General features: G+C 67.9%; 102 protein-coding genes, 1 pseudogene and 1 riboswitch (2 of these 104 only partly in view). Of the genes and pseudogenes, 54 read left to right on the forward strand and 49 right to left on the reverse strand.

The features are described 5' to 3' along the window. From ACIG5A_RS07920 to ACIG5A_RS07940, 5 genes are all read left to right on the forward strand, one after another. Positions 1–97, forward strand: partial view of a CGNR zinc finger domain-containing protein gene (locus tag ACIG5A_RS07920; protein ID WP_397239085.1) — the final stretch only. The gene continues 404 nt to the left of window position 1, outside the view; the window shows 97 of its 501 coding nt (coding positions 405–501); the start codon falls outside the window, past its left edge; the stop codon is at positions 95–97. A 147-nt stretch (positions 98–244) separates the two neighbouring features. Then, positions 245–2,215 carry a hypothetical protein gene (locus ACIG5A_RS07925; protein WP_397239087.1) on the forward strand — a complete coding sequence of 657 codons (1,971 nt, stop codon included), beginning with the start codon at positions 245–247 and terminating at the stop codon, positions 2,213–2,215. Beyond that, a complete protein-coding gene (locus ACIG5A_RS07930; protein WP_397239089.1) occupies positions 2,216–3,706 on the forward strand; it encodes a hypothetical protein in 1,491 nt (496 codons plus the stop codon). It begins immediately after the preceding gene. Continuing rightward, positions 3,703–5,184 (forward strand): glycosyltransferase, encoded by a 1,482-nt coding sequence (locus ACIG5A_RS07935; RefSeq protein WP_397239091.1) that lies wholly within the window; start codon positions 3,703–3,705, stop codon positions 5,182–5,184. Before ACIG5A_RS07930 ends, ACIG5A_RS07935 begins: the two co-directional genes overlap by 4 nt. Beyond that, positions 5,181–6,893 carry an ArnT family glycosyltransferase gene (locus tag ACIG5A_RS07940; protein ID WP_397239093.1) on the forward strand — a complete coding sequence of 571 codons (1,713 nt, stop codon included), beginning with the start codon at positions 5,181–5,183 and terminating at the stop codon, positions 6,891–6,893. The genes ACIG5A_RS07935 and ACIG5A_RS07940 overlap by 4 nt, the downstream gene beginning before the upstream one ends. A gap of 6 nt (positions 6,894–6,899) precedes the next feature. On the opposite strand, the gene ACIG5A_RS07945 is transcribed toward ACIG5A_RS07940, so the two are convergent. Further along, positions 6,900–8,027 (reverse strand): beta-mannosidase, encoded by a 1,128-nt coding sequence (locus ACIG5A_RS07945; protein WP_397239095.1) that lies wholly within the window; start codon positions 8,025–8,027, stop codon positions 6,900–6,902. Between the two features lie 99 nt (positions 8,028–8,126). Continuing rightward, positions 8,127–9,509, reverse strand: a complete 1,383-nt coding sequence (locus ACIG5A_RS07950; protein WP_397239098.1) for an MFS transporter — start codon at positions 9,507–9,509, stop codon at positions 8,127–8,129. 71 nt (positions 9,510–9,580) lie between these two features. Between ACIG5A_RS07950 and ACIG5A_RS07955 the strand changes: the two genes are divergently transcribed. Continuing rightward, a complete protein-coding gene (locus tag ACIG5A_RS07955) occupies positions 9,581–10,579 on the forward strand; it encodes a GlxA family transcriptional regulator (RefSeq protein WP_397239100.1) in 999 nt (332 codons plus the stop codon). Here the strand turns inward: ACIG5A_RS07955 and ACIG5A_RS07960 are convergent. Continuing rightward, complete coding sequence (locus tag ACIG5A_RS07960; RefSeq protein ID WP_397239102.1) at positions 10,576–11,940, reverse strand: hypothetical protein; 1,365 nt, start codon at positions 11,938–11,940, stop codon at positions 10,576–10,578. The genes ACIG5A_RS07955 and ACIG5A_RS07960 overlap by 4 nt on opposite strands. A 271-nt stretch (positions 11,941–12,211) precedes the next feature. Between ACIG5A_RS07960 and ACIG5A_RS07965 the strand changes: the two genes are divergently transcribed. The 5 genes from ACIG5A_RS07965 to fadD32 all read left to right on the forward strand — a co-directional run bounded on the left by ACIG5A_RS07965 (position 12,212) and on the right by fadD32 (position 19,472). Then, the gene (locus ACIG5A_RS07965) at positions 12,212–14,425 is read left to right on the forward strand and encodes a molybdopterin cofactor-binding domain-containing protein (RefSeq protein ID WP_397239104.1); all 2,214 of its coding nucleotides are present in this window, start codon (positions 12,212–12,214) and stop codon (positions 14,423–14,425) included. Between the two features lie 9 nt (positions 14,426–14,434). Next, complete coding sequence (locus ACIG5A_RS07970) at positions 14,435–14,896, forward strand: (2Fe-2S)-binding protein (RefSeq protein WP_397239106.1); 462 nt, start codon at positions 14,435–14,437, stop codon at positions 14,894–14,896. Further along, complete coding sequence (locus tag ACIG5A_RS07975; protein ID WP_397239108.1) at positions 14,893–16,002, forward strand: serine hydrolase domain-containing protein; 1,110 nt, start codon at positions 14,893–14,895, stop codon at positions 16,000–16,002. Before ACIG5A_RS07970 ends, ACIG5A_RS07975 begins: the two co-directional genes overlap by 4 nt. A gap of 209 nt (positions 16,003–16,211) precedes the next feature. After that, positions 16,212–17,459 (forward strand): KasA/KasB family beta-ketoacyl-ACP synthase, encoded by a 1,248-nt coding sequence (locus tag ACIG5A_RS07980; RefSeq protein WP_397239110.1) that lies wholly within the window; start codon positions 16,212–16,214, stop codon positions 17,457–17,459. Between the two features lie 111 nt (positions 17,460–17,570). Next, positions 17,571–19,472, forward strand: a complete 1,902-nt coding sequence (gene fadD32 / locus ACIG5A_RS07985) for a long-chain-fatty-acid--AMP ligase FadD32 (protein WP_397239112.1) — start codon at positions 17,571–17,573, stop codon at positions 19,470–19,472. Between the two features lie 37 nt (positions 19,473–19,509). On the opposite strand, the gene ACIG5A_RS07990 is transcribed toward fadD32, so the two are convergent. From ACIG5A_RS07990 to ACIG5A_RS08000, 3 genes are all read right to left on the reverse strand, one after another. Beyond that, the gene (locus ACIG5A_RS07990; protein WP_397239114.1) at positions 19,510–20,484 is read right to left on the reverse strand and encodes an Lrp/AsnC family transcriptional regulator; all 975 of its coding nucleotides are present in this window, start codon (positions 20,482–20,484) and stop codon (positions 19,510–19,512) included. Positions 20,485–20,590: 106 nt separating this feature from the next. Further along, positions 20,591–21,280 carry a TetR/AcrR family transcriptional regulator gene (locus tag ACIG5A_RS07995; RefSeq protein WP_397239116.1) on the reverse strand — a complete coding sequence of 230 codons (690 nt, stop codon included), beginning with the start codon at positions 21,278–21,280 and terminating at the stop codon, positions 20,591–20,593. After that, the gene (locus ACIG5A_RS08000) at positions 21,264–22,709 is read right to left on the reverse strand and encodes an MFS transporter (RefSeq protein WP_397239118.1); all 1,446 of its coding nucleotides are present in this window, start codon (positions 22,707–22,709) and stop codon (positions 21,264–21,266) included. Before ACIG5A_RS08000 ends, ACIG5A_RS07995 begins: the two co-directional genes overlap by 17 nt. A 149-nt stretch (positions 22,710–22,858) precedes the next feature. On the opposite strand from ACIG5A_RS08000, the gene ACIG5A_RS08005 reads away from it, so the two are divergent. Together ACIG5A_RS08005 and ACIG5A_RS08010 are read left to right on the forward strand one after the other, a co-directional pair. Then, entirely contained in the window at positions 22,859–23,821 is a 963-nt protein-coding gene (locus ACIG5A_RS08005) for an amidohydrolase family protein (RefSeq protein ID WP_397239120.1), read from the forward strand. A 112-nt stretch (positions 23,822–23,933) separates the two neighbouring features. Further along, positions 23,934–24,638, forward strand: coding sequence for a flavodoxin family protein (locus tag ACIG5A_RS08010; RefSeq protein ID WP_397239122.1), 705 nt, complete (start codon positions 23,934–23,936; stop codon positions 24,636–24,638). Here the strand turns inward: ACIG5A_RS08010 and ACIG5A_RS08015 are convergent. Further along, positions 24,635–25,660: a cation diffusion facilitator family transporter gene (locus ACIG5A_RS08015; protein WP_397239124.1), complete on the reverse strand. Its 1,026-nt coding sequence runs from the start codon at positions 25,658–25,660 to the stop codon at positions 24,635–24,637. The genes ACIG5A_RS08010 and ACIG5A_RS08015 overlap by 4 nt on opposite strands. Before the next feature lie 234 nt (positions 25,661–25,894). Here ACIG5A_RS08015 and ACIG5A_RS08020 point away from each other — a divergent pair, with 234 nt between their 5' ends. Continuing rightward, positions 25,895–26,422, forward strand: coding sequence for an Rv3235 family protein (locus ACIG5A_RS08020; RefSeq protein WP_397239126.1), 528 nt, complete (start codon positions 25,895–25,897; stop codon positions 26,420–26,422). A 76-nt stretch (positions 26,423–26,498) separates the two neighbouring features. Here ACIG5A_RS08020 and ACIG5A_RS08025 read toward each other — a convergent pair whose 3' ends face one another. Further along, positions 26,499–27,890, reverse strand: a complete 1,392-nt coding sequence (locus ACIG5A_RS08025; protein WP_397239128.1) for a pyridoxal phosphate-dependent decarboxylase family protein — start codon at positions 27,888–27,890, stop codon at positions 26,499–26,501. 117 nt (positions 27,891–28,007) lie between these two features. Here ACIG5A_RS08025 and ACIG5A_RS08030 point away from each other — a divergent pair, with 117 nt between their 5' ends. The 3 genes from ACIG5A_RS08030 to ACIG5A_RS08040 are packed head-to-tail and all read left to right on the forward strand — an operon-like array spanning position 28,008 to position 30,264. Further along, a complete protein-coding gene (locus ACIG5A_RS08030) occupies positions 28,008–28,553 on the forward strand; it encodes a hypothetical protein (RefSeq protein WP_397239130.1) in 546 nt (181 codons plus the stop codon). A 56-nt stretch (positions 28,554–28,609) separates the two neighbouring features. Continuing rightward, positions 28,610–30,079: a cytochrome P450 gene (locus ACIG5A_RS08035; RefSeq protein ID WP_397239132.1), complete on the forward strand. Its 1,470-nt coding sequence runs from the start codon at positions 28,610–28,612 to the stop codon at positions 30,077–30,079. Beyond that, positions 30,076–30,264 (forward strand): ferredoxin, encoded by a 189-nt coding sequence (locus ACIG5A_RS08040; RefSeq protein WP_397239134.1) that lies wholly within the window; start codon positions 30,076–30,078, stop codon positions 30,262–30,264. Before ACIG5A_RS08035 ends, ACIG5A_RS08040 begins: the two co-directional genes overlap by 4 nt. 72 nt (positions 30,265–30,336) lie before the next feature. Here the strand turns inward: ACIG5A_RS08040 and ACIG5A_RS08045 are convergent, their stop codons facing one another. Beyond that, a complete protein-coding gene (locus tag ACIG5A_RS08045) occupies positions 30,337–30,651 on the reverse strand; it encodes a hypothetical protein (RefSeq protein WP_397239136.1) in 315 nt (104 codons plus the stop codon). A gap of 318 nt (positions 30,652–30,969) precedes the next feature. On the opposite strand from ACIG5A_RS08045, the gene ACIG5A_RS08050 reads away from it, so the two are divergent. The 3 genes from ACIG5A_RS08050 to ACIG5A_RS08060 all read left to right on the forward strand — a co-directional run bounded on the left by ACIG5A_RS08050 (position 30,970) and on the right by ACIG5A_RS08060 (position 33,779). Continuing rightward, positions 30,970–31,818, forward strand: coding sequence for a hypothetical protein (locus ACIG5A_RS08050; RefSeq protein ID WP_397239138.1), 849 nt, complete (start codon positions 30,970–30,972; stop codon positions 31,816–31,818). Between the two features lie 104 nt (positions 31,819–31,922). Further along, the gene (locus tag ACIG5A_RS08055) at positions 31,923–32,609 is read left to right on the forward strand and encodes a hypothetical protein (RefSeq protein WP_397239140.1); all 687 of its coding nucleotides are present in this window, start codon (positions 31,923–31,925) and stop codon (positions 32,607–32,609) included. Between the two features lie 42 nt (positions 32,610–32,651). Then, positions 32,652–33,779 (forward strand): acyl-CoA dehydrogenase family protein, encoded by a 1,128-nt coding sequence (locus ACIG5A_RS08060; protein WP_397239142.1) that lies wholly within the window; start codon positions 32,652–32,654, stop codon positions 33,777–33,779. A 1-nt stretch (position 33,780) separates the two neighbouring features. Here the strand turns inward: ACIG5A_RS08060 and ACIG5A_RS08065 are convergent, their stop codons facing one another. The 3 genes from ACIG5A_RS08065 to ACIG5A_RS08075 form a co-directional block, all read right to left on the reverse strand. Further along, positions 33,781–34,560, reverse strand: a complete 780-nt coding sequence (locus ACIG5A_RS08065) for an alpha/beta fold hydrolase (RefSeq protein WP_397239144.1) — start codon at positions 34,558–34,560, stop codon at positions 33,781–33,783. A 2-nt stretch (positions 34,561–34,562) separates the two neighbouring features. Next, positions 34,563–35,237 carry a hypothetical protein gene (locus ACIG5A_RS08070; RefSeq protein ID WP_397239147.1) on the reverse strand — a complete coding sequence of 225 codons (675 nt, stop codon included), beginning with the start codon at positions 35,235–35,237 and terminating at the stop codon, positions 34,563–34,565. A gap of 63 nt (positions 35,238–35,300) precedes the next feature. Continuing rightward, the gene (locus ACIG5A_RS08075; protein WP_397239149.1) at positions 35,301–36,242 is read right to left on the reverse strand and encodes an SMP-30/gluconolactonase/LRE family protein; all 942 of its coding nucleotides are present in this window, start codon (positions 36,240–36,242) and stop codon (positions 35,301–35,303) included. 99 nt (positions 36,243–36,341) lie between these two features. Between ACIG5A_RS08075 and ACIG5A_RS08080 the strand changes: the two genes are divergently transcribed. After that, on the forward strand, positions 36,342–36,872 hold the full coding sequence (locus tag ACIG5A_RS08080; protein WP_397239151.1) for a pyridoxamine 5'-phosphate oxidase family protein: 531 nt from the start codon (positions 36,342–36,344) through the stop codon (positions 36,870–36,872). Between the two features lie 11 nt (positions 36,873–36,883). Here the strand turns inward: ACIG5A_RS08080 and ACIG5A_RS08085 are convergent, their stop codons facing one another. Then, positions 36,884–37,249 carry a DUF1304 domain-containing protein gene (locus ACIG5A_RS08085; RefSeq protein ID WP_397239153.1) on the reverse strand — a complete coding sequence of 122 codons (366 nt, stop codon included), beginning with the start codon at positions 37,247–37,249 and terminating at the stop codon, positions 36,884–36,886. Positions 37,250–37,373: 124 nt separating this feature from the next. Between ACIG5A_RS08085 and ACIG5A_RS08090 the strand changes: the two genes are divergently transcribed. Further along, on the forward strand, positions 37,374–38,210 hold the full coding sequence (locus tag ACIG5A_RS08090; RefSeq protein WP_397239155.1) for a DUF72 domain-containing protein: 837 nt from the start codon (positions 37,374–37,376) through the stop codon (positions 38,208–38,210). Positions 38,211–38,297: 87 nt separating this feature from the next. After that, positions 38,298–38,918 (forward strand): HEAT repeat domain-containing protein, encoded by a 621-nt coding sequence (locus ACIG5A_RS08095; protein WP_397239157.1) that lies wholly within the window; start codon positions 38,298–38,300, stop codon positions 38,916–38,918. 4 nt (positions 38,919–38,922) lie between these two features. Here ACIG5A_RS08095 and ACIG5A_RS08100 read toward each other — a convergent pair whose 3' ends face one another. The 3 genes from ACIG5A_RS08100 to ACIG5A_RS08110 form a co-directional block, all read right to left on the reverse strand. After that, positions 38,923–39,006 (reverse strand): alpha/beta hydrolase, encoded by an 84-nt coding sequence (locus tag ACIG5A_RS08100; RefSeq protein ID WP_397240572.1) that lies wholly within the window; start codon positions 39,004–39,006, stop codon positions 38,923–38,925. 22 nt (positions 39,007–39,028) lie between these two features. After that, the gene (locus ACIG5A_RS08105; RefSeq protein WP_397239159.1) at positions 39,029–40,096 is read right to left on the reverse strand and encodes an alpha/beta fold hydrolase; all 1,068 of its coding nucleotides are present in this window, start codon (positions 40,094–40,096) and stop codon (positions 39,029–39,031) included. A gap of 400 nt (positions 40,097–40,496) precedes the next feature. Further along, positions 40,497–40,880: a DUF5313 family protein gene (locus ACIG5A_RS08110; protein ID WP_397239161.1), complete on the reverse strand. Its 384-nt coding sequence runs from the start codon at positions 40,878–40,880 to the stop codon at positions 40,497–40,499. Positions 40,881–41,144: 264 nt separating this feature from the next. Between ACIG5A_RS08110 and ACIG5A_RS08115 the strand changes: the two genes are divergently transcribed. The 3 genes from ACIG5A_RS08115 to ACIG5A_RS08125 all read left to right on the forward strand — a co-directional run bounded on the left by ACIG5A_RS08115 (position 41,145) and on the right by ACIG5A_RS08125 (position 45,621). After that, positions 41,145–41,807: a S1 family peptidase gene (locus tag ACIG5A_RS08115; RefSeq protein ID WP_397239163.1), complete on the forward strand. Its 663-nt coding sequence runs from the start codon at positions 41,145–41,147 to the stop codon at positions 41,805–41,807. Positions 41,808–42,013: 206 nt separating this feature from the next. Continuing rightward, positions 42,014–44,569, forward strand: coding sequence for an MFS transporter (locus ACIG5A_RS08120; RefSeq protein ID WP_397239165.1), 2,556 nt, complete (start codon positions 42,014–42,016; stop codon positions 44,567–44,569). 143 nt (positions 44,570–44,712) lie between these two features. Continuing rightward, the gene (locus ACIG5A_RS08125; RefSeq protein ID WP_397239167.1) at positions 44,713–45,621 is read left to right on the forward strand and encodes a cutinase family protein; all 909 of its coding nucleotides are present in this window, start codon (positions 44,713–44,715) and stop codon (positions 45,619–45,621) included. Between the two features lie 13 nt (positions 45,622–45,634). On the opposite strand, the gene ACIG5A_RS08130 is transcribed toward ACIG5A_RS08125, so the two are convergent. After that, positions 45,635–46,336, reverse strand: a complete 702-nt coding sequence (locus ACIG5A_RS08130; RefSeq protein WP_397239169.1) for a GntR family transcriptional regulator — start codon at positions 46,334–46,336, stop codon at positions 45,635–45,637. 153 nt (positions 46,337–46,489) lie between these two features. On the opposite strand from ACIG5A_RS08130, the gene ACIG5A_RS08135 reads away from it, so the two are divergent. Genes ACIG5A_RS08135 through ACIG5A_RS08145 form a run of 3 tightly spaced genes read left to right on the forward strand, consistent with a single transcriptional unit; the run spans position 46,490 to position 49,288 of the window. Then, a complete protein-coding gene (locus ACIG5A_RS08135) occupies positions 46,490–47,770 on the forward strand; it encodes an MFS transporter (protein WP_397239171.1) in 1,281 nt (426 codons plus the stop codon). Further along, positions 47,751–48,416, forward strand: coding sequence for an allophanate hydrolase subunit 1 (locus ACIG5A_RS08140; protein ID WP_397239173.1), 666 nt, complete (start codon positions 47,751–47,753; stop codon positions 48,414–48,416). Before ACIG5A_RS08135 ends, ACIG5A_RS08140 begins: the two co-directional genes overlap by 20 nt. Beyond that, on the forward strand, positions 48,413–49,288 hold the full coding sequence (locus ACIG5A_RS08145; protein WP_397239175.1) for a biotin-dependent carboxyltransferase family protein: 876 nt from the start codon (positions 48,413–48,415) through the stop codon (positions 49,286–49,288). Before ACIG5A_RS08140 ends, ACIG5A_RS08145 begins: the two co-directional genes overlap by 4 nt. A 3-nt stretch (positions 49,289–49,291) precedes the next feature. Here ACIG5A_RS08145 and ACIG5A_RS08150 read toward each other — a convergent pair whose 3' ends face one another. The 4 genes from ACIG5A_RS08150 to ACIG5A_RS08165 form a co-directional block, all read right to left on the reverse strand. Further along, on the reverse strand, positions 49,292–50,719 hold the full coding sequence (locus ACIG5A_RS08150; RefSeq protein WP_397239177.1) for a lipase family protein: 1,428 nt from the start codon (positions 50,717–50,719) through the stop codon (positions 49,292–49,294). A 247-nt stretch (positions 50,720–50,966) separates the two neighbouring features. Then, on the reverse strand, positions 50,967–52,121 hold the full coding sequence (locus ACIG5A_RS08155) for a lipase family protein (RefSeq protein WP_397240573.1): 1,155 nt from the start codon (positions 52,119–52,121) through the stop codon (positions 50,967–50,969). Between the two features lie 263 nt (positions 52,122–52,384). After that, the gene (locus ACIG5A_RS08160) at positions 52,385–52,849 is read right to left on the reverse strand and encodes an SRPBCC family protein (RefSeq protein WP_397239179.1); all 465 of its coding nucleotides are present in this window, start codon (positions 52,847–52,849) and stop codon (positions 52,385–52,387) included. A gap of 9 nt (positions 52,850–52,858) precedes the next feature. Next, complete coding sequence (locus ACIG5A_RS08165; protein ID WP_397239181.1) at positions 52,859–53,785, reverse strand: DUF6301 family protein; 927 nt, start codon at positions 53,783–53,785, stop codon at positions 52,859–52,861. Between the two features lie 187 nt (positions 53,786–53,972). On the opposite strand from ACIG5A_RS08165, the gene ACIG5A_RS08170 reads away from it, so the two are divergent. From ACIG5A_RS08170 to ACIG5A_RS08180, 3 genes are all read left to right on the forward strand, one after another. Further along, positions 53,973–54,881: a DUF5829 family protein gene (locus tag ACIG5A_RS08170; protein WP_397239183.1), complete on the forward strand. Its 909-nt coding sequence runs from the start codon at positions 53,973–53,975 to the stop codon at positions 54,879–54,881. A gap of 21 nt (positions 54,882–54,902) precedes the next feature. Then, complete coding sequence (locus ACIG5A_RS08175) at positions 54,903–55,094, forward strand: MbtH family protein (RefSeq protein WP_397239185.1); 192 nt, start codon at positions 54,903–54,905, stop codon at positions 55,092–55,094. A 247-nt stretch (positions 55,095–55,341) separates the two neighbouring features. Beyond that, complete coding sequence (locus tag ACIG5A_RS08180) at positions 55,342–56,931, forward strand: hypothetical protein (RefSeq protein ID WP_397239187.1); 1,590 nt, start codon at positions 55,342–55,344, stop codon at positions 56,929–56,931. A gap of 24 nt (positions 56,932–56,955) precedes the next feature. Here ACIG5A_RS08180 and ACIG5A_RS08185 read toward each other — a convergent pair whose 3' ends face one another. After that, the gene (locus tag ACIG5A_RS08185; protein WP_397239189.1) at positions 56,956–57,768 is read right to left on the reverse strand and encodes an SAM-dependent methyltransferase; all 813 of its coding nucleotides are present in this window, start codon (positions 57,766–57,768) and stop codon (positions 56,956–56,958) included. Positions 57,769–57,861: 93 nt separating this feature from the next. Between ACIG5A_RS08185 and ACIG5A_RS08190 the strand changes: the two genes are divergently transcribed. Beyond that, positions 57,862–59,037: a cytochrome P450 gene (locus tag ACIG5A_RS08190; protein ID WP_397239191.1), complete on the forward strand. Its 1,176-nt coding sequence runs from the start codon at positions 57,862–57,864 to the stop codon at positions 59,035–59,037. Next, complete coding sequence (gene ligD / locus ACIG5A_RS08195) at positions 59,034–59,990, forward strand: non-homologous end-joining DNA ligase (protein WP_397240574.1); 957 nt, start codon at positions 59,034–59,036, stop codon at positions 59,988–59,990. Before ACIG5A_RS08190 ends, ligD begins: the two co-directional genes overlap by 4 nt. Before the next feature lie 129 nt (positions 59,991–60,119). Here the strand turns inward: ligD and ACIG5A_RS08200 are convergent, their stop codons facing one another. Next, positions 60,120–61,046, reverse strand: coding sequence for an esterase/lipase family protein (locus tag ACIG5A_RS08200; RefSeq protein WP_397239193.1), 927 nt, complete (start codon positions 61,044–61,046; stop codon positions 60,120–60,122). A 79-nt stretch (positions 61,047–61,125) separates the two neighbouring features. On the opposite strand from ACIG5A_RS08200, the gene ACIG5A_RS08205 reads away from it, so the two are divergent. Beyond that, the gene (locus ACIG5A_RS08205) at positions 61,126–61,731 is read left to right on the forward strand and encodes a TetR/AcrR family transcriptional regulator (RefSeq protein ID WP_397239195.1); all 606 of its coding nucleotides are present in this window, start codon (positions 61,126–61,128) and stop codon (positions 61,729–61,731) included. Here ACIG5A_RS08205 and ACIG5A_RS08210 read toward each other — a convergent pair. Then, positions 61,719–62,618, reverse strand: a complete 900-nt coding sequence (locus tag ACIG5A_RS08210; RefSeq protein WP_397239197.1) for an alpha/beta hydrolase family esterase — start codon at positions 62,616–62,618, stop codon at positions 61,719–61,721. The genes ACIG5A_RS08205 and ACIG5A_RS08210 overlap by 13 nt on opposite strands. Positions 62,619–62,758: 140 nt before the next feature. On the opposite strand from ACIG5A_RS08210, the gene ACIG5A_RS08215 reads away from it, so the two are divergent. Further along, positions 62,759–65,605, forward strand: coding sequence for a hypothetical protein (locus ACIG5A_RS08215; protein WP_397239199.1), 2,847 nt, complete (start codon positions 62,759–62,761; stop codon positions 65,603–65,605). 160 nt (positions 65,606–65,765) lie between these two features. Here the strand turns inward: ACIG5A_RS08215 and pip are convergent, their stop codons facing one another. Beyond that, positions 65,766–66,746, reverse strand: coding sequence for a prolyl aminopeptidase (gene pip / locus ACIG5A_RS08220; RefSeq protein WP_397239201.1), 981 nt, complete (start codon positions 66,744–66,746; stop codon positions 65,766–65,768). A gap of 134 nt (positions 66,747–66,880) precedes the next feature. Here pip and ACIG5A_RS08225 point away from each other — a divergent pair, with 134 nt between their 5' ends. Next, positions 66,881–67,660 (forward strand): hypothetical protein, encoded by a 780-nt coding sequence (locus tag ACIG5A_RS08225; protein WP_397239203.1) that lies wholly within the window; start codon positions 66,881–66,883, stop codon positions 67,658–67,660. A gap of 96 nt (positions 67,661–67,756) precedes the next feature. Here the strand turns inward: ACIG5A_RS08225 and ACIG5A_RS08230 are convergent, their stop codons facing one another. From ACIG5A_RS08230 to ACIG5A_RS08250, 5 genes are all read right to left on the reverse strand, one after another. Continuing rightward, entirely contained in the window at positions 67,757–68,410 is a 654-nt protein-coding gene (locus ACIG5A_RS08230; RefSeq protein ID WP_397239205.1) for a Uma2 family endonuclease, read from the reverse strand. A 10-nt stretch (positions 68,411–68,420) separates the two neighbouring features. After that, entirely contained in the window at positions 68,421–69,143 is a 723-nt protein-coding gene (locus ACIG5A_RS08235; protein ID WP_397239207.1) for a nitroreductase family protein, read from the reverse strand. A 48-nt stretch (positions 69,144–69,191) separates the two neighbouring features. After that, entirely contained in the window at positions 69,192–70,223 is a 1,032-nt protein-coding gene (locus ACIG5A_RS08240; protein ID WP_397239209.1) for an esterase/lipase family protein, read from the reverse strand. Positions 70,224–70,513: 290 nt separating this feature from the next. After that, a complete protein-coding gene (locus tag ACIG5A_RS08245) occupies positions 70,514–71,845 on the reverse strand; it encodes a lipase family protein (protein ID WP_397239211.1) in 1,332 nt (443 codons plus the stop codon). 164 nt (positions 71,846–72,009) lie between these two features. Continuing rightward, entirely contained in the window at positions 72,010–73,149 is a 1,140-nt protein-coding gene (locus tag ACIG5A_RS08250) for an esterase/lipase family protein (protein WP_397239213.1), read from the reverse strand. A gap of 264 nt (positions 73,150–73,413) precedes the next feature. Here ACIG5A_RS08250 and ACIG5A_RS08255 point away from each other — a divergent pair, with 264 nt between their 5' ends. The 5 genes from ACIG5A_RS08255 to ACIG5A_RS08275 all read left to right on the forward strand — a co-directional run bounded on the left by ACIG5A_RS08255 (position 73,414) and on the right by ACIG5A_RS08275 (position 79,950). Continuing rightward, positions 73,414–74,652, forward strand: coding sequence for a PucR family transcriptional regulator (locus ACIG5A_RS08255; RefSeq protein WP_397239215.1), 1,239 nt, complete (start codon positions 73,414–73,416; stop codon positions 74,650–74,652). 188 nt (positions 74,653–74,840) lie between these two features. After that, positions 74,841–75,677, forward strand: coding sequence for an SDR family oxidoreductase (locus ACIG5A_RS08260; RefSeq protein ID WP_397239217.1), 837 nt, complete (start codon positions 74,841–74,843; stop codon positions 75,675–75,677). A 91-nt stretch (positions 75,678–75,768) separates the two neighbouring features. Continuing rightward, complete coding sequence (locus tag ACIG5A_RS08265; protein ID WP_397239219.1) at positions 75,769–76,818, forward strand: 3-oxoacyl-ACP synthase III family protein; 1,050 nt, start codon at positions 75,769–75,771, stop codon at positions 76,816–76,818. 3 nt (positions 76,819–76,821) lie between these two features. Next, on the forward strand, positions 76,822–77,760 hold the full coding sequence (locus ACIG5A_RS08270) for a hypothetical protein (protein WP_397239221.1): 939 nt from the start codon (positions 76,822–76,824) through the stop codon (positions 77,758–77,760). Positions 77,761–77,961: 201 nt separating this feature from the next. Continuing rightward, the gene (locus ACIG5A_RS08275; RefSeq protein WP_397239223.1) at positions 77,962–79,950 is read left to right on the forward strand and encodes a LuxR C-terminal-related transcriptional regulator; all 1,989 of its coding nucleotides are present in this window, start codon (positions 77,962–77,964) and stop codon (positions 79,948–79,950) included. A gap of 52 nt (positions 79,951–80,002) precedes the next feature. On the opposite strand, the gene ACIG5A_RS08280 is transcribed toward ACIG5A_RS08275, so the two are convergent. Further along, positions 80,003–80,518 carry a hypothetical protein gene (locus ACIG5A_RS08280; RefSeq protein ID WP_397239225.1) on the reverse strand — a complete coding sequence of 172 codons (516 nt, stop codon included), beginning with the start codon at positions 80,516–80,518 and terminating at the stop codon, positions 80,003–80,005. 263 nt (positions 80,519–80,781) lie between these two features. On the opposite strand from ACIG5A_RS08280, the gene ACIG5A_RS08285 reads away from it, so the two are divergent. After that, positions 80,782–81,807 (forward strand): AraC family transcriptional regulator, encoded by a 1,026-nt coding sequence (locus ACIG5A_RS08285; RefSeq protein ID WP_397239227.1) that lies wholly within the window; start codon positions 80,782–80,784, stop codon positions 81,805–81,807. On the opposite strand, the gene ACIG5A_RS08290 is transcribed toward ACIG5A_RS08285, so the two are convergent. Continuing rightward, positions 81,794–83,020, reverse strand: coding sequence for a cytochrome P450 (locus tag ACIG5A_RS08290; RefSeq protein WP_397239229.1), 1,227 nt, complete (start codon positions 83,018–83,020; stop codon positions 81,794–81,796). The genes ACIG5A_RS08285 and ACIG5A_RS08290 overlap by 14 nt on opposite strands. 189 nt (positions 83,021–83,209) lie before the next feature. Here ACIG5A_RS08290 and ACIG5A_RS08295 point away from each other — a divergent pair, with 189 nt between their 5' ends. Continuing rightward, a complete protein-coding gene (locus ACIG5A_RS08295; RefSeq protein WP_397239231.1) occupies positions 83,210–84,067 on the forward strand; it encodes an NAD-dependent protein deacetylase in 858 nt (285 codons plus the stop codon). 201 nt (positions 84,068–84,268) lie between these two features. Here the strand turns inward: ACIG5A_RS08295 and ACIG5A_RS08300 are convergent, their stop codons facing one another. The 5 genes from ACIG5A_RS08300 to ACIG5A_RS08320 all read right to left on the reverse strand — a co-directional run bounded on the left by ACIG5A_RS08300 (position 84,269) and on the right by ACIG5A_RS08320 (position 89,096). Further along, entirely contained in the window at positions 84,269–85,741 is a 1,473-nt protein-coding gene (locus ACIG5A_RS08300; RefSeq protein WP_397239233.1) for a HEAT repeat domain-containing protein, read from the reverse strand. A gap of 56 nt (positions 85,742–85,797) precedes the next feature. Beyond that, positions 85,798–86,427, reverse strand: a complete 630-nt coding sequence (locus ACIG5A_RS08305) for an MBL fold metallo-hydrolase (protein ID WP_397240575.1) — start codon at positions 86,425–86,427, stop codon at positions 85,798–85,800. Further along, positions 86,421–87,506 (reverse strand): S-(hydroxymethyl)mycothiol dehydrogenase, encoded by a 1,086-nt coding sequence (locus ACIG5A_RS08310; protein WP_397239235.1) that lies wholly within the window; start codon positions 87,504–87,506, stop codon positions 86,421–86,423. Before ACIG5A_RS08310 ends, ACIG5A_RS08305 begins: the two co-directional genes overlap by 7 nt. An 8-nt stretch (positions 87,507–87,514) precedes the next feature. Beyond that, positions 87,515–88,696 carry an NAD(P)/FAD-dependent oxidoreductase gene (locus ACIG5A_RS08315; RefSeq protein WP_397239237.1) on the reverse strand — a complete coding sequence of 394 codons (1,182 nt, stop codon included), beginning with the start codon at positions 88,694–88,696 and terminating at the stop codon, positions 87,515–87,517. A gap of 64 nt (positions 88,697–88,760) precedes the next feature. Beyond that, positions 88,761–89,096: a bifunctional 3-phenylpropionate/cinnamic acid dioxygenase ferredoxin subunit gene (locus ACIG5A_RS08320; protein WP_397239239.1), complete on the reverse strand. Its 336-nt coding sequence runs from the start codon at positions 89,094–89,096 to the stop codon at positions 88,761–88,763. A 196-nt stretch (positions 89,097–89,292) separates the two neighbouring features. Here ACIG5A_RS08320 and ACIG5A_RS08325 point away from each other — a divergent pair, with 196 nt between their 5' ends. The 10 genes and pseudogenes from ACIG5A_RS08325 (at position 89,293) to ACIG5A_RS08370 (ending at position 104,675) form a co-directional block, all read left to right on the forward strand. Next, positions 89,293–91,782: an FAD-dependent oxidoreductase gene (locus tag ACIG5A_RS08325; protein WP_397239241.1), complete on the forward strand. Its 2,490-nt coding sequence runs from the start codon at positions 89,293–89,295 to the stop codon at positions 91,780–91,782. 4 nt (positions 91,783–91,786) lie between these two features. Beyond that, entirely contained in the window at positions 91,787–92,974 is a 1,188-nt protein-coding gene (gene solA, locus ACIG5A_RS08330) for an N-methyl-L-tryptophan oxidase (protein WP_397239243.1), read from the forward strand. Then, positions 92,971–94,116, forward strand: a complete 1,146-nt coding sequence (locus ACIG5A_RS08335; protein WP_397239245.1) for an aromatic ring-hydroxylating dioxygenase subunit alpha — start codon at positions 92,971–92,973, stop codon at positions 94,114–94,116. Before solA ends, ACIG5A_RS08335 begins: the two co-directional genes overlap by 4 nt. Before the next feature lie 16 nt (positions 94,117–94,132). Then, positions 94,133–95,602 (forward strand): annotated as a pseudogene (locus ACIG5A_RS08340) (aldehyde dehydrogenase family protein); the annotation flags it as partial. Between the two features lie 138 nt (positions 95,603–95,740). Then, positions 95,741–97,270 carry an APC family permease gene (locus ACIG5A_RS08345; protein WP_397239247.1) on the forward strand — a complete coding sequence of 510 codons (1,530 nt, stop codon included), beginning with the start codon at positions 95,741–95,743 and terminating at the stop codon, positions 97,268–97,270. Further along, positions 97,263–98,819, forward strand: coding sequence for a GMC family oxidoreductase (locus ACIG5A_RS08350; RefSeq protein ID WP_397239249.1), 1,557 nt, complete (start codon positions 97,263–97,265; stop codon positions 98,817–98,819). The genes ACIG5A_RS08345 and ACIG5A_RS08350 overlap by 8 nt, the downstream gene beginning before the upstream one ends. A gap of 165 nt (positions 98,820–98,984) precedes the next feature. Then, on the forward strand, positions 98,985–100,865 hold the full coding sequence (locus ACIG5A_RS08355; RefSeq protein ID WP_397240576.1) for a putative nucleotidyltransferase substrate binding domain-containing protein: 1,881 nt from the start codon (positions 98,985–98,987) through the stop codon (positions 100,863–100,865). Positions 100,866–100,878: 13 nt separating this feature from the next. After that, positions 100,879–101,664 carry an IclR family transcriptional regulator gene (locus ACIG5A_RS08360; protein ID WP_397239251.1) on the forward strand — a complete coding sequence of 262 codons (786 nt, stop codon included), beginning with the start codon at positions 100,879–100,881 and terminating at the stop codon, positions 101,662–101,664. A gap of 207 nt (positions 101,665–101,871) precedes the next feature. Continuing rightward, positions 101,872–101,980: riboswitch (glycine riboswitch) on the forward strand. A 38-nt stretch (positions 101,981–102,018) separates the two neighbouring features. Further along, positions 102,019–103,308 (forward strand): serine hydroxymethyltransferase, encoded by a 1,290-nt coding sequence (glyA, locus tag ACIG5A_RS08365; RefSeq protein ID WP_397239253.1) that lies wholly within the window; start codon positions 102,019–102,021, stop codon positions 103,306–103,308. Next, entirely contained in the window at positions 103,305–104,675 is a 1,371-nt protein-coding gene (locus tag ACIG5A_RS08370) for an L-serine ammonia-lyase (protein WP_397239255.1), read from the forward strand. The genes glyA and ACIG5A_RS08370 overlap by 4 nt, the downstream gene beginning before the upstream one ends. Before the next feature lie 35 nt (positions 104,676–104,710). Here ACIG5A_RS08370 and ACIG5A_RS08375 read toward each other — a convergent pair whose 3' ends face one another. The 12 genes from ACIG5A_RS08375 to ACIG5A_RS08430 form a co-directional block, all read right to left on the reverse strand. Next, positions 104,711–105,286: a DinB family protein gene (locus ACIG5A_RS08375; protein ID WP_397239257.1), complete on the reverse strand. Its 576-nt coding sequence runs from the start codon at positions 105,284–105,286 to the stop codon at positions 104,711–104,713. A gap of 20 nt (positions 105,287–105,306) precedes the next feature. Beyond that, positions 105,307–105,942: a PIN domain-containing protein gene (locus ACIG5A_RS08380; RefSeq protein WP_397239259.1), complete on the reverse strand. Its 636-nt coding sequence runs from the start codon at positions 105,940–105,942 to the stop codon at positions 105,307–105,309. Between the two features lie 60 nt (positions 105,943–106,002). Then, a complete protein-coding gene (locus ACIG5A_RS08385; protein ID WP_397239261.1) occupies positions 106,003–106,446 on the reverse strand; it encodes a helix-turn-helix domain-containing protein in 444 nt (147 codons plus the stop codon). A gap of 89 nt (positions 106,447–106,535) precedes the next feature. Then, a complete protein-coding gene (locus tag ACIG5A_RS08390) occupies positions 106,536–107,450 on the reverse strand; it encodes an alpha/beta fold hydrolase (protein WP_397239263.1) in 915 nt (304 codons plus the stop codon). A gap of 109 nt (positions 107,451–107,559) precedes the next feature. Next, positions 107,560–108,504 (reverse strand): NAD(P)H-dependent flavin oxidoreductase, encoded by a 945-nt coding sequence (locus tag ACIG5A_RS08395; RefSeq protein WP_397239265.1) that lies wholly within the window; start codon positions 108,502–108,504, stop codon positions 107,560–107,562. A gap of 38 nt (positions 108,505–108,542) precedes the next feature. Further along, a complete protein-coding gene (locus ACIG5A_RS08400) occupies positions 108,543–109,712 on the reverse strand; it encodes an ABC transporter permease (RefSeq protein WP_397239267.1) in 1,170 nt (389 codons plus the stop codon). Further along, on the reverse strand, positions 109,709–110,587 hold the full coding sequence (locus ACIG5A_RS08405; protein ID WP_397239269.1) for an ABC transporter ATP-binding protein: 879 nt from the start codon (positions 110,585–110,587) through the stop codon (positions 109,709–109,711). The genes ACIG5A_RS08400 and ACIG5A_RS08405 overlap by 4 nt, the downstream gene beginning before the upstream one ends. 65 nt (positions 110,588–110,652) lie before the next feature. Next, positions 110,653–111,855 carry an NAD-binding protein gene (locus ACIG5A_RS08410; RefSeq protein ID WP_397239271.1) on the reverse strand — a complete coding sequence of 401 codons (1,203 nt, stop codon included), beginning with the start codon at positions 111,853–111,855 and terminating at the stop codon, positions 110,653–110,655. Between the two features lie 76 nt (positions 111,856–111,931). Continuing rightward, the gene (locus ACIG5A_RS08415) at positions 111,932–112,831 is read right to left on the reverse strand and encodes a hypothetical protein (protein WP_397239273.1); all 900 of its coding nucleotides are present in this window, start codon (positions 112,829–112,831) and stop codon (positions 111,932–111,934) included. Continuing rightward, positions 112,818–114,137, reverse strand: coding sequence for a hypothetical protein (locus ACIG5A_RS08420; RefSeq protein ID WP_397239275.1), 1,320 nt, complete (start codon positions 114,135–114,137; stop codon positions 112,818–112,820). The genes ACIG5A_RS08415 and ACIG5A_RS08420 overlap by 14 nt, the downstream gene beginning before the upstream one ends. Continuing rightward, positions 114,134–114,457 (reverse strand): hypothetical protein, encoded by a 324-nt coding sequence (locus ACIG5A_RS08425; RefSeq protein ID WP_397239277.1) that lies wholly within the window; start codon positions 114,455–114,457, stop codon positions 114,134–114,136. The genes ACIG5A_RS08420 and ACIG5A_RS08425 overlap by 4 nt, the downstream gene beginning before the upstream one ends. A 132-nt stretch (positions 114,458–114,589) precedes the next feature. Then, on the reverse strand, positions 114,590–115,343 hold the 3' portion of the coding sequence (locus ACIG5A_RS08430) for a CocE/NonD family hydrolase (protein ID WP_397240577.1). 1,274 nt of this gene lie beyond the right edge of the window; 754 of the gene's 2,028 nt are visible here — the last part of the coding sequence; the start codon falls outside the window, past its right edge; the stop codon is at positions 114,590–114,592.

A 115,343-nucleotide genomic window follows, 5' to 3' on the forward strand; every position in this document is an offset into this window, starting at 1 on the left:
CGTCGACATCTCACGCAACGGCAGGCGCCGATTCTGCTCGACCCGCTGCTCGACCCGGGTCCATGTGGCGCAGCATCGGAGCCGCCGCGCGAGCTGACGCTTTTCACTTCGAGACGGGCATGTCGTACGGTTCGGTCATTCGTGTCGGCTATAGGATTCGGACTCGTACGTCAGGTATTTCACATGCGCGGAGCTGGTCGACCCGTGCCGGGCCGATACCGCGGGAGACACCAGGAGACCGTTCATGACCTTGCGTGCGCGACGCGGCGCAGCGCGCCTGCTGCCGTCGGCCCTTCGCTCCGTCGCGGTGCTCGCGACGGCCTTCGCGGTGGCGATCATGCCGGGCGTGTCGGTACTGGGGCCCGCGCTCGCGGTCCCCGGCGATATCCCGCTCACGCTGCCGACGCTCGGCATGGGCAAGTCGCTGACGTTTCCCGGTGGGCAGCATCAGGTCTCGCTGGTGCTGCCGGTGCTGCCAGGTCTCGCACCGACCGCGCTGACCGGCACCATCCAGCTGCCACCGCATGTGGCGCGCGGAACGCTGGAGGTCACCTCCGGCGATCGCCTGGTCGACCGGGTGGAGCTGCCACTCGGCGCGCCCGCCCCGATCCGGCTCTCGCTCGGCGGCGCCGAGGTCAAGAAGAACGCGGTCGCCATCACCATCACCTCCTCGCTGCTGCCCGAGCCCGGCTGGTGTGTCACCGACTGGTGGGGCCGCCCGCTGACACTGGCCGACGCGACCGCCGTCTACACCGGTGAGGAACTACAGCCGACCGTCATCGCGGATTTCCTGCCGCCGGTGCTGCACCGGCTGACCATGTACATCCCGGCCAAACCGACCGAGGTGGAGAGCAATGCGGCGATGTCGCTCGGCACCGCGATCATCGCGCGCTACAGCGGGCAGCCGGTGGTCGTCGATCTGCGGCAGATCGGCGCGGACAACCAGGTGCCCGACCACCCGCCGACCTTCCTCGAACGGCAGGTGGTGATCGGTGAATCCGGCGATGCCGGACTGCATGTCACGAACATCGGCCCGGCGCCGGTGTTGCGGGTCACCGGCGACCGCAAGTCGCTGCCTGATCAGATCCGGCTGCTGGTCAGCGATCTGTCCGGCATCGCGATCTCCTCCGGCGCCACGGCGGTCTCGCTGCCGAGCGCGCCGGTCATGGCGCCGGAGAGCGTCACGCTGTCCGAACTGGGCCAGACTCAGCTCAGCTCCACCTCGATCGGCTCGGTGCGCGTCGAGTTCGGCATCGACCAGTCGCGGATCGGGCGGCCCTCGCGCGACGTGCGCATCCGGCTGCTCGGCGACTACACCCCGCTGCCGAACACCATGAGCGGTGCGATCACCGTCGAGGCGAACGGCAAATATGTCGACGGGTGGCCGGTCGACGCCGCGGGGCGCATCGACCGCTGGGTCGATATTCCGAACACCGCGCTCACGCGGTTCACCACGATCGCGGTCACCATGCACCAGACCGGCCTGACCCAGGGATGCGGGCTCGAGCGCCCCGTCACGCTCACCATCGACCCCGACACCGAGATCACCAGCAAGGCGGCCAACCCGCCGGTGCCGGGCGGCTTCGACGCGCTGCCGCAGGCGTTGCTGCCGCGGGTGCAGGTCGGTATGCGCGATCCGGGGTTCGCCGACACCGCGCGCGCCACCACGATTCTCACCGGGTTGCAGCGGCTGTCGGTGGTGCCGCTGCGGCCGGAGGTGGTCTCCTTCGATCGGGCCGCGGGCGCGAAGCTGCCCGCGGTGTTGATCGCGGCGAACGGCGGCGTGCCCGGTTCGATCAAGCTGCCGCTGAATCCGGATGACGACGAGCTGACCATCACCGGTCGCGGCGATTCCGCCACCATCAGGATCGATCCGTCGGTCGCCATGGGCTCGTTGCAGACCACCTGGTCGGGCGGGCGCACGGTGGTCGTCGCGACCTCGACCGCCGCGCCGGGCCATCTGGATCGCGCGCTCGACTGGCTCAACGCCGACCTGGACCGCTGGCAGCAGCTGCACGGTGCGGCGCTGTTCCAGGCGGGCGATCGGGAGCCGGAGTTCTTCGACCCGAACGCCGCGCTCGGTTCCGTGTCGGCGCCCAAGCCCGCGCAACCCATCACGCTGGCGCGCAAGCTCACCATCGTCGGCGCCGCGGTGGCCGCGCTCGCGGTGCTGGCCGGGGTACTGCTGCTGCTCCGTCGGCGCGGCAGTCGGTAGATGCCCGCCGAGACCGCAGGGCACGCACGCGGGACCCTGATCCGGATCTCGCTGCGGCTGTTGCTGATCGCCATCGCCGCGGGCGTCGCGTTCTGGGATACCTGGGGCAGGCTGTGGCACGACACCCACACCGGATCCGGTATCGGCTTCGTCTTCGTGCTGCTGCCGCTCGCGGCGCTCGCGGCGGCGGGCGCCACGGTGCGGCGCGGCTTCGAGCTGCCCATCCACGATCGGCAGACCGACATCATCGTCGGCCTGATGGCGCTCGGCGCGGCGATCGCCGTGCAGGGCCTGCTGATGCCGCGCTATCGGTACCTGTACGAGATGCTGCATCTGGATCTGCTCGCCGCGTGGCTCTTCCTGGTCGGCGCCTGTGTGCTGCTGTTCGGGCTGCGGCCGACGACACGGTTCTGGCCCGCCTGGCTGCTGCTGCTCGGGTTCTTCCCGGTGCCCTACCGCATCCTGCGGACCGCGCTCGGTGGCGGGAATGCCGAGGCCGGTCTGGCGCTGCTGCCGTACGCGGCCTTCGCCGCGGCGATCGCGGTGGGGCGCACCAAGACTCGCGCGGCGATCGGTGCGGTGGGCACGCTGCTGATCGGCACCGCCGTGGTATTCGGCATGCGGATGTACTGGCCGCAGGCGCCGGTCTTCGCCTACCAGGCGATTCCGTCGCTGGTCGCGGTAGCGGTGGTGTGCCTGGCGATGTATTTCCATGTGCGCCAAGGTGGTTCGCTGAAACCGATCGATCGGCCGATCGAACAGCTGAAGGCGACGCAGGTGGTGAGCGCGGTGATCACGGTGGCGCTCGCGGCGAGCGCGATCGCCTTCATCCGGATCCCGGGTGGCTACGACCGGGATTTCCCGCTCATCCCGGGGCTGGATCTGGCGAGTGGGCACACGGTGCCGCGGGGCTGGACCCTGCTTGCCGAGCGCGAGTATCCGTGGGCGAGCCGGTACTTCGGTGACGGCAGCACGCTGACCCGCGAGCTGATCCGCTCCGAGCAGCGAAATCTGGACTGGGACAAGGAATTACGCCGCCGTCGCGTGGTCGTCGATATCGCCGCCGCGTCGACCGGCTACGACATCGACCGGCTGCCCGAGTTCGTGCTCTACCGACTGAGCCAGCCGAGGATCGGCCCGGCCACCTGGATCGATCTCGGCCATGGCGTTCTCGCGCGGTTGAATACGGTGCTCGACGACCGCAGGCTGCTCAGCTGGACCTGGCTGAGCTGGAACTGGCGCGACGGGCATCGCGCCGAGCGGGTCAGCCTGATCGCCGCGGACAACCACCTGTCCGAGGCGGAATTCCCGCAGCCGCAGCCGTCGACGATCGGCATCTTCGACAACGTGATCAACACATTCTTCCGTGGCAATGCCGTCGTGCTCGACTCCGACGCCGATGTGGTCGACGCCGACACCGCGCCCAAGGATCAGCCACTGCTGATCGAACTCGGCAAGCAGATCGTCGAGGCCGGGACGACGCGCCCATGACCGAGCCCACCCTGGACCCGGAATCCCAAGAGGCCGAGTGGCTGCACTACGCGGTGCACGGGCTGCGGGAGAAAGACCCGATGGCCTCGGCGTCGGTGGCATTCCTGCCGTGGCAGCGCAATACGGCCATCGGGGCCGTACTGCTGATCGCGGTGTGCGCGGTGTTCTTCCGGATGGCGACATTCACCGTGCTGGTCGGGCTGTGTACCGCCATCTACCTCGTCGCGATCCTGGATCGCATCCTGATCTTCAAGCGCGGCATGCCGCGCGACGCGATCATGCGCGTCGACGACGAACGCGCACTCGCGCTCACCGATGACGAGCTGCCGCCCTACACCATTCTGGTGCCCGCCTACGGTGAACCCGAGGTGGTCGGCGATCTGCTCGGCGCGCTGGGCGGATTGAACTACCCCAGGGACAAGATGCAGGTGCTGTTGCTGCTGGAGGAAGACGACGACCCCACCATCGACGCGGCACGCGCGGCGGGCATCGGCGGCGCGATCGACTACGTCACCATGGTGCTGGTGCCCGAGGCGCAGCCGCGCACCAAACCCAAGGCGTGCAACTACGGCATGTTCCTGGCCACCGGCGACATCGTCACCATCTACGACGCGGAGGACATTCCCGATCCGCTCCAATTGCGCCGTGTCGTAGCGGCTTTCAGCGAACTGCCGGATACGGTGGCTTGTATCCAGGCGAAGCTGTCGTTCCACAACGCGCGCCAGAATCTGCTCACCGCGTGGTTCACCATGGATTACGGCCTGTGGTTCGGCTATCTGCTGCCCGGGTTGATGCGCAGCACTTCGCCGATCCCGCTGGGTGGCACGTCGAATCACTTCAAGCGCCCGATACTGGAGGATCTCGGCGCCTGGGATCCCTACAACGTCACCGAGGACGCCGATCTCGGCGTTCGCCTTGCCGTACACGGCTATTCGACCGCCGTGCTCGATTCGACCACGCTCGAGGAGGCCAACCCGGATCCGATCAACTGGGTGCGGCAGCGATCCCGTTGGTACAAGGGCTATTTGCAGTCGTGGCTGGTGCATGTGCGCAGGCCGGTCCAATTGTGGCGCGATATCGGGCCGGTGAGCTTCCTGCGGTTCACCCTGTTCCTGGCGGGCACGCCGATCATCGCCTGCCTGAACCTGGTGTTCTGGTTCATCTCGCTGTCCTGGTTCCTCGGGCAGCCCGCGCTGATCGGTCAGCTGTTTCCCTCCTATGTGTACTTCCCCGCGCTGATTTCGCTGATCATCGGCAACGCGGCCACCATCTACATGAACCTGCTCGCCTGCCGGGAGAACAACCGCCCCGACCTGATCTGGGCCTGCCTGACCGTGCCCCTGTACTGGGTGATGATGAGCATCGCCTCGACCAAAGGCTGCTACCAGTTGATCCGCCAGCCGTCGTACTGGGAGAAGACATTCCACGGCCTCGGCCACAGCGCGGCGGCCGGCGAGACCGAGGAGGCGGGCAGTTGACCACCCTCGCGCCTGCGCGCCCGCCGCGACGGGCGGGGCTCTGCGTCTTCCTCGCCGCCACCCTGCTGTATCTGGTGTTCGGCGTGTTTCTCAGTGTGGGACACGGCTTCCTGATGGGTGATGCGCTGAGCCGGGTGCAGGCCACCGAGGCGGCGCTGTTCAGCAGGGATCCGCACCTGTCGGCCATCGGCTTCGTGTTCACCCCGCTCACCTCGCTGGCGCAGCTGCCGTTCGTCGCGCTCGCGCCGATGTTCCCGTGGATGACGCACTGGGGCGTGTCGGGCATCGTCATGTCGGCGCTGTTCATGGGCGGCGCGGTGCTGATGGTGTTCGGGATCGGCACCGACCGCGGCATGCCGTGGTGGATGGTCGCCGGGATCACCGCGGCGTTCGCGCTCAACCCGATGATCGTGTTCTATGGCGCCAACGGCATGAGCGAGGCGCCGTTCCTGTTCTGCCTCTGCTGGGCGATCCGCAGGCTGATCCGCTGGGTGCGCACCGATGACGCGCACGATCTGACCGCGTGCGGTGTCGCGTTCGGCCTGGCCTACCTGACTCGCTACGACGCGGTCGCGCCCGCGGTGGTCGCGGGGGCGCTGGTCTTCGTGCTCACCTATCTGCGCAGTAAAGGCGAACCGAATCGGTGGTATTCGGCGTTCATGGATCTGGTGCTCGTCGGCGCGCCCGGCGCGGTCGCGTTCTTCGTCTGGGCACTGACCAGCTGGCTGATCACCGGACAGGCGTTCCAGCAGTTCACCTCCCAGTACGGCAACTCCTCGATCCTGGCCCAGTCCGGCGCTCAGGCGGAATCGGAAATCGCGGCGGCGCTGCAGTATTCGATCGGCTCGGTATTGATCCTCGGTCCGGCGCTGCCGCTGCTCGTGCCGATCGTCGGCGCGCTCGCCTGGCGCAGGCGTGATCTGCAGGTGCTGGTTCCGCTGCTGCTGTGCGCAGCTGTGCTCGGATTCCAGGCACTCAGCTATGCCAGCGGATCGACCTTCGCGTTCCTGCGGTTCTATGTCGCGGCCACCCCCCTTGCCGCGGTGCTCGCCCTGCAGATCGTCACCGCGCGCGGGTTCCCGCCGAGTCAGCGGCCGGGCCGGCATGCCGTCATGGACGCTCCCACACGGGCTTTCCCGGCGGGCAAGCACGCCGTTCGCCCCGTTTTCGGGCTGCCCGAGCTGGCCATGTCGGTGACGCTGTGCCTGCTCGCGGTCTCGGTCCCGCTGACCGGGTGGGGGATGAGCAGCCAAACCATGGCCGTGCAGGAGTACGCGTTGAGCGAGGTGCTGTTCCCCGAGCCCGACAACGCCTCGGCCTACAACGCCGACCAGCGCCGCATCGCCGCCACCTTCTCCACCGAACGCAAACTGGCCGACTATCTCGACGATATGCACCTGCCGAACGGCGCGATCCTGATGGACACGGTGTACGGCTTCGCGGTGTCGGCGGCCTCGCGCAGGCCGGATCAGTTCGTCATCCCCTCGGATCGCGATTTCGTGCGGGTGCTCAATCGGCCGGCCGAGCGCGGCGTGAAATACATTCTGGCCGTGCCGAATACCGGTCGCGGCACCTCCGATGCGGTGAACCGGCGCTACCCGACCATCTACGAGAACGGCGCTGGCATCGCGACATTGTCCATGGAGATCCCCAATGATGGTGCAGGGCAACCGAATTGGCGTCTGTACCGGGTGCTGAACTCTGCGTGAGAGCGTTCAGTCCAAGGTGATGCGCTCGGCCACCAGCGACCACAGCGGATCCTCGGGGCCGACGTCGTAGGTGCACTGATCGAGCCGGGGGTCCGGTACGAAGGCCCAGATCAGCGCGCCCGCCGAGCCCGCGTTGCGCTGGGTGGTCAGCTTCATGCCGATGTTCTCGCGCCGGGCTGTCAGGCTGAGACAGGAGCCTGCCGCCTCGCCGACCTCGGCGACGAACAGGGGTTTGCCGAGTTCGTGCGCCTGACGCAGGCGCACCGCGAGCCCGTCCCAGGCATTGCCGGGCAGCGTGCCGAAATCCGGCGAATAGTCGTGGTACTCCAGCACATCCACCTGGGGTGAGGCGCCGACGTAGCGGTAGTCCTCGCCGCCGGTGCCGCACTGACCGCCGCCGGTGAGCCCAGCGAAGATCAGCCGGCCCGGATCCCGCGCCCGCACGATCGCGCCGGCCTTGTCCATGAACTGGCGCAGCACCTTCGCCGCGTCGGGCGGACAGGTGCGCACGTCGAAATCGCAGGTCGGATTCGAGCAGACGCTGGTCTCCGGCTCGCCGACCAAGCCCCAGCCCGCGAGCACCGGAATGTCCTTCCAGCGTTCGACCGCCGTACCGATCCAGTCGTGGAAGCTCATCACCGCGCGCCCCGGCTCCGGCGCGACGTTCAGCCAGCCGTCGACGTACCACTGCCGCTGTTTGAACAGCGTGTCGTCGCAGCCGCCGTCCTGCGGGGCGAGGACGGGAAGTACCAGCTGGCGATGGCGTTCGGCGGCGCGGAACACCGCGTCCACCGCGCGGAAGTCGAGCTCGCCGGTGGTCTTGTCGATCGCCAGCGCCTGGAAGGCGTTGAACCTGGTGAGCGCGTTCGCGGGCAGCGCACCGAAATAGGCGTCCAGATCCACCTGCGCGCCGCAGCCGATGTTCACCGACCAATTCGTCGCGAGCTGCGGCGCGTTGAATCCGGCGGGCCACCATGGCTGGCCGCGCAGCCGGAACCGTTCGGCCTTGGTGCGCAGCACGATATCGGTGGGGTGCTCGGTGGGCGGCGGCCGTTGATCGGTACAGGCGAGCAGTCCGGCCGCGGCGCACAGCGCGAGCGATGCGGCGGCCAGACGAGTCCGGACCCGAGTCAAGCCTTCTCCTATCCGAGCGGTGGATAGTGCGCAGCGCTGCCGTGGTCATCGGCGCCTTCGATTCCATCACACCCGCCTCCCGTTCCCGCCCGCGCGCCCTCAGTGGCGTGTCCCCGGCCGGAACGCCAGGCCCGCCACCGTGGCGAGCAGGCCGGCGAGCACCATGAAGATCCAGCCCGCGCGGAAGTCGTCGAGGGTCGGCCGGACCGAGCGGGCCAGGATGGCGGTCAGCACGGCGACACCGAGCGCCGAACTGGTTTGGCGGGCCATCATCACCGCGCCGGAGCCGAGCGAGAGCTGATCCGCGGGCAGGTGCGCGGAGGCGCCGAACAGCGGCGGTTGCAGCAGGGCCGTGCTCGCGCCCGCCAGTATCGCGCCGGGCAGGAACATCACCGGGTAGGAGGTGGAATCGGCGGTCAGTGCCCACCAGGCGGCGCCGATCGCGATGGTCGCGCCGCCGAGCGCGGCCGAGGCGCGCGCGCCGACGCGGGCGACGAACCGGCCGGACAGCGGCGAAAGCAGCAGGCAGCTCAGCGGAATCGGGGCGATCGCGAGGCTGGCGCGCAGCATCGGGTAGTGCCACTGCTCGGTCAGGAACAGGGTGGCGGACAGGATCAGCGCGGCGAAGGCGAGGTAGTAGGCGAAGATTCCGCCGAGCGCGATGCGGAACAGCCGGTGCCGCAACACCACCGGGCTCACCACCGGATCCGGATGGCGGCGCATGTGCGCGGCGGCCAGCACCGTCAGCACAACGGCGGCGAACAGGCAGCCGAGGGTTGCGGCCGAGGTGTAGCCCCAGTCGGCGGCCTGTACGAAGGCGGTGGTGAGCGTCGCGGTGGCGCCGAGGATCAGTCCGGCGCCGAGCAGGTCGAGCGTGCGCTTGGTCCGCTGTCGAATATCCGGCAGGACCCGCAGCCCGAAGAGGAACGCGGCCACCGTGAACGGCACGTTCAGGAAGAAGATCCAGCGCCAGCTCGCCTGCAGCAGCAGCCCGCCGATCACCGGACCACTGGCCGCGCCCGCGGCGGCGACGGCGGTCCAGATGCCCATCACCGTGGGATGTTCGCGCTTGTCGAAGGTCGGCAGCACCAGCCCGAGTCCGGTCGGGATCAGCAGCGCGGCGGCGACGGCCTGCACCACGCGGGCGGCGATCAGCGTGGCCAGCGTCGGCGCCGCGCCGCAGGCGATCGAGGCGAGCCCGAAAAGCGCGATGCCCGTGAGGAATCCGCGCTTGCGTCCGGTGTCGTCGGCGAATCGGCCCGCGGGCACGAGCAGCGCGGCCATCACGATGGTGTACGCGTTGAGCGTCCACGACACCGCGCTCACCGAGGCGTTCCCGAACGCGGACTGCAGGGTAGGGAAGGCGACGGTGACCGCGAAAAGATCGAGGATGGCGAGGAACTGGGCGACGCCCGCGACGGCGAGCACCCGCCAGCGGCGTGGATCGGCGCGTGCGGCCGGTTCGGCGGTGATCGTTTGCATGGCTTCGACTATGCGAGCTGTGGATTCATCCGACGAGTGGCAGGATTGCCAACATGCGCTAGATTTCTGACATGGATGAGCGTCAGGTCGGCACACTCGCCGTCGCGGTGGCCCCCGGGTTGCCGATGTTCGAGGTTGCTCTGCCGTACCAGATCTTCTTCGAGCCGCCGCCCGGCGTCGATCCGGCCTGCTGGTACGACTTCCGGCTGTGCGGCCCGCGCGACACCGGGCAGACCACCATGCGAGATCCGTTCGTGGCGTTGACCACTCACGACTACGACGACATGATCGCGGCCGACACGGTCATCGTGCCCGCCGCACCGAACGTGCGCGAGGATCCGCCCGCCGAGCTGGTCGACGCCGTGCGCGCGGCCTACGAGCGCGGCGCGCGGATCGCGTCGCTGTGCTCGGGCGCCTTCGTGCTCGCGGCCGCCGGACTGCTGGACGGGCGGCGGATGACCACCCACTGGAAACACCTTCCCGCCCTGGTCGACCGCTATCCGCACCTCGACGTCGACGCGACCGTGCTCTACATCGACGACGGCCGCATCCTCACCAGCGCGGGCACCATGGCCGGTGTCGACCTGTGCATCCACCTGATCCGCAAGGATCTCGGCGCGCAGGCGGCCAACGCCGCCGCGCGGAACATGGTGGTGCCGCCGCATCGCGCGGGCGGTCAGGCGCAGTACCTTGACTCGCCGGTGCCTGCCACCGCCGCCGATCCCGGCCTGTCCGAGACCATGCAGTGGGCGCTCGGCAGGCTCGAAAAGCCTTTGACCGTAGCGGATTTGGCCAGGCATGCCAGCCTGAGCGAACGCACGCTGGCGCGCCGCTTCCACGCCGAGCTCGGCGGCACCCCGCTGCGCTGGCTGCTCACCCAGCGGATCAATCGCGCGCGAGAACTACTGGAGTGCACCGACTTACCGGTCGACGTCGTCGCCGACCGGTGCGGCCTCGGCAGCCCGGCGAACCTGCGCGCCCACTTCGGCCGCGAGGTCGGCATCTCGCCCAGCGAATACCGCCGCACCCACCGCGCGAGCCGCCACGAGGTCGTGCTCGGCCAGTCTTAGCCTTGCGCGCCAACCGATACGGCCGCGATCAACTCGGCGGCGTAGCGGTCGACCCTGGTCCGCTGTAGTGCGGCGTTGGCTTCCGGATGATGGATCTCGATGCTCAGCCTGCCGTCGAATCCGCTGATGATCCAGGTGCCGCCGCCGGGCTGGGCGGGTGGTCCCGCCGTCTCGTCCGGCTTGGCGGTCGTGGTGGAGCGGAAGTCGGTGACGCGCAGGCCCGCGGGCGTGCGCGGATGCGCCACCCGGCCCCAGTTCGTGGTGATGATCAGGCCGGGCATTTCGGGTGGCCGCCCGGCCAGCAGCATCTCCGGGATGTGCAGCGGCGCCTGCTGCACCATGCCGTCGGCCAGCGCGGTGCGCAGTGCCTCGTTGACGGCGCGGGCCAGGCCGAGCAGTGCGGTATCGGTGGTTTCGGCGGGGACGTAGTCGGCGAAGCCGACCACATTGGTGCCTTCGGTGAGCCCGACCTCGGGGACGAGCCGGGTCCGCAGGTTCACCGGGTAGACATACATCAGCTGATGCGGTGCGAGCGAACGCAATTCGGCCTCGACGCGCAGGATCGCCGCCGAGACCAAGGCATTGATGGTCAGCCCCTCGCGATGGCCGAGCGCGACCAGCGCGGCGGTGTCCGCCTCGGTCAGCAGTGTGCGCGCGGTCCACTGCAAAAGCAGCCCGTTCTCATCGGTGTAGCGCGAAGTATCGGCTGCCGCAAGCACTTCCGGCACTGCCGCGGGTACTTCGGCCGCCGCCGCGGCGGGCACATCCTCGGGCACGTCGGGCTCCGCCGGTGCGGGCGCTTCCGCGGGTGCGGCAGGTCCCGCCTCGGCAGGTGCCTCGGTGGACGGCCGGGGGATCTTCTCGATGCCGCGCGCCGCGAGCAGCGTTTCGATGGTGTCCGGGACTGGATGCCGCGGCGGCTCGTGATGGCCGCCTTCGACGGCATCGGTGTAGCAGGACCAGAATTCGTCGAGGACCGCCAGCGAGTAGAAGGCGTCGGCGGAGCTGTGGTGGGTCAGCAGGGACACGCTCGCGGTATCGCCGTCGCGGACCACGCACACCGCGACGAGCGCCATGGTCTGGTCGAGCCGCGCGCCGGTCAGCGGCCGTTCCGGATCGCCGTCGGTCACGAACACCTCGGGCGCCGCACCCGGCGTGGCGAAGACATGCCCGCCCTCCGGCGTGGCTTCGATGCGCGCACCCAGCAGGGGAAAGGCGCGCACCACCGCCGCCAGCGCGGTGTTCAGCGCGGGGATGTCCAACCGGCCGGAGGTGCGGAAGATGTAGGCGATGTAGACCTCGCCGAGTGCGTAGATCTCCTCGCTCGGTCCGAGCGGTCGAACGACGGTGGTTGTGGTCATCCGTCGATGAAAGCTTCCCGATGGCACTTCGGCAACCGAATTTACGCAGGTAGCGGCCTATGCCGCGGGGTCGCTTGCCGCCCGCGTCCGCGCACTGAGCGGAGAAAGGATTTCGGGTAGCTGATTCGTCGCTGTCGCGGCGTGTCAGTCATGCCTGACGGCTATTGATTGGGAAGGATGGCGCGGTGATGTCCGCGCGGACCTTCGGGGTCACGGCGGCGGGAACCGGTGTGGCGGTCCCGCGGTCGTCGCTGGGCGCTGCGGTGTGCCGGTGAACGTTTCGCGGCGCGACTTCCTCTCCTGTGTGGTGGCAGCGCCGGTTTTGACGGTGGCGTCGGTCGGTGCGGAGGCGGCGGCGACCCCGTTCGCGCCCGCGTTCCAGGCGCCGCCGGTGCCCGAGTTCGTCGAGCTGGGCGACATTCTCGCGCTGGCCGCCGCGCCGACCAACGCGCTGCTCGCTGTTATCGCGGTTGATCGCGACGGACAGGTAACTCTGCAATTGCCACGCGCCGAGGTCGGTCAGGGGATCACCACGGTCGGCGCCCAGCTGGTCGCGGAGGAACTGGACCTGCCGGTCGAGCGGGTCACCGTCGAACTCGCGCCAGCCAGGCCCGAGCTACTGCTGAACCAGATGACCGGCAGCTCGAATTCGGTGCGCTCCCTCTACGACCCGGTGCGCTGGTCGGCGGCGACGGTGCGGGCCAGGCTGCTGGCCGCGGCAGGCGCGCGGCTCGGGCTCGGGGTGGACCGGCTGCGCACCGAGGGCGGGTATGTCCTCGGGCCGGGGGAGCAGCGGCTCTCCTACGGCGAGCTCAGCGCGGCCGCGGCCGATCCCGCACTGTTCGCTGTCGCCGCCGCGCCGAAACCACCTGCGCTGCACCGGATTATCGGACGCCCGCAGCCGCGTCGCGATGCCGAGGCCATCGTCACCGGCAGGCACACCTACACGCTGGATCTGCCCGTCCCCGACGCGCTGCCGACCATGGTGGCCCGCCCGCCGACCATCAACGGCACGGTCCGCGCGGTCGACCTGGCGCGGATCAGGGCGCTGCCCGGCGTCGTCGACGCGGCCGTCATCCCGTCCGGCGTCGCCATCTGCGCGCTCACCTTCGGTCAGGCACTGGCCGCCAAACAGCACGCGCAGGTGCTGTGGAATCCGGGGACGGTCGACGACCAGAACGACGACAGCATCCGGGCCGTACTGCGAAACACGGCGCTGCCCTTGGTGATTCCGCGCCTTCAGGACGTCGTACCCGGCGCGACCACCATCGATATGGAATTCGACTTCGCGTTCGCACCGCACGCTCCGCTGGAACCGAACTGTGCGATCGCCGATGTCCGCGCCGATCGCGCCGATATCTGGGGCTGCTTCCAATCACCGATCCTGGCAAAGGAAGTCATCGCGGCGAACCTGGTGCAGCTGCCGTCGTGCGTGCACGTGCACGTCATGCCCGGCGGCGGCTCGTTCGGCAGGCGGCTGTTCTTCGACGGACCGCTGGAGGCCGCGCAGGCGTCCAAGGCGATGGGGCGTCCGGTCCGGCTGATGTGGAGCCGCACCGACGACCTGCGCCACGGCAGGGCGCGCCCGGCGACCTTCCATCGGCTGCGCGCCAATACCGGCGGCGGCCGGGTGCTCAGCTACGAACACCGGATCGCCGCGGTGGAAACCGATTTCGGGCACGGCCTCGGCGAGATCTTCACCGCTGTCGCCGCCAACTTCCCTTTCCTCGGCAACATGACCTTCGCCCAGACGACGTTCATGACCTCGACCAGTACGCCGTACGAATTCGGTGCTGTCACTTACGCCTTGAACGAAGCGCCGCTGAAGATGCACACCGGCAGCTGGCGTTCGGTGTATTCGGCCAACACCCGGCTGGCCGAGGAGGTGCTGACCGGCGAGATCGCGCGGTCGCTGGGCGAGGATCCGCTGGCCTTCCGCAAGCGCACGGCGAAATCGGCGCGCGCCCGCAGGGCGCTCGACGAGGTCGAGCGGCTCAGCGGCTGGCATCGGGGCGCGAAACCTGGCTCAGCGCTTGGAGTTTCGGTGCACGAAGAGTACCGCTCGGTGATCGCCTGCGTGGTCGAGCTCGATGCGGCCGATCCCGACGTGCCTCGGGTGACCAAGGCCTACTTCGCCGTCGACGTCGGGCTCGCGGTCAACCCGCTCGGCCTGGAGGCGCAGGTGATGGGCGGGCTCACCGACGCCATCGCCACGGTGCTCACCGCGGGCCTGCACATCGACAGGGGCCTGCCGCTGGAGGGCAGCTATTCGCAGTACCACTTCGCCAGACAGCGGCACAGCCCACGGGTATTCGAGGTGTCCATTCTGAATTCGGGCGACAAACCGTGCGGCGCGGGCGAATTGGCGGTTCCGGTGGCCGCGGGCGCCATCGCCACCGCGCTGATTCGCGCGACCGGTAGGCCGTTCCGCCGATTTCCCGCTCGATCCGAAGTCGATTTCGTGCCATTCCCGATCCGGAATTAGGAGCGCTCGGTGCCGCGATACACGTTCACGCTCAATGCGAAACAGGTCGCCGTCGAGGCGCCCGAGGAGGTCACCCTGCTGTGGGTGCTGCGCGATCTGCTCGGCGTCCGCGGCCCCAAATACGGCTGCGGCATTCAGGTTTGCCACGCGTGCACCTGCCTGCTCGACGGCGCGGCCTGCCTGCCGTGCCAGCTCCCGATGGACGAGGTGCACGGGCACGCCGTCACCACCATCGAGGGCCTGGCCGAGGGCGACACCTTGCATCCGGTGCAGCAGGCCTGGGTGGATCTCGATGTGGCGCAGTGCGGTTTCTGCCAGCCGGGCCAGATCATGTCGGCCGTCGCGCTGCTCACCGAGACGCCCGATCCCACCGACGACGATATCGATCGCATCGAAAACGTCTGCCGCTGCGGCACGTACTACCGCATCAGGCAGGCCATCAAGCGGGCGGCGCAGCTGAGGCGCGGGTGATCCTGCGGTACGCGGTCGCCGCCGCGACCGCGTTCGCACTGGCCGCAACCGCGACCCCGGCCGCCGCCGCGCCGCTCGACGCGGCGGCGGCGATCATGGCGGAGGGCTTCGAGGAGGGCGTCGCCGCGGGCTATCCCGGTGTGATCGGGCTGGTGCGCACCGGCGACGATGTCCGATACGTGCGCGCGGGCGTCGGCGACCTGGCCACCGGCGTGCCGGCCGACCCGGCCGCCCGATTCCGGATCGGCAGTGTGACAAAGGCTTTCGTCGTCACCGTGCTGCTCCAGCTGGCCGGCGAGGGCCGGCTGTCGCTCGACGACAGCGTGGAGCGCTGGCTACCCGGCGTGGTGCGCGGCAACGGCATCGCCGGGGAACTGATCTCGATCCGCCAGTTGCTCAACCACAGTTCCGGGCTGCCGGAATTCCTGGATGATCAATGGGTTTCGGCGCAGTACGTCGCCGACCTCGACCCCTATCGCATGTGGTCGCCGCGCACGCTGGTGGATATCGCGATGGCCAGGCCGCCTTATGCCGCACCGGGTTCGGGCTTCCACTACGCCAACACCAACTATGTCGTCGCCGGCATGGTGATCGAGGCGGTCACCGGCGGCGATCCGGTCGCGGAGATCCAGCGCCGGATCATCGAGCCGCTCGGCCTGCGGCACACCGCGTTCGCCACCGATCCGGTGCCGCAGGGCAATTGGCTGCGCGGGTACTTCCTTACCAGAGACGTGTCGATCTCCGATCCCACCGCGCACGGCATGGCCGCGGGCATGGTGTCCACCCTCGACGACCTCGCCGATTTCGCCCGCGCGCAACAGGCGGGGCTGCTGGCCGCCGGGCAGCTCGCCGAGCTGCGCGCGACGGTCGAGACGGGCAGGCCGGACACCGACTACGGCCTCGGCATCGCGCGCCTGCGCACCGACTGCGGGCCGATGTGGGCGCACATCGGTTCGGTGCTCGGCTACTTCACCCTGGTCGCGACCGATGCGTCCGGGCAGCGGCAGATCGTGATCGCGGGCAACGAGTACCACATGATCGCCGCATCGGGCCCGCAAGTGTTGCTGCGCACCGCGCAACGCGCCTTCTGTGAATTCATCCGATGAGTTTCGGTTAGCGCTCCGGTTGCCAGTGCGACATAACTGGCGCGTGTCCCCCGACTGGACCGGTTGGGTTCACCTGGATAATGTAGCCCTGCCGACCACGCGGAGCTGCTGATGACAGGTCTCCTTCTGTCGTGACTGCCGTTCTCGGCATGGATCTTCGAAAACTACTCGGGTTCGCCGAAGCGATGCTAGGGAAAGTGAGCGAAGAAATGAGCACTGGCCGCACGAACGGGAGCTTTCCCGATGTGGTCGTCACCAGCCTCGCGGCGACGACCTCGATCGCGGGGGACGTCGACTCGACCTGGAAGGGTCTGCTCAACGGGGAGAGCGGGATCGACGTCATCGACGACGATTTTCTCGACGATTTCGACCTCCCGGTGCGCATCGGCGGTCACCTGAAGGTCAAGCCGTCGGCCAGCCTCAGCCGCGAGGAGGTCCGCAGGACCGCCTATGTGCAGCAGATGGCCAAGGTGCTCGGCCGCGAGGTCTGGCGCAACGCGGGCAGTCCCGAGGTGGACAAGGATCGGCTCGGCGTCTCCATCGGCACCGGGCTCGGTGGCGCCGAGATGATCATCGACTCGCGCCTGAAGATGGAGAACGGCGGCTACCGCAGCGTCTCCCCGCTCGCCGTGCAGGGCATCATGCCGAACGGCGCCGCCGCGTGCGTCGGCACCGAGCTCGGCGCGCGCGCCGGGGTGTGCACGCCGGTCTCGGCCTGCTCGTCGGGTTCGGAGGCGATCGCCAATGCCTGGCGGATGATCGTCATGGGCGATGCCGACATGGTGGTCACCGGCGGTGTCGAGGGGACTATCCAGGCGCTGCCCATCGCGGCCTTCACCATGATGCGCGCGATGAGTACCCGCAACGACGATCCGAAGTCGGCCTCGCGCCCGTTCGACAAGGATCGCGACGGGTTCGTCTTCGGTGAGGCGGGCGCGATGATGGTGATCGAGACCGAGGAGCACGCCAAGGCGCGCGGCGCCACCATCCACGCCAGGCTGATGGGCGCGGGCGTCACTTCCGACGGCTTCCACCTGGTGGCGCCGGACCCGGAGGGCAGCGGCGCCGCGCGCGCGATGGCGCGGGCCATCGAACGCGCCGGATTGACGAAAAAGGATGTCACGCATATCAATGCGCACGCGACGTCCACTTCGATCGGCGACGCCGCGGAGGCGCTGGCGATCGCCAAGGCGGTCGGTAACCACGCCTCGGTATACGCGCCGAAATCGGCGCTCGGGCATTCGATCGGCGCGGTCGGCGCGCTCGAATCGGTGATCACCGTGCTCAGCGTGCGCGACAGCATTGTGCCGCCGACATTGAATCTGGATAATCTGGACCCCGAAATCGATCTCGATGTCGTGCACGGCCAGGCGCGTTCGGGGCGTATCGATTACGCCATCAACAACTCGTTCGGCTTCGGCGGACACAACGTCGCGATTGCGTTCGGGCGGTATTGAGCCGCGGGCATCGGGACAACTGCTAATCTTCCCGGCGCTCGTGTCGAGCTGAGTTCTGTGTTCGGTTGTCATTGCGCGGCCGCGCGGTCGTGCCTTGAAAAGGGATAAGGAATGATCGGCGAGACCTTCGATGACTATTTGGACGAACAGGGCAATATCAAGATCCCCGCTGATCGCACCATGTGCGATTTCGTGGACAAGCACGTGGCCGAAAACGGCGACGACCTGGCCTATCGCTACATCGACTACTCCCGCGAACGCGACGGTGAGTACCTCGACCTGACGTGGCGCCAGTTCGGTGTCCGGCTGCGCGCGGTGGCGGCCAGGCTGCAGCAGGTGACGCAGCCGGGGGACCGGGTGGCGATCCTGGCCCCGCAGGGGCTGGACTACGTCGTCTCGATGTTCGCCGCGGTCTACGCGGGCAATATCGCGGTGCCACTGTTCGATCCGGACGAGGCGGGGCACAGCGACCGGCTGCACGCGGTGCTCGGCGACTGCCAGCCCTCGGCGATCCTCACCGTGTCCTCGGCGGCCGCCGGGGTGCGCGCGCTGTTCCGCGAGTTACCCGCGGCGCAGCGCCCGCGCATCATCGCGGTCGAATCCCTGCCGGACAGCGTCGGCGAGACCTGGGTCCGCCCGAAGTTCGACATCGATGACATCGCCTATCTGCAGTACACCTCGGGGTCGACCAGGACGCCCGCCGGTGTCGAGATCACCCACCGGGCGGTCGGCACCAACCTGCTGCAGATGATCGACGCCATCGGGATCACCGAGAACGCCCGCGGGGTCACCTGGCTGCCGATGTTCCACGATATGGGTCTGCTGTGCGTGATCCTGCCGACCATGGGTGGCAAATACATCACCATCATGTCGCCGAGCGCGTTCGTGCGGCGGCCCTCGCGCTGGATCAAGGAACTCGCCGCGCAGGAGGACGGCGCCGAAATCTATTCGGCGGCGCCGAATTTCGCCTACGAGCACGCCGCGGCCCGCGGTCTGCCGAAACCGGGTGAGACGCTGGATCTTTCGAATGTGATCGGGCTGATCAACGGTAGCGAGCCGGTGTCGGTGGCGTCGATGAAGAAGTTCAACGAGGCGTTCGCGCCTTACGGGCTGCCCAAGACCGCGCTCAAACCGTGCTACGGCATGGCCGAGGCGACGCTGTTCGTCTCGGCCACCAAGCGGGAGGACGAGGCGCGATTCGTCTACGTCGACCGCACCGAGCTCAATGCCGGGCGCATGGTCGAGGTCGATCAGTACGCCGACAACGCGGTGGCCCAGGTGTCGTGCGGCTATGTGTCGCTGTCGCAGTGGGCGGCCATCGTCGATCCGGAGACCGGTATCGAACGCCCCGACGGTGAGGTCGGCGAGATCTGGCTGCACGGCAACAACATGGGCATCGGGTACTGGGGCCGTCCGGAGGAATCCGAGGTCACCTTCGGCGCGAAGATCACCGCACGCCAGGCGGGCCGCAGCAACGCCGAAGGCACCGCGCCCGACGGTAAGTGGATGCGCACCGGCGATTACGGCGCCTACCTCGACGACGAGCTCTACATCACCGGCCGGGTGAAGGATCTGGTGATCGTGGACGGCCGCAACCACTATCCGCAGGATCTGGAGTTCTCGGCGCAGGAGGCGAGCACCGCGCTGCGCCCCGGCTTCGTCGCCGCGTTTTCGGTGGCGGCCAATCAGCTGCCCGCGGTGGTCTTCGAGCAGGGCAGCCATTCCGGGCTGCGCTTCGACCCGGAGGAGACGGCGGAGCAGTTGGTGGTCGTCGCCGAACGCGGTACGGGCGCGGGCAAACTGGATCCCGGCCCGATCGCGGATACGGTGCGGCTGGCCATCGCGCAGCGGCACGGCGTCACCGTGCGTGATCTGCTGCTCGTCCCGGCCGGTTCGATCCCGCGCACGTCGAGCGGCAAGATCGCCCGCCGCGCCTGTAAGGCCGCCTATGTCGAAGGCACCCTGCGCGGCGGCTATCAGCAGCAGGCCTTCCCCGACGCCTCCGACGACTGACGCCGGTGACGCATAACGCGGTCGGCCGCTTTATGCGTCAGGCGGGAGCGGGCTGGGCCTGCCGGTTCGCGCGGCGCGGCAGGCCGGTGCGCTTGAGCGGCATCAACACCGGCGTGGTCTCCGCGGTGGCCACGCCCGCCAGCGCGCCGAGGGTGTCGCCGAGGAAGGTGTAGAGCGCGGGCATATCCGAGACCGCCACCGCGGCAAGGAGATTGGCATTGCCGGTGATGGCGAGCAGCATGCGCACCTGCGGGCAGGCGCCGAGCGTCTCGACGACGGTGTCCAGCGCGGCGGGCGCGGCGGTGATCCAGACGAACGCCTCGGCCTGCACACCGAGCAGCGCAAGGTCCAGCTCGGTGGCCGGGCGCAGCGCGCCGGCGGTGAAGAGCGCGTCGAGCCTGCGCCGGACCGTGCTCTCGGTCATTCCCGTCTGCCTGGCGAGTTCGGCGTAGCTGGCCCTGCCGTTGCGTGCGAGCGCATCGATCAGCGTGAAATCGCCGCCGACGAGCGTAGCGGTCGGGGAGATGGTCCCGATCGGGCTGCCGTGCACGATATTTCGCTCGCTGCCCGTCGGGTCGAAGGCCGAGGGCAGCCCGCGCAGCACCCGGTGGGCGGTGGAGGCGAGCACGGTCGAGGTGGCGGGCAGGTCGCGCAGCAGCAGTTCGTCGCGCGCCCTGATGCCGTCGAGGAACAGCAGCGCGCAGATCTCCTCACCGCCGCCGATCACGTCGACAGAGATGCTGTCCGGTCTGCGGGCGAGCGATTCGGCGATCGTCCTGGTCCGCGAGGGGTGGCAGCGCAGCCGCAGCACCATCGGGCGTAGCTCGGTGAAATAGGCGGGGTCGCGCAGTACGGTCGCGCGCAGCGTGCCGTCGGCGTACAGCGGCGCGACCCGGCGCACGACGGTCCGTTCGGAAAGTTCCAGTTGCTGCGACAGCTCGCGCCAAGTGGCTCTGGGCCGCGCCAGCAGGGCGGCGCAGATCCGGCGTTCCGTGGTATCGAGCTGTCGCACATCCGTCACCCTATGTTGGATGTGTGCCGAGAAACCCGCATACCCGCAGTTGCGGGCACCGCTAGCCCCCGAATAGGGGGTCGCCGGTTGTCGTGATCGAGCATCGCTAGGTCGAGCGTTTCGCGTAGTGGGACAGGAATACGTCGACTCCGGAGCTGATGGTGGTGTTCAGCTCCGCGTCGTCGAATTCGTGCTCGGGCTGGAAGGTCTTGATCAACTGCGGTACGCCGACCGTCATCGAGATCAGTTGCCGCACCGCGCCGAGCGGGTCGGGCACGTCGAGCGTGCCGCGCTCGTGCAGCTCGCTCAGCGCCGACATCAGCGCGGTGTCGTTGCGGTAGTTGATCGCGAACCACATGTGGCCGAGCTGCGGGAACCGGTCGACCTCACCGATCACCAGGCGCCGCAGCGTCATCATGTCCGCGCGCAGCACGATGCGCGCCCATGAGCCGAGATATTCGATCAGCGCCGCACGCGGATCCGGGTCCTGGGTGATCTGCGGGCCGAGCGGGCACAGATCGGTGTACTTCTCCCGCAGGTAGCCGCCGATGACGTTGAGGAACAGCCGTTCCTTGCTGCCGAAGTGTTTATAGATGGTCGGTTTCGACACCCGCGCTCGGTCGGCGATGCCGTCGACCGAGGAACCGGCGTAGCCGTTGCTCATGAATTCCGCGATCGCGGCATCGGTGATCGCCTGCCGTTTGCGTTCGGCCGAGCTCCGTTCGACGGCGATGATCGGGATACCGAATTCGTCGTGGTCCTGTTCCACCGCAACCACACTAAACGGTTTGGTCATCACCGGGCACCGTCCGGTCCGTTCGTGCGAAAGCGAAGGCGACCAGGATCATCGCCACCATGCCTGCCGCGGCGAGGAATACGGCCGTCCGCATCCCGTCGGCGGCGGCGAGACGCAATGCCGCACCGGTCAGGCCGTCGGTGCCGGAGTTGGCGATCGCCACCAGCACGGCCAGGCCGACGGCCGTGCCGATCTGCTGTCCGGTGGACGCGATGCCGGAGGCGATGCCCTGCTCCTCGGCGGCGACACCGTTGCCCGCGGCGGCGAACATCGTGGTGTAGGTGACGCCCTGGCCGACGCTCAGCACGATGAGCCCGGGCAGCAGGCTCGCGTAGGACCCGTCGGGCGACATGGCCAGGCCGAATCCGATCGCCCCGAGCAACCCGGCCGACAGGCTGATGAGCAGCGTGGTGCGGGTGCCGAGCCGGGTCACGATCCGGCCGCCGAGCGCGGAGCCGGCGAGGACCGCCGCGCAGGGGATGAGGAAGGCCATGCCGGTGTCCAATGCGCTGTAGCCGTGCACGTTCTGCAGGTAGACGGTGAAGAAGTAGGTGATCGACGCGAAGGTCGCGGTGAACAGGAAGGTGGTGGCCACGCCCGCGCTGAGGTTGCGGTTCGCGAACAGCCGCAGCGGCATCAGCGGGTCGCCGCCGCGCGCTTCGAGCCGGACGAACGTGGCGAGCAGCGCGATACCGGCGATACCCGCGATCACCACCGCCGGTGTGTCCCACCCTGATTCGGGTCCCTGGACCAGCGCCGCCACCACGGCGGTGATGCCGATGGTCGAGGTCAGCGCGCCGGGCACGTCGAAGCGACGGCCGGTCCGGCGTGCGCCGTCGGCGGGCAGCAGCGCGTACGCCGCGACGATCGAGAGTGCGGCGAGCGGGACATTGACGTAGAAGACCGACTCCCAGCCGAAGGCATCGGTCAGCACGCCGCCGAGCAGCGAGCCGAGTACCAGCCCGCCTGCCCCGGCGCCCGCCCACACCGAGAGTGCGCGATTGCGGTCGCGCCCTTCGGCGAAGGTCGTGTTCACCAGCGAGAGCGTCGCGGGGAACAGGATCGCGCCGCCGAGCCCCTGCACCGCGCGCGCCGCGATGAGCATCGCGGGGCCGTTGGCCAGCGCGCCCGCGATCGAGGCGACCGCGTACAGCGCGAGCCCGAGGACGAACATCCTGCGGCGGCCGAGCAGATCGGCGGCCCGCCCGCCGAGGAGCAGGAAGCCGCCGTACGCCACCACGTACGCGCTGATCACCCACTGCAATGTCTGTGTGCTGAAGCCGAGTTCGCGGCCGATCTCCGGTAGCGCGACGTACACGATGTTGTAGTCGATCGACACGATGAGCTGCGCGAAGGCCAGTAGCGCGAGTGTGGTTCCCGTTCTGCGGCGGCCCGTGACGGGCAGGTCGGCCGGGGGAGCAATGGACATGGTCGCACCTTCCGAGAGCAATCCCGATGCGGCCCGACTGAGCTACACCGATGGGTTCAATCTAGATACTTAACCGTGTAGTTGTAAATATTTACTGATCGGTTTAGTCTCGATCCGGCGGACACCATCAGCGAAAGGAAGGGCTCGCCATGACCAGCACGCATATCGACATCCACGCCCATCTGTGGACCGGCGAATACCTGGATCTGCTCGCCTCGTACGGCCGGACGGGCACCGAGGTGCATCGCGGCCTCGGCGCCGGAGCGACGGCGGCGGAACTGGAGGCCCGGTTCGCGCTCAACGATTCGGCGGGCGTCGGGCACCAGATCCTCTCCGTCTCGCCCGCGGTGCCGCATTTCGCGAACGAAAGCCACGCGGTGCACGCCGCGCAGTACGTGAACGACCTGTACGCGGACCTCGTCGCGCAGTACCCCGAGCGCTTCAGCGCATTCGCCGCACTGCCGCTGCCGCACCTGGATTCGGCGCTGAAGGAGCTGACGCGCGCGCTCGACGAACTGCATATGGTCGGCGCGACGGTGACCACCGACGTACTCGGCAAGGCCTTGACCGAACCCGAGTTCGCGCCGTTGTTCGAGGAGCTGAACCGGCGCGGCAGCGTGCTCTACGTGCACCCCTCCGGGATGGACGCGCACAGTTCACTGGTCGCCGACCACAACATGCGCTGGATGGTCGGCGCGCCGCTCGAGGACACCATCGCGGTGATGCAGCTGATCCTGGCAGGCGTGCCGAGCAGATATCCGGACCTGAAGATCGTCAACTCGCACTTCGGCGGCGCGCTGCCGATGTTGTTGCAGCGCGCCGACAATCAGTACGGCTGGGAGTCACCGGACACCCCCGAGCGGCCGAGCGTCGCGGCCCGGCGCATGTGGTACGACACCGTCGGCCACGGCCACGTGCCCGCCCTGCGCGCCGCCGCCGAGTCCTTCGGCGTCGACCGCCTGATCCTCGGCACGGACTTCCCCTACGAGTCGGGCGACATCTTCCGCCGCGCCATCGCCTACATCCAGGACACGCTGAGCCCCGCGGACGCCGATGCCGTGCTGCGCGCCAACGCCGCGGTAATGCTCGGCCGGACCGCACCCGCGCGGTAGCGGCGCATCAAGCGAGCCCGCCACCGCGGGTCACCCGGCGACCGCGGTGGCGACACGCCGGAGTTCGTCGAAGTCCGGTACCCGGTGCCGCGGTTCGGCCGACACTGAATCGATGACCGATTACAGCGACCTGCGCGCGGTGTTCATCAACTGCACTTTGAAGCGTTCGCCCGAGCCGAGCAATACCCAGGGGCTCATCGACGTCAGCGCCAGGATCATGGAGAAGAACGGGGTGTCGGTCGGGCATATTCGCGCGGTCGACCACGACATCGCGTTCGGCGTGTGGCCGGATATGACCGAGCACGGCTGGGCGAGCGACGCGTGGCCCGCGCTGCAGCGACAGGTGATGGACGCCGACATCCTGGTGCTGGCCGGGCCGATCTGGCTGGGCGACAACAGTTCCGTCACCAAGCAGGTGATCGAGCGGCTGTACGCGAACTCGTCGATCCTGAACGAGCACGGCCAGTACGCCTACTACGGCAAGGTCGGCGGCTGCCTGATCACCGGCAACGAGGACGGCGTGAAGCACTGCGCCATGAACATCCTCTACAGCCTGCAGCACCTCGGCTACACGATTCCGCCGCAGGCCGATGCGGGCTGGATCGGCGAGGCCGGGCCCGGTCCCTCGTATCTGGATCCCGGTTCCGGCGGCCCGGAGAACGACTTCACCAACCGCAACACCACCTTCATGACGTGGAATCTCATGCACCTCGCCCGCTTGCTGAGGGATACGGGCGGTATACCGGCGCACGGCAACCAGCGATCCGAGTGGGATGCCGGTTGCCGCTTCGACTTCGAGAATCCGGACTACCGTTAGGAGTTGCGGGAGGCGGTGATGCCGTCGGTCGGCTTGTCGCGGTGCACCGGGCCGTGGGCGTCGTCGCAGTGGTCCTCGAGCACGGGGAGCAGGCGGTCCGAATTCGCGGTCGCGCCGACCGGTATCGCGGCGCTGTGATCGACCTGCAGTGTGGTGTGGGTGATTTCGTAGTCGTGTTCGAGCACGTGCTCGATGCGTACCCGCAGGCCGTGGCAATCGGCGCCGGGCTGCACGAGAACATGGGCGGACAGGGCGATATCGCCGGAGGTGATCTGCCAGACGTGCAGGTCGTGCACCTCGTCGACACCGTCGATGCCGACCAGCCTGCGCCCGAGCGCGTCCGGATCGACGCCCGCGGGCGCCGCCTCGAGGAAGATCCGCCCCGATTCGCGCACCAGCCCGAGGCCCGCTTTCACCATGAGCGCCACCACGATCAGGGTGGCGATCGCGTCCGCCCTGGCGAATCCGGTGATCATGACGACGATGCCTGCGACGGCGGTGGCGATGAACCCGTACAGGTCGTTGAGCACATGCTGGAACGCGCCCTCGACGTTCAGGCTCGACCGGTTGGCCTTGCTGATCGCCCATGCGGCAGCCACATTCACCGCGATGCCGACCAGCGCGGTCACCACGACGAGCCCACCGGTGACCTCGGGCGGTGAGATCAGCCGCCGGATCGCCTCGTAGGCAAGCCATCCGGCGAGCACGAGCAGCGTGATGCCGTTGGCCTGCGCCGAAAGGATCTCCGCGCGTTTGAATCCGAAGGTGTACTTGCCGCGCGCCGGGCGTGCGGCGATGCGAATCGCGGTCAGCGCCAGCACGATCGAGGCGGCGTCGGTGAGCATATGGGCCGCGTCGGACAGCAGGGCAAGCGAATTCGCCACCAGGCCGATGACGACCTCTACCGTCATGAACCCGGCGATCAGTGCCAGCGCCAGGGTGAGCCACCGGCGATCGGCGTCGCCGCTCACCCCGTGGCTGTGGCCACCGTGCCCGTGGCCGTGCTCGTGGTCATGCCCCATTGGCGTTACCCGCTTTCCCTTCGACTCGACATATGCACACATTCGCATCTATCGCGAGAGCATAGCTGCTCGGTACCGTTTCAGAGTGCCGCGATCTTCCATCATGTGACTGTTACCACAATCGGCGCGATGGCTTCGTGATAGCCACCGGCTCTTTACGCAGTGTGCCGCCGCATGCGATGCTTTCGCGACGATCGCTCGGGGGAGTGGGATCGAGTCAAGGGGGTCGGCGCCATGCATGATCATCGCCCTTCGCTGTGGCCCGCACCGGCCAGCGAGCCGCCGGCGGAACACTGCCTGCGCTACGACCCGCGGCGTGGATTGGTCGGCACGCGGGCCGCCAGGCCGGTCTGCCGCCCCCGGATGCCGATGCGCAATACCCCCGCGCGGCAACCGGAATCGTTCGGCCTGGAGCGGGTGCTGCGCGAGGGGCATGCGCGCGCGAGCGCCGAGGCGAAGGAGTTCGCCGATCGGGCGCTGCGTTCGGCGCTGGAGATCCTCGACCACCGCCGCCCCGTCGGCCAGCTCGCCAAGGTGGCGGCTCCTTCGGTGGTGTCGGCGGTGGCCGCGATGATCGCCGACGGCCGCGTGCCGAGCCGCACGCTCGGCACGGCGATCCTCGTCCGCGTCGATGTCATCCCGATCGACGAAGGCGCCGCCGAAATCTGCGCACGCTACGAGCGCGGGCCACGCCGCCTGGCCATCGCCGCCCGCATCGACCGCACCACCGAATGGCGCCTGACCGCCTTCCAGGTCGCCTGAAATCAAGATCATCAGGAACTGGTGGCGGTAAACCGCGAGAGGCGAGTTACCTCAGTTCCTGATGATCATGATGCGATCAGGGGAGGGAGTCGTATGCGGCGGTGATGGCACGGCAGGCGCGGGTCACGTCGTCGGCGGTGGTGCGCCAGTTGCTGAAGGCGGCGCGGAATGCGGGGACGCCGTGGTAGACGGTGGGTGTGACGAAGGTTTCGCCGGTCGCGGCGATGGCGGCGATCAGGGCGTGCACCCGTTCCGAGGTGGGACGGTCGGCCAGGGTGAAGCACACGACGTTGAGGCGGACCGGGGACAGGAGCTCGAACAGCCCGGTCGCGGCGAGCTGGTCGCCGAGGTCCTGCGCGCCGGAGATGTTGCGCCGCACGATTTCCCGGTGTCCGTCCCGGCCGTAGGCGGTGAGGGTGAACCAGGCGGCCAGCGCGCGCAGGCGGCGCGAGTTCTCGGGGACCAGGTGGCCGAAATCCGGTGTGGCGCTCGGTGCGGTGAGATAGGCGGCGGAGTTCTGGAAGGTCCGCACCTGCAGGTCCTGGCGGCGGGTGAACTGGACCGCGGCGTCGTAGGGCACGTTGAGCCACTTGTGCAGATCCACGCATACCGAGTCGGCCGCGGCCAGGCCGTCGACCAGGTGCGCGTGCTCGGGGGAGAGCGCGGCGAACGCGCCGAACGCGCCGTCGACGTGCAGCCAGAACGGAAAGCGTTCGCGCAGTGCGGCGATGGCGCGCAAATCGTCGAAGTCGACGGTGTTCACCGTGCCCGCGTTGGCGACGACGATGGCGGGCCTGCCGTCCAGCGCGGCGAGCGCGGCGGCCAGCGCGTCGACGTCGACGGCCTCGCGATCGGGCAGTGCCGGCACGATTTGCACGCTGTCCCTGCCGATTCCGAGCATGGACAGGGACTTGTAGATGCTCGAGTGCGGGGTGCCCGACAGCACGTGCACCCGGCCGAGTGCGCCGGCACCCGCCTGCGCGATCGAGACGCCGAGCTGCTCGCCCAGCCATTCCCGCGCGATCGCCAGCCCGACGAAGTTGGACAGCGTCGCGCCGGAGACGAACGCGCCGGTGTGCGCGCCGAGCCCGAACAGCTGCCCGAGCCAGCTCACCGTCTCGCGCTCCAGGTCGGGCGCCGCGGAATCCTCGCCGCTCATGACGTTCTGGTCGAGCGCGCTGGTCAGCCAGTCGCCCGCGATGGACGCGGGGGTGGCACCACCGGTGACGAACCCGAGGTAGCGCGGGCCCGCGCTACCGGAGAAATCCGGTTCCCACCGCTGCCGGAACTCCGAAAGCGCCTGTCGCAGACCGGTTCCGTGCTCGGGCAGCGGTGCGGGCTCACGCCGTGACGGTGGCGCCGCCACCGCCCGCTTGTCCAGCCCGAGCAGCACCTGCCCCGCCGTGCCGCTGACGATATCGAGCAGCGCGGGCAGGTCGGCCAGATCTTCGGCGAGTGTGCGGTCCACGGGTTCCTCCACGAATAGAACATTCTGACTAGCGTGACCTGACGTTAGGTTCAACCACCCACCTTGTCCCCGTCCACTCACCAGGAACTGGACCCCCGCGGTTCGTAGACTGACCCGGTGCGCACAACGGGCTGGTCGGAGCGGGTCGGTTCGGGGAAGCGAGGTGGCTGGGCCGCCCTGGTGGCCGGGATCGTCGCGTTCGGCGTCCTCGAGGCCGCCGTGCTGCACTTCCTCGCCGCGGCCGTGCTGCCGCGCGATGCGGCCCTGGTGGCCGACGTCGTGATCGGCGCGCTGACCGTGCTGTTCGTGCTCGCCATCGCCACACCGCTCTGGAGTTCGCACCGGGTCACCCGGCGGGAACTGCGCCTGCGCTTCGGCTGGCTCGCCGCGATGGATATCCCGCTCGACGCCATCCGCGAGGTCGCGGCACACCGCACCACCGTGCGAAGGCCCGCCGAGCTCGGCCTCGACTTCGACGACGAATCGGCTGAGCTCGCACTGATCCGCTCCCCGTCCTCGCCCCTGCTCCGCATCACCCTCGCCGCACCCGTCCCGGCACGCACCCGGGGCTGGCGCCGCGTCGACGCCGGCTCCGTCGTGCTCAGCACCGACGACGCGGAGCAGCTCCCCGCCGCGATCGCCCGCGCCCGCAAGCTCGTTTAGCCACCGAGCAGGGCCGGGCGCCGGGATATAATCGCAGCGTCGCGAAGGGAGCGACCATGAGTCTTCTTGTGCCCCAGACGGTCACGGACGTCACCGGCAGTGTTCGGCAGGCGAGGGCGATGCTGTCCTGGCGGGTGCAGCGGGCGGGGGTGCGCCTGGTCGAGCGGTATCCGGCGCGGATGCGCCCGCTCGCGGAGCCGCCGCCGGGCAGCGAACTGCGGCCGGTGCTCGGCGATTTCGGCCCGCCCGGCATCGGCTACACCCTGCACACCCTGTCCGATCCGATCGAGTTCGCGCAGCGGCGGTTCGAGCGATACGGGCCGGTGCAGTGGCTCGGCATCCTCGGCCGTCGCATCGTGGTGGTCGGCAGTCCGGCGGGGCTGGAGGCGGTGTACCTCGACCGCACCAAGACGATGTCGGCGCAGCGCGGCTGGGAATTCCTGATCGGCCCGTTCTTCCGCGGTGGCCTGCTGCTGCGCGATTTCGACGAGCATCTGTTCCACCGCCGGATCATGCAGCAGGCCTTCACCAGGCCGCGGCTGGCCGGCTATCTGGAGCTGACCACGCCGCTGCTGACCCGTGGCGTCGCCGCATGGCGGCCCGGCGAGAATTTCCATGTCTACAGCGCGGTCAAACAGCTGCTGCTCGAGCAGGCCACCGAGGTGTTCGCGGGCGCCGAACTCGGCAGGCAGGCCACCCGGCTCGAGCACGCGTTCGAGGACGCCGTGCACGGTGGCCGGGCGCTCATCAGGGCGAATGTGCCGGGTGGGGTGTGGGCGCGCGGCGTGCGCGGCCGCCACACGCTGGAGGCCTACTTCCGTCGTGAGCTGGCCGCGAAGCGCGCGGGCGCCGGTACCGATCTGTTCAGCGTGCTCAGCCGCGCGACGACGGAGGAGGGCCACACCTTCACCGACGACGAGATCGTCCAGCACATGATCTTCGTGATGATGGCCGCGCACGATACGAGCACCATCGCCGCCTCGATGCTGGTCTACGAACTGGCGCGGCACCCCTACTGGCAGGACCGGCTGCGCGCCGAATCCCGTGCCCTCGGCAAGCTTTCGCTCGACTACGCCGACCTCGACCGGTTGCCCGCGCTGGATATGGCGTTCCGTGAGGTGCTGCGCCTGTATGCGCCGGTGGCGCAACAGGTCCGCGAAACGGTCACCGACACCGACATTCTCGGCTACTACGTGCCGAAGGGAACGCTGATCATGCTGGCCGCGCACGCGACTATGCGTTCGGACGAATATTGGCGCGACGCAGCGGAATTCGATCCGGAACGTTTTGCCGACGACCGTCGCGAGGACAAGTCGCATCGCTTCGCCTGGGCGCCGTTCGGCGGCGGCGCGCACAAGTGCATCGGACTGTATTTCGGTGGGATGACCGTGAAAGCGGTACTGCACCAAATGTTGCTGCGTTACCGTTGGTCCGTGCACGACGAGTACCGCGTTCCCTTCGTCGCGGGCACCGGCCCGACACCGGCCGACGGCCTGCCGATCCAGCTGCGACGGGTGGACGGATGAGAATTCTGGTCGACCGCAAGGTCTGTGATGGCCACAGCCAATGTGAGGCATTGGCGCCGACGCTTTTCCGGGTTGGTGACGACGGCATCGTCGCACCGCTGGTCGATGTCGTCGCCGACCGCGACCGTGAGGTGGTCGAGCTCGCCGTCGACAGCTGCCCGGTTCAGGCGCTGCGGCTCGAATAGTCCGGGGCATCCGCGAAACGCCCGGTACGGCAGTGGCTCGGCCGCCGCACCGGGCTCGCGTCCCGCTTCCGGTCAGAGACCGGAGATATAGAGCGTCACCTCGGTGCCGCTGTAATCGAATCTTTTCGTCTCCCCCTGGTTGACGCTGCCGAGCGCGGGCCCGTCCGCCTCGGTGCCCGCGTGCACGGTCGCCTGCGCATCGCTGGCGTTGGCGATGACGACGGTGCTGATGCCGTTCTTGCCGAGGAGTAGCCGATCCACCCACGCCGATTTACGCATCGCCGCCGAGTCCGGGACCTTGATGACCGTCGCGGGCCCGTATCTCTTGGTGCCCCGTGGCCCCGGTGTCGCGGTTCCCCAGAAAGCTACCTCGATGGTGCCGCCCATATTCACACTCCGAAATGCAGATCATTGTGCTGAGTTGTCGAGCAAAAATCCGCGCGGAATTCCAGTTTGTCTCGTGCAACCGGGCGTTCACAAGAGTGGACCGGCAAACCGGGCGTTATTCGAGAATGTTTGCGGTACAACATCTTTCCCCTGCGAACGGCGGCCGGATAAGGTATTCTCACCGAACCGTGTTCTGGATAGCATTCGCTTCAGACGTTTCGCGATCTATCCTGGGTGTATACCCCGCTGGGCCCATCGCGTCGCGGCCCACGCGACGCTTCGACCACGGCCCGGGGACATACCGAAATCGGCACCCCCATGAACACCATCCCGCCCGGACCGAACCGCCGCTCCGTACTGACTCTCGGACTGGCGGCCACTGCCGTCGTGCTCGCCGCCGCGGCCGTTCTGTTCGCGATCAGGCATGACGAACCGCCCGCCGCTACGCCACCCGCCTCGGTATCCACCCCGCCCATCGCCCAGGTGCCGACATCCGGCCAGCCGGCGCCGGGAACGACGGCGGTGCCCGAGCCTACCCGCCCCGCCGCGCCACCGACCGCGAAACCCTTTGCCTACCAACCGCTGTGGCCGTTCGCCGGGGCCGAGGACGCGGCCGCGTGGCAGCGCGCCTACCGTGAGGGCGGGCATCAGCCGTGGCATCTCGACGCGGGCCTGATCGCGCGGATGTTCACCCAGCAGTACCTCGGCTACACCAATGTGGACAAGGCCATCGAAACCGTGGTCAATGGTGAACACGCATGGGTGACAGTAGGTTTCGATCGCCCCGACGGCGCCGCCGCGATGGTGGCCGAGCTGCACCTCGTGCGCATCGGCGCCGGTTCCGACGCGCCGTGGGAGGTCGTCGGCAGCCAGGACCGCAGCCTGCGGTTGACCACGCCCGCCTACGGCGCCGTCGTCGGTTCACCCGTCGTGGTCGGCGGGCGCATCACCGGCGTCGACGAGAACCTGCGCGTACAGATCCGGCAGCTGCGCAGCGGTCAGCAGGTCGGCTCGCTGCCCGGTATCCCGGCGGGCGGCACCAACGCGCCGTGGACCGGGGCCGTTCCGTTCAGCGCGGTCTGCCCCGGCACCCTGACGATCGCGGTCGCCACCGGCGGTCATCTCGCGGAGGTGGAGCGGTTCGCCATCACCGGAGTCCGCTGCTGACCGCGATACGAACAAATTTGACACCGTTGTACTGGTCGGTGATGTGCACTAGCGTTGGCGCGAGCCGATGCGCCCGACGGGTGCCGCGGAAAGGGGATTGGTTCGTGGTGGACACATTTCGAGATCCGTTCATACCGGAGGCCGAGAAATCGCTCTACGCCGTCTCGATCGGCGACGACCCGACCAGAAGCGAATTCTCCTCGGTGATCACCGCCGAGGGCGATCGATACCGGTCGATCCTGGACGGCGCGATGCCGGGCGAGTTCCGGATCACCGTCGAGCAGACCTTCGATCGGACCGCGGGAATGCTTGCGGCACAGACCTACTCGTCGAAGAGCTGGCACGGTGATCAGCTGGTGAGCAGCGAGGAGGGCAACTTCGTCGACACCGCGCACCTGCAGTTCGGCGGCAAGGTGCAGCCGTTCCCGAGCCGGATGACGCCGCTGCTCGGCGGCATGATCGTCTTCCGCGGGCTGGACTTCGCCAAGGGCGTGAAGACGAATGTCGATCTGTGGCTCGGCTTTTCGGTGCACTGGCCGATCGAGATCAAGGTGGAGAAGCGGACAAGGATCGAGGTGCCCGCGGGCAAGTTCGACGCGTGGCAGGTCAAGGTGCGGCCGAGCTTCACCCATATCAACGGCCTGCTCGACAAGGTGATCGGCGGCATCTTGCCGCCGTTCACGCTGCATTTCGATGCGGAAGGCTCGCACCGGATGCTGCGATTCCACTTCCCGACCGGTCCGATGCCGTGGAATCCGAAGGGGCTGGTCGAGCTGACCCGCGCGGAGTAGCGTCGCGTTGCCTGCCTGATCCATTCGACCAGAAAGCATTTCGTGACCACTGTGCAGTTCTCCCTGCCGGTTCCGGACGCGGACCGTGCGGTGCTCGATCAAGTAGCCGAATTGTCCACCGGATTCGCCGCCGCGGCGGCCGATCACGATGAGCGCGCGACGATCCCCGTCGAGCAGCTGGACGCGCTGCACAAGACGGACGTGAACCGGGCCGTGCTACCCGCATGGGTGGGTGGAATCGGCCTGAGCTACCTGGCTTTCGGTCAACTGGTGCGGATGCTCGCCAAGGCGGATCCGTCCACCGCGACGATCTGGGTGATGCACGCCGGGGCAGGTGTCGCCCTCGCCGAGTTCACCAGGGAATCGCTCGGCTCGTTCTTCGCCGACGAATTCCTGGCCGGGAAGCGGTTCGCCAACGCGCTCTCCGAACCGGCGAGCGGCAACAGATTCCTCAACCCGCAGCAGGACGCCGTCGCCGCCGCGGGCGGCTGGACCCTCACCGGCGCGAAGCGTTTCGTCTCCGGCGCGGAGATCGCGGACTATCTGCTGGTCAACGCGCGGGTGGACGACGTGCCCGCCTTCTTCGGCGTGCCACTGCCCGACCAGACCGTCTCGGTCGTCCCGATCTGGGACACCCTCGGCCTGCGCGCGACCCGCAGTCAGCTGCTGTCCTTCGACCACACCCTGCTGCGCGCCGAATACCGTGGCCGGGCACCGGGTCCCACCGACTTCGCGGTGATTCCCGCCGGTCTGCCCGCGATCTCGCTCGGCATCGCCGATGCCGCCCTCGATGCGCTTGTCGCACACGCACGCTCGCGCACCATCCTCGGCAAGCCGCTGTCGTATCAGCAGTGGGTGCAGCACGAGGTCGCCGACGTGCACACCCGCCTCGCGGCCGCGCACGCGCTCTACGACAGCGCACTGTGGCAGGCGGACAACCGGATTCCGGCCTTCTTCCCGACCCTGGTGCGCGCCAAGTACCTGGCGAACAAGGTGGCCGTCGATGTCGCCCAGCTCGGTGTGCGGGTCGGCGGGGCCTCCGGGTACCTCAAGCAGTCACCCATCCAGCGCCACCTGCGCGACGCGGAAGCCGGTCAGCTGATGGCGTACTCGACCGAGGTGCTCGCGGGCGAGATCGGCAAGGAGGTCCTCGGCGTCCCCGGCGAATGAGTCAGCGGTGCGCGTTCAGGAAGTCGAGCACGAGCGGGGTCGCGATGCCGCGGAACTCGTCGAAGTAGGCATGCCTGGCGCCGGGGATCATGTGCAGTCGCGCGCCGGGGATGCGGTCGGCGATGAGTGGCGCGTTGACGGCGGGATTGAAGATGTCGTCGGCGCCGTGCACCACCAGGGTGGGCGCGGCGATGCCGGGCAGCGCATCCCACGCGTCGTGGCGCTGGCTCGCATTGCGGTGCCTGCGCAGCGCGTACGGTGGCATGTCCGGATCGCCGAGCGTGTTGTACGGCCCCGAGGTACTCGCGAGCCAGCCCGGGGTGTACATCAGGTCGAGCAGCGCGCGCCGGTTCGCGGCCGGATCGGGTTGCGCCAGCGACCTTCTCACCTCGACATCGCGCTCGATCGCCTGCCGCCCACCCGGCGAGGTGCAGCCGAGCACCAGCGTGCGCACCCGCTCCGGATGGCGGGCGGCCACCCACTGCGCGACCCGCCCGCCCATCGACGTGCCGTACAACTCGAACCGATCGATGCCGAGCTCGTCGAGTACGGCGATCACGTCATCTGCGAAACCCGGTGTGCTGTAAGGCTCGTCGGGCTTGTCGCTGTCCCCGGTCCCGCGCCAGTCGATGGTGATGGTGCGCCGCGCGGTGAAACCCTCCCGGATGCCGTCCCACCAGTGATGGTTGTTGGACTGCCCGGCGAGCAGCACCAGGGGAGCGCCCTCGCCTTCGACCTGACAGGCGATCCGCACCCCGTCGGCGGCCTTCGCGTGCGGCACGATCAGTGACCTCCTTGTGCGGCAGCACCATTGAGCAGCAGGCGCAGGCGCCCCGCGTAATCCGTCGGCAGATACAGCACCGGGCTCGTCGTCCACGGCTGCCCTGATTGCGGGTCGTACCGGTCGGGCATCGCGACACCCTGCGGTGCGTAGGCCCGGAACCCGTTGGCGGCGGTGGTGCGGGTGGCCCGCCACAGATGGTCGTGGAAGGCGACGACACCGGCCACATCGGTCGGGGCGACCGCGCCGCGCAGCCCGGCGACCCGCGCCGCGACGCCGTCGGTGGACAGGTAGACCAGCGTCCCGTCGGGAGTGCGATCGGGCGCGATCGCGACGACATCGGCGAGCCCGTACCGCGCCCGCAACACCTCGGCGATCTCGGTCTGCGCGTACACCGGGATGTCGCGGTCGCCGCGCGCCGCCATCACCGCGTCCGCGAGCGCCTCGTTCACCGGTCCCGGCTCGCCGACGGTCCGCGCCGGATCCACGCCCTCGGGCAGCCGATTGCCGAAGCTGTACGCGATGATCAGCGAGAACGTTTCCGCCGGCGCGGTCGGTACCGCCCACAACTCGGCCGATACCTGCTCGGGGACCTCGGCGGTCGCGGTCGGCTGCCAGGACGCGGCGGCGAGCAGCGCGAGCGCCGCGCCGGCCACGACCGTGCGGGTGATCTTCATGTGACCGATGCTAACTACCGGTCCGTGCGGGCGGATATCGGACAGGTGACCCATTGCCGATGGTCATGGCGTCGCGGTGGTGGCGTTCGGGTCGAAGCCGCCAGGGATCTCGTAGACGACGCCGGTGAACGTGGCACCGAACAGCCGGCCCGCGGCGAAACCCCGATCGCCGCGGCCGTAGCTCAGGACGCTGGTCATCGGATTGCCGCCGCCGAGAACGCAGTACTGGTTCGGTGCGTCGATGCGGATGACCTGGCCCGCGGTATTCAGCGGCACCACAGGACGATCCAGGGAGTCGAGGGTCAGCCCGTCGGGTGCGCCGAGCGCGTCACCGCCCGCGAGGTCGAGCAGCGACTGCGGTGCGCCCGGCGCGGCGGTCGGAATCCGGCTGATGCCCGGGTTGACGAATGTGCGTGACACATAGAGGAACTCGTCGTTCTTGCCGAGTACCGCCCCGTTGGCGCTCGGCAGGCTCGCCCAATCGGCCTGGACGACACCGTTCGGATACACCCGTCCGATGAGACTGCCGAAATCATTGGTGGCATAGACGATTCCGTCCCGCGCGACGTCCATGCCGTCGGCCGCACTCAACCCGGCGGCGAACGGCAGCACCGCACCGGTATCCGGGTCGAGCCGCACGATTCCGGCGTGACGCAACGTATCGCCGGCCAGCACCCGTGCATCCGCGCCGTAACCGACAAGCAGGCTGCCGTCCGGCGTCCAGGCCAGCGCGCCGCCACCGCCGCTCGGCACCGTCGCGATCGGCACCGGCACGGCGCCCGGCGCATCGATCCGGTAGACGCGGCCGGTCACCAGGTCGGTGGTGAAGGCGCGGCCGCGGGCATCGACGGTCAACCCCTCGAGCGCGCCGGGCACCGACGCGACGACCACCGTCGGCTGTCCCGCGCCCGCGCACACCGGTGCGGCATCGGCCGTCGGCGTCGCGAACATCGTCGCCGTGGTCAACGCCGCCGCGGCGACCAGCGCTCTATCGGTAATCCTCATGGCAACCTCCGTCGGCCTTCATGACCGACACGAGGTGGCGGCACCGGATGGTTCACCGCGCGCCGATGAGTTTCGGGTCACAACCGCGTCTGCACGGGTATGAAGGCAACCAATCTCGCTGAACTGTACGACCTGCCGGTTGTGGACTGGGCGGTCATCGCGTCCCGGATGGACGAGGGGTACGGCCAGGCGCCGGGCTCCGGCGGCCCCGATCGCTACACCACCTGGCTGACCACGATCAATCAGGACGGCAGCCCGCATATGACCGCCGTCGGATCCCTGTGGATCGATGGCGTCTTCTGGTTCGTCACCGGCGAACACAGCAGGAAGGGCCGCAATATCGCCCGCGACCCGCGCTGCGCCGTCAGCATCTCCGCCATCGAATTCGACCTCGTCGTGAACGGCACCGCCGAGCAGGTCACCGATTCGGCGACGGTGGCGGCGATGGCCGCGCGCTGGGCCGCCGACGGCTGGCCTGCCCGCCTCGACGACACCGGCCGCGCGATCACCGCCGCGTACAGCGCGCCGTCGGCGGGCCCGCCGCCATGGCACGTCTACCGGGTGACGCCACGGACCGCCACCGTCGTGTCCACCATCGAGCCGGGCGGCGCTACCAGCTGGCGGTTCTGACGATCACCGGATCACTGTCCGGCGATCAGCACCGCGGCCAGCGCCAGCGCGCCCGGCAGTGCCTGGACCACCAGAATGCGCCGGTTCGCGGTGGCCGCGCCGTAGAGACCGGCGATGACGACGCAGACGCAGAAGAAGATCTTCACCTGGTAGCCCACCGGGTCCGAGGCGAGCAAACCCCAGATCAGGCCCGCCGCGAGGAAGCCGTTGTACAGGCCTTGATTCGCGGCGAGCACCTTGGTCTGCTCGGCGAATTCGGGGGTGCTGCCGAACGACGCCCGCACCCGCTCCGTCGTCCAGAGGAACATCTCCATGATCAGGATGTAGACGTGTATCGCCGCCACCAACCCGACCAGAATCTCGGATACCACTCGCATGGTCGACTCGCTTCCTCGCGTATGGCCATTCGGATCGCTGGATACAGAATGGCCGATATCGCACCGGCCGTCGGTGAGGCGCACCCGTACGGCCGCGTCGGTGGGGTGCACTAGCGTCGAGCGCATGCGGCTTCACGTGGGATGTGCGATGTGGACGCACGCGGCTTGGGATTGGCAGCCCGCCTCGGGGGATCGGCTGCGGGCCTACGCGGATCGCTGCGACGCGGTCGAGGGCAACACCACGTTCTACGCGACGCCGACGCAGCGCACCGTCGAGTCGTGGGCCCGGCAGACGCCCGCCGATTTCCGCTTCGTGATGAAGCTGCCCAAACCGGTCACCCATGAGCGCAGGCTCACCGGCGTCGACGAGGAGATGCGCGCGTTCCTGACGGCGATGGCTCCGCTCGGTCCACGCATCCACGCCTTTTGGGCCCAGCTGCCCGCCACTTTCGGCCCGTCCGACCTCGGCGCACTGGCCGCCTTCCTGCGTCGCATGCCACGCGACCACCGCTGCGCCGTCGAAGTGCGCCACCCCGCGTTCTTCGAAAACCCCCGCGCCGCCCAGGAATTGGAAACCGTACTGGGGCGCGTCGGCGCCGAATGGATCCCGTTCGACACCACCGTCCTGTTCGACGGCGCCGCGGTCAGCGCCGCCGAATACGAGGCCCAGTCGAAAAAACCGCGCCTCCCGCGCCGCACCCGCGCGCTCACCGAATTCCCGATCGTCCGCTATCACGGCCGGGATGCCAACGCCCGCACCATCGAAGGCTGGCAACCCTGGGTCACCCAGGTGGTCACCTGGCTCCAAGAGGGCCGTTCCCCAACGGTATTCATCCACACCCCCGACAACGCCGACTCGCTCCCACTCGCCCGCCGCTTCCACAACGAGGTCGAAGCGCATGTCCCCGACCTCGAGCCGCTGCCCGAACCCACGCGGACCGAACCGATGACGCTGTTCTGAGCTCCGATTCGCATCAGGACACCTTCCATATTCCCGTGGCCCGACTTGTTCCGGCAGCTGACTGGAAGCTAAGCTGCGGCGATCAGAGTGCCTGTGCTACAAGGGGTTTCAGACATCAACGACTACCCTTATCGATCGCGCCGTTATGTACTTCGATCCGAGGTTTCGGCCGACGACATCGACGAATTCGCGCTCGCGCGAGACTGGCCGCATGTTCATGAGAATCCTCGCGACAGGGATGGCGGGATCGACGGCCAATTGATCTGGCAGGGGCTGCCGGATGTCGCGCTGCACTTCGTCGTCGATGCGACGTCCGGCGTTGCCTATGCGGTGTTCACGGGCGCTTCCGAGAGTGCGACCGACCCCGTCCGGCGGCAGTTTCTCGACGAGGTTCCGCTGTGGGCGCTGGATGAGCTCTTCGAGGCGTTCGATAGTGCGGAGGATGAACGGGTCCGGGCTCAGCATGCGCTGCGGATAGGTTTTGCCGCCGCGGCAGAGTTCGACGACGAGGTGTTCCGCAGGATCGTCGAGACAATCGGGGACGATGACCCCAGGGTCCGATACGCGGGTATCTGGGCGGCGACCTACACCGGCTATCGGCAGTTCGTTCCTGCGCTGCGCCGGGTCTCCCTGGAAGATCCGGAGGACTTCGTACGGTCGAGGGCGATCAGCGTGGTGCGGGCATTCGAGTCGGAGGGCGGCCGGTAGGGGTTTATGGGCCGCAGCTGGTTGCCGGGGCAGGCGGCGTGCCGTCGAGCAGGTACGTGTTGACGGTGGCGTCGACGCAGATATTCACACCGCCGTACGCGCCATGGCCGTCACCCGATCGGGGCGCGGCCTACGCCGTGGATGGGCCAGCGGGTGCATTCGAGCAGGCGCAGGGCGGTGAGTTCGCCGAAATGCGGTGCGGCCTCGGCGAAAGTTGGTAGCAGGGCGCGCAGTTCGGCGGCGGTGTAGGTGTCGGGGTAGTCGGCGCAGTTGGCGGCGGTGTTGATCGCGGCGAAATTGGAGTAGGAGCCGTCGGGGCGGCGGCCGGTGAAGAGATCTGCGTAAGTGGCGAGTTCGGCGCCGTCGCCCGCAAAGGCCTTGGCGAGTGCGGTGATCAGCTGGGGCCACGATTCCGGTGCGGCGATGCCGATGCCGAGTGCGGCGACCGCGATCGGGCGGGTGAGTGGTGCGCCGTTGCCGGTGGTCGGTGGCGGCGCCGAGTCGGTCCGTGCCAGGAATTCATCGATGCGGGCGAGCGCGTCCGATTCGGAAAGGCCAAGTGGGCACTCGCTTTTCGATGTGCAGTAGCCCAGTAAGCGGCGTAGTGCTCGTTCACTGGCTTCGGACTGGTCGAGCAGGCTCTGCCGGAAATTCCGTAAGGGGGAGCCGGGTGCGTCGAGCACCATTCGGCCGACGCGGTGCGGGAACAGTGTCGCGTAGGCGGCGCCGAGCTGGCCGCCGTAGGAGACGCCGAGATAGTTCAGCTTCTCGTCGCCGACGGCGGCGCGAACCAGGTCGATATCGCGGGCCGAATCGAACAGGCCGATATGCGGCAGCAGCCGTCCGGACTCGGCGGCACACAAGTCGGTGAACCGCGCGCTGAGCGAATCCAATGCTGCCCACTCGGCGTCTGTGCGCGGAACTCGTTCAGGGAGTGCGGAATTCCCGCAGCGTACGGCCGTACTACGGCCGACGCCACGCGGGTCCCAGGACACCAGATCGTAGCGATCGAGCACATCTCCGAGCCTGTCCGCGATCTGGGTGACCGTCTCCAGACCGGATCCCCCCGGGCCGCCGGGGTTGTAGACCAGTGAGCCGAGCCGTCGCGCGGGATCCGCACTGCGGGTGCGGATCAGCGCGAGATCGATCGCGTCGCCATCGGGGTTGCGATGGTCCAACGGTGCGCTGATCGTCGTGCACTCCCACGCCCGCCGCGCATCCGAAATCCCCTCGCACGCGGTCCAAGTGGGTTGCGGAGCCGAACGTTCGGTCGGTGTGCCCGCACAGGCTGCCGACAGGAGTGCCGCCGCTGTCAGCACCGAACACCACGCGCGAATCGGGCGCATAGCCACCTCTGTTCGATGAGGGCACTGTGTGCCCCGCGACGATCCGCTTGCCGGACGATGCCGCGGGGCGAATCGATGGTCGGCTCCGAGCATGGGCCCGACACCGATCCGCTCGCGTCGGCCGAGTGGCGGAGCAGCCGTCATCCTCTCGGAGGATGTCCCAGGCGGGTTGTTCGGAACGCGGTCGCCGGACCAGGTGTCGAGGCGGACCGGCCCGTCGCGTCCGACGCCGTCAGCGCGGATGGTTGGCCGCGTACCTGGCGCGCTCGATGGCGTGCCGCCGCATCTGCTCGGGGTTTTCCAGGTCGGCGGGCAGCCCGTGCTGGGCGAGCCGGTGCGGGCGGTTCAACGACATGTAGGCCGCGCAGTAGAACAGCGCGAGAATCAGCGCGAGCAATGTCATCGCACCGCGCAGCCACAGCGCGCCGGGGAACATCAGGAACGCCGCGAACAGGGGAGTGAACGGCACCATTCCCCGAATCAGGTGGCGCGCGTAGGCGTGCTTACCGGTCAGGTCGTTGCGCACCCAGTCGATCATCGAATCGGGCAGGCGACGCCCGAAGGCGTAGCCGAGCCACTGGATCGGGTTGGGCCGTCGCTGAGTCCTCGATGTCATACCTCGAGTGTTGCCGCAGGTCAGGGCGCCTGGTAGCCGTCGCTGACCTGCCTATGCATAGACCGGACCTATGATCGCGCACCGGTCGACACGAACCGGGCGAAACGTGAGACGCATGACAACACCGGTCGGCGGCTGGTAGATACGCTGAACAGAGAGGACCCTTGACGTTTGGTCGAAGGAACAAGCGGTATCCGTACGGCGCGTCGATCCGTGCGGCTGTGTGCGCAAACGCTCCTAAGCCCCGCCACCACTCGGAGGAATATGAACGCGCCCGGCACGACCGCAGCTATCCTCGCCACCGCGACGGTGTTGGTGAGCGCGGGGGCAGGCACGGCGAGCGCCGATCAGTACGCACCCTCGGTCGGCGGCGGCTCCGGGATCGTCATCGATAGCCGCGCCCAGTGCACCCTCACCACCGTCGGCCGCGACCGCGACGGCCGGCTGGTCGGGCTCACCGCGGGGCATTGCGGGCACGCCGGTTCGAAGGTCATCGCCGAGGCCGACCCCAACTACGGTGTGATCGGCCGCTTCGTGTTCTCCGACGACGCGCTCGACTACGCGCTCATCGAATTCGACCCGAACCGGATCGACCCGGTGTCCCGGGTCGGCGGTACCACCATCCTCGACACCGGCGACCCGGCCCGCTTCCCGACGATCGTCTGCAAGAAGGGCCGCACCACCGGCACCAGCTGCGGTGTCGCCTGGGGTGATCTGCGGGCGAAGCACCATGAGACCTGGACCCAAATGTGTGTCCTCGAAGGCGATTCCGGCGCACCGGTGATGGTCGGCACCACCCTGGTCGGCATGGTCAACGCCTACCTCGCCGTCGGCTGCTTCGGCCCCGAGGTCGGCACCAACATCAGCGCGATCCTCGCCGACCTCGACAGCCGCGACGGCATCGGCGCAGGCTACCGCCCACTGTAGATTCGGTTTTCGGACAGGGGGCGTCCTTACGGGTCGGTTTTCGGCAGCGGTACGCTTCGCTAACTGTTGCTTGCCGATGGCTTCACCAGCAGTAGATATGAGCAGATCGCTTGGGGCGCATGGCTTGATTGCGCTCGCCTGCTCGATCGGCGCGGCAGTGGGTTTTGCGTCACCTCCGGTCAGCCGATCAGAAGCAGGGCTCCTACATGACGAATTCCACCATCCAGGCACCGGCAGCGGGGCCGGAACTGGGTACAGGCGTTGGCGCGTCACTGTCGCACCGGCAGATCCTGTCGATTCTGTCCGGGCTGCTGCTCGGCGTCTTCCTGGCCGCGCTCGACCAGAACATCGTCAGCGTCGCCATCGTCCGCATCGCCAACGACCTGCATGGTTTCGACGAACAGGCGTGGGCGACAACGGCATACCTGATCACCGCGACCATCGCCACGCCGCTCTACGGCAAGCTCGCCGACATCTACGGCCGAAAGCCCTGCTATCTCACGGCGATCGGCCTGTTCATCATCGGCTCGGTGGCCTGCACCTTTGCCACGTCGATGTATCAGCTCGCCGGATTCCGTGCGTTCCAGGGCCTGGGCGCCGGCGGGCTGATGTCGCTGGCGTTCACCATCATCGGCGATATCGTGCCCGCCCGCGAAAGGGTGCGTTACCAGGGCTATTTCATGATGGTGTTCGGCACGGCCACGGTACTCGGCCCGGTACTCGGCGGCTTCTTCTCCGATTACGACAACCTGGCGGGCATCGACGGGTGGCGCTGGGTGTTCCTGGTGAACGTGCCGATCGGCGTGCTCGCGCTCGCGGTGGTCAGCAAGGCGCTCAATGTGCCGCACCGAAGACAGCGTCAGCGGATCGACTGGTTCGGTGCGCTGGCATTGACGATCTGCGTTGTGCCGCAACTGATCGTGGCCGAGCAGGGCCGCCACTGGGGCTGGACCTCCGATCGCGCGCTGGTCTGCTACGGGATCGCGGCCGGTGGACTGCTGCTGTTCCTGATCATCGAATTCCTGATGAAGGACGCGGCGCTGATTCCGCTGCGGCTGTTCAAGAGTTCGACGTTCACCGTGACCATCGCGGGCGGATTCATCATCGGCGTAGCGATGTTCGGCGCGATCGTCATGGTGCCGCAGTATTTCCAAGTGGTGCGTGGGTATTCGCCGACCAAGGCGGGCCTGCTGATGGTGCCGCTGGTGCTCGGCATCACGGTCGGCTCGCAGATCGCCGGGTGGATCACCAAATTCACCGGCCGGTACAAGTTCCTGCCCATCCTCGGCTCGCTGGGCATCGCGATCGGCTCGGCGCTGTTCGCGCGGGTGCTCTACGACAGCCCGCTGTGGCAGCCGCTGGTGTACGCCGGGGTGGTGGGCTTCGGGCTCGGCGGCTGCATGCAGACGCTGATCATCGCGGCGCAGAACGCGGGCCCGCGTTCGGATATGGGTGTTTCGACCGCGGCGTCCACCTTCTTCCGGCAGATGGGCGGCACCCTCGGTGTCGCGGTATTCCTGACCATCCTGTTCAATCTGTTGCCGCACCGGATCGTCGACGCGTTCGGTGGTGCGCTGCCGCCGGGATTCGACGCGACCAGGCTCGCCGAATTGCAAACCAACACCAGCGGAATGGCCGCGCTACCCGACGAGGTGCGCGTGCCGATCCTGGTCGGGTTCACCGACGCCATGCACGGCGTCTTCTACACCGCCGCCGCGGTGTCGCTGCTTGCCTGTTTCGTGCTGCTGTTCATGAAAGAGATTCCGCTCCAGGATGATTCGGCCGTGCCGAGCGTGGCGACGCTGGAGTGGGACGACGAGGCGTGGGAGGACGCCGCCGAATCGCCGATCGAACCGGAACCGGTGCTCGCCGCCGTCGCGCATATCTCGATCGATCGCGACGGACCGGGTGTCTATATCGCCTCACCGGAAACCGACACGCCGACAACGGAATACGACGGCCACGCGGTCCACGGATCGGTGCGCCGCGAGGACGGCCGCCCGGTGCCCGACGCCGTGCTGACCCTGATCGATCAGGGCGGACGGCAGGTCGCGCGGGTGCCCGGCGCGGCCGACGGCGGCTATCGCATCGAGCCGCCGACGGCGGGCGACTATGTGCTGATCGTCTCCGCGCCCGGTCATCAGCCGTCGGCGGTGAGCGTGACCGTCGGGCACCGCACCCAGCGGCTCGACGTCACGCTGATGGGTTCCGGTGAGCTCTCTGGCGTTGTCAGATCGGCGGGCCGGGGCACCCCGCTCGTCGGTGCCACCGTCACGCTGACCGATCAGCACGGCGAGGTCGTCGGCGCCGCGATCACCTCGGGCGACGGCGGATACGTCTGCCACGGCGTGGTCCCCGGCACGTACACCCTGGTGGCCGTCGCCGAACATATGCGCCCCGGTGCGCTCACGCTGACCGTGCCGGACAGCGGACTGCTGCGCCACGATATCGAGTTGTCCCCCAAGGCCGTTCTGGTCGGCTCGGCATGGTCCGACGGCGGCCGCGCGGTGTCCGATGTCCAGATCACCGTGCTCGACGCGCAGGGTGATCTGACCGCCGTCGCCCGCACCGACGAGCACGGCCGCTACGTGGTGACCGACCTGGCGGAGGGGCACTACACCGTGCTCGCGCGCGGCTACCCGCCGGTGTCCAGCCGGGTCGTCGTGGCGGGCGGCGAGGTGGCCCATGACGTGCGGCTCGGTTACGGACCTGATGACTGGAGTGGAATTCGTAATTGTGAAACGAGATTGCCCACCGAGTAGATCGCATATTTCGCGCGGCACCGGAAATTGATCTCACTAAGTGCCACTCCTGTGGCACGGAGTCGGGTTACCGTATCCGGCGAGTTCAGAACAGGCCTCTGGGGTCAGTCCCGCGTCGACTCTTATCGAAGGAGCAAGGCGGTATGCGATTTTCGAGGTTCAGCGTGGTGATCGGTGTGGTCGCCGCGGTGGTATCCGGTATGACCTTCGGCGGCGGCGCCGCCGTCGCCGAATCGAATTGTCCGAATTTATATGTGATCGCGATTCCCGGTACGTGGGAAACCTCCGATAAACCGGATGGCAAGCGCGCCAATCCCGGCATGCTCGGTGGCGTAACTCGCGGATTGCCCGCCTCCGTGCGCGTCGACTATGTCTCGTATGCCGCCACCGCGTTCCCGTGGGAGGCCGAGGTGTACGGCGCGTCGAAGAAGGAGGCCGTCGACAATGCCCGCGGCCTCGCGACCGCGATGACGCAGCAGTGCGGCGCGACCAAGATCGCGCTGGTCGGCTACAGCCAGGGCGCCGACGCGGCAGGCGATCTCGCCGCCGAGATCGGTACCGGCACCGGCGCCATCGCGCCGAACCGGATCGCGGCGGTCGGCCTCATCTCCGATCCGCGGCGCGCGCCGCACGACGCGCTCGTCGGGCCGCCGGTCGCGGGCGCGGGCGCAGGGGGCCCGCGCATCGGCGGCTTCGGCTACGTCGGCCCGCAGACCAGGACGATCTGCGCGATCGGTGATCTCTACTGCGCTACGCCCGCGGACGATTTCGTCGCACGGTTCGCCGGATTCCTCGCGCAGACCTCCAGGCCCGATATCGCCAGCGCGTGGCGGTACCCGCAGGAGCTCGGGGCGATCGTCGGCGATCTGATGGCGCGCGGCGGCGTGCCGCTGCTGCAGAGTCAGCTCGTCGAATTCGCCGGGCCGCAGCGCACCCGGCAGCTGCAGCAGTTCTACAGCTCCGGCGCGCACATCGTGTACGGCACCTATCGGGTCGACGGCGGCAAGTCGGCGACCTCCTGGATGCAGGAGTGGCTCGCGTCGATGGCCTGACGGTCCGACGACCCTACGAGACGATCCGCTCGTAGGCGGTGCGGATCTGCGTCTCCGCATCGGTGAGGTATTCGGCGAGCATCCGCTCGGCCTCGGCCAGGTCACCCCTGGCCAAGGTCTGGTGGATCTCGTGATTGCGGGCCAGATACGGCTCGTGGAACGGATCGGCCATCACCAGGAAGACCAGCCGCAGCTCGTTCCACACGCTCGCCATCAGCTGATCGAGGCGGCCGCTGCGGTTGAGTGCGGCGATGGCCTTGTGGAAGTCGATGTCGGCCGTGCCGACCCCGGTCCAATCCTGAACGGCCGCACAGGCATCCGCGCGGGCCAGCGCAGCGGCGAGCTCGGCGGGCGTCTGGCTGGCTGGATCGTAGTTGTGGATCGCGGCGCCCTCGATGATCCGGCGCACCTGATAGAGCTCGGCCACGTCCTCCGGGGTCGGAATGCGCACGAACGCACCGCGATTGAGTTCGTGGTTGACCAGGCGCTCCTCGATCAGCGAGCGGAACGCCTCGCGCAGCGTGTTGCGCGACACGCCGAGTGCGGCACAAATATCCGGCTCGGATAGCCGGGTGCCGGGGCGCAGCGTCCCGTCGAGGATGCTCGCCCGCACGATGTCGGCGGTTTGTGAACTGCGGCTGGCGCGCGTGAGCAGGCCCTTCTGCTCCGAGAGCGCCGCGTATGCGGCGTCGGGTGCACCGACCGGTGACGTCATCGAAACCCTCCGCTGACCAGTAGCTATTCCGGTTTCGAGCATAACGCAATCGCGCTGTTCTCCCCGACAATCCAACTAGAGGATTGCAGAATCGTTGAACGATCCGTAGTCTACTGTGACGCAGATCGCTCCACTTGAACATTGCGAGACATCATGAGCACTCCCACCCACGTCTCCACCGCGGGCCCGGCCGCGCAGGAGCAACCATTCGACTGGTTCCGGACCATGAGCGCCAAGGGCAAACGCGCCTTCCTCGGCGCGTTCGGCGGATTCGGTTTGGATGCTTACGATTTCCAGGTCCTACCGCTGGCGCTCGGCGCCATCTCGTCGTACTTCGCCATCAGCACCGGGCAGGCAGGCTTGCTCACCACGGTGACGCTGCTGGTCTCCGCGCTCGGCGGCGCGCTGGCTGGCATCCTCGCGGACAAGATCGGGCGGGTGCGCACGCTCCAGGTCACGGTCGCGACCTACACGGTCTTCACTGTGCTGTGCGGCTTCGCGCCGAATTACGAAACGCTGCTGGTATTCCGCGCATTACAGGGTCTCGGCTTCGGCGGTGAATGGGCGGCGGGCGCGATTCTGGTCGCCGAATACGCACAGTCGAAATATCGCGGGCGGGCCGTCGCGTTCGTGCAGAGTTCCTGGGCGGTCGGCTGGGGCCTCGCGGTGGTGGTCTACACGCTGGTCTTCCAATTCGTCAGCGCGGATATGGCCTGGCGAGTGCTGTTCTGGACCGGTGCGCTGCCCGCGCTGCTGATCGTATGGGTGCGGCGCAACCTGACCGATTCCGAGACCGTCACCCAGCGCCGCGAATCCGCGGGCGCGAAAGCCGGTTCGTTCCGTGCCATCTGGAATCGTGACCTGCTCAAGACCACGTTCTTCGCCTCACTGCTCGCCACCGGTGTGCAGGGCGGCTACTACACGCTGGCCACCTGGCTGCCGACCTATCTGAAGAAGAGCCGCCACCTGACCGTGGTCGGTACCGGCGGCTACCTGTTCCTGCTGATCAGCGGCGCCTTCCTCGGCTACGTGACCGGCGGCATCCTCACCGACAAGCTCGGGCGCAAGCGCACCATGCAGCTGTTCGCCGTGCTCTCGGTGCTGTTCATGGTCGCCTACATCCAGGTGCCCGCGGGCGCGAACACCGCGGTACTGCTGCTCGGCTTCCCGCTCGGGTTCTGCACCTCGGCCATCTTCTCCGGCTTCGGCTCGTTCCTCTCCGAGCTGTACCCGGCCGCCTCGCGCGGCACCGGACAGGGCTTCACCTACAACTTCGGCCGCGCGGTCGGCGCCGTATTCCCCACGGCCGTCGGCTATTTGGCCTCGACAACGCTCGGGCTGGCCGGCGCCATGATGTTCGGCGCACTCGGCTACCTGATCGCCGTCCTCGCGCTGTTCGGACTACCGGAGACCCGTGGCCGCGAACTCGCTTGAGCACCGGACCCCGCGGATCCTGCCCGCGGGTGACAGGTCGGTCCTCGTCGACCCCGATGACGAGGCCGACCTGTCCATGTTCGTCGATGCCCTCCGCTTCGGATTGCCCGACGGCGTGCACGATGTGCTGCCCGCCGCGCGGACCGTTCTCGTCACGCTGACCGAGGCCGCCGATCGCACCGCGGTCACCGAGCGGCTTCGCCGGATGCTCGGGGAGACAGGGACATTCGCCGGCGAAGCCCGTGCGCGCGCCGAAGATGAGGTGGTCACCATTCCGGTTCGCTATCAAGGGCCCGACCTGGAGGACGTGGCCGCGCATCTGGGCATCGGTGTCCGCGAGGTGATCACGGCGCACACCGGCGCGCTGTGGCGCTGCTCCTTCGTCGGATTCGCGCCGGGCTTCGGCTACTTGGAGTCCGCTGAATCGCCGCTCGCGGTGCCGAGGCGCGTGGAGTCGCGCACCTCGGTGCCCGCGGGCTCGGTGGCGCTGGCCGACGGATACAGTGCCGTGTACCCGCGGCGCTCGCCCGGCGGCTGGCAACTGATCGGCAGCACCGATATCGACCTGTGGGATCTCGCGCGGGCCGAACCCTCGCTGTTGCGGCCGGGTACCAAGGTCCGGTTCATCGAGGAGGCAGGCGCATGAGGGTCGCACTGCGGGTTCTGGCCGTGGGGCCGCTAAGCACCATTCAAGATCTCGGCAGGCCCGGCTGGTTCTCGGTCGGTGTCGGGGTGTCCGGCGCGGCCGACCGGCGGTCGCTGAAACTGGCGAACCGGCTGGTGGGCAACGACGAAGCGGCCGCGGGGATCGAAACCCTGCTCGGCGGACTCGAACTGCGTGCCGAGGCGCCGGTGCTGCTCGCGGTTACCGGCGCCCAGGCGGCGATCACCGTCGACGGTGTGCCCCAGGGACATTCGTCGGTCATCGCGTTGCAGCCGGATCAGCGGCTGCGCATCGGGATGGCGACCGCCGGGCTGCGGGTGTACGTCGCGGTGCGCGGCGGGATCACCGTCGAACCGGTTCTCGGCTCGCGCAGCCGGGACACGCTCGCGGGGATCGGCCCGCAGCCGCTGGCGGCGGGAGCGGAGATCACCGTCGCACCCGCGGGCCGACTGCCGTGGCCGAATGTCGAGGTCGCGCCCGTGCCCGCGGTCGAATCCGGTGTCGTCACCGCCCGGGTGCTGCTCGGGCCGCGCGACGACTGGTTCGCCGACGCCCGAGTGCTCTTCCGCGATTCGTGGCAGGTCACCGACCGGGCCGACCGGGTCGGGGTGCGGCTGGCCCGCCCCGAGGGTGCGGCGGGACTGCGCCGGGTGGACGACAGGGAGTTGCCCACCGAGGGCATGCCGCTCGGCGCGATCCAGGTGCCGCCGAGCGGTGAGCCGGTGGTCTTTCTCGCCGACCATCCGATCACCGGCGGCTATCCGGTCGTCGGCACCGTGCTCGCCGCCGATGTCGACCTGCTCGCCCAGGCGCGGCCGGGACAGCACATCAGGTTCGTGCCGTCACAGCCGTGATGGTCACCGGATCGGTTGCTGCCCAGTCGGTTTCGTCTCCTTCGGCGCCACGGGGCATTCGTTCGGCGCGGTATCGCCGCGCAGCCGCGCGTCGAGCCAGTTGATCGCACCGCCGAAACCGACGCCGAGCGCGATCACATGCTCACCGGGTTCGGTGCGGTACACGGCGGGGACGCCGCGCGCGCACTGGGTGTGGAACAGCTCGTCGGCGCCCTCGATCGGGATCCAGAAATCGTGCGCGGCGTGGTAGACGTACAGCGGCGTACCGGAGGTGCGGCCGGTCAGATTCGTCTGCCGGTAGATCGTTTCGGCGATCTCACCGTCGAGCGGATTGGCGATATTGGCCGCGACCTCGATGGGCAGGCCGATCGCGCCGAGCGGGCCGTTGCTGGTGCCGCAGGTGTCCTTGAACGGTGAGCTCGCCACCCACTGCGCCAGATGATTCATTCGCGAGAGGATTTCCGGATACTCACGCGCGATGGCCAGGGTGGCGGCGAGCAGAATGCCGGAAGCGGAATTGCCGTTGAAACGGTGCGCGATCTTCCGATAGTCGGTGGCCAGTCCGCCCATCGTCGCACCGACCAGCACCTTCGACAGTTCCGGCGCGTATTCGTCGACGAGCATGGCGGCGCCATAGGAGGCGATCGCGCCGCCGGAATATCCGCCCATGGCATAACGGCTTTCACCGAATTGGTCGGGCAGCATCGCGCGCACCGCGCGAATGGCGTCCAGCATCGCGTGCCCCGCGACATTCGGTTCGGCATAGGACATCCACGGGCCCTCGTGGTCCGGAATCAGCACCGCATAGCCACGGCTGGCCGCCCACCCGGTGGTCGGCGGGAACAAATCGCCGCCGTTGAAGTCGCTGTGGAATCCGTGCGCCATCGCGTAACCCGGTGTGCAGCGCCTGCCGAGCGAATTGATCGGCAACGCGTTGACCATCACCGGCCGTGTGCCGTTGCCGGTCCACGGCGCGGCGGGAATCACCAGCGTCGCGGTGGCGAACGAGGGCGCGCCGGAGGCGTCGCTGGTGCGGTACTTCAGCAGTACCGCGCGCTGGATCGGCACCAGCACCAGCAGCGCGGCGGGCCAGGTGACATCGCGCCATTCGACGATCTCGCCGGGTTTCAGCGCGTCGAGATTTCGCGGCCATTCATCGAAGAGTGGATCGCCGGAGGGAGCGGCGAGCACCGAATGCCACAGCGCCGAGATATCGGGCCGTAGTTTGCGCGGTCCGGGGGAATCCGCGGGTCGATCGGTGGCCGGTTCGGGGGATTTCACCACCGGTGCCGGAGCGATCGGCGACGGAATATGTTGATCGATCCATTGCTGCAGTGGGCTCGGACCAGAATCCTTGGGCAGGCCGGGCAGACCGGGGATATTCGGAAAACCCGAATCGGCGGTCGCCGGTGCGTGACCTATCGCCAACACACAACCGGCCGCCAAGACGGCAGCTACGGTCCGCAGACAATTCAAGACACACCACCTGTGAGTTCGTGCCGGACAGAGACAGTGCAGTACCGCGTCGGATCGAAAAGATAATTCCGCGCATGTGAAGCTCGGCGTTGTCAACCTACCCGCGTCATCGTTGAACCCGTCGGATTTGCGCGCCGCGTCCGCGAATAGAAAAGGCCCGGTCCATGGGGACCGGGCCTTCGTATGGGTTATGTCGGTGAATTCAGCAGTGCGTGGTCACCGGATCGCCGCGGAAACGGGCTTCGACGTAATTCCAGGCGTCGGGGAAACCCGCGACGGCCGTCGTCATATGTTCGGCTATCTCGTAGGGCGCGAACGTCAGCGGTACGCCTGCGCGGCAGTAGTGGTCGGCGACCTCTTTGACCGGTTCGAAGAACGTCAGCGTGTCGTAGACGCCCTGCCACATGTACATCGGTGCGGTGGGCACGCCGTCGAAGTAGCGAAGGCTGTTCTCTCGCAGCACCGCACGCGCCTCCGGGCTGTCCATCAGGCTCTTCGACGCGGCTAGCTGCTCGGCGCTGCGGAACGCGCCGTGGAACAGCAGGAAGCGGCGGCATTCGTCGTGGGTGAATTCGCGGAACCAGCGGCCCGCCTCGTTGAGCTGGGCCGAAATCGGCAGTCGCTCAGGGTATTCGCGTTCCAGGCCCATGGCGGCCGCGAAGGCGAGCCCGAAGCCGGGATGCGGTTCGAAGCCGAGGCTGAGCGCCATCTGCTCCAGGTCGGCCGGGATACCGCCCGCCACGACGGCGGCGAGCTTCAGCTCCGGTGCGTAGGTCGGCTGCAGTGCTCCGGCCCATGCCGAGGCCATACCGCCGCCGGAGTAGCCCGCGATGGCGACCTTCGAATCCGCGAGCCCGAGTTCGGTGGCCCGCTGCACGGCCCTGACGCTGTCGAGGGTGACCATGCCGCTCAGCTTGGCCGCGCCGTAGGCGACGGTCGGGCCGAGGTAGTCGGGCAGCGAGATCGCCCAGCCGCGGCTGACCGGAAGCATGGCGCCGACCGCGTCCTGCAGTTCGCCGTTGAACATCGATCGCGACGGATTGCATTTGCTGCCCAGCGAATTGATCAGCGCCTGGTAGGAGACCAGTGGGGGATTGCGCACGCCGTTGGGGAGCAGCACGGTGGTCGCGGCCATGATCGGGTGGCCCGCGGAGTTGGTGGAGCGGAACGCGATCTGCCATCCCGTGGTGCCGACATAGGGCCCGGAGTCGATCTTGCGGGTGCGCACCACGTCGCCTGGTGCGCGTGCCTCGAGATCCGCGGGCGCGGTGAAGAACGCGTCGGGATCAGGGGTGGGGTACAGGGGGTCGGCCGATGCCGTTTTGGTCAGTGAACCAACCGCTACTAGGCAGAGCAGGACAGTGAGGATCCTTCTCGGCTTCCGGGACAAGTGCGTATTTCCTTCGTTCGGTCGAGCAGTGGCCGGCTGCACGGCGGCGGCGATGCCCCAGCGGCACAGCCGGTTTGCCACAGGTCGAGCGCCACCTGGCGCAGACCCTAAGCCAATACCCAACGGCACGCACGTTTCCCACGTTTTTGCAAGATCAATCACACCCTGTAACGCCCCGCAATGTGCAATTTCCCAAGTGCGCCACTGGCACCCGTAGTGTATCGGGGGGTTTACGGTGCGGGTTGCTCGGCGACGGCCTTGATGCGCTCCAGTGTCTCGCGCATGCCGTTCACGTTGGTCCTGGTGCGGGAGCGACCGGCGATGAGGGAGTAGATGCGAAGGGGGAACGACTGTTCGAGGCGGAAGGATTCGGTGACGTCGGTGCCGCCATCGACGGGGGTGAAGCGATATGTCCAGGTGTTGACCGGGGTGTTGCCGGGACCGAGGACGGTGAAGGCGAATTCGCGTCCGGGATCGCAGGCGACGATGCGGCAGACGGTCCAATACTTCAGGCCCCAGCCGTTGCGGTTGACGTGCCCGCGGAACTTCACCCCGACGGCCGGGCCCGTCGCGCCGCCGAGCCACTCGGCCTCGAAGGTCTCCGGACTGAACTTCCCGGTATTCCTGATATCGCTGACCAGCTCCCAGATCCGTTCGGCGGGAGCGGTCATCCGCACTGTCACACTGTCCTGCATGACCGCACGCTACCGCTGACGGGCGGCCGTCAACAGACTGCTGTCGAGTTCCCAGCGGGCGTCGTCGACCCAGGTTCTGAGCTCGAGCAGGTCCGGGGTCGGTACGCGCAGGATGTCGCGCAGAGCGACGGTCACTCGGGCGGCGGCCGCGTCGTACACCCCGAACGACGCGGGCAGCTCGATATCGAGGTGCCAGTTGGCATCACCGCCTCCCGTGCCGGATCGCCAGCCGGTCTCGGCCATCGTGGTCTCGTCGGCGGGCGAGACGCGGAATTCCTCGTCGAGGTAGTCGTTGCCGACGATTTCGCAGAACAGCCGGTCGGCCCGCATGCGGAACTGCGCGTACCGGTTGCCGACGGTGCTGAGAACGAGGAAGCCGTCGTAGGGCATGCGGGACAGGGTGTGGGCCAATGCCGTCGTGAATCGCGGCCAATCGTCGGCGCCGACATGCGGATCGGCGCTACCGCGCTGCTGCGGCGGCGCCGGGCAGTGTGGATTGGCGAACTCCAGGGCGATCGACTGTTCATCGGCGACCACCCGGATCGTCACGGCCGGACGCTCCCAGGTGAGCGCCGAACGCGCACCGCTCCGAATGCGGTGTCCCGGACCGAGTTCGGTCGTGAGCCGCGCCGAGATCTCGGTGCGTGATCCGGCCAGTACCTCGGCGGATTCGGTGGCGATATCGGCGACGGTGAGCGTCACATACTCCACCAGGAGCCGCTGGCCGTCGTCGCCGGTGTGGTAGGACCCGATCGCCGCCGCCGCGGGTCGCTCGACATCGAGGTTGGTGGTCAGGCGCACCATCCGCGGCCGTTCGTCGGCCACCTGCCAGCCGGCGGCCGCGCAGAACCGGGGCAGATCGTCGGCCGACCACCGCCAGTCGAATCCGGCGGCGACGGTGGCGGCTTTTGCCACTCCAGCTATATCAACATGCACTCGGGAAATGCTACGGGCATGCCGGTATCGGCTGCGGCCCAATAGTTCTGGGGGCAAAGGTGCGCACTCGCCCGCCGGTCCGTTCGGTGGATCGCGAGGTTCGGCCACTGAACCGAACGGTGGCGTAGGCAATCGGCCACGGACATGCTTGTTCGTGAATTCCCTGAATCGAAGGCGGGATTTCTCCATGGCCGTGCCCGAAGTGCCGAAATACGGTGCTGTCCAGGTAGACCGGGCTTTTCCGATCCCGGTCCTGGATCGGGTCATGGTGTCACTCGATCCGGGCGCACATCGCCGAGTAATCGAATCCGTATTGTTACCAGAGCAATTCGGCCGTTTCGCGATAAAAGGCGCGACGGGCTCGACGGCGGATGGTTATGGTTCGGTCGGCCTCGCCTGCCGCAATACGCTGGTCGAGTTCTTTCATGCCGCGGCGCCGGTGCTCCCTGGAGTTACCGGCGGACTGTGTTTTTCGTTCCAGACCGCAGGCTCGATCGGCCGGGCGCGTGAACTGCTGGAGCGCGATCCCGAATTCTCCGCGTGCTACGAGCTGATCTGCCGTGCGGCGCCGCGGGAGACCGATCTGCGGCCCTGGTACCACCTGCTGCGCCCCGACTTCGGCGCGCACAGCCCGTTCACCGTGTTCCTCGGTGAGGTGACACCGGAATACCTCGCCGTGCTCGGCGTGCCGCGCCGCCCGGACGGTACCCTGCGGCGGGCCGCGTATCTCGATGCGGCACTGGGTAGTCCGCCCGCGCCGGAGCATCGGCTGCGCGATATCACCGGCGTCACCGTCCGCCTGCGGCCGCGCCGCGCGACGGTGCTCGCCGCTACCTTGACCACCCTCGGCTATGCGATGGAATCCGTTCGCGGACAGCGGATTCTGTACGGTCCGGCGTTCGAGTTGCGCATCGTGGTCGACGACAGTGCGCCCGAGGGGGTGCTGTCGATCACCGTCGCGCTGACCGAACCGCCGCTGATCGGCACCGCGTTCCGCTTCGGCGACACCTCCCGCCTGGAGATCGCTCCCGATGGCCGTTCGGCGGTATGGACCTTCACGCCGCTGGCCGGAGTCGCCGCAGGAACGAAGACGTGAACGAAGAAAGGAAACGGTGACATGTACGAAGCGCGCTATCTGGTCGTCGTCAATCGCGAAGAGCAGTACTCCCTCTGGGAGGCCGACGTGCCGCTGCCCGCGGGCTGGCTGGCCGAGGGGTTCGAAGGATCGAGGGAGCAGTGCCTCGAGCACATCGAGCGGGTGTGGACGGATATGACTCCGCTGAGCATGCGCGGCGGGCGAAAGTCCTAGCCCCGCGGGGATTCTCCGGGCCAGCGGTTTTGTCTGGTATGTCCGAGGCGGTAGAGCAAGCCGCCACGCCGATACCGCCCGGTAACTCCCTAAAACCTCAGTGTGTCGCCCGCGGCACGCCGTAACGACCGGGGTCACGGCAAATCAACAGTTTCGCTGGCAACGGTGCATCGACTATGAATGTCAGGGTGCCGTTCCCACGCGTGATCATTTGTCTGCCATGCGATCTCCCCGAAGGGGAGTCGAAGTGACCATAGAGCATCCCATCGAGGACGAGGTCAAGCAGCTGGCTAGACGGGTCGAGAAGGCCCGCGGTCGGCTTGCGTACCAGTTCGATCCCGCACTGACCGAAGCACTGTCCGAAGACGAGCTGTTCGCCGAACGCGAACTCGCCGAACGGATTCGCGAGCAGGACCGTGGACAGCGCTGGAAAGAGGCGCAGGCCGTCGCCTCCGCCTCCGACCGCGCGCGACAGACCACCGAAGCGATCGAGAAGGCCGATATGCGCGATCTACTACTCGCCAGGAAGGCGATTGCCGCACAGCGACGTGAGTCCAGCCCGCATGCGAAGCTGGCGTCGCTATACCGGCACCGGGCGTGGTCGCTGCGCGCACTGGCCGGCGTGGTCGGGGCGGGCATGTTGTGGTCGGCGGTGAACGTTCAGCAGAACATCGCACCAGGCGGGCCGGGGGATCCGCTGTACTGGTTCAGCTACTTGCTCGAAGCGATGATCAGCGTGTGCCTGATCATCATCATGATCGGCACCAACAAGGTCGCCGAATGGGGGGTCGTCGACAGCCGCAGGCAGGTCGCCGCGGCCGAAATGGCGCTGCTGGCACTGACCGTCAGTCTCAACACCTACCCGTATCTACGTGCCGGCCAATGGTACGAGACGGCCGTGCACGCCGTCGCGCCGGTGATGATCGGTGTCTCGCTGCTCATCCACCATGCCGCGAGCGCGCGGTACGGCCTGGCCATCACGCGGGCCACCGAGCAGGTCCGTGAACTGCCCGATCCCGCCGAGCGGATTCGGCGTTCGCTGCCTTCGGCGGCGAGCCTGCGCTTGACCGCGCTGGCCGAGAAGGCGGCTCAGGTCGCCGAGCAGGCCGCGGCGGTCAAGGCGGCTACCGCCAAGGCGCAGCCGCAGGTCGAGGAGCTCGAAGAGCTCGAAGAACTGGAGGAGTTCGAGGAGTTCGACGACACCGAGGCGATGGAGATCGAGATCATCGCGCCCGCCGACGACGAAGCGACGGCACCCGTTGTCGCGACGAACGGGCGGGTGAACGGTCACAAGAACGGCGCGGCCGTACGCAAGGTGCGGCCCGAACCGGTGGGCGAGGACCTGGATGAGGCGCCCGAGGCGCCGGCGAAGGCCGCGGCACCGGTCAAGGCGACACCGCAAAAGGTGGCGGCACCGCAGAAGGTGGCGGCACCGCAGAAGGTGGTGGCGCAGAAGGCGGTGGCGCAGCAGCAGGCGAAGCAGACCGCCGCGCCGGTGAACGGGAACGGCAAGACCCGCCCCGTCGCGGCCGCGAAGGTCGAAAAGCCGAGCGTGCCGGTCGATCTCGACGTGACGGCGGAAATTCCGATCACCACCGCACCGATCGCGACCACGCCGGTCACCGCGGTGAACCGGAAGCCCGCGCCGGTCGAACCGATCGCGCCGGTCAAACCGGCGGCCTCGAGCAAGCCCGCACCGGACTTGCAGGTCGTCCGGACTCCGGACGTGCACGATACGGGTCAGTTCCGGATCGCCGAGATCCTGGAACAGGAACTCGCCGAGTTGCAGGCCGAGCGCAGGAGGGCAAGGGCAGGCAAGCAGCGATCCTCCTCGTAGCCGCGCAGGGGCCCGCGGACCTGCTCAGGGAATGCGGGCCACCGCGCCGAGCATCGAGACGGCCTCGGCCCTCGGGTGCGCGCGCCAAACCTCCGGCCGCCATGCCGTCACCGAGGTGATGCCGGGCGGAACGAGGTCGAATCCGGTGAAGAACCGAGTGAACTCCTCGGTGGAACGCAGGCGGAACGGCACACCGCTGCGCCGGTTCGCCTCGTTCGTCTCGGCGAGATCCTCCTTGGTGAGGTGATCGCTGGTGGCATGGGACATCACCAGGTAGCTGCCCGAGGGCAGTGCGTCGCACAGCTTGCGCACCAGCCCGTACGGGCCGATGTCATCGGTGATGAAGTGCATGACCGCGACGAGCATGATCGCGACCGGCTGCCCCAGATCGATGGTTTTCAGCAGGTCGGGATGGGTGAGGATGTGCTCGGGATCGCGGACGTCCGCGTCGAGATAGGCGGTCGCGCCCTCCGGGGCACTGTGCAGCAGGGCACGCGCGTGTGCCAGCACGATCGGGTCGTTGTCGACGTAGACGATGCGCGATTCGGGGGCGATGCCCTGCGCGATCTCGTGCACATTGCCCGCCGTCGGCAGGCCCGCGCCGATATCGAGAAACTGCCGGATACCCGCCTCCGCGGCCAGATAGCTGACCGCTCGCCGCAAGAAATTGCGGTTCTCCAGTGCGGCCAGGCGTATCGTCGGAAACGCCTCGGCCACCATATCCGCCGATTCCCGGTCGGCCTCGAAGTTGTCCTTGCCGCCGAGCCAGTAGTCGTACCTGCGCGCGGGGTGCGGCTTGGTTACATCTATTCCAGACGCCGGCGGTTTCGAGTTCACAACGCCCTCAATTCATTTCGACTACTGTCATGATGTCAGCTCGAGTTGCGAACCGGTAGCGGTCAGGTCCGCGCCGGGTCGGGAAGGCCCCTCATGTTGCAGTACAGCCCGTACGATTTCGACGTACACAATGATCCGTACCCGTACTACGCCAGGCTACGCGAGCAGGCGCCGGTATTCCGGAACGAGACCGATGATTTCTGGGCGTTGTCCAGACATGCGGATGTGCTCGCCGCGCTGCGCGATTCCACGCGTTTCTCCAGCGTGAACGGGCTGCGGATGGAACCGGCGTTCTGGGGTCCGCAGGCCGAGCAGTTCTTTTCCTTTGTCGCGATGGACCCGCCGAAACATACGCGCATGCGCGGATTGGTGGCCAAGGCATTCACCGCCCGCCGGGTGCAGGCGCTCGAACCGCGATTGCGCACCATGGCGCGCACCATGATCGAACCGCTGGTCGCGGCGGGCAGCTTCGACCTGATGACCGATTTCGCCGGGCCTTTCCCGACCGATGTGATCTCCGAGCTGGTCGGCGTCCCGGAATCCGACCGCGAGATGATTCGCAAGCTCGGCATGGAGATCATGTACTCCGACGAGGAGTCCACCGATCTGCGGCCCGAGGCGGTGCAGGCCATCGGCACGATCATCGGCTACTACACCGAGCTGACCATCGCGCGCAGCAAACACCGCGGCGACGACCTGATCTCGGGCCTGCTCGACGCCGCCGAGGCTGACGACCGGCTGACGCCGGAGGAAATCGTCGGCGTGCTGATCCTGCTGGTCGGCGCGGGCATCGAAACCGCCATGCTCACCCTCGGCAATGTCTGGCATGCCGCGGCGCGGCATCCCGACCAGCGGCGCAAGGCCTTCGACGGACGCGTCGACGACTGGATCGCCGAATCGATGCGCTACGACCCGTCGACGCAGATGATCTTGCGGACGGCCACCGAGCCGGTCGAGTTGCACGGCGTCACCATCCCGGCCGGCGCCAAGACGGTGCTGCTCACCGGTTCGGCCAATCGGGATCCCGAGGTGTTCGACCGGCCCGATGTTTTCGATATTGATCGGGACACCAGTGCGTCGCTGGTTTTCGGCAGCGGCAGGCACCACTGTCTCGGCTCGAATCTCGGGCTGCTGGAACTGCGGGTCGCGCTGCAGGAATTCGTCGCCGCGATCGCCGACTACGAGGTCGACGTCGACAATGTGCGCCGTATCCATGCCTCCAACAACCGCGGTTTCGCCTCGCTGCCCACCACGGTGACGGCGCGCTGATGGCCGACGAGGTGCGCGCCGGTGTCACGCTGACCAATCTCGACAAGCCGCTGTTCGACGGCGCGGCGGCGACCAAGCGCGACCTGGTCGGCTACCTCGAATTCGCCGCCGACCGGATGACCAGGCAGCTGCGTGACCGGCCGCTCTCGGTCATCCGGATCCGGCCGGGCCAGGAACCCTTCATGCAGAAGAACCTGCCCAAGTACACCCCCGACTGGGTGCACCGGGTGACCATGTGGGCCGAGAGTTCGCGCCGCGAGGTGACCTACGCCCTGTGCGACGACCTGCGCACCCTGCTGTGGTTCGGCAACCAGCGCGCCGTCGAGTATCACACCACGCTGCTGCTCACCGACCACACCAAGGGCCCGACTCATCTCGTCCTCGATCTCGACCCGCCGGAAGGCGAGAACTTCGGCCAGGCGGTCGCCGCCGCGAAGCTCATCCGCGCCGCACTGGCCGACGACGGCCTCGCCGGTGCGATAAAAACCAGTGGCGCCAAGGGATTACATGTCTTCGTTCCTGTCGAACCGGGCATCCCCATCGAAGACGCCGCCGCGGCCACCCGCGCCATCGCCGCCCGCGCCGAACGCCTCGACCCCGTCCTGGCCACCACCGCCTTCATCCGAGAAGACCGCGGCGGCAAGGTCTTCCTGGACTCCACCCGTGCAGGCGGCGCCACCGTCGTCGCCGCATACAGCCCCCGCATCCGCCCGGGAACCCCGGTCTCATTCCCCTTGTCCTGGAACGATATCGACAACATCACCCCCACCGACTTCACCATCCGGACCGCCCCGGACCTACTAGGCGACGGCGACCCCTGGCTCACCGAAATGCCTGCCCCCCAGAAGATTCCGGCGGACCTCCTCGAGGAAGGCCACACCATCCCCGTCGCCAGAGTTCAGGCCATGCACGAGGGAAAGCGCCGAGCCCGTGCCCGCCGACAGGACACCTGACCCAGCTGTCGAACATGCCCACATCGAATTCGATTGGTACGACGCGCCCCGCTCGGCGGTATCGCCGACGTCGACGGCATCCGCACTACTTCGACGGCCTCCACAATCACGACCAGTACGTCCCAGCGCTCACCCGAGGGAATACAGCGGGACCACCGTGCATGGCGGGACCACCGGATGTGCCGGGTCGAGCGCGTTGCCGATCATGGCCACCGCGGTCGGTGAGTACGGCTGGGCGAAGTGCTGGGAGAAATCGGTGGGGCAGATGTCGTTGATGTATTGCGTCGTCGCGTTGTTCGCGCCGGCGGGGACTCGCATGCCGCCGTAGAGGCCGAGTTCGTCGGTGATGTCGGTGATTTGGGTGTAGCGGATATTCGGTTGCAGCACTTGGGCTTTGCCGACGGCCCACGGGTCGAGCAGGTTGAATCCGATGGGTGCGATCGCGCCGTTGTACAGGATGGCGTCGTACAGCGGCTTCGGAATGATCTCGCGCGCAACGGCGGTGACGTCGACCGGCAGGCCGGTCAGGGTGTACGGCGAGGACAGCAGCACCGCCTGGTCCACCTTGCCGACGCCGCCGAGTTCGTTGAGGTAGTAGCGGGCGACCACGCCGCCCTGTGAATGCGCGACGAGATCCACCTTCGCCGCGCCCGTCGCTCGCAGCACTCGATCGACGAGCGCGCTCACCTCGGGCGCCGATACCGGAATCGGATCCATTCCGTTGAGCCCCGGCGGAACTCGGTACATCGTGCGGCCGTAGTTCAGCGAGTAGACGCAGTAACCCTGGTTGTGCAGGTAGGGCGCGACCGCGGTCCAGTTGACCGCCTCGGAGAGAAAGGTCGAGCCGACGAGCACGACCGGCTCCGGATGTTCGGCGGACGGTGTGCACGAGTAGTCGTTGGCGCCGGGAACCGCTCCCTCCCAATCGGTTTGCGCGATGCGCAGCATCGGCCCGTTGCCGTAGGGGACCGGCAGCACCTCCGCGTCGGCGGTACCCGCGCCGAGAGCGACGGTGACCAAGGCGGCGAGCGCGGACAACAAGCGTGCGTACTTCATGGGAACCTTCACGACGACGAGGTGCAGCGCCGCCACGCTAACATGAACATTATTCACATTCACATTTTTTGGGAGATCCATGGAGGAGCCGCCTAGCCGCCGCGCGCCGGTGCAGCGCCGCAGCCGCGCCCGCGTCGAGCAGATTCTGTGGGCCGCGCAGGCATTACTCGACGAGGGTGGCACCGCGGTGGTCACCACCCGCGCCATCGCCGACCGCGCCGAGATACCGGTCGCCTCGGTCTACCAGTACTTCGGCAATCGGGAGGCGGTGCTCACCGAACTCGCCGCACGCCAAGTCGATCGGCTGGATGAGGAGATGGCGCGGAAGCTGGCCACCGTCGACGCGACTACGCTGCCCGCGGCGGTCGATCAGATCGTCGCCATGCACGGCGCCCACTACCGCGCCCACCCCGAAATCGTGGCGATCTACTACACCAACCGCGCCGCGGGCGCCCCGCTCGACGGCCGCGAGCACCGCCGCAGGCTGGCGGGCATGGTGCACGCGCTACTGCTCGACCGAAACCTGTTGCGCCCCGGTACTGCCCCGTTGATCACCGAGGTGGCCGTCGAACTCGGCGATCGAATCCTCGAACTCGCCTATCACCACGCGCCCGACGGTGACCCGGCCGTCATTGCCGAGGCCCGGCTGGCCATGACTCGCTACCTCCAGGCCTATGCGCCATGAATGTGGGCTTTGAAGAAGTCCCAGACGAGGTCGGTCGCGTTCAGCCCGGCGTCCGGGGCGGTGAGGTCGCCGCGCGACGCGCCGGGCCAGGCGTGCCCCATCTCCGGTAGCCGGTAGGTCTGCACGTCGCTGCCGTCGGCGCATTTCGCGGTCGCCAGGGTGATCCCCTTGTCCAAGCCCGCGGGCTCGCCGACGGGAGCGCACGCGAGCCGCGCCTGCCACTGGTTGATCCCGGCGTCGATGCGCGCGAAATGGCTGTCCTTGCCGCCGAGGAAGGTGATCACTGAGACGGGCGTCTTCGGTGTGTAGGTCGGCTGCTCCGCCGTCTGGCCGATGAAGCCGCCGCTGACCGGCGCGATGGCGGCGAAGGTGCCGGGCAGCTCGACCGCGAGTTTGAACGACATGTCACCGCCGTTGGAGATGCCCGCCGCATACACGTGCCTCGGATCGACTTTCCACTTCGAAATCATGCTGGCAACAATGGTTTTGATGAAGCCGACGTCATCCTCCCCGCCGCAGCAGATGAGCGCGTTGTAGGCGGAGTTGTATCCCTCGGGATACACAACGAGGAAATTCTCCTTGTCCGCCTTGGCGTTCCAACCCGTGAGCGTGGCACTGCGCGCTGCGTCACCCGGACGGTGATGCAGCGAAACCACCAGCGGCAACGCGGTGTTGCCGTTGAAACCCGGTGGCGCATGGACGACATAGGAACGTGTCTTCCCGCCGAATTCCAGGTTGACGGTCTGATCACCCGGAGCGGGCCTGCCCTCTGATGGAGCGGCGACGGTAGATGAGGATGCCTGCTGTGACGAGCCGTAATCACAGGCGGTGGCACCGATGGCACATAGCGTGATGGCGAATAGCGCGATGCTGCGAACCCACAACATCGAATCACTATGTCACGAAACAGATCTCGACAAGACCGGTCTCGAATATTGCGTTGTCCGCAATCGCGAGTGGTCGTACGCTCGAATGTGGGAGGAGTTCCGCGGCGCGGAACCGGGTGGAATATGTCTGGAGCTCGACTTTGACGATAAGGCTGGCCTGGGGGGTTATCGCGGAGCGCGACCGAAAGGCGTGGCTGGCCGACACCGGTGCGCCGGTGGATCCGCGGGCTCATGATCTGTCCGAAGGCGCTGCCATCGTGCTCGGACCGGAAGATGCTGCCGCCGATCGCGTCGCCGTCGCACGCGAGCAGTTGGCTCAGCTGATCAAGGCGGGCGGCGTGGTCGTCGCCGGTGCGGGTGTGGACCTGGGCGACGGGTTCGTCTCCGCGCGGCTGCTAGGCGCCACCGGGGATCGGCGAGACGCGGTGTTCGCGGCGTTGCGAGTGCTCGGGCTCGACGGTGCGCACCGGCTGGGTGAACGCACGGCGACTCTGGTGGCGCTGTTCGGTCTCGGTGCGACGAAACCCGTTGGGGCTGCGGCAGAGTCCGCGATCGACGCGGGGCAGTGGGGTGCCGTGCACCTGGCTTCGGCGGCGGCCGACATACTCGGCCCTGAGCAGTTGGAGAAGGTGCTGGCGCTGCGGACGCCCGATGACATCGACATGAACCCGGTGGGTGCGCCCTCGGCACTCGCCGAGAACCTGCGCCGGGTATTCGAACCACAGTCGCGGCAAAGACGATCGGTGCTGCTCATCGATCTGTGGGAGCAGGTGTGCGCGGTGCGGAGCGCCGCGCATGATCGTGCACGGTTGATCGCGCGACAGGACCAGAGCCTGCTGCCCGGACTGCGTGAGCGCTACCGGCGCTTCGACGACGATCTGGCAATCCAGTTGGTGCACGACTGGATTCGCCAGCCACCCACCATCGCCAGCGCCGCCCGTTTCGTACCGACCTGGGAGAACTTCTGGTCGCACTGTCTCACGAAGTTGCTGCAGGACGCCATCGCGGCGACCGTGCTGCTGCGCGCCGCGCTCGCGGTCAACAAATACGGTGCTGTCGAAGGGATGACCAGGGTCGCCGGACAGTTCGCCGCCGCATCGGCGTTGGTGAGCGGTGCCGACGCCAGGCGTGCCCAGCGCAAGGCACCCGAGGTGAGCCCGCTTGCCGCCCGGCCGGTGTGCGCCGTCCGCGAACTGGACGCCTGGCTGCGTTATCGACCGCTCGACGCCGGGTTCGAGATACTCGTCCGCAAGCGGCTCGCCACCGCGCTCGCGTACGGCACCGTCGTCTTTGAGGCGTGTCACACCATGCTGCACGGGAGCATCGAACACAGAAGTCTGGTCTACGTAAGAGGTCTGGCCGACAATTGGGATCTGGCGGACCTGCACACCTGGCGAGCTGCGGTCGGGTACACCGATATTCGGCCGCCCACGGCATGGAACTGGCACCAAATGGTGTGGGAGGGGGCGCCGTCCCTCGCCGCACGGCTCGCGGAGGATCCCGCCGCGACCGAGAAGGCAGCCGATCTGATGTGGTACGGCGAACTCGCCGATGCGCTCGCGCAGATCCGTGGGCATCGTGCCGCCGCAGGCCACGAATCCTACTACGCCTACTTCGACATCGACCCTGAGCGGCCGAAGCCGGAGCCGATGACGCCCCGTCTCGACTCGCTTCCGTTGGCGATGGCGGGTGCCGCCCAACTGATTTCGCTCGGCGCCACGGTGCCTGTGCGATGCCGCGACTGGGGGCAGCTCTGTGCGGGGCTGATGAAGAGCGGTGCGGCGGCACAGGCGCTGACAAGCGAATTCGACGTGCCCGACGAGATTCTCGCCGAGGATGGACAGATACTGCCCGACACCACGGCGCGGATACAGGTCGCACGCGGCGCGAGCTTGCTGGCCGACTGGTCCGACTACATGGGCAATTGCATTGCGGGGCCGAGGTATCAGGTCGAGGCGAGTGCGGGTCGCAGTGTGTTGATAGCGCTGCGCGATGCCGCGGGCACCATCCTGGTCAACGCCGAACTGCGAACGATGGAAACCGGCTGGCGGCTCGCCGAGGCGCGCACCCGCTTCAACGACGATCCGGATCCCGATCTGCGCCAGGCACTTCACCGCTGGGTATGGCACCTGAAACCATCGGAACCCGAGCTCGACGTGGCGAATATCGAACCACCACTACCCAGCACCCGCCGCCGCTCCGCGTCGAATCCGGTGCGCGACATCGCACCTGCTCTTCGCCGGGAGGCCGAGCGCACGCTCAGCGAAACCGCCGAAGCCCTAACGGTGTTCGCCGCCCTCGCGGGCCACGCCACACCCGATCCGAAAACACTGACCGCCCTGCGCCGAATGAGCGCCGACCGTCTTGCCACCACCTGCGCCGACGCCTTGGCCACAGGGGCGATCACCCTGCCCGAGCTCTGGTCGGCGACTGCCGCCCGCCCACTCACGGCGGCGGTCGCCGCACTCGACTCCGCATCGCTCGCCCGCTACCCACGACTGCACCGGTTGTCCGACGATGCCCCACTGCCCTCGAAGTCCCTGCGCGCCTTGGTGAAAGATCCCACCCTCGCAACAGCCCGCTCGATGGATCTCATCGGAGCCCGCCTGCGCACCGCGATCCTCACCCTCGCCCGCACCGACCACCCCGTCCTCACCCAAGCGATCCGCCGCGACCCGACCCCCGACCTCCTCTGCCCCTTGATCCTCGCGATCACCTGCACCGCCGACGGTTCGATCCCCACCACCGCCATCACCACCCCCGGCGAAGACACCGTCCCAGGCTTCCCCGCCACCACCCTCTCCGACCCCAACGGCCCCTGGCACCGGGCCTGGCCCACCGCCACCGAACTCGGCGCCACCCCTACCAAATTCGCAACCCGAACCACAAAAACCGGCGCCCTGGCCCCCACCAGCTGGCTCACCCCCGCTGGCTGGCCCGCCCTTTGGCGCCGCGCCACCATAAGATCCGGCCTACCTCACCACTAGCACCGAGACTACAACGCACCCGAACCAACCGAACTCCTGCGAGCGCAGTCATATGGCCCTCAATTCCGGCGTGTCGCACGGCCATTCGACTGCGCTCGGCGAAACGAGCCGGGCCGCTTGCCGTGGCCACTGGAACCAGGAGCGGCCGGGGCACGCTCGGTCAGGTTCTGTCGTAGCCGTTCAGTGCGGTGAGGATGGCCTCCCGCATGGCAGGGCTTCCGGTGTGTCCGGATTCATCGATGATGTGCAGTTCCGCCGCCGGCCATGCGCGGGCCAGGTCCCAGGCAGCGCGTAGTGGTCCGGCGAGGTCGAGTCGGCCGTGGATGAGGGTGGCGGGGATGTCGGCGAGTTGGTGTGCGTCGCGCAGCAGTTGGTTGTCTTCGAGCCAGGCGTGGTGTGCGAAATAGTGGGTGCAGATGCGGACGAAAGCCGTCATGGCGAGCGCGGGTTTCTTGCCGTATTGACCTGGATTGCCTCGGGCTTCATGGGCAATCACGGCATCCTCCCAAGCGCACCACGCACGAACCGCCTCGTCACGCACGTCGTGGTCGGGATCGTTGACCAGCCGCCGGTACCCGCCGACGAGGTCACCGTCACGTTCGGCGGCGGGCACATGGTCGCGGAACGCCTCCCAGGCATCCGGGAGTAGGAGACCCACGCCCCGGTAGAGCCAGTCGAGCTCGGCGGGCGTGGTAGTGGTGACGCCGACCAGCACGATTCGGCTCACCCGCTGGGGATACCGCTCGGCGTAGGCGAGGATCAGCGTCGATCCCCATGACCCGCCGTACAGCAGCCAGCGGTCGACGCCCAGATGCTCCCGAAGGCGCTCCATGTCAGCGATCAGATGCTCGGTTGTGTTGTGTTGCAAACCAACTCGTGGATCAGCGGCGTGCGGCAGACTCTCGCCACATCCCCGCTGGTCGAACAGCACGATGCGATACACAGCCGGATCGAACAACGACCGCGCTCCCCGCCGTCCACCATTACCCGGACCGCCGTGCACCACCAGTGCGGGTATACCCAGCGGGTTGCCGCTGGTTTCCCAGTAGATCCGCTGTTCGTCGCCGACGTCGAGCAAGCCGTGCCCGTACGGTTCGATGTTCGGGAATGGTTGTGCGGCAGCAAAATTCGGGGAGGACATCGCTGGGATTCTGCCATCCGAGCGAGGCGGGCGCGGATCCCCAGCGATGCCGACATCCCCAGGCGGATTCGCGGGGAATCACCCGGGGGTTTGACACGCCCCGGCCCCGGTGTCAGCGCAATAGCCTTGTAGTTATGGCCGATTCGACCCGTATGGATGTTCGCGGCTCGGTGCCCGGGGTGGCGCGTATCGGAAATGCGATCATGAGGAGCCGGAGCTTCGCCGCGGCCGTTGCCGGATTCGTGACCGCAGTGTTGAGTTCGGTGGTGGCGCAGGCGCAGCCGCAAGTCGACGGGTTCGACGTGGTCCACACCGACCTACGTGCCTCCATTGCCAGTACCTCGCCGGAAGTGTTGGGGGTGGTCGATCAACTCCTCGCGGTGGTCAATGGTGACGTGCGCACGCCGGTGCACACATTCCACGGAGAGGGTCCGCTCGCCGAGATGCCGCCGTCCTACGCGCCGTCGTGCATCGTGCCCGCCGGTGTGGTCGGACCGCCCAGCCTGGACTCGGTAGTGGTTCCGACCGTGCGCTTTTCCGGCCACACCACTCCATTCACAGGCAACCACAGCGCGTGGTTCAGCTTCGTCGCCGACGGTGCCGAACAGGTGCTCGAGCCGGACGACCCGTACCCCCTGACCCGACCGTTGCAGCTCTTGTGGCTCAACACCGGTGACGGTTCGTGGGGGCGAAACAACTTCTACCCTCAGGGCGACCCGTCCAACTTGTTGACCACGGTCGCCGGAAGCCTCTTCGCCGGTCAAGTGCATGGCACGTTGTGGGCGGTGGTCTGGGGCCAGGTGCGTCACCGCTACGACCGCATCCCGGGCATCACCTATGTCTGCGACTATTCGCCCAGTTTCGCCCGGTTCGACGACCTGTCCGAGGAGCCGGGGCTGTTTCCCCTCAACTGAGCTGGGCAACGCCATACCGGCACGTCGACACCTGCTGCGGGATGGACACCTCGCGATCTTGCTGGTCGCGGCCGACGAAATCCGGTCGCCGGCTCGTCACAGGTCCAGTTCTTGCCAAGGGATGTGGAGGGGGTACGGGAAATCGAAGTCGATGCCGTTGGGGTTGGCTGGCGTCCACTCGCCTGCAGCGATGTAGTTCGCCGGGTGTAGCGGTGTGACGCCTGCAGGTAGGCGTCCGTGGCCGGTTTCCAGGGCGTAGGCGCGGACGCTGGCGGTGCGGCGTGGGCTGCGGCCGAGGATGATCTCCCAGTACCAAGGGATTCCGGCGCTGGCGTATCGGGCCTTCTTCGCCTCGATATCGCGTTCGGTGTCGGAGGGCGACAGTACCTCGCCGACCAGGTGGACGTCGGCGGCGCGGATGTCCTGGTACTCCTGCTCGAGGCATCGGTAGACGAGGAAGTCTGGCGTGACGAAATCGGACTTTCCTGCGGTGCCGAAGAAGACGTTCGTTTCGATGGACGTCCGCCAGCAGTGGTCCGGGCGATTCGACATGTCGTCCCGCGCGCAACGCCGCAGGGCATTTCTGAATTCGACTGTGTAGTCCTGGTGCTCGGCCGGACCGCGCCGGACCCAGACCACCCGACCTTCCCACAGCTCGATCTGTCCCGCGATCTCCGTGGGCAGCTGCTCGAGGTCGTCCCAGGTCATGACGTCTGGGAGATCCGGTCGCTCGGCGTGCGGGATCGACATACCGGTCATGCTAGCCGCAGTCACGACCCGTCGACGACGGGAAGAATTCGAGGGCTTCGGGGAGGGGTTTGCGGGTCAGGGCGGGGACTTGGCAGGTGGGGGTCGGGTAGCCGATGGGGAAGAGGATGTAGGGGCGTTCGGTGGGTGGGCGCTGCAGGATTTCGGTGAGGAAGGCCATGGGGTTGGGGGTGTGGGTGAGGGTGGATAGACCCATGGTGTGCAGTGCGGCGATGAAGAGTCCGCAGGCTATGCCGACGCTTTCGTTGACGTAGTAGTTCTTGCGGAGTGCGCCGTCGGGCTGGGGCGTGCTCTTCTCGGCGAAGACGACGACGATCCAGGGGACGACGTCGAGATAGGACTTGTCGGAGGTGGTTTCCAGCGGCGCGAGCGCGGTGCGCCACGCCTCGGGGAGGCGTCCGCCCTCGTAGTTGATGCGTTCCTCGTGCTCGGCGGCCTCGCGGATCCGGTGCTTGATGACCGGATCGCCGACGGCGATGAACTTCCACGGCTGCTGGTGCGCGCCGGAGGGTGCGGTGTTGGCGGCGGCCACGGCGATTTCGATCATCCGCCGTGGCACCGGGTCGGGCGAGAAGAACCGCACGCTGCGGCGTGCTTCGAGGAATTCGTGGAACTTCTCGCCGCGCCCGATGCCGTCGGCCTGGTCGAGGCGGGGCGGCTGGTACGGCACAAAGGGGTGGTCGTGCACCGGCTGAGTCATCGACGGGTGTGTCATGGGCTCAGCGTATGTTCCGCTCCCGCAGTGGGTTTCACAAAGGGCGTTTCACAGCAGCCACGGGTTGGTCGTGCACACCGGCGCCCGGCCGCCGGACGGATCGAGCGCGCGCAGCGCCAGCGATACCGCGCGCGGTGAGTACAGCATCGAGTTGTGGTCGGAGGTGTCGAGCGAGCAGCCGTCCTGCAGCAGCACGTCGTCGACCGTCGCGCCGGGACCCGCGGTCAGGTAGGTCCTGGTGAACGGGCTCGATACCTCGTCGTACCGGTCGGCGACGATGGTGTAGTCCACGCCGGGCATGGTGTCGCCGCCCTCGTTCAGCCGGGTGAGCACCGGCGAGCCGATGAGCTGCTGAATGCCCGCGTGCCCGATGAGGGTTTCGGTGGGTGCGGCGAGGTCGACGCCGAGGGTGTTCTTGAAGACGCCGAGCAGGCTGCCGAGTCCGCTGAGTGTGGTCCCGTGGTTGGTGGCGCCGTAGGTGATCAGCTTCTTCACCTTGTTCGCTTCCGGATTGTCCGGATTCGCACCGCCGTCGAACTTCAGGAACTGGCGTGCCACCACACCGCCCTGTGAGTGCCCGATCATGTCGACCTGTCCGGCCCCGGTGGCGCCGAGCACCCGATCGACGAAGACCGCGAGCTGCTTCGCGGAATCCTCGATATAGCCGGTGGCGCCGATGGTCGGCTGCACGAGTCCCGCGCCGGGTGTGTTGGCGCGGCCGTAGTTGAAGGTGAACACGCAGTAGCCCGCCTTCGCGAGCTGGGGCGACATGTACGAGTACGCGCCGAACGCGCTCGCCCAGGTGCCGTGTACGAGGACGACCGGGCGCGGGTGCGCCGCATCCGGTTTGCACGCCCAGTTGTTGGCGCCCTGCGGTGCGACGTCCGGATTGGCCAGACCGTAGGCGAACGCGGCCGCCTCATCGGTGAGCACCGGCCCGTAGCCGACCGTGTCGGAGGAGTGCGATTCCGGCGCCTGGCCCGGATCACCAACGGCCACAGCGGTGTTCAACCCGATACCGACAATCGCGGCCGCCATGATCGCCGCGGCGGCGCGCGGCGAACGGAGGATACTTCTCATTGTCGCTGCTTTCTGGAACGAGTGTGCTGTGCGCACAGGTGAATTGGTGGTGACTGCCGCAGCGACTAGAAATTTGGTCGAGCGTCCAGCTGAGCAAAGGCTAAACCCAATTCGCCAGAAAATTGCCATGACTACTTTCACATGGCAGCAATCGGCGGATGATCGATCAGGGTACGGCCGGTCGGCACGCGGGTGCCGACGCGGCCCTGATGGTTTACTTACCGGCCATTAACCTGCTGTTCTCGAAGTTCGGCAATGTCGAACACGATCCATTGCGAAGACGTCCGCCGCTACGGCATGCGCTGGGCGCGCGGCCGGATGGGCAGGCCGAGCAGCATGCTCAGCAGTAGCCGCGCGAAGTGCGCATGCCCGCGCAGCCCGCTTCTGGTGCAGGCGACCGACCAGACCGTGCGCACCGAATTCGGCGCGAGTACGCGATCGCCGAACCGGTCGGACAGCCAATCGAGCATCACCGGCAGTCCGAGGAATTGCAGCGGCAGATGGGTGCCGGTGCGGTCACGCAGATAATGCACCCGCGCGCCTGCGGTCAGGTAGCGCTGTACGTGCGCGTCCACATCGGCGACCGCGATGACCTCGTCGGGCACGCCCTGCAGGATCAGCAGCGGCATCGCGGGCGCGCGGCCGCCGGGGCGGATGTCGTCGAGCACGCGCCGCAGCTCCGGATGGGCGAGCAGTCCGGCGATGCCGTCGGCGGTGTGCTTATCGATATCGCGGCGGGCGAACCGGTACAGCAGCGGAAACGTCGCGCTCGTCGCGGCCGCGGCGAGCATGTCGAGATAGGCGTCGCTGAGTCGCTCGCGCAGCATCCGATCCAGTTCGGGATACGCGCGGCACAGTCCCGCCGTGAAAACGGCGGCGAACCCGGCGAAGAATCCGCCGTTCAATCGGACGAACGCCGCGGCCGGATCGCCGACCGGCGATCCCGCGACCGCGCCGACGATGTCGAGCTCCGGCGCGTACTCGGCGGCCAGCTCCGCCGCCCACATGGTGGCCAGGCCGCCGCCCGAATATCCCCACAGCGCAATGGGTGCCGCCGGGTTCAACCCGAGCGGGGTGAACCCGAGGCAGGCCCGGATCCCGTCGAGTGCGCGATAACCAGGTTCGCGCGCCGCGCCGAACCGGCCGCCGATGCCCTCGTGATCGGGCACCGACACCGCCCAGCCGCGGGCCAGCGCGCTGGCGATGAGCGGCAGTTCCAGCTGCGGTATCGAGCCCGCCGCGCGTGCGCCGCGCCGAAGCGCATAGGAGGGAAAGCATTTCGACGCGATGGCATCGATCGCGCACTGGAAGGAGACGAGCGGCCGCGGCTCGGTCGGATCGGCATCCCATGGCAGCAGCACGGTGGTCACCGCGACCTCGGGCGTGCCGTGCAGGTCGCAGCTGCGATACAGCAGCTGCCATGCCGAAATCCGTTGCGGCACTCGCCCGAACAAGGCCAGCTCGACCCGGCGGGAGCGAACGATCGCGCCGGGTTGTAGCCGATCGATCGCCTCCGGCGTCCGGTAGAACGGATCCTGTTCGGGCAGCGGCAATCCGGGGCCGCGGTGGGTCTGGGTCGGTTCCGCCGGGGCGAGTACACCCGCTTCGACTCCGGGATTCATCTGGGTTCATCCTTTCGACAGCACGCACGTCTGGCGACATCGCCGCGCCGCCGGTGCCGCTGGATGCCCGATATCTCTTCAAACTACGAATCTCGGCCGACGAAAAGAACTGTCACCGAAGACAATTCACGGGCGGGACATTCTCCCGCCCGTGCAGTGACTTGCTAGAGGTGGCCACCGCCGCCGACCATCCACGGATTGAACGTGCACTCCAGGCCCGGATACGCCGCGGGATCGAGCGCGTGCAGCGCGATGGATGCCGCGCGCGGCGAGTACATCATCGTCAGGTGATCCGACATGTCCTGTTCGCAGCCCGCCTGCAAGGTGATGTTGTCCACCGTCGCACCGGGACCCGGCTGCAGGAAGGTCCAGTCATAGGGGTTCGTGACCTGGTCGTGCCACGAACCGACGACGGTGTAGTCGACGCCGGGCACGGTGTCGCCCAACGCGTTCAGCCGCGCGTAGAACGCCGAGCCGACGGCCTGCTGCACATTGGCGGGGCCGATCAGCGGCTGGTAGAAGCCGAGAATGTCGACGCCGAGATTGTTGATCAGCCTGCCGAGCAACGCGATACCGAGCAGCGAGGTGCCGTGGTGGGTGGCGCCGAAGGTGATCAGCTTGCGCACCTTGCCCTCGCCCCCTTCGAATTTCAGGTACTGATCGGCCACTGTGCCGCCCTGGGAGTGCCCGATGATGTCGACCGTGTCCGCGCCCGTCGCCGTCCGCACGCGGTCGACGAAGGCGGCGAGCTGCCGCGCGGAATCCTCCATCTGCCCGACGCCGTAGCGCCCGGGCAGGATCGGGCCGAGCCCGCCGCCTTCGAGCAGGCCGGAGCGGCCGAAATTGAAGGCGAACACACAGAATCCGGCGCGGGCGAGGCGCGGGGAGAGGAAGGCGAAGGTGTCGTAGGCGTTGAGCCAGGTGCCGTGCAGTAGCACGACCGGACGGGGATGTTCGGCGCTCGGTGTGCAGTTCCAGCGATTCGCGCCGGGTGGCGCCGCATCGGGATGGGTGAGGCCGTAACCGAATGCGGCCAGGTAGGCCGACAACTCCGGCCCCTCGCCGAGTACATCGGAGGCGCGGCTCGTCGAGGATCCCGAACTGCTGCCGGAATCGACGACGGCCGTCGGCCGCCTGCCGTCCGCCGCGGGGTTCAGCCCCGCGCTGATGTAGTCGGCGAGCGCCTGTTCGGTCGGCGCGATGGGTGCATCGGCTTGCGCCGCACCCGAATCCAGGAGTGCGGCGATGGTCATTCCGGCGACCACCGCCGCACCCAGCGCGGCGCGCCTGATGTGCTGCTTCATTGCGAACATTCCGTTACCTCCGTCGGACAGCGGCTCGCTCGCGCCGATCACCAACCGCCACAAGGTGTTACCTGGAACACGTTGAGATAGTCGGTGTGAGCGCGGCCATAGCTGAGCCGCTGACCAAATCTAGAAGCGGGCCGCCGCGGGTGTCACTGCACCGTCGAGAGAAGAACTCGGCGCGAAAGTTGGCGCCCGAGCCAAAGTTCTGCCCGGTCGGCGCGAAACGTTGCCGCCAATCCTGTCGTTGGAAACAATCGCCGCATGTCCGTCCCGCTATCCACGCCGACCGAGCGCGCTCCGCTCGTCGCGCGCCTGCTGACCCGCTGGCCGCAGATCGCCGAGCGCATGCTTGCCGCCGGACTCGGTTCCACCCCGCCCGCGGCCGAATTGCCCGAGGGACATTTCACCGCCGAGGTGCTGCCCGCCATCTATGCCTGCGGCCGCGCGGTACTTCAGGCTATCGGCGAGCAGCGGGTGTTCACCAGGACGGAGGTCGCGGCGTTCGTGGTGCCGGTGGTCGAGCGGCACGCGGAGGATCGGTTCCCGCTCGCCGTGCTGATCGAGGCCATTCACGGCTCGGCCCAGTCGGTGCTCGCCGAGGCCGCGGAGCTGGCGACGCCCGCGGAGATGGCCGAACTGGTCGTGGTCGGCGAGCGCCTGCTCGACCTGCTGATGCATATCAACATCACCGTGGTGGAGACCTACACCGAGGTCGAGCAGTCGATCTACAACGTCGAGCGGGAGGCAAGGCGCGAGCTGTGCTCGGCACTACTGCACGGCCAGCCCGCCGATGAGCTCGCGGCCAGGGCCGATACCGCGCTCGCGGAGCGCTATACGGTGCTCGCGTTCCATATCCCGCGCGCCGATCTGCCCGGCCCCGCCGCGAATCTCGTTACCCGGCGGCGTATCCGGGTATTGCAGCGTGCGCTGGACAATCTCACCGGCACCACCGCGCTCACCACCTTCGACGGCACGACCGGAATCGCGTTGCTGCCCAGCGTTTCCGATTCGGAGCAGCAGCACGATCAGCTGGGTACGGAGCTGGCCGAGCAGTTCGGCACCGAGGTCTTCATCGCCGAATGCCGTGCGGTAGCCCGCGACGGTGTGCCACCCGCCGCCCGCGATACCGCCGAACTCGCCGAACTGGCCAGGCTGCTCGGCAGGCCGACGGGTGTCTACCGGCTCGACGACCTACTGCTCGAATACCAGCTGACCAGGCCGGGACCCGCCCGCGACCGGCTGTCGGAGCGGATCGCGCCGATCCTGCCGAGCCCGCATCTGCTGGAGGCGCTGGACGCCCACTTCCGGCACGGTTCCGAGCGCAAGGCCGCGGCGGCCGAAATCCACGTCCATCCGAACACTTTCAGCTACCGGCTGCGCCGGATCGCCGAACTCACCGGTATCGATCCCACGGTGCCCACCGACTCCCGCCTGCTCGCGGCGGCGCTGACCATCCACCGGCTCTACCCGCCGTCGAACGGCTCGGCGGCGCCGGTCTGAGGGGCACCCCTATCAACCCCTATCGGGGACCGCCGCCGGGCGGCGCCCGACCGGCGGGTCGTGTCCGCGGCTCGCCTCTGACCTGCATCGCTGCCAAATGTTGTTCCGTTGCAACAGGTTTCGATCCGCTCGCCGGGGTGATCGGCAACCCCGGATCGCCCGTGCGCCCTGTGGCAGGGTGGTCGGGCATGAAGACGATCCTGATCACCGGAGCCACCTCGGGTATCGGTCTCGAGGCCGCTCAGCAGCTAGCCGCCGGGGGCGATCGGCTCGTGCTGGTCGGGCGGAATCCGCAGAAGCTCGCGCGGACAGCGGAACTGGTCGAGGCCGCGGGTGCGGGCGGCGTCGACACACTCGAATGCGACTTCTCCTCGCAGTCCTCGATCAGGCAGCTGGCCAAATCGGTGCTCGCGCAGTACGACCGGCTGGATGTGCTGGCCAACAACGCGGGCGGCTACCACAAGGAGCGCACCGAGACCGCGGACGGTATCGAGGCCACCTTCGCCGTCAACCACCTCGGTGGGTTCCTGCTCACCGAACTGCTCACCGATCTCCTGGTGCAGAGCGCGCCCGCGCGCATCCTGTTCACCTCGTCGGTGCTGCACTTCGGCGCCACCCTGGATTTCGACGATCTCGGCTTCGCACAGGGGTACACGGGGGAGAAGGCGTACAGCCGGTCCAAGCTGGCGAACATCCTGTACGCCAAGGCGCTGGCCAAGCGGTTGGCAGGCACCCGGGTGACGGTCAACGCCTTCCATCCCGGTGCGGTGGACACCGGGATTTGGGATTCGATCCCGTGGTTCGGCCAGCCCCTGGTGTCGATCGCCAAGCGGCTGTTCATGATTTCCGCCGCGGAGGGCGGATACACACTCGCCTACCTGGCGGCCGATCCCGAGGTCGCCGAGGTCACCGGCGAGTACTTCCAGAAGAACCGCAACAAGGTGCCGTCGCGTCGCGCACAGGACGACGCGCTGGGGCAGCGGCTGTGCGAGGTGAGCGCGGCCATGGTCGGACTCACCGAATAGGCGCAGCGGCTGGGCAGTCCACGACAACGGTGTCGAAAGTGCAACGGACACAACTCGTTTGTCACCGACTGAGGTGCAGAAAGCAGGGGTAATGCAGCGTACGCGTTTCGAGTCGATCGGCTCGTACACACCGGAGACCGTCCGCTCCACCGAGGATTTGATCGCGAGCCTGGAGGTGCCCAGATCGCTGGATCTGGAGCGGATCACCGGGATCAAGAATCGGCGGGTCTACGACTCCCGTCCCGACCATTACGAATCCTCGTTCGAGTTGGCGCTGAACGCCATCGACGACTGCCTGCGACATTCCGATTACGCGGCAGACGAATTGGACATCATCATCTCCGCCTCGATCACCCGCACCCGCGGCAAGGAGATCTTCTGCTACGCACCGGCATTCGCGCTGATGCTCGGCAACGCGATCGGCGCCACCTCGGCGCGGCACTTCGACGTGTCCAACGCGTGCGCGGGCATGATGACCGGAGTTCTGGTGCTCGACCGCCTGATCAAGGCCGGTGTGGTGCGCAACGGGCTGGTGGTCAGCGGTGAGCAGATCACCCCGATCGCCGAGACCGCGGTGCGCGAGATCAGCCAGCCCTACGATCCGCAGTTCGCGGCGCTGACCGTGGGTGATGCCGCGGTGGCAGTGGTGCTCGACGACAAGGGCGACGACAACGACGAGATCCACTACGTGGAGCTCATGACCACCGCCGACGGCGCGGAACACTGCCTAGGCATGCCGAGCGACCGCTCGACCGGTATCGCGCTGTACACCGACAACCGTGCGATGCAGAACGAAGCCCGCTACCAGCAGGCCATCGACCGCATGTCGACCTTTCTGAAGGAGACCGGCCGCACCTGGGAGAGCGAGAAATACGACTACTGGATCCATCACCAGTTCAGCGCACCGGCCATCGAATACATCAGCCACCTGACCGAACAGCACTTCGGCACGCCGATGCCGCAGGCGCTGAATGTCATGCACGACTACGGAAATACCGCGTCGACCTCGCATTTCGTGGTGCTGCACGAATATCTCGCGCAACAGAAGATCCCCAAGGGATCGAAGATTCTGATGATTCCGGAGGCATCCGGCATCGTGTCCGGGCATCTGGCCGCCACCATCTCGCGTCTGGAGGCCTGAGCCATGGCCACCAGCATCGTCGCGGCCGCGACCAACAGCGACCCGGATACCGGCAGCTACTTCGAACTCGCGGCGCGCGCCGCGCGCACCTGCCTCGAACGCGCGGGCGTCTCGCCCGACGAGGTCGGCATGCTCATCAACACGGGTGTCTTCCGTGACGACAACCTCTCCGAGCCCGCGGTGTCGGCCCTGATCCAGAAGCGGATCGGCATCGGCCTGGAATACCGGCCGGGCCGAGTACCCGCCTTCTCCTTCGACCTGATGCACGGCGCCACCGGTCTGCTGCACGCCATCACCACCGCGGGCTGCTTCCTGGCCACCGGGGAGGTGGAGTACGCACTGCTCGTCGCGGGCGATATCCATCCGTCGAAACAGCGACAGGTGGCCGGATTCCCCTACACCCCGGGCGGCGCCGCGCTGCTGCTCGAAAGCACGCCGCTGGCAGGCGGATTCGGCCGGCTGCATACCAGCCAGACCAGCGGCGACGCCGATCCCTCCGCCTGGGTGGCGCTCGGCGACGTCGGCGCCAACGGCCGCTCGGCCATGCGGATCGCGCCGGGCGAGGAGGATCCGCTGGCGCTGGCCGCCGACGCGGCCCGTGCCTGCATGGCCGACACGGGCATCGACGGCGACGATTTCGCCGAGGGACGAGCGGTGGTGCTTGCCCCGGCATCCGGTCTCGGCTTCCGCGCCCGGCTCGCCGAAACACTGGGTCTCACACCGGAATCGGTGATCGGCGTCGCCCCCGCTGCCGGTGATCCGTACTCGGCCGCACCGGTGCACGCGTACCTGCACGCGCAGGCCACCGGGATACTCGCGACCGCGCGGACGGTGCTGTTCCTGGCGGCGGACGACGCCTCGGCCGCCTGCCTGGCCTACCGCCCGCCGGTACCGGCGCTCACACTGCTGGGCCGTAGCGGCCTGACCAGCGAAAGGTATTGACAGCACCGGGAATCGGCGTACGGGTTTACCCAGTGCGCTGACAGGATCCGGCCGGTGCGCATACGCTTGTGTGCACCGGCTGGATCAACGGGGCGGCCGGACCGCCTCTGCTGCGACGATGCCGCATCTTCAGTGCACCCGAGCTCTTTCGGTGGTGCCCTTCCCCAGTCGGGACATCTCATCGACGAAGGGGGCTCGGGCATGCGCCGGGCGATCTCGCCACAGGGCGAGCAGTGGTCGATCCTCGCACACTCACGCATCGGGCAGGCCATGGCCGTGCTCGGCGGTGTCAGCACGGCGGGACTGATCGCCGAGCTGCTCGCCGCCGACGAGGTCGCGGTACGGGCGGTGCTCTGTCATGTCGGCGGATCCGGCGCGGTGGCGCGCATCGCGGACCGGGAGACCGGCGAGCGGATCCTGCGCGATGTTCCGGCGCCGGTCCGCAAGGAACTGCACCGCCGTGCCGCGGAATTGCTGTACGACAAGGGTTTTCCCGCGGACGCGGTGGCCGATCAGCTGGTCGCCGCGGAGGCCCCCGACTATCCGTGGGCCGCACGGGTGCTGCTCGCCGCGGCCGAGCACGCGCTGGCGAGCGACCGGATCGACCTGGCCGTCGAACGATTCGAACTGGCCTATCGCGCGCATCGCGATCCGGCCGAGCGTGCCGCGATCGCGGTGCGGCTGGTCGGTGTCGAATGGCGGATCACGCCGTCGCACCGGACGCGCAACTTCCTGCGCGTGAAGTCGGCCGTGCGCACCGGACGGGTGGGCGGCGCGCTGTTGCCGTCCGCGGTGATGTTCCTGCTCTGGCACGGTCAGGGCCAGCACGTCGAGCACGCACTGGCACAGGTCGATCGGCATCGTCCCGACGGCGATCGACCTGAGCTGGACTTCCTGTGCGCCTGGCTGCGGTATTCGCATCCGCCGCTGGTGGCGCGGCATCCCGGGCTCGGCGGCGCCGATATCGGGCGCCCGGCCGCCGATGAGCAATCCCCGCATCTGCTCGGCGCGGAACTGCTGCGTGGACTGTTCGCCGGGCGCTCGGCCGAGGAGATCGCCACGCTCGCCCAGCGGCTGCTCACCTGTCACCGGCTCGCCACCACCACCGTGGAAACCCTTGCGGCAGCGGTCAATTGCCTCATCTACACCGACAGGCTGGACACCGCGGCGGCCTGGTGCGACGCACTGCTCGCCGAGGCGGACGCGCGCAGAGCGCCGACCTGGCAGGCGATCTTCGCCGGGCTGCGCGCGGAGACCATGCTGCACAAGGGCGCCGTGCGGGTGGCGGCCAACGATGCGATGCTGGCGCTGAATCATGTTCCGGCCGAACACCTCGGCGTCTGGATCGGCACGCCGATCGCCGCGCTCGTTCGCGCGCTGACGGTGGCGGGCAGGCACGACGAGGCCGCGGCGCAGTTGCAACGCGATGTGCCCGCGGCACTGTTCGAGTCCAGGTTCGGTCTGACCTATCTACAAGCCCGCGGCCACCACCAGCTCGCGGTCGGCCGGGCCGACGAGGCGCTGCGCACCTTCCGCCGGTGCGGCCATCTGATGCGCCGGTGGCGGCTCGACGTGCCGTGGCTGGTGCCGTGGCGCAACGACATCGCCTCGGCCTACCTCGCACTCGGTGAACAGCAGCACGCGCGCGTCTTCGCGACGCGGCATCTGCGGGCACTCGGCGGCGCCGACCGGCATCGGACCGGTGGTGTGTCGCTGCGGCTGCTCGCGGCGACGGCCGACCGCTATCACCGGGTGCGGCTGCTGCGCGACTCCGTGGCGATCGCCCGTTCCTGTGGTGACGACGCCGAATTAGCCACGGCGCTCGGTGAATTGGGCCGTGCGCACCGCACCGTCGGCGATCACGACAAAGCGCGGACATTGATCAGGGAGGCCGTCCGGCTCGCCGACGGCTGCGGCGCGGAACTACTGCTCGGCGATCTGCTCGACGGCAGGCCGCGCCCGGCGACGCTGGTACCGCGCCCGGCGCCGACCGGTGTCGGCACGCTGAGCCCCGCCGAACTGCGGGTGGCCGAGCTCGCCGCGCTCGGCCGACGCAATCGCGAGATTGCGGACGAACTCGCCATCACCGTCAGCACCGTGGAACAGCACCTCACCCGCGTCTACCGGAAGCTGGAGGTGGCCAGGCGCAGCGAGCTGAGCATCGTCTTTCCGGTGCAGGCCACCGGGTAGACGCGAACGGGGTGCCGGGCGCTCGGCCCGGCACCCCGTGTTCGGCGGTGGCTCAGCTGAAGGTCAGGCTGTTGATCGGCAGCGAAGCCTGGCGGGCCCCGCCGGCCAGGCACGGCCCGAGCATCGGTACGCCGTCGACCGCGCCCTGGTTGACGACCAGTTGCCCGCCCGCACCCGGTCCGCTGGTGATGGCGAGGGTGTTGGTCTTCGGTGCGCCGACGCCGCCCGGTACGTCGAACGGGCCGGACACCGTGCTGACTTTGCCGTCGGACCAGGCGACCGTGCCATCGACCTGACCGTTGACGTCGAGGCAGCTGCCGGTGCCGGTGAAGGTGGCGCGGATCGTGCCGCCCGGTGCCGGGGTGCCCTGGCAGCCACCGAAGTTGCCGTTGACCTGAGCGGTGGTGGGCGAGGAAATCAGGCCGATAGGCGAGGTATCGAAGTTGACCACGCCACCGCTACAGGATCCGGAGACCGGATCCGCCTCGGCGGTCGCGCCGACGAAGAACGGGGTGGCGATGACGGCGGTGGTCATGGTCGCGGCGGCGGCTTTCTTGGTGAACGACATGATTAACACCTCTCTATAGGAGTGGGGCTGTTGGCCATTCGGTAGAGCCCGTGCGCACGATGTAGCGACGCTACTGCGCGATAGCCGATCCGCATATGTTCGGATGGCGCAGATCACATCTCCTGGAGAATTGCGTGATTTCGTGGCCTGAACTGCACATATCGTGACGGGCTCAGTCAATGCGAATCAGCCGTGTGTGACCTAGAGGCTTGATATATTTCGCCAGAATGGCGAGCGCGCATATCCCGAGGAATGCGAGGCAGATGTTCGACTGGGACCTTCTCCGCAACACCTCCAGCATCCACGTGCTGATGCGATTGGCCGAGGAGCGGGGGATGTCCGCCGCCGAATGCCTGGCCGGGACCACGCTGCTCCCCGAGGCGGTGATCGATCCCGCCGCCGAGGCCACCGCACGCCAGGAGCTACGGGTGGTGCGCAACCTGCTCGAGCGCTTCGGCGATGAACCGGGGCTCGGCGCCGTCGCGGGCAGCCGCTATCACCTCTCGATGTACGGGCCGTGGGGTCTGGCGCTGCTCAGCAGCCGCACGGTGCGCGAGGTGGTCGACGTGGCGCTGCGCTACCTCGACCTCGCGTTCGTCTTCGGCCAGTTGACCTTCGAGGAATGCGGTGCGGACGCGCGGCTGCGGTTCGACGACTCGGAGATCCCGCGTGATCTGCGCCCCTTCCTCACCGAGCGGATCATGGCCGGTATCCGGACGATCGGTGTCGAACTCTTCGCCGCCGGAATACCGTTGCGACAGGTCGAATTCCGGCATGCCGCACCGTGGGACACCAGCAGGTACGTCGAGGTCTACGGTGTCGAGCCGATCTTCGGCGCGCCGGCCAATACGGTGACCTTCGACAGCGTCTACCTGGACATGCCGCTACCGCAGGCCAACGAGTGGGCGCGCGGCACCTGTGAACAGCTGTGCCGTGACCTGCTGGCCCGCCGGCGCGCGCGAACCGGTGTGGCAGGGGCGGTGCGCGATCTGCTCGTGCGCAATCCCGGTGAGATCCCGGATCAGGTCGCGGTCGCCGCCGAGCTGTACATGAGTCCGCGCACACTGTCGCGGCGGCTCGGCGAGGAGGGCACGTCGTTTCGCGCACTGCTCGACGAGGTGCGGCAGATGCTGTCCGAGGAGCTGCTGACCCATACCGATATGACCACCGAGCAGGTGGCGGTCCGGCTCGGATACACGGAGGCGGCCTCGTTCATCCGGGCGTTCCGGCGCTGGCACGGCCGTCCGCCGCAGGACTTCCGGCATGCGGCGAGCGTCAGCCGAAGCTGACCTCCCAGCGCTTGATGCCGTTGATCCAGCCGGAGCGCAGGTGTTCCGGCTCGGCGAGCTGGGTGATGTGCGGCATGGTGTCCGCGATGGCGTTGAAGATCAGGTCGATCTCCAGGCGGGCCAGGTTCGCGCCGAGGCAGTAGTGGGTGCCCGCGCCGCCGAAGCCGACGTGCGGGTTGGGGTCGCGCAGCACGTCGAAGGTGAACGGGTCGTCGAAGGCGTCCTCGTCGAAATTGGCCGAGCTGTAGAACATTCCGACCCGCTGGCCCTTCGTGATGTCGACGCCACCGAGGGTGGTGTCGCGGGTCGCGGTGCGCTGGAAGACGCTGACCGGGGTTGCCCAGCGCACGATTTCGTCGGGGGCCGTGCGCGGGCGCTGCTCCTTGTACAGCTCCCACTGCTCCGGGTTGTCGACGAATGCCTTCATGCCGTGCGTGATCGAGTTGCGGGTTGTTTCGTTGCCCGCCACCGAAAGCAGGATCACGAAGTACGCGAACTCATCCGAGCCCAGGTGCTCGCCGTCGATATCGGCGTGCACCAGCTTGGTGACGATGTCCTCGGCCGGGCACGCGCGCCGCTGCTCGGCCATATTCCATGCGTAGCCGCTCAATTCGAGCAGCGCGGTCTGCGAATCGGCCGCGAACTCCGGATCCTCCGCGCCGATCATCCGATTCGACCAGGTGAACAGCTTCTTGCGATCCTGCTGCGGTACACCGAGCAGTTCGGCGATGGCCTGCAGTGGCAGCTCGGAGGCGACCAGCTCGACGAAATCGCCACCGCCACTGCGCTTCGCGTCGCGTACGATGGCCGCGGCCCGCTCGGTCAGCGCCGCGCGCAGCGCCTCGATCGCCCGCGGCGTGAACCCCTTCGACACGATCCGCCGATTCTTCGTATGCAGCGGCGGATCCATATTCAGCATGATCAGCCGCTGCATATCCAGCTGCTCCCTGGTGATCGTCGGCTGATACCGGATGATCGCCGAGTTCTCGGTGGAGGAGAACACCTCGGGATGCCGCGAAATCTCCTTGATGTCTTCGAGTTTGGTGACCACCCAGTATCCGCCGTCGTCGAATCCGCTCACCCCCTTCGGCTGTGCGTTCCACCAGATCGGCGCGCACCGCCGCAACTCGGCGAACTCCGCCGCGGGCCGTCGCCGCGCCCACAGATCCGGATCGGTGAAATCGAACCCCGCGGGTATCGAAGGAGTGGCCATCCCGACCTCCACTGAAACGTGTTCTACCTCAATTCAAACACGCCACCCACCACGCTCACGCCGAAATGGAGCGTGTGCCCCCGCCGCACATCTTGTGACAAACGCACGCATGCCGGCGCGGTGAGTCGGTGTGCGGGAGTCGAACGGTGTGCGGCCGACCGCGCCGGATGCGGTCGTAAGCTGGATCGCATGTCGGAGATGCGGGAATCGCGCGGCAGCGAACTCGACCGGCTGGTCGAGCTGCTCACCGGTCGCCGGGTTGTCGTGCTGACCGGGGCCGGGCTGTCGACCGACAGCGGCATTCCCGACTATCGCGGGCCGAGTTCGCCGCCGCGGAATCCGATGACCTATCAGCAGTTCGTCGGCGACGCGGCATTCCGGCAGCGGTACTGGGCGCGCAATCACGTCGGCTGGCGGCGGATGGACGCGTCACGGCCGAATCCGGGACATCGGGCGCTTGCCCGGTTGGAGCGGATGGGTGTGGTGACCGGCTTGATCACCCAGAATGTCGACCTGCTGCACACCAAGGCGGGCAGTCGCCGGGTGATCGATCTGCACGGCACCTACGCGCGGGTGTGCTGCCTCGCCTGCGGCGCGCTCATCTCCCGGATGGCGCTGGCCGAGCGTTTGGAGGCCGCGAATCCAGGATTCGCGGACGGTGTCCTCACCGATGGTGTCGAGGTCGCGCCGGACGCCGACGCGGTGGTCACCGATACCGAGAGCTTCCGGATGGTCGACTGCGAGCGCTGCGGCGGGATGCTCAAGCCGGACATCGTGTACTTCGGGGAGAGCGTGCCGAAGGAGCGCGTCGGCGCGGCCTACGACCTCGTCGACAACGCGGATGCCATGCTGGTGGCAGGCTCGTCGCTGACCGTCATGTCCGGGCTGCGCTTCGTCCGGCACGCGGCCAAGCAGGCCAAGCCGGTCGTCATCGTCAACCGCGGCAACACGCGAGGCGACGAATTGTCCACCCTCACTATGGATCTCGGCTGCTCGGCCACGCTCACCGCGTTGGCCGACAGCCTGCAGACCCTCGTTGTCGCTTGATGACGCCGCGAGTTCGGGTTCGGCCGAGCGCAGTCATATGGCCCCTTGGTGCGGAGTGTCCCAGGGCCATTTGACTGCGCTCGGCGAATAGAGGCGCTGCTGATGGCGCCGCGCATGACCTGGGGCTAGCGGGTGTCGGCAGGGGCCTGTTCTCGGGGGCAGGACGTGACGGTCGCCGATTTGCGGCGGCAAGATTTCGGGTCAGCGCGCGGTCAGCAGGGCAATGCTGCTGATGAGGTCGAGATTGTCGACGGTGCGCAGGTGGTCGAGCGGCGGTGCGGGGAGGTCGAGGGTGTGCAGGCCGTCGAGGATGGTGAAGTGGACGGCCCAGGTCACCCGCGGCGGCTCGTCCAGCAAGTCGGTGAGGTTTCGAATCTCCGTGTCCGCGTGCCGTTCCACGAGGCAGGTGATGGCCTCGCGCCGGATCACCTCGCGTGGATCGGTGCGTGCGAACTCGACCAGGGCCGGTACCGCTCGTTCGGCGTCCATGTGTGCGAGATAGGTGCGCAGTGCTTCGCCCGCTGTGGTGCCCTCCGCGTCGGCGAGGTAGCGCCGAGCGCATTCGGCGACATCGGGATTCGCGGGCACCGCCGCTAGGTGGTACATGGCCGACTTGCGGACGCTGGTGCTGCGATCACGGGTGAGTTCCATGAGCCAACCGGTGTCGGACCACTGCGCGAGGATCCCGCAGGCGCGAGCGCGAGTGATCGGGTCCGGGTGGGTGGCCAGCCGTGGCACCAGTCGCCGCCTGGCATCGGGATCGTAAGCCGTCCAATCGATTCCGTACGGCAGCTCGGCATGGGTACCGTCGAGGACGGCGATCAGCTCGTCCTCGGGTATGGCCGACGCCGGTTCGGCGGTCGGCGGCGAGATGTACGCGGACGAGATATACGGCGGCGAAACCTCTTCCGGCCATTCGATGAGGTCGCCGACGGGGCGCATCCACTCGCGAAGCAGCGCAACCGATCCGGGATCGAATTCCTCGGCGGCGCCCTCGAAGTGCAGGCGTAGCTCGCCGAAGGTATCGGCGGCGGCCTCGCGGACCCGCTCGTCGCCGCTGTCGCATAGGTCCGCCATGGCGCGCAGCACGCGCCGGCTTTTGTAGTACCGCAACGTATTGACGGCCGCGACGGCCACCTCGATCGCGGGATCGTAGGCGGCGGCGAGCAATGCCTCCTCGGCCGCCACCGGTTCCTCCCACAGTAGGGTGTCCGCCGCCGCGGCGCGCACTGCGGGCTCCGGGTGCCCCAGCGCGCGAATGATCACCGGGACGAACTCGGGCTCGTCGAATCCGTAGAACATCGCGGCGAGCGCGGTGGTCTGGAGTGGATGGGTGTCGTCGCCCGCCACCGGGACCACGATGTCGGCCTCGCCGCGGCCCATCAGCCGCAACGCGTGCCGCATCAGCACCAGATCGCCACTGGCCCACCAGGTTCGGCGGATCTCCGGGGAGCTGACGTCGTCGAATCCGGCCACCACATCGGAGGCCTCCGCGCGCACGGCATCGAACAGGCTGGTGTCGAGCACCATGGCGGTCAACGGTTCGATGGCACGGTAGTCCTCCGTGCGCGCCAGCTCGTCGAACGCCGCCGTCCGCTCCTGCGCCGAGGTACCCGCCGCATTGACCAGCTCGATCAACGTGAAGGTCCGCGTTCGATCCCGCTCAACAGTCATGGCGCCCAGCATGCCCCACGCGGGGGCATGCGGAGCGCGTCATGGCCGATGTGTCGTCAGTGTCCGCGCGCGATCCAGTCGGCGAGCGAAGGCTTTTCGGCGCCGATGGTTGTGGTGTCGCCGTGGCCGGTGTGCACCACCGTCTCGTCCGGGAGGGTCAGCAGGCGGTCGCGGATGGAGTCGATGATGGTGCCGAAATCGGAGAACGAACGGCCGGTGGCGCCGGGGCCACCCTGGAACAGGGTGTCGCCGGTGAACAGGGCGGCCAGCTCGGGCAGGTGCAGCGAGACCGAACCGGGGGAGTGGCCCGGCGTGTGCAGGATGTCGATATCGGTGCCCGCCACGGTGATTCGCCTGGTGTCTGCCACCGAGCGGTAATCCGCGGTCGGATGCGTCATCCGCCACAGCGGCTCGTCGCCCTGATGCAGCAGGATCGGCGCGTCCAGCAGTTTGCTCAAATCCGGTGCGACGGTGACGTGATCGTTGTGGCCGTGCGTGCACAGCACCGCGACCACGTGCCGATCGCCGACCGCATCGGCGATCGCGGCCGCGTCGTGCGCGGCGTCGACGACGAGTACCTCGCTGTCGTCACCGATCAGCCAGACGTTGTTGTCGACATCCCAGGTGCCGCCGTCGAGCGAGAAAGTGCCCGAGGTGACGACCCTTTCGATGCGGGTGGTCACCAGACCACCACCGAGCGCAGCACATCGCCCGCGTGCATCGAGTGGAACGCCTTCTCCACCTCGTCCAGCGTGATCCGTTCGGAGACGAAGCGTTCCAGCGGCAGCCTGCCCTGGCGGTACAGGTCGATCAGCATCGGGAAGTCGCGCTCGGGCAGGCTGTCGCCGTACCACGAGGATTTCAGTGCGCCGCCGCGGGAGAACAGGTCGATCAGCGGCATTTCCAGCGTCATCTCCGGCGTCGGCACGCCGACCAGCACCACGGTGCCCGCGAGATCGCGGCCATAGAAGGCCTGCTTCCAGGTCTCCGGACGGCCGACCGCGTCGATCACCACGTCGGCGCCGAAGCCGTCGGTGAACTCCTGGATCCGCTCGACCGCGTCCTCGGTGCTCGCGTCGACGGTGTGGGTCGCGCCGAACTCCTTGGCCCACTCCAGCTTTCGTGAGTCGCGATCGATGGCGATGATCGTCTTGGCGCCCGCGAGCCGCGCACCCGCGATGGCGGCGTCGCCGACGCCGCCGCAGCCGATCACCGCGACCGAATCGCCGCGCGAGACATTGCCGGTGTTCATCGCCGCGCCGATACCGGCCATCACACCGCAGCCGAGCAGGCCTGCCACGGCCGGATCGGAGTCGGGATCGACCTTGGTGCACTGCCTTTCGTGCACGAGCGTCTTGTCGGCGAAGGCGCCGATGCCGAGCGCCGGGCTCAACTCGGTGCCGTCGGTGAGCGTCATCTTCTTGCTCGCGTTGCTGCTGTCGAAGCAGTACCAGGGGCGCCCGCGCTTACACGCACGGCATTCGCCGCAGATCGCGCGCCAGTTGAGGATGACGAAATCGCCCGCCTCGACGTGGGTCACCGCGTCGCCGACGGTCTCCACGATCCCGGCCGCCTCGTGCCCGAGCAGGAACGGGAACTCGTCGTTGATGCCGCCCTCGCGGTAGTGCAGGTCGGTGTGGCACACACCGCACGCCTGCACCCGGACCACCACGTCGTGCGGGCCCGGATCCGGAATCACGACGTCGACGAGCTCAACCGGCGCACCTTTGCCGCGGGCGATGACGCCGCGAACGGTTTCGGACACGAATCCTCCTACAGGGTCGAGATGGGAGCCGTGCGGTCCATGCCGCGCCGCTCGATCTGCTTGCGATATCTGGTGAAAAGCCGTGCATTGTCCGATGCGAATACTGCCATCGGTTCGCCACCGCGTTCGAACAGTGCGACGAACGACGAGCCCGACGGATCGCCGTCGACGACGCGGACCTCGTCACCGGGGCGGTGCTCGCCCGCGAACTGCAGCATCCGTCCATATTGCCGCGACCAGAAATATGGCGCGGGGGTTTGCGGCGCCGGGGCGCCCGCGATCGCGGCGGCGACGGCGCGCGCCTGGACGGTCGCATTGGTCCAGTGCTCGCAGCGGCGGTAATCGCCCGAGGCCGCGTCAAAGGTGCGAGCGCAGTCGCCGATCGCGTAGATATCCGGATGCGACGTGCGGCACTGCGCGTCGGTGACGAATCCGTTGTCGATGCGCAGGCCGGACTCGCGCGCCCATTCGGTATTGGGCACCGCGCCGATGCCGATGACCACGGCGTCGGCGGCCACTTCGGTGCCGTCGGTCAGCCGCACGCCGGTGACCCGGTCGTCGCCGAGGAACTGCCGCACCGCGACGCCGGTGCGCAGCCGGACATCATGGGCCGCGTGCATTTTCGCGCACAGCGCCCCGACGACGGGACCGAAGACGGCGGCGAGCGGCTCGTCGGCGATCTCGACGATGGTCACGTCGAGTCCGAAAGAGGATGCGGTCGAGGCGATTTCGGCGCCGATGAGACCTGCGCCGACGATGACGACGCGGCGTGCGGTGCGCAGTGTCGCGCGCAGTGCGCGTGCGTCCTCCAGCGTGCGCAGCGTATGGACTCCGGCCAGTCCGCCCGCGCTGGGCAGCGTGCGCGCGCGTGCGCCGGTGGCGAGCACCACCGAGCGCCCGGTGAGCAGCGATCCGTCGTCGAGCGTGACGCCGGGACCGTCGGGGGTGGTGGTCAGGCCGATCGCCCGCCGCCCGAGCAACCAGCTTGTGCCGGAATCGAATTCGTCGGGGGTGCCGAGCATGAGGTCGATATCGCCGTGCAGGAATTCCTTGGACAGCGGCGGCCGGTCATAGGGCGGGTGCGCTTCGTCGCCGACCACGTCGATGCGGTCCCGATATCCGTGCTCGCGCAGTGCGCGCACCACCGAGAATCCGGCCAGCGAGGCGCCGACGACGACGAGCCCGCTCATGACCGCACCTCGCCGGTGCTCGGCTCCGTCGGACGCCAGGCACGCTGAGACCTGCTGCGCTCGCTCATGGCACGTCCACGACGACGTCGCCGTCGAGCACGCGCACCGCGTAGGTGCGCACCGCGACCTTCGCCGGCGGCCCGGAGACCTTCCCGGTACGCAGATCGAAACACGATTCGTGCAGTGGACATTCGACCGTGCAGTTCTCCACCCAGCCGTCGGCCAGCGACGCGTCCTGATGGGTGCAGGTGTCATCGATCGCGAACAGGCCCTCCTCGGTGTGGAATACCGAGATCGGGCTGCCGTCGGCGGCGTGCGCGGTGGCGACCTCGCCGATCGGCAGGTCATCGAGACGCGCGACGAACAGTTCCGCCGCGGATGACTTGGCAAGGGATTCCATCGAGCCTCCATAAGTTGCTCATTACGCAACACTGCTCACATCACGCAACAGTGTGCGCCCGACTCGCCGCGGTCGTCAACCCCGGAAGTTCGATGTGAACAAACGGTTTCCAGCGGTTGACAGCCCGCCGGTACGGCGGGACTATCTGTTGCGTAATACGAATTCGTTGCGCACCAAGCAACATCGGAGGCACGTCTTGGCTCACCCGAAAGTTGTCGTCATCGGAGCCGGAATAGTCGGAACATCGCTGGCCGAGGAAATCACCGCGCGCGGCTGGACCGACGTCACCGTGATCGACCGCGGCCCACTGTTCGTCACCGGCGGATCCACTTCGCACGCACCAGGTTTGGTGTTTCAGACGAACCCGTCGAAAACCATGACCGAGTTCGCCCGCTACACCACCGAGAAATTCCTGTCGCTCGAGCACCGGGACGGCTGGGCGTTCAACCCGGTCGGCGGCCTCGAGGTGGCCACCACCCCGCAGCGCTGGCAGGACCTGCACCGCAAGGCCGGATGGGCCCAGTCCTGGGGCATCGAAGGACGCCTGCTCGGACCTGCCGAATGCGCGGCACTGCATCCGCTGCTCGACGCCGACCGCATCCTCGGCGGATTCCACACGCCGACAGACGGTTTGGCGAAAGCGCTGCGCGCCGCCGAGGCACAGGCCAGAATGGCGACAGCGCGCGGCGCGCGTTTCCTGCCGAACCGGGAAGTGCTCGGCATCGTGGAAAACGGCGGCCGGGTAATCGGCGTGGAAACCGCCGACGGAATCATCGCCGCGGACATCGTTATTTGCGCGGCCGGTTTCTGGGGCGCGGAATTGGCGAAAAAGGTCGGTCTCACGGTGCCGCTGGTGCCGATGGCGCATCAATATGCCAAGACCGGTCAGATCGCGGCATTGGCCGGTCGCAATACCGAACGCGGTGAGGCGAGCCTGCCGATTCTGCGGCATCAGGATCAGGATCTGTACTTCCGCGAACACGTCGACCGGATCGGCATCGGTTATTACGGGCACAAGCCCATGCCGGTGGATATGTCCACGCTGGCCGCCGCGACCGCGGGCGAGGCCATGCCGTCGATGCTGCCGTTCACCGACGCCGACTTCGCGCCCGCCTGGCGCGAATCCATGGAGCTGCTGCCCGCGCTCGGCGACGCGAAGGTGGAGGAGGGGTTCAACGGCATCTTCTCGTTCACCCCCGACGGCTTCTCGATCATGGGCGAGCACCGGGAGCTGGCCGGATTCTGGGTCGCCGAGGCCGTGTGGGTCACCCATTCGGCGGGCGTCGCGCGGGCGATGGCGGAGTGGATCGTCGACGGCACGCCCGACACCGACGTGCATGAATGCGATCTGTACCGCTTCGAGGACGTCGCACGCGGCGACCGTTTCATCCAGGAGACCAGTGCGCAGGCCTTCGTCGAGGTCTACGACATCATCCACCCGCACCAGTTCCGCACCGCCCTGCGCGGCCTGCGGACCAGCCCGTTCTACGACCGGCAGCGCGAACTCGGCGCCTTCTTCTTCGAGGGCGGCGGCTGGGAGCGGCCCGCCTGGTTCGAGGCCAATGCCGAATTGGCCGAACGGCAGCGCGCCGAGGGCGTACCGTTCCCGGAACGCGACGGGTGGTCGAGCAGGTTCTGGTCGCCGATCTCCCTCGCCGAGGCACGGTGGACCAGGGAGCGGGTGGCGATGTTCGATATGACGCCGCTGACCCGATACGAGGTGGCGGGGCCGGGCGCGCTCGCGCTGCTCCAGCGGCTGACCACCAACAATCTGGACAAGAGCGTCGGCTCGGTGACCTACGCGCTGCTGCTCGACGAGACCGGCGGTATCCGCAGCGACGTCACCGTCGCGCGGCTCGGTGAGCACCGGTTCCAGGTCGGCGCGAACGGTCCGCTGGATTTCGACTGGTTCACCAGGCACCTGCCTGCCGCTGGCGACTGCTTGCAGGTCGGTCGAAACGACACAGATGGATCGGTCATGTTGCGCGACATCACGGGCGGCACCTGCTGTATCGGGGTGTGGGGTCCGCTGGCGCGAGACATGGTGCAGCCCCTGTGTACCGACGATCTGTCGCATCAGGCGTTCAAGTACTTTCGCGCGCTGCACACCTATCTCGGCGCGATCCCGGTGACCATGCTCCGGGTCTCCTACGTCGGCGAGCTCGGCTGGGAGATCTACACGACCGCCGAATACGGCCGTGCCCTCTGGGATCTGCTCTGGGAGGCGGGGCAGGCGCACGAGGTGATCGCGGCGGGCCGGATCGCGTTCAACAGCTTGCGCATCGAAAAGGGTTACCGCAGTTGGGGAACCGATATGACCGCCGAGCACACACCGGCCGCGGCGGGACTGGACTTCGCGGTGCGGATGGCCAAGGACGACTTCATCGGTAAACGCGCGCTGGAGCAGGCGGGCGAACCGGCAAAGATCCTGCGCAGCATCGTGTTCGACGATCCTGCTGCGATCGTGCTCGGCAAGGAACCGGTCTACGTGGACGGTTCCCGCGCGGGATACGTGACCAGCGCGGGCTATTCGACGACCGTCGGGCGCTGCATCGCCTACGCCTGGCTGCCCGCGGCCACGGTCCCCGGTGACGCGGTCGAGGTCGAATACCTCGGCGCCCGCCGCGCGGCCACCGTGCACGCCGAACCGGTGGTCGACCCCGAGATGTCCCGGATCAGGAGGTAGCGCAATGAACACAGCATCGCGTAGCGATTCGGTGGGGGGTGGTGGTCGGGCGACGGGTGGGCACGACGTCATCGTGGTGGGGCTCGGCGGGATGGGCAGCGCCGCCGCCTATCACCTCGCCGCCCGCGGGCAGCGGGTGCTCGGGCTGGAGAAGTTCACCCCCGCGCACGACAAGGGTTCCAGCCACGGCGGTTCCCGGATCATCCGCCAGTCCTACTTCGAGGATCCGGCTTATGTGCCGCTGCTGCTGCGCGCCTACGAACTGTGGGAGAAGCTGGCCGCGGACTCCGAGCGCGAGGTCTTCCGCCTCACCGGTGGGCTGTACCTCGGGCCGCCCGACAGCCTGACGGTCGCGGGCAGCCTGCGCGCCAGCCGCGAATGGTCGCTGCCGCACGAGGTGCTGGACGCGGGCGAGATCCGGCGGCGGTTCCCGAACTTCACCCCGGATGCGGGCGATATCGGAATCTACGAGGGCAAGGGCGGATTCGCGCGCCCCGAGCTCACCGTGCAGGCGCATATCGACCTCGCGCTGCGCGCCGGTGCGACCCTGTCGTTCGGTGAGGAGGTGCTCGACTGGGCCGAAAGCGCCTCCGGCGTCACCGTCACCACGACGCGCGCCACCTATCACGCGGATCAGCTGGTGGTCTGCCCCGGCGCGTGGGCGCCGAAACTGCTGGCGGAGTTCGGTATTCCGATCACCATCGAACGCCAGGTGCTCTACTGGCTCGACCCGGTCGGCGGTACCGCGGCATTCGAGGATCAGCCGATCTATATCGACGAGGACGCCGCGGGCGCGCAGATCTACGGATTCCCGGCGATCGACGGGCCGGCGGGCGGGGTCAAGGTCGCGTTCTTCCGCAAGGGCATCGAGTGCACGCCCGACACCATCGATCGCGTCGTGCACCCGCACGAGGTCCGGGAGATGCGCGAGCGCGCCGCGACTGTGCTTCCGGCGCTGGACGGTCCGCCCGTGCACACGGCGACCTGCATGTACTCCAACACTCCCGACGAGCATTTCGTCATCGCCCGGCATCCCGACATGGCGCGCATCACGATCGCGTGCGGCTTCTCCGGGCACGGCTTCAAATTCGTGCCGGTGGTGGGGGAGATCCTGGCCGATCTGGCCACCGAGGCGAAAACCGCTCATCCCATCGCACTTTTCGATCCGCAAAGGTTGGTGGCGACCCCATGACAACAGCCGATCTACCGCAGGTGACGACGCCGGCGCTCATCCCGACCCTCGGCGGCAACTGGTACGTCGACGACGCGGTCTTCGCGACCGAGCAGGAACGCCTCTTCGAGCGAATGTGGTTCTGCGCCATCCGATCCGGCGATCTCAGCCTGCCAGGCCAGTTCAAGCGGGTGCAGGTCGGCAGGGAGAGCGTGCTGATCGTGCGCGATCGCGGCGGTGAGCTGCGCGCCTTCCTGAACATCTGCCGCCACCGCGGCGCCATGCTGTGCACCGAGGACGAGGGGCAGGTGCGGCGCAATCTGCAGTGCCCGTACCACGCGTGGACCTACGGCCTGGACGGAAAGCTCGTCGCCGCACCGAATATGGCCGCGCTCAAGGATGAGCACGGCGCGGATATCGACCGGGTCGCCTACGGGCTGATCCGGGTCGCGCTGCGCGAATGGCTCGGCTACGCCTGGGTCTGCCTCGCCGACGAGCCGCCCTCGTTCGAGGCCGAGGTGATGGGCGCGGTCACCGAGCGCCTAGGCGATCCGACCGCGATCGATGGCTACGAGATCGACAAGCTCGCGGTGGGCCGCCGCGTGGTCTACGACGTCGCGGCGAACTGGAAGCTCATCGTGGAGAACTTCATGGAGTGCTACCACTGCGCGACCATCCATCCCGAGCTCACCGAGGTGCTACCGGAATTCGCGCAGGGTCTCGCGGCGCAGGTGTTCGTCGGGCACGGCGCCGAATTCGGGCCCGGCATCGCCGGATTCACCGTCGACGGCTCACCTGGCTTCGATCCGCTGCCCGGGATCAGGGACGAGCAGGACCGCCGCTACTTCGCGATCACCATCCGGCCGACCGTCTTCGTCAACCTGGTGCCCGATCACATCATCTTCCACCGCATGTACCCGATGGCCGCCGATCGCACCATCGTCGAATGCGACTGGCTCTACACCAAAGACGTTGTCGCGGAAGGGCGCGACGTCTCCCGCTCGGTGGAGCTGTTCCACCGGGTCAACGAACAGGACTTCGAGGCGTGCGAGCGCACCCAGCCGACGATGTCCTCGCGTGCCTATCGCAACGGCGGGGTGCTCGTGCCCGCCGAACACCACATCGCGGAGTTCCACGAGTGGCTGTCCTGTCGTCTTTCCTGACATGAGGTGAGTGTGTATGAACGGTGACCCTGATCTGCTCATCGGCGGTGCGTGGACGCATGCCGCGGACGGCGGTCGGCGCCGGATCGTGAATCCGGCCGACGGTTCCGTCGTGGCGACCGTGGACGAGGCGACACCGGAGGACGCGCGCCGTGCGGTCGCCGCCGCCCGTGCCGCGTTCGACGACGGAACCTGGTCGGGGACACCGGTTTCCGAGCGGACGGCGCTTTTGGTGCGGATCGCCGGCCTGCTCGACCGCGACAAGGAGCAGCTGGCCCGGCTGGAGACGGTCGACACCGGAAAGACACTGGCGGAGAGCCGGATCGATATCGACGATGTCATCTCGGTATTCCGCTACTACGCGAATCTGGCCGGCACACAGGCCGATCGGCTGATCGATGTCGGCGATCCGGCGGTGCTGAGCCGGGTGGTCCGCGAGCCGATCGGCGTCTGTGTGCTGATCGCGCCGTGGAATTACCCGCTGCTGCAGATGTCGTGGAAGGTCGCGCCCGCGCTGGCGGCGGGCTGCACGATGGTCGCCAAGCCGAGCGAGGTGACCCCGCTGACCACCATCGCGTTCGCCCGCCTCGCGGTGGAGGCCGGGGTGCCGCCCGGTGTGCTCAACCTGGTGCAGGGCAGCGGCGCGGTGCTCGGCGCCGCGCTCACCGACAATCCTGACGTCGACTTCATCTCGTTCACCGGCGGACTCGCGACCGGAAAGACGATCGCCAAGGTGGCGGCCGAGCACGTCACCAAGGTCGCGGTGGAACTCGGCGGTAAGAATCCGCATATCGTCTTCGCCGACGCCGACTGGGTCAGCTCCGTCGATCAGGTGCTCACCGGCGTATTCCTGCATTCCGGGCAGGTGTGTTCGGCGGGCACCCGGCTGATCATCGAGGAGTCCATCGCCGACGACTTCGTCGCGGCGCTGGCGAACCGGGCCGAACGCATCCGGGTGGGCAATGGCCTCGATCCAGTGAGCGAGACCGGCCCGCTGGTCTCCGACGATCATCGCGCGAAGGTGGAAGCCTATGTCGCGCTCGGCATTTCGGAGGGCGCGAAGCTGATCACCGGCGGCGTGCGGCCGAGCGATCCCGCATTGGCGAACGGTAGTTACTTCCTGCCGACGATCTTCGACCGCTGCGATCGATCCATGCGGATCGTCCAGGAGGAGACCTTCGGCCCGATATTGACGGTGGAGCGATTCACCACCGAGGCCGAGGCGATCCGGCTCGGCAACGACACCGAATACGGCCTCGCGGCCGGCGTGCGCACCGCGGATGCGGCGCGCGGCGAGCGGATGGTGCGCGCGCTGCGGCACGGGACGGTGTGGCTCAACGACTTCGGTTACTACACCGCGGCCGCCGAGTGGGGTGGGTTCAAGAAGTCCGGCAACGGCCGCGAGCTCGGCCCGACCGGTCTGGCGGAATACCAGGAAATCAAGCACATCTGGCACAACACGGCACCGAAGCCGGCGGCGTGGTTCATGGCGGCTGCCTCCGACTCCGCTGGCGCTCCGCTCCGGCCCGGCGCGAAGCGGCCTCCGGCCGCTGGCTCGTGAGCACAAGTTTCATCTAGGCCGGACAGCCAGTACGGCCTGCACACCGCGGAAGGCACGGTTGCAATGGTAGTCAAGGAACACAGCGTCTCCGATGACAACGGCATGGAGGATTTCGGGTACCGGGAATCCCTCGACCGAAGTATCGGAAAATTCGCCAGCTTCGCGGCCGGGGTCAGCTATATCTCGATCCTCACCGGCACGTTCCAGCTGTTCTATTTCGGTTTCGGCGCGGCCGGTCCGGCTTACCTATGGTCATGGCCGCTGGTTTTCCTAGGGCAGCTGGCCGTCGCACTGTGCTTCATGGAGCTCGCGGCGAAGTACCCGGTCGCCGGATCGGTGTACAACTGGGCAAAGGCGCTGGGCAGCAGGGTCGTCGGCTGGTCATCCGGCTGGCTGATGCTGACCGCGTCGATCGTGACGCTGTCCGCGGTGGTCCTCGCACTGCAATTGAACCTGCCGCGACTGTGGAGCGGTTTCCAGCTCATCGGTGACGGCAACGGGCAATACGATTACGCGACCAATGCGGTGGTGCTCGGCACCGTGATGATCGTATTCACCACCGCCGTCAATGCTTTCGGCGTCCGGCTGATGGCGAGGATCAACAGCGCCGGTGTGTTCATCGAACTCGTCGCCGCGGTATTGATCGCGATCATCCTGGCGGCCAATTGGACTCGCGGACCGCAGGTTTTCTTCTCCACGCACGGATACGGCGCGGGCGAGACCGGCGGATACCTCGGCGCCTTCCTGGTGGCCACGCTGGCTTCCGGCTATGTCATGTACGGCTTCGACACCGCGAGCTCGCTCGGTGAGGAGACGGTGGAGCCGCGGCGCACCGCGCCCAAGGCGATCCTGCGTGCGCTGCTCGCCTCCTTCGTGATCGGCGGCGCCATCCTGGTTTTCGCGGTGATGGCCGCACCGGATCTGAACGATCCGCAGATCGGCAGCTCGAGCGGCGGCCTGCAATACATTGTCGAGCAGGTGATGTGGGGCCCGCTCGGCACCATCTTCCTGGTGTGCATCGTGGTCGCGGTGACGGTCTGCTCGCTCGCCGTGCACACCGCGGCCATCCGGCTCGCCTTCGCCATGGCGCGCGACAACGCACTTCCGTTCGGCGACAGGCTCGCCCGGGTCCATCCGAAGACGCAGACACCGGTGATTCCCGCGGTGCTGATCGGCGTGCTGTCCGCGCTGATCCTGGTGATCAACATCGGCCAGCCGAAGATCTTCACGGTCTTGACCTCGATCGCGATCATCATGATCTACCTGGCCTACCTGATGGTGACCGGGCCGATGCTGAAGCAGCGGCTGCAAGGGCAGTGGCCGCCAAGGGATTTGCAGGCGGGCGGCTACTTCACCATGGGTAAGTGGGGCATCGCGGTGAACGTTGTCGCGGTGGTGTGGGGGATCGGCATGGCGCTGAACCTGGCCTGGCCGCGCGCGGATGTCTACGGCACACCCTGGTACAACACCTGGGGCGCGTTCGTCTACATCGGCGCGATCCTCGGCGCGGGCTTGCTCTGGTATTTGCTCAAGGGGCGCAAGAGCATCGGGACACTTGCCGCGCACGCCGCGGAGGTGCGGTCCGATGTCTGACACCGTCTTCGACTACGTCATCGCGGGCGGCGGCACCGCGGGCTGTGTGCTCGCCGCGCGTCTCAGCGAAAACCCGGATGTGACGGTGTGCCTGGTGGAGGCGGGGCCGTCCGACGTCGGCGACCGCGACATACTCGAGCTCACCAGGTGGATGCATCTGCTCGATTCCGGTTACGACTGGGACTATCCGGTCGAACCACAGGAGCGCGGCAACAGCTTCCTGCGCCATGCCAGGGCGAAGGTGCTCGGCGGATGTTCCTCGCACAACTCGTGTATCGCGTTCTGGCCGCCCGCCGAGGGTTTGGACGAGTGGGCGGCGATGGGCGCGAAGGGCTGGGGCGCGGCCGATCTGCTGCCCTATGTCACGCGGCTGGAGAACAACGACGCACCGGGCGAACAGCACGGCCGCGGCGGTCCGGTCCGGCTGCGCGATATCCCGCCCGACGATCCGTGCGGCAAGGCGGTGCTCGCCGCCGCGGCGGCGGTCGGGCTGCCGACGGTCCAGTTCAATCGCGGCGCGACCGTGCGCAACGGCGCGGGCTGGTTCCAGATCAACGCCGACGAGGACGGCACCAGGATGTCGTCTTCGCACGCCTACCTGCATCCGATCATGGGGTCGCGGCCGAATCTGGCGGTGCGCACCGGATGCTGGGTCAGCGAGATCCTGTTCGACGAGGCGGGCGCGGCCACCGGCGTGCGGTATCAGCGGCCCGATCTCACCGGCTACGACACGGTGTCGGCGCGGCGCGAGGTCGTCGTCACCGCCGGCGCCATCGATACGCCGAAGTTGTTGCAGCTCTCCGGTATCGGGCCCGCCGAGCAGTTGCGTGAGCTCGGCATCGCGGTGCGGGTCGATGCGCCGGGCGTCGGCTCGAATCTGGACGACCATGTCGAGGGACTGGTCTTCTGGGAGGCCGCGCGGCCGATGGTCGACACCTCGACGCAGTGGTGGGAGATCGGCGTCTTCGCCACGACCGACGAGTCGCTCGCGGTGCCGGACGTGATGATGCACTACGGCAGCGTGCCGTTCGACATGAATACCGTGCGCCGTGGCTATCCGACCACCGACAACGGCTTCTGCCTGACGCCCAACGTCACACAGGGGCGTTCGCGCGGCACGGTGCGATTGCGCAGCAGGGACTTTCGTGATCGGCCCAAGGTGGATCCGCGCTACTTCACCGATCCGGACGGCCACGACGAGCGCACCATGCTCGCCGGGATCCGGTTGGCGCGCAGGATCGCCGAGCAGTCGCCGCTGCGCGAATGGATCGCCAGGGAGCTGGCGCCGGGACCGGAGGCGACGACCGATGCGGAGTTGCTCGACTACATCCGCGGCACCCACAACACCGTCTACCACCCGGCGGCGACCGCGCGGATGGGCGCGGCCGACGATCCGATGGCGGTGCTCGATCCGGAACTGCGGGTGAAGGGGGTCTCGCGGCTGCGGGTCGTCGATGCCTCCGCGATGCCGAAATTGCCCGCGGTGAACCCGAACATTACTGTCATGGCCATGGCAGAGAAGTGCGCGGACCTGATCAGAGGGACCTGAGCCGCCATGCCCGCGGACGGCGAGCTACTACCCCCCGTCGTCCCGGCGCAGGCCGGGCAGGACGCGCCGCGTACGGTTCGCGACACGTGGGCGACCGCCGATCTGGATCCCGCGCGGACCGCGAGACTCGCGGTGTTCCTCGGTGCAAACGCGCCGTTTCAATCCATGCCGAGCGACGAGCTGAATCGGCTCGCCGCGGCATGCTCACTGCGGGAATTCACCGCAGGTGCGGTGATCGCCGACTACGCGGCCCAGGTGCCCGACGACATCTGGATGCTGTGGACCGGCGGCGTCATCTTGCAGTCGAGTATCCCGGTAACCGGCTCCGTCGCGTCGGCGGACGCCGCGGTCCGGTCGGCGGGTCCGGGCGTTCGCCAGGACGATGGTGGGCGGCCGGACGGTAGGGGACGCGGTGGCGGTAGGCGGACGATCGATACGGTCGAACCGGGCGGGATCTTCGGCTATGTGCCACTGCTGACCGGCGGTAGTGCCGAATTCATCGCGCGCGCAACCGAACCGAGCCTGCTGATCCGGCTGCCGGGTGCGCTGGTGCGTGCGCAGTTCGCCCAGCCGGACGGCTTGGCCTTCCTCGCCTCCTCGGCATGGAAGACCTCCTCCGGCGACCGGACACCGATGGCGCAGGTGCTCGGCAGCCGTCCGGTCGGCGAACTCGTCTCGGGCCGAGCCGTTTTCGTGACACCGGAGACGGGCGTGCGCGATGCCGTGGTGCGGATGACCGACGCGCGCGTCTCCTACGTGCTGATCCGGTTGCCGGACGGCGAATTCGGCATCTTCACCGACCGCGATCTGCGCACCAGGGTGGTCGCGGCGGGGCTGCCGGTCGACGTCGCGATCGGCCGGGTGATGAGCGCACCGGCGCGCCGGGTCACCGCCGATCTGAGCGCCGAGACCGTGCTGATGGAGATGCTCGAATGCGGGCTGCGCCATATGCCCGTGGTGTCGCATCGCGGCGAGGTGCTCGGCGTGCTCGAGGATGCCGACCTGCTCGCGGCTTCGGCGCGGCAGAGTTTCGCCCTGCGCCGGGCGATCGGCGCGGCCACCGATGCCGCGCAGCTGCAACGGGCCGCGCGCGAAATCGCGGGCACCACGGTGGATCTGTTCCGCAACGGCACCAAAGCGTCGGCGACCAGCGCCATCCTGTCGGTCGTGATCGACTCGGTGGTGCGCAAGGCGCTGGAACTCGCGCTCGCCGAACATCCTGACGCGCCGAGTGACGGATTCGCCTGGCTGAGCCTGGGCAGTGTTGCCCGCCGCGAGGCGATGCCGTCCTCCGACGTGGACAGCGCGCTGTCCTGGTCCGACGAATTGTCCGGCGCCAGTGGGCAACTGCGCGCGATCGCGGAACGCGCACACGCCATCCTCGACGGCTGCGGGCTGCCCGCCGACAGCAACGGTGCGATCGCCGCGAAGCCGAAATTCGCCCGCTCCCGGTCGGATTGGACGAAGGCGGCCGCGGAATGGCTCGACGATCCGCTGCGCGATCGCGGGCTGATCATGTCGTCGCTGCTCATCGACGGGCGGGTGGTGTGGGGTGATCCCGCGCTGCACACCGTGCCCGCCGCCTTCGGCAGCATGCGCGCCGAACATCCCAACGCGCTGCGACTACAGCTGCTCGACGCGCTCTCGGGCCGGGTGCGCGCCCGCTCGCTGCGCGACGTGCTGTCCAGGCGCGGCGGCACCTTCGACCTGAAAAGCCATGCGCTGGTGCCGATTGTCAACCTGGCCCGCTGGGGTGGCCTCGCGGCGGGCGTGACCTCGGCCGCGACGCCGGTACGGCTCGCGGCCGCCGCGAGCGCGGGCGCGCTCACCGAGCGCGATGCCACGGTGCTCACCGAGGTGTTCGTCATGCTGCAGCGGATGCGGATGGTGCACCAGGTCGAGCAGCTGTCCGCCGGGCACAGTCCGGGCGATGTCGTGGTGATGTCCGAACTGTCCCCGCTGCATCGCAGCCTGCTCAACGACGCGCTGCGCGAGATCGCGGCGGTGCAGAGACACGTCCGCAGTATCGGGGCGAACTCGGCTTAGAATGGCGATTGTCATGGCGAAACAGGACATGGAAGACAGCGGGCGGGCTGCCGCGGTGCAGTCGGTCGATCGCGCGCTGCTCGTCATGGAGATCATCGCCAAACTCGGCCAGGCGGGCGTCACGGAGATCGCCGCCGAACTCGGCGTGCACAAATCTACCGTTTCCCGGTTGATCACCGTGCTGGAATCGCGCGGATATGTCGAACAGCTGTCCGACCGTGGCAAGTACCGGCTCGGCTTCTCCATCGTCCGGCTCGCCGGATCGACAAGCGCCCAGGTCGATCTCGTCTCGCAGAGCCAGGGCGCGTGCAACGCGCTCGCGGCCGAATCCGGGGAGACGACGAATATCGCTGTGCTGGACGGCAATCGGATCATCAATATCGTCGAGGCGATCGGACCCGGCTCGATCGCGCTGCGGTCATGGGTCGGGCAGAGCTGCCCCGCGCACGCCACCTCCAGCGGCAAGGTGCTGCTGGCCGGGCTGGAGCCCGCGGAGATGCGCAAGCGGGTCGGTACGAAACTCGAGGCGTTCACCGCGAATACGCTGACCAAGGTCGCCGATCTGGCCGCTCAGCTGGCGCAGGTGCGGGCGAACGGCTGGGCCGATGTGCGCGAGGAACTCGAGATCGGGTTGAACGCGGTCGCCGCGCCGGTGTACGACCACAACGGCGTGATGGTGGCCGCGCTGAGCGTTTCCGGGCCGTCGTATCGGATGAGTCAGGATCGGTTCGCGCAGATGGCGCAGCTGACCATCAAGAGCGCGGCGGGGATCAGCAGGCGGCTCGGTTATCTGGGCTGACGCTCTCGCGTTGACAAGGGGTGTGACCCGGACAATACTGAGTTGCGTAGCGCGCGCGTGTTGCGCTTTGCGCAACTGTATCGTATTACGCAACTCGATAGTCAACTGAATATCCGCCGTTCAACCGCAGCGGGAGATCTCCATTTCGATGGAGAGCCGAAGGAGCAACACCCTCCCGGGAATCTCTCAGGCCCAGTACCGCTGCGCGCAGGCAACTCTGGAAAGTAGTGCGCGTTTCGAGTGCGCACTCGCCGACGGGGCAAGCGCACAGTGACTGTGCCGTGAATCTCTCAGGCCATTGGACAGAGCGGGAGGAGCCAACCCCACGCATCCGCGTCGATGAAAGGCTCTCCCATGGCCGACCCCGCCTCCGCCGTCCGCACCGAACTGGACGCCTCGCTGCGCGACTTCGACCCCGTCGTCGCCGCGATCGTCGATCGCGAAATCGATCGGCAGCAGCGCGGACTGGAAATGATCGCCTCGGAGAACTACGCGCCGCTCGCGGTCATGCAGGCCCAGGGCACCGTGCTGACCAACAAGTACGCCGAGGGGTATGCCGGACGTCGCTACTACGGCGGCTGCGAGCATATCGACGAGGTCGAGACGCTGGCCATCGCGCGGTTGCGCGCGCTGTTCCACGCCGAATATGCCAACGTCCAACCGCATTCGGGGGCACAGGCCAATGCGGCGGTGATGCACGCGCTGCTGCAACCGGGCGATCACATTCTCGGCTTGGCGCTCGACCACGGCGGTCATCTCACGCACGGTATGAAGCTCAACTTCTCCGGGCGGCTCTATGACGTCGCGGCCTATCATGTTCGGGCCGAGGACCAGCTGGTCGACATGGACGAGGTGGCCCGGCTGGCGCACGAGCACAAGCCGAAGCTGATCGTCGCGGGCTGGTCGGCCTATCCGCGTCAGCTCGACTTCGCCGAATTCCGCCGGATCGCCGACGAAGTCGGCGCGTACCTGATGGTCGACATGGCGCACTTCGCCGGTCTGGTCGCGGCCGGGCTGCACCCCTCGCCGGTGCCGCACGCGCATGTTGTCACCTCGACCACGCACAAGACGCTCGGTGGTCCGCGCGGCGGATTCATCCTCGCCACACCGGAATTGGGCAAGAAGATGAACTCGGCGGTGTTTCCGGGCCAGCAGGGCGGGCCGCTCGAGCACGTGATCGCGGCGAAGGCCGTCGCCTTCAAGATGGCGGCGGAACCGGAGTTCCGTGAGCGGCAGGAGCGGACGCTCGCGGGCGCCCGCATTCTGGCCGACCGGCTGCTCGCCGAGGACTGCCGGGCCGCAGGTATCGGCGTGGTCAGCGGCGGTACCGACGTGCATCTCGTTCTCGTCGATCTGCGCGACGCCGAACTCGACGGCAAACAGGGCGAGGACGTGCTGGCGTCGATCGGGATCACCGTGAACCGCAACGCGATTCCGTTCGATCCGCGGCCGCCGATGGTGAGCTCCGGGCTGCGGATCGGGACACCGGCGCTGGCCACCCGCGGCTTCGACACCGAGGCGTTCGCCGAGGTCGCCGATATCGTCGCGGCCGCGCTGCTGAAGACCGAATCGGTGGCGGCGCTCGGCGCGCGGGTCGACGCACTGGCGCAGCGGTTTCCGCTCTACCCGGGCATGCGCGCGTGACCATCAGCGCTTTCGACCTGTTCCGGGTCGGCATCGGGCCGTCGAGTTCGCACACCGTCGGCCCGATGCGTGCCGCGGGCGCGTTCATCGAGCGGCTGAAAGCCGCAGGGGTGCTGCATGATACGGCTGCCGTCCGGGTTCATCTGTACGGCTCGCTAGGTGCGACCGGGCATGGGCACGGCAGTGTCGGGGCGGTGGTCGCCGGGCTGTCCGGTGAGCGGCCGGAGACCGTGGATCCGGACGTGGTGTTCAGCACCGACACCGAGGTGCGGGCCAGCGGGATCCTGCGGCTCGGCGGCGTGCAGCCGATCGCGTTCGCCGTCGACGACGATATCGAACTGCTAGGGCGGATCAAGCTGGACTATCACACCAACGGGATGCTGTTCCGTGCGTCCGACGGGGCGGGGCGGGTGCTGCTGGAGCGCCAGTTCTATTCCGTCGGAGGTGGTTTCGTGCTCGACCAGGACGAGATCGGGGAGCGGGCCGCCGGGCAACCGGTGATGGTGCCGTACCCGTTCCGCACGGCAGGTGAACTGCTCGCGCTCACCACCGCCACCGGGCTGTCGATCAGCGCGCTGATGCTCGCCAACGAGATGTGCTCGCGCAGTGCGGATCAGGTGCGCGCCGATCTGCTGTCGATCTGGAAAGTCATGCGGCAGTGCGTCGAACGGGGGATGTCGAGTTCCGGCGTGCTGCCGGGAACGCTGCGCGTGCGCCGTCGCGCCGCCACGCTGTTCGAGCGCCTCACCGCCGAATCCGATGACACCGACCCGTTGCGCGCCATGGAGTGGGTCACGCTGTACGCCATGGCCGTCAACGAGGAGAACGCCGCGGGCGGCCGGGTCGTCACCGCGCCGACCAACGGTGCCGCGGGCATCGTCCCCGCTGTGCTGCACTACGTCCAGCAGTTCGTCACCGGCGTCGACGACGACAGCATCGTCGAATTCCTGCTCACCGCGGCCGCGATCGGCCAGCTGATCAAGGAGAACGCCTCCATCTCCGGCGCCGAGGTCGGCTGTCAGGGCGAGGTCGGTGCCGCCTGCGCCATGGCCGCCGCCGGACTGGCCGCCATCCTCGGCGGCACCCCCGAACAGATCGAGAACGCCGCCGAAATCGGCATAGAACACAACCTCGGCCTCACCTGCGATCCCATCGGCGGCCTCGTCCAAATCCCCTGCATAGAACGCAACGGCATCGCCGCCGTCAAAGCGATCACCGCCGCCCGCATGGCCATCCGAGGCGACGGCATCCACCACGTCTCCCTCGACAAAGTCATCCAGACCCTCCGCGCCACCGGCGCCGACATGCTCGACAAATACAAGGAAACCTCCCAGGGAGGCCTGGCGGTAGCCGTCGTCGAATGCTGATCGGCAGATGAGGGTCGTCGCGACCCGGCCTCGGATCACGACGCCGATCGGGCGACCTGTTCCAGTTTGTCGCGGTAGTGCCGCCAGTCCGTCTCGCCGGGGGGCATGTTGTCGTTGCCGTCGCGGTGGCCGACGGTGCCGTCGATGAGTTCGCGGAGGATGTCGGCGTGGCCGGCGTGGCGGTTCGTTTCGGCGAGGACGTGGACCAGTATTTGGTGCAGGGTTACGGTGGCGTGCTCTTTCGACCAGTGCGGGACGTGCCCGATCGCGTCCAGGGGTAGTGCCTCGATCGTCGCATCCGAATGTGCCCACGCCCGGCGGTAGAGGTCGAGAATCTCCTCCCGCGACTCATCGGGTGCCGCCCACATGTCGACGGTCGGATCGGCATCGAAATCGGGCTCCGCCACCCCGTGCGGCCGCCCGAAAGTAGTCCCGAAGTAACCGAATTCGACATACGCCAGATGCTTGATCAGCCCGAGCAGATTGGTCCCGGTAGCCACCATCGGCCGCCGCACCTCATAGTCGGACAACCCATCGAGCTTCCACACCAACGCTTCCCGAGCCACCCGCAAATAACGGTGCAAGTCCGCCTTCGGATCCGCTGCATTCATCCCACGACCTTGCCATGCGATCACTCGTTCCGCTCGGCTTTCCCTAGCGGAACTCCCAAGAGCGCGTTGATATCCACGGAGTGCAGGTGCTGGCGGACACGCTCGGCGAACACCGGGGCTCCCGCCTTCTTCAGCATCTCTGGCAATGAAACGCCACTACCGCGGCTGCTCATTTGGCAGTGGTACACGAGTTGTTCCTTCGTCACGGCGAGTACGACATTCGGTGCGCTGTCGTCGACCAGTTCGAAGAACTCGTCTGGTGTGTAGATCTCGTAGGGGAGGTCATCGATCTCGCGAAAGTGCTTTGTGTTGCCCGTCAACAGGATATCGACCTGGCCGTGTACTGCGGCGCAGTGGACGTGAGCATCGCCGACATCGGGATACTCACCGGACGGATCAACGGTAAACCCGATAATCCGTCCGCTTTGGAACAACCTCTCGAGTCGTCGCCGTATGCCACCGACCTGGGCGTCAGCCAGGAACGGGTTGTTCTTCCGTAGGTGATAGTGGAATTCGGCCATGATGTCGTCGGTCCACATGACCTCGAACATCTCGTTGCAGCCGTGAAGGTAGAGCAAGGCCAACCAGTCGCGCAGCGTGCGCGAGTAGAAGACGTTGGCATCGACCAGTACCTTGGTGCCCCTCCCGCTGACCATGTCGAGGATGTTAGTGACGGTGTACGACAAGGGTTCCGAACCGTTGCGGCGATGTGGCGGTCAGTCGCGTATGCCGAGTTCGTCCTCCAGTCGGCGGAGTTCGTCGAAGGCGATTCGCTGCTCGGCTCGCTGCTGTTCTTTGTAGGCGAAGACGTCTTTGCTGAGCAGTCGGGTGTGCGATCGGACCTTGTGGGAGGGCATTTTTCCGTCCTTGATCAACTTCATCAAGGTCGGACGGGAGACGCCCAGGATCTTCGCGGCCGTTGTCGTCGTCAACTCGCTGGGCACGCTGGCCACCGTGACCGTGCAGCCGCGGCTCACGAGCTCCAGCACCTGGCCGACGAGCGAGGCCAGTTCGGCGGGCATCGCGATGGCGTTGTCGCCTCGGTGGCCGATCAAGGTGCCGCCGTCGTCCACAAGGGCTTTGAACACGCGAGCCTGCTCGACTTCGCTCGACGTGATCGACAGGATTGCCCTGCCGTCGCGGATGAGTGTCTTGCTCATCAGCCCTACTCCTGTCCGGTCCTGCGGTCGATTCACCGTATCGACTTGCACTTATAAGTGCAACTGATTTGTGGGGCGGCAGCAGCTGGTCAAGAGGGGGTGATGGCGTCGCGGGCCTGTTCAGTGCGGTGGATGAGGGCTGAGATGTGGGTGGTGAGGGTTGGCCAGAGTTCTTTGGGGAGGAAGTGGCCCATTCCTTCGAGGAGGACGAGGGTGGCGTTGGGGATGGCTTCGGCGGTGGCTCGACCGCCGGAGATGTCGATGCCGCGGTCGGCGGCGCCGTGGATGACGAGGGTGGGGATGTCGAGTTCGCGCAGGTGCGGGGTGCGGTCGCCGGAGGCGAGGACGGCGGTGGCTTGGCGGAGGAAGCCGTTGATGTCCCAGCCGCGGTCGAAGACTCGGCCAGCCAGGGCGGCGGTGGCTGGTTCGTCGAATGCGAAGCCGGAGCCGGAGCGGAACGCTCGTTTGGTGCGGACGGACCAGTCGATGTAGGCCGCCCGGTCGGTGGGTGGCGGGCCCTCGGTGCTGAAGCCGTCGGGGTGCGGCTGGCCGACGTTGGGGTTGCCGGTGGTGGACATCATGGAGGTCAGGGAGCGGACGCGGGCCGGGTGTTCGATCGCGATGGTTTGGGCGACCATGCCGCCCTGGGAGGCGCCGATCAGGTGGGCGCTGTCGATGCCGAGCGCGTCGAGCAGGCCGGCGGTGTCGGCGGCCATATCGGAGAGGGTGTAGGCGGCCGAGGACAGGTCGCCCGCCATCGCCGCGCGAATATCGGGTGCCGGTCCCTTGTCGAAGCGGGTCGAGCGGCCGGAGTCGCGGCTGTCGAATCGGATGAGATGCAGCCCGCGATCGACCAATTCGGCGCAGAAACCGTCCGGCCAATCGACCAGCTGCCCGCCCGCCCCCATCAACAGCAATACCGGCGGCATGCTCGGGTCGCCGAGCCGTTCGTAGGCCATGTCGATCTTCGACGGGCCGACGTCCACTGCCATCTCCTCGGTCACAATTCCTCGCCTTCATTTGGGCTAGCACGGCTGAGACCTGCGATTATGGGCGCTAGAGGGGGTCTTGCGGCAAGCCCGCCCCGTCGGTATACGTTTAAGCGGGGCCGAATCAATTCGGATAGGCGCGAATCAGTGCGCTCTCGGCCTCATCCGCCAGCCGCGCGACCAGTTCGGTCGCCGAGCGTATGTTGGTGATCAGCTCCACGGATTGCCCTGCCCACAGCGGCAATCCGCGCTTCTCAGCGCGAAACGCCCGCTGCGCGGCGAGATCTTCGACAAGTTCGTCCTCACGCCCGCGCCACCGCTCGACATGCTCGTCACGCACCGTGCGCGCCGGATACCGCGACGGCCACCGCGCACCACGCAAAATATCGGTGACCCTGCTGCGTTCGGTATCCGCGCCGCCAGCGTCGACGAGCGCCTTGCTCACCTCGGACGCGACGAGCGCCTCCGCGCTCGCCTGAAATCGAGTGCCGATCAACGCACCCGCCGCACCCAGGACCAATGCCGCCCCGACACCACGGCCATCCGCGATACCACCCGCGGCGAGCACCGGTGTCGGTCCGGCCATATCGACCACAGCGGGCACGAAAGGCAATGTCGCCCAACCGGATCCGCCGTGACCACCAGCCTCACCGCCCTGCGCGATCACGACATCGGCACCGAGATCGAGGGCTCGTCCGGCCTCGTCCAGATCCGTGACCTGTACCAAGACCGGAATGCCCGCGGCTCGAACTCGTGGCACAAACAGATCCGGGTTGCCGAAGGAGAACATCACCGCGGCCGGGCGGCGCTCAACCACCCAGTCCACCACCGCGATATCGATCGCCCAGCTGAGAAATCCAACACCCCACGGTTTCTCGGTCGATCGCGCGGCCAGCGTCATCTCGCGGTCGAGCCATGCGAGATCACCTCGTCCGCCACCGATCATGCCGAGCCCGCCGCCATCGGACACCGCGGCAGCCAGCGCCCCGCCCGCGGACCCGCCCATCGGCGCGTTCGCGATCGGCACCGTGACGCCGAACATTTCGGTGAGTGCCGTCGTCAATCCCATAGGCGCATCAATCCTTCACCGATTATGTCGAGGCACCCTCAATCCTCTACGGCGAGTGCCTGTCTGATGCTCAAGCGCGATTGGGTCTGCATCAGCGACCGGCGATAGATCTTCTCCGCGAGAATCACGATCCCGTAGGCGGCCGCACCCATGAGCAGCAGCGAGATCACGGGTTCCCACCAGGATGCGGTGCCGTCGGCCAGGCGGCCCGGCATCGCGACGATGGAGACGACAGGGATATAGGACGCGATCACCCGCCAGGTCCCGGAGAGGAAGATGCCCGCGAACAGCACGGCCATGATGAGCATCGTCATGGGCATGGCGGTCGACTGGAGGTCTTCGCTGCGCGTCGCGAGTGACCCGGCCACCGCCCACAGGCTGGCGAGTGCGAGGAATCCGACGACGAAGAAGACGATGAACCATCCTGCGGCGCCACCGATCTGGGCGATCTGATCGCCTCTTCCGGTGGCGGCCAAGCCGATCAAGCCCGCGCCGATGAACAGCGCCAACTGCCCGAACGCCATCACGGTGTTACCGATCACCTTGCCGATCAGCAACTGCCGCAACGGAATCGCGCTGGCCAGTATCTCGACGATGCGGTTCTGCTTCTCCTCGATGACGCTCTGCGCGATGGACATGCCGAACAGGATCGAGGACACATAGAACAGGAAGGCGAAGACGAACGCGACGATCCTGGCGAGACCGGGCGAGACCCCGGCCTTGTCGAGCAGGTCGTAGCTCACCGCACCGCCGCGCCCGAGCTGTTCGATCGAGGTGCCCGCGGCAACGGCGTTGCGCTGCAGGGCGAGCTGCTGTGCCGCCGCGCCCAGATAGGTCGCGGCATTGTCGTTCTCCGAGGTCTTGCCGATGAGCCGCCACCCGCTCGGATCGTTGGGCACCAGCCCGACGTCGACGGATTCATCGCGCACCTGCCGCTCGACCGCCGCGACATCGGCCTCCTTGTGCGCGGTGAAGCGGACCTTCTTGTGGGTGCTTTCGGTGATCGCGTTGGCCGCCGTGACGACCTGTTCGGTGTCCGCGCCCGCGACGGCCACATCGATCGTGTCGGTGCGGTTGCTGATGAACCCGCTGATGGCCAGCGACGCGACGATCGCGACGATCGTGATGACGGTGGAGATGAGGAAGTTGCGGTCGTGCAGCTTCACCGCGATCTCGCGGGCGGCGACGATCCGCCATGCCCCGTTCATGCCGTCACCTCGCGGTAGATCTCCGACACCGACGGGCGCACCTCGGCCAGCTCGTGCACCGACCCGCGCGACAGCGCCTCGGCGAGCAACTTGTCGGTGGTCGCACCGGTCAACTCGAGCAGGACGGATCGCCCGTTGGTCTCGAGCACATCCACCCCGGCGACGTTGCCGACCCAGCCCGCATCACCGCCGAGGACGAGCCGATAGCGCGGCCGTCCGTTGGCGCGCAACTGCGCCACCGATCCATTGCCGACCACCCGGCCCGCCGCCAGGATCACCAGCCGATCGCACAACCGCTCGACCAGGTCGAGCTGATGCGAGGAGAACAGCACTGGAACACCCTGTGCGGCATAGTCACGCAGCAGCTCCGCCATGGAATCGACGGCCACCGGATCGAGCCCGGAGAACGGCTCGTCGAGGATCAGCGCGGCGGGCTGCGCGACCACGGCGGCCGCGATCTGCACCCGCTGCTGGTTGCCGAGCGAGAGCGATTCCAGCTTGTCCTCGGCCCGGTCGGCGAGGGTGAACCGCGCGAGCAGCTCCTCGGCGCGCTGTTTCGCGTCGCCCGCCGCCATGCCGCGCAGCCGTGCCAAATAAACGAGTTGATCGAGCACCGGCTGTTTCGGGTACAGGCCGCGCTCCTCGGGCATGTACCCGAACGAGCGGCGATCCCCGGCCGTCACCGGCTGCCCGCGCCAGCGGATCTCGCCGCCGTGGACGGCGAGCACGCCCATGATCATGCGCATGGTTGTGGTCTTGCCCGCCCCGTTGGCGCCGACGAATCCGGTCAGCACACCGGGCTCCACCGTGAACGACACCTCGTTCACGGCCACGTTCTCCCCGAAGCGGCGCACCAAGTGCGCTAGTTCCAACATCGAGCCCCCTGTCTCCGTCGTTGAAACCACCCTACCGAGGAGAAACGGCGGATCGTCGGACCTCGCTACCGCCTGTACAGATAGTGGTCGAGGCCGGCGAGGGTCCTGGTCGTCCACGCCTGCATCGAGAGCGGGTCCATCAGGAGCCAGTCGGGCGTGGCCTCCACCTGGTCGTGGCCGAGGCGGCGGCCGAGCAGCGCGAGCCGGTTGCCCTCGTCGCACCGGGTCCGGTCGTATTCGGCCAGCGCCTCGGGTAGTCCCGGCTGCTCCCGCAGCGCGCGCTGGAGGAACAGCGCGTCCTCGACCGCCTTCATCGCGCCGCTCGCGGTATGCGGGCGGGCGAGCGCACCGGCATCACCGGCGAGCAGGAACGGCCCTGCCGCATACCGGGTTACGGTGAGATCGGCGACCGGATGGGCGGCGATGGCCGCATCGTCGGTCGCCGTGACGAGGCGTGCCCAGCGTGCCGGGAGTTCGCGCTCGGCCAGGCCTTTGATGTAATGGGCCGGTGCGGCCGATTCGCCGGGCAGATAGTGCTGATCGGCGGTCAGCTCGGCGGGCGGATAGGCGTAGACGGCCCAATTGAGCTTGCGCCCGGTGTGGCCGTTCGGCGCGGGGGCATCGGGGATGAAGTAGAAGATCGCATGCCCGTTCGGGAAGACCGCGGTGACGATATTCGCTTCCAGCTCCGGAACCGGTCGCGGCAGTAGGGCTTCCGGGTAGGAGGCGCGCCACAGCGTGTAGCCCGCGGGGCGCAGCACGCTGTCCGGGTCGACCAGGCGCCGGATCATGGAGTGGTAGCCGTCCGCGCCGATCACCAGGTCGAAGCGCTCCTCGGTGCCCGCGGCGCCGACCAGCGCGCCGCCGTCCTCGGTGCGCCGCACCCGATCCACCGCGACGCCGGTGCGATAGTCGACCTCGGGAATGCGGCTGCGCAGCCCCTGCCACAGCAGACCCCAGTTGCAGGTGACGACCGGAGTCGGCTGCCGGTAGAGCTCGCGCACCCCGGTGACGTCCGGCGCGCGGGTGAGCCAGATCCGTTGTGCCACCGCATGGACCGGTGTGGCGGGTGCCAGATAGCCCGCGGCGACGAGCTGTTCGCGCAGCGGCTTCGGCATGCCGATCCCGAATCCGCGTTCGGCCAGCCTGCCCGCGCTGCGTTCGAAAACGGTGACATCGGCGCCCGCGTTCGATACCGCCAATGCCATCGCGCAGCCCGCGATGCTGCCGCCGACCACACCGACCCGGAGTTCTGACGAGCGTTCCATGAGGCACCTGAACCTGTTGCGAGAGTTGCCCTATCCAGTACACCTCGTATCCGGCCCGCGCGACAACGAGATCGGTTCAGCCGGTAGCGATCGCGGTGATCAGCGTGCGATTGGCGGCGGTGCGGGTGGTGACGAGCTGGATGAACGTCTGTGGCGCCGCGCCGGGATGCTGTTGGGTGAGTTCGACTTTCCACTTCGCCTCGGCGACGTCGCCGCCCTCGGTGCGGGTGATCCGCACGCAGTAACGGGTGCCTGCGGGGACCTTGTCGATGCCGCGCTGGATCTGGACCGCCGGTGGCACGGTCGAGTTGGCGGCGACCACCTCGCGCGCCGCGTAGCCCGAACGCTGGACGTAGTAGGCGCGTTCGAAGGCGAGGATCGCCGACGGTCCGTCGCCGGTGCCGCCGGGATCGGTGCCGGACACCACATCCGGGGTGTGCCGCTGCTCGCAGCCCGGTGTCGCGATATCCGACTGGACCGGCGCCGAGGTGCGTTCGGCGGCGCCGAGCGGTCCGGTCGTCGGCGTGGCGACGGCCGCGCGTTCGCTCGGCCCGCCGAAGACGAAGAGTCCCGCCGAGACGAGGGCGATCGCGATGACCACACCGATCGCCGCGCCGAGCAGCTTGCCGCCGCGCGGTTCCTCCGCCTGCCGTCGTGGGCGGCGCACCGCGGTACCGGGATTGGTGCCGGACCGGTCGATGATCGCGGGGATCAGCACGCCGGTGTCGTCGGGTGGGCCCGGTTGAATATCGTTGTCGCGCATGCGATCCGGGCGCGGCGGCGCCGGGGGGAGCTCGGTGGCGGGTGCGGGTTCGTCGAGCCAGCGTTCCCAATCCTCCGACCGCCGGGTGCGCCGCCGCTTCGGCTGCGGGTGCGCGTGCGGCCGCGCGGGGGTGCGCAGCATGGGCAGCCCGGTATCGAACGGATTGCCCGCGCCCTGGGAATCGTCAGCGTGGGAATCGTCAGAGCGTGTCATCGCCGAAATCGCCGATGACGGCGGCCGGTACGGTGACCGGCTCCTGCTCGATCAGCGCGGGCACGGTCACCCCGAGCTGACCGTCACGGGGTCGTTCCTGATCCTCGCCCATGCGCGGCGGCGGCATCGCGACACCGCCGGTGGTGCCGGGCTGCTGCGGCGGATCGTGGGCGGGCGCACCGGATTGCGTACCGGTGGACGGCTGCTGGTTGCCGGAGAACGGCGGCTGCGAGGTCGGCGGTCTGCTTTCCGGCCTGCCCGCGGCCGAGGAATCGTTCTGCGCCGGTGGGATCACCGCACCCGGTCTGCTGTTCGCCGTCGGCTGGCCGCTCTTGGCGCCGAAATCGAACTGTGAGCCGGAGGTGCCGGTCGACGAACTCTTCGCCGTGTCACCGGCATTGGCGGTGGTGCTGCCGGGGTGCAGCAGCTCCGAGAGTCCCTTGTCGATCGCCTTGTCCGCCGATGCGGCGACGGTATCCATGGCCTTGGTGCCGACCTCGACGATCTTGTCGATGAGGTGCGTGCCGATATTCACCCCGGCATCGATCGCCGCGGTGCCGAGCTGTACGCCCGCGGAGATCAGCGACTGCTGCAACTGGAGTTGCGCCGCCTGGGCCGGATCGAGCGCGACACCGGCGGCGCCGGTCGCCGCGGTGCCCGGCTGCGCGGTCCCGCCCGTCCCGTACTGTCCGACGCCCGCGGGCTGGGTGACGGTGAGCGGCCCCATCCCGTCCAATCTCCGCGTGTGGTCATCCATTTCGGTCTGCGCGCCGGTCACCGCGGTGATGGCGTCGCGCAGCGCCTGCGCGGCGCGTGCGACAACGGCATCGGTATCCGGGGAGGTGGTGGCGTTGGCCAGGATCTGCCTGGCGTCGCGGCGGAAGTCGGCGATGATCTGGTCGACCTTCTTCGCCGCACGGCTGCTCGTGGCCTGTGCGTCGGACAGCACCGAAAGGTATGCCGGTCCACGGTCGGAGATTTCGCCGATCTCGGTCTGCGTGGTGCGCAGCGCGGGCACCGCGGCATCGGCGGTACGTGCGGTCCATGTCGATTCCAGCGCGTGCAGGCCGTCGCGATGCGGTCCCTCGGTGTCGGCGGCCTGTGTCGACGCGGCCGAGAGCGCGGCGGTGATGGTGGCATCCGGTGTGCCGACGCCGGTGCCGAGCGAGGCGCGCAACTTCAGCAGCGGCTGTATCAGCGTCGCGACCAGCGGCGGATCGACGTTGGGATCGGTTGGCAGCGCGGAGCTCTCGGTGCTGGTCGGCGGCGCGGCCGACCGTTTGCGCAGTGCGGCGATCCTTCTCATGGCAGCGCCTCCCCGGCTCGGGCGACGGCATCGGAGGTGCCCGCGTCGACGCTCTGTACCTGGCCGGTGTAGCCGCGCAGCAGTTCACCGTACGCGGCGACCAGCTTGCCCGCGGTGGACAGCGCGTCGGTGTGCTCCTGCACGGCCGCGGTGAACCGCTGCGCGAACTGGCTGCCGACCAAGCCGAGGTCGGCGGCCAATCGCTCCGGATTGACCGCGCCGACAGCCACTTCGGCCGCCGACGCCAGCTGTTGCGACACCGTGTCCGCGATCGCGGTGTAGGTGGCCATCGCCACCGGGTCGACCTTCAGCGTGTCCACTGTTCCCCCTCACGGAAACCACTACTTCGCTGTCGCGGCATGACTCGACCCACCGAGCGTACTTCGCGCGGACCCGGACCGCGCCACCACCGGAAGTCTTACGGTCCTCTCGCCTAATCGCTGCTCAGTGTGCTAGATGGGCCGGTTCAGAGGCACATTCACCCAGCTGGGCGACGCCGGATCGAGCTCGAGATGCTGCGGCCGGAGCTGGGATTCGAGCAGCAGCGCGGGAATCATCATGCCGCGCGGAAAGTTTGCGGCGTAGATGTCAACGCGCAACCGGTGGCCCGGTGGCAGCACGGCGTCGGTGGCGACCAGGCCGACATCGAGCACGGTCGGCTGTCCCGGCGCCACCGGCTCCCGATCGGCGAGGGTGAGCACCGGAAATGGTGCGGTGTAATCGCCGTTGGGCAAAATCTTGCTCTTGCCGTCGTCGTTCTTGCGCAGCGACGCGGTGAGCTGCCCGGAGCTCAGCACCGTCGAGGTGCCGTCGGGGGCAACGTCGTTGAGTGTGGCCGACCAGTATCCGTCCGTCGCGTCGAGAACGGTGTTGAGGTGCACGTTGATCGGGCCGGACAGCAGCGTCGGCTCGGCGACCGGATTGCCGGTGAAGGTGAGCGCCGCGGTCTCGGCGATCCGCGAATCCTTACCGCACGCATCGATGATGCCCATGATCCCCGCGGTGCCCTGTGCGCCGTCGCGGGAGCAGACGGTGGACAGGCCGGGCGCGACGGTGAGCCTGGTCGGCGATGTCGGCGGCTCTGCGCGGAGCGAACCGTCGTGTACCACCGCGCCGGTGGTGCCGCTCGGCTCGGCGGACAGGTACTGGCGGGTGTAAGTCATTCCAGGGCGCGGGAATTGGTCGGTGCTGGTCCAGCCGCCGCCC

It is taken from the genome of Nocardia sp. NPDC052566 (assembly GCF_044547285.1).
Lineage (GTDB): Bacteria > Actinomycetota > Actinomycetes > Mycobacteriales > Mycobacteriaceae > Nocardia.

Coding starts and splice junctions, on each gene's coding strand:
- ACIG5A_RS08050 (WP_397239138.1), top strand. CDS start 30,970: ATGAACACCATCCCGCCCGGACCGAACCGCCGCTCCGTACTGACTCTC.
- ACIG5A_RS08275 (WP_397239223.1), top strand. CDS start 77,962: ATGCGCCGGGCGATCTCGCCACAGGGCGAGCAGTGGTCGATCCTCGCA.
- ACIG5A_RS08405 (WP_397239269.1), bottom strand. CDS start 110,587: ATGTTGGAACTAGCGCACTTGGTGCGCCGCTTCGGGGAGAACGTGGCC.
- ACIG5A_RS07955 (WP_397239100.1), top strand. CDS start 9,581: ATGGATGAGCGTCAGGTCGGCACACTCGCCGTCGCGGTGGCCCCCGGG.
- ACIG5A_RS08230 (WP_397239205.1), bottom strand. CDS start 68,410: ATGTCGATCCCGCACGCCGAGCGACCGGATCTCCCAGACGTCATGACC.
- ACIG5A_RS08300 (WP_397239233.1), bottom strand. CDS start 85,741: ATGACTGTTGAGCGGGATCGAACGCGGACCTTCACGTTGATCGAGCTG.
- ACIG5A_RS08130 (WP_397239169.1), bottom strand. CDS start 46,336: ATGACGTCACCGGTCGGTGCACCCGACGCCGCATACGCGGCGCTCTCG.
- ACIG5A_RS08345 (WP_397239247.1), top strand. CDS start 95,741: ATGGTAGTCAAGGAACACAGCGTCTCCGATGACAACGGCATGGAGGAT.
- ACIG5A_RS08235 (WP_397239207.1), bottom strand. CDS start 69,143: ATGACACACCCGTCGATGACTCAGCCGGTGCACGACCACCCCTTTGTG.
- ACIG5A_RS08320 (WP_397239239.1), bottom strand. CDS start 89,096: ATGGAATCCCTTGCCAAGTCATCCGCGGCGGAACTGTTCGTCGCGCGT.
- ACIG5A_RS07930 (WP_397239089.1), top strand. CDS start 2,216: ATGCCCGCCGAGACCGCAGGGCACGCACGCGGGACCCTGATCCGGATC.
- ACIG5A_RS08000 (WP_397239118.1), bottom strand. CDS start 22,709: ATGTCCATTGCTCCCCCGGCCGACCTGCCCGTCACGGGCCGCCGCAGA.
- ACIG5A_RS08315 (WP_397239237.1), bottom strand. CDS start 88,696: ATGAGCGGGCTCGTCGTCGTCGGCGCCTCGCTGGCCGGATTCTCGGTG.
- ACIG5A_RS08200 (WP_397239193.1), bottom strand. CDS start 61,046: ATGAAGTACGCACGCTTGTTGTCCGCGCTCGCCGCCTTGGTCACCGTC.
- ACIG5A_RS08240 (WP_397239209.1), bottom strand. CDS start 70,223: ATGAGAAGTATCCTCCGTTCGCCGCGCGCCGCCGCGGCGATCATGGCG.
- ACIG5A_RS08040 (WP_397239134.1), top strand. CDS start 30,076: ATGAGAATTCTGGTCGACCGCAAGGTCTGTGATGGCCACAGCCAATGT.
- ACIG5A_RS08360 (WP_397239251.1), top strand. CDS start 100,879: ATGGCGAAACAGGACATGGAAGACAGCGGGCGGGCTGCCGCGGTGCAG.
- ACIG5A_RS08255 (WP_397239215.1), top strand. CDS start 73,414: ATGTCCGTCCCGCTATCCACGCCGACCGAGCGCGCTCCGCTCGTCGCG.
- ACIG5A_RS08015 (WP_397239124.1), bottom strand. CDS start 25,660: ATGGGGCATGACCACGAGCACGGCCACGGGCACGGTGGCCACAGCCAC.
- ACIG5A_RS08085 (WP_397239153.1), bottom strand. CDS start 37,249: ATGCGAGTGGTATCCGAGATTCTGGTCGGGTTGGTGGCGGCGATACAC.
- ACIG5A_RS08335 (WP_397239245.1), top strand. CDS start 92,971: ATGACAACAGCCGATCTACCGCAGGTGACGACGCCGGCGCTCATCCCG.
- ACIG5A_RS08125 (WP_397239167.1), top strand. CDS start 44,713: ATGCGATTTTCGAGGTTCAGCGTGGTGATCGGTGTGGTCGCCGCGGTG.
- ACIG5A_RS08210 (WP_397239197.1), bottom strand. CDS start 62,618: ATGTTGTGGGTTCGCAGCATCGCGCTATTCGCCATCACGCTATGTGCC.
- fadD32 (WP_397239112.1), top strand. CDS start 17,571: ATGATCGGCGAGACCTTCGATGACTATTTGGACGAACAGGGCAATATC.
- ACIG5A_RS08190 (WP_397239191.1), top strand. CDS start 57,862: ATGTTGCAGTACAGCCCGTACGATTTCGACGTACACAATGATCCGTAC.
- ACIG5A_RS08170 (WP_397239183.1), top strand. CDS start 53,973: ATGGCCGTGCCCGAAGTGCCGAAATACGGTGCTGTCCAGGTAGACCGG.
- ACIG5A_RS08070 (WP_397239147.1), bottom strand. CDS start 35,237: ATGAAGATCACCCGCACGGTCGTGGCCGGCGCGGCGCTCGCGCTGCTC.
- ACIG5A_RS08250 (WP_397239213.1), bottom strand. CDS start 73,149: ATGAAGCAGCACATCAGGCGCGCCGCGCTGGGTGCGGCGGTGGTCGCC.
- ACIG5A_RS08260 (WP_397239217.1), top strand. CDS start 74,841: ATGAAGACGATCCTGATCACCGGAGCCACCTCGGGTATCGGTCTCGAG.
- ACIG5A_RS08160 (WP_397239179.1), bottom strand. CDS start 52,849: ATGCAGGACAGTGTGACAGTGCGGATGACCGCTCCCGCCGAACGGATC.
- ACIG5A_RS07960 (WP_397239102.1), bottom strand. CDS start 11,940: ATGACCACAACCACCGTCGTTCGACCGCTCGGACCGAGCGAGGAGATC.
- ACIG5A_RS08120 (WP_397239165.1), top strand. CDS start 42,014: ATGACGAATTCCACCATCCAGGCACCGGCAGCGGGGCCGGAACTGGGT.
- ACIG5A_RS08380 (WP_397239259.1), bottom strand. CDS start 105,942: ATGGTCAGCGGGAGGGGCACCAAGGTACTGGTCGATGCCAACGTCTTC.
- ACIG5A_RS08395 (WP_397239265.1), bottom strand. CDS start 108,504: ATGGGATTGACGACGGCACTCACCGAAATGTTCGGCGTCACGGTGCCG.
- ACIG5A_RS08350 (WP_397239249.1), top strand. CDS start 97,263: ATGTCTGACACCGTCTTCGACTACGTCATCGCGGGCGGCGGCACCGCG.
- ACIG5A_RS08375 (WP_397239257.1), bottom strand. CDS start 105,286: ATGAATGCAGCGGATCCGAAGGCGGACTTGCACCGTTATTTGCGGGTG.
- ACIG5A_RS08410 (WP_397239271.1), bottom strand. CDS start 111,855: ATGGAACGCTCGTCAGAACTCCGGGTCGGTGTGGTCGGCGGCAGCATC.
- ACIG5A_RS08205 (WP_397239195.1), top strand. CDS start 61,126: ATGGAGGAGCCGCCTAGCCGCCGCGCGCCGGTGCAGCGCCGCAGCCGC.
- ACIG5A_RS08355 (WP_397240576.1), top strand. CDS start 98,985: ATGCCGAGCGACGAGCTGAATCGGCTCGCCGCGGCATGCTCACTGCGG.
- ACIG5A_RS08385 (WP_397239261.1), bottom strand. CDS start 106,446: ATGAGCAAGACACTCATCCGCGACGGCAGGGCAATCCTGTCGATCACG.
- pip (WP_397239201.1), bottom strand. CDS start 66,746: ATGTCCTCCCCGAATTTTGCTGCCGCACAACCATTCCCGAACATCGAA.
- ACIG5A_RS08045 (WP_397239136.1), bottom strand. CDS start 30,651: ATGGGCGGCACCATCGAGGTAGCTTTCTGGGGAACCGCGACACCGGGG.
- ACIG5A_RS08280 (WP_397239225.1), bottom strand. CDS start 80,518: ATGTCGTTCACCAAGAAAGCCGCCGCCGCGACCATGACCACCGCCGTC.
- ACIG5A_RS08285 (WP_397239227.1), top strand. CDS start 80,782: ATGTTCGACTGGGACCTTCTCCGCAACACCTCCAGCATCCACGTGCTG.
- ACIG5A_RS08420 (WP_397239275.1), bottom strand. CDS start 114,137: ATGAGAAGGATCGCCGCACTGCGCAAACGGTCGGCCGCGCCGCCGACC.
- ACIG5A_RS08090 (WP_397239155.1), top strand. CDS start 37,374: ATGCGGCTTCACGTGGGATGTGCGATGTGGACGCACGCGGCTTGGGAT.
- ACIG5A_RS07950 (WP_397239098.1), bottom strand. CDS start 9,509: ATGCAAACGATCACCGCCGAACCGGCCGCACGCGCCGATCCACGCCGC.
- ACIG5A_RS08175 (WP_397239185.1), top strand. CDS start 54,903: ATGTACGAAGCGCGCTATCTGGTCGTCGTCAATCGCGAAGAGCAGTAC.
- glyA (WP_397239253.1), top strand. CDS start 102,019: ATGGCCGACCCCGCCTCCGCCGTCCGCACCGAACTGGACGCCTCGCTG.
- ACIG5A_RS08110 (WP_397239161.1), bottom strand. CDS start 40,880: ATGACATCGAGGACTCAGCGACGGCCCAACCCGATCCAGTGGCTCGGC.
- ACIG5A_RS08135 (WP_397239171.1), top strand. CDS start 46,490: ATGAGCACTCCCACCCACGTCTCCACCGCGGGCCCGGCCGCGCAGGAG.
- ACIG5A_RS08075 (WP_397239149.1), bottom strand. CDS start 36,242: ATGAGGATTACCGATAGAGCGCTGGTCGCCGCGGCGGCGTTGACCACG.
- solA (WP_397239243.1), top strand. CDS start 91,787: ATGAACACAGCATCGCGTAGCGATTCGGTGGGGGGTGGTGGTCGGGCG.
- ACIG5A_RS08225 (WP_397239203.1), top strand. CDS start 66,881: ATGGCCGATTCGACCCGTATGGATGTTCGCGGCTCGGTGCCCGGGGTG.
- ACIG5A_RS07980 (WP_397239110.1), top strand. CDS start 16,212: ATGAGCACTGGCCGCACGAACGGGAGCTTTCCCGATGTGGTCGTCACC.
- ACIG5A_RS08265 (WP_397239219.1), top strand. CDS start 75,769: ATGCAGCGTACGCGTTTCGAGTCGATCGGCTCGTACACACCGGAGACC.
- ACIG5A_RS07995 (WP_397239116.1), bottom strand. CDS start 21,280: ATGACCAAACCGTTTAGTGTGGTTGCGGTGGAACAGGACCACGACGAA.
- ACIG5A_RS07925 (WP_397239087.1), top strand. CDS start 245: ATGACCTTGCGTGCGCGACGCGGCGCAGCGCGCCTGCTGCCGTCGGCC.
- ACIG5A_RS08035 (WP_397239132.1), top strand. CDS start 28,610: ATGAGTCTTCTTGTGCCCCAGACGGTCACGGACGTCACCGGCAGTGTT.
- ACIG5A_RS08115 (WP_397239163.1), top strand. CDS start 41,145: ATGAACGCGCCCGGCACGACCGCAGCTATCCTCGCCACCGCGACGGTG.
- ACIG5A_RS08010 (WP_397239122.1), top strand. CDS start 23,934: ATGACCGATTACAGCGACCTGCGCGCGGTGTTCATCAACTGCACTTTG.
- ACIG5A_RS08400 (WP_397239267.1), bottom strand. CDS start 109,712: ATGAACGGGGCATGGCGGATCGTCGCCGCCCGCGAGATCGCGGTGAAG.
- ACIG5A_RS08295 (WP_397239231.1), top strand. CDS start 83,210: ATGTCGGAGATGCGGGAATCGCGCGGCAGCGAACTCGACCGGCTGGTC.
- ACIG5A_RS08080 (WP_397239151.1), top strand. CDS start 36,342: ATGAAGGCAACCAATCTCGCTGAACTGTACGACCTGCCGGTTGTGGAC.
- ACIG5A_RS08005 (WP_397239120.1), top strand. CDS start 22,859: ATGACCAGCACGCATATCGACATCCACGCCCATCTGTGGACCGGCGAA.
- ACIG5A_RS07935 (WP_397239091.1), top strand. CDS start 3,703: ATGACCGAGCCCACCCTGGACCCGGAATCCCAAGAGGCCGAGTGGCTG.
- ACIG5A_RS08145 (WP_397239175.1), top strand. CDS start 48,413: ATGAGGGTCGCACTGCGGGTTCTGGCCGTGGGGCCGCTAAGCACCATT.
- ACIG5A_RS08245 (WP_397239211.1), bottom strand. CDS start 71,845: ATGAATCCCGGAGTCGAAGCGGGTGTACTCGCCCCGGCGGAACCGACC.
- ACIG5A_RS08020 (WP_397239126.1), top strand. CDS start 25,895: ATGCATGATCATCGCCCTTCGCTGTGGCCCGCACCGGCCAGCGAGCCG.
- ACIG5A_RS08270 (WP_397239221.1), top strand. CDS start 76,822: ATGGCCACCAGCATCGTCGCGGCCGCGACCAACAGCGACCCGGATACC.
- ACIG5A_RS08415 (WP_397239273.1), bottom strand. CDS start 112,831: ATGACACGCTCTGACGATTCCCACGCTGACGATTCCCAGGGCGCGGGC.
- ACIG5A_RS08290 (WP_397239229.1), bottom strand. CDS start 83,020: ATGGCCACTCCTTCGATACCCGCGGGGTTCGATTTCACCGATCCGGAT.